101 protein-coding genes and 3 pseudogenes (2 of these 104 only partly in view) are annotated in these 115,343 nt (G+C 60.0%); 49 read left to right on the plus strand and 55 right to left on the minus strand.

What is annotated here, in order from left to right; all coding sequences use genetic code 11:
- The 3 genes from BSK43_RS33585 to BSK43_RS33595 all read left to right on the plus strand — a co-directional run.
- Positions 1-552 carry the 3' portion of a spermidine/putrescine ABC transporter substrate-binding protein gene (locus tag BSK43_RS33585; RefSeq protein ID WP_077471472.1) on the plus strand. The gene continues 492 nt to the left of window position 1, outside the view, so 552 of the gene's 1,044 nt are visible here — the last part of the coding sequence; the start codon falls outside the window, past its left edge; the stop codon is at positions 550-552.
- A gap of 54 nt (positions 553-606) precedes the next feature.
- Positions 607-1,464, plus strand: coding sequence for a MurR/RpiR family transcriptional regulator (locus BSK43_RS33590; protein ID WP_068395594.1), 858 nt, complete (start codon positions 607-609; stop codon positions 1,462-1,464).
- Between the two features lie 78 nt (positions 1,465-1,542).
- Positions 1,543-2,145, plus strand: a complete 603-nt coding sequence (locus BSK43_RS33595; RefSeq protein ID WP_136687435.1) for a hypothetical protein — start codon at positions 1,543-1,545, stop codon at positions 2,143-2,145.
- A 57-nt stretch (positions 2,146-2,202) separates the two neighbouring features.
- On the opposite strand, the gene BSK43_RS33600 is transcribed toward BSK43_RS33595, so the two are convergent.
- Positions 2,203-3,486, minus strand: a complete 1,284-nt coding sequence (locus tag BSK43_RS33600) for a cystathionine gamma-synthase family protein (protein WP_077471470.1) — start codon at positions 3,484-3,486, stop codon at positions 2,203-2,205.
- A 344-nt stretch (positions 3,487-3,830) separates the two neighbouring features.
- Between BSK43_RS33600 and BSK43_RS33605 the strand changes: the two genes are divergently transcribed.
- Positions 3,831-4,610 carry a class I SAM-dependent methyltransferase gene (locus BSK43_RS33605; RefSeq protein ID WP_077471581.1) on the plus strand — a complete coding sequence of 260 codons (780 nt, stop codon included), beginning with the start codon at positions 3,831-3,833 and terminating at the stop codon, positions 4,608-4,610.
- A 61-nt stretch (positions 4,611-4,671) separates the two neighbouring features.
- On the opposite strand, the gene ppk2 is transcribed toward BSK43_RS33605, so the two are convergent.
- Entirely contained in the window at positions 4,672-5,586 is a 915-nt protein-coding gene (ppk2, locus tag BSK43_RS33610; RefSeq protein ID WP_077471469.1) for a polyphosphate kinase 2, read from the minus strand.
- 97 nt (positions 5,587-5,683) lie between these two features.
- Positions 5,684-6,472, minus strand: coding sequence for a 3-hydroxybutyrate dehydrogenase (locus tag BSK43_RS33615; protein ID WP_077471468.1), 789 nt, complete (start codon positions 6,470-6,472; stop codon positions 5,684-5,686).
- A 208-nt stretch (positions 6,473-6,680) separates the two neighbouring features.
- Between BSK43_RS33615 and BSK43_RS33620 the strand changes: the two genes are divergently transcribed.
- The gene (locus BSK43_RS33620) at positions 6,681-7,427 is read left to right on the plus strand and encodes an acetoacetate decarboxylase (RefSeq protein WP_077471467.1); all 747 of its coding nucleotides are present in this window, start codon (positions 6,681-6,683) and stop codon (positions 7,425-7,427) included.
- A gap of 35 nt (positions 7,428-7,462) precedes the next feature.
- A complete protein-coding gene (locus BSK43_RS33625) occupies positions 7,463-8,620 on the plus strand; it encodes a patatin-like phospholipase family protein (RefSeq protein WP_077471466.1) in 1,158 nt (385 codons plus the stop codon).
- Positions 8,621-8,720: 100 nt separating this feature from the next.
- Here BSK43_RS33625 and BSK43_RS33630 read toward each other — a convergent pair whose 3' ends face one another.
- Entirely contained in the window at positions 8,721-9,335 is a 615-nt protein-coding gene (locus BSK43_RS33630) for an ABATE domain-containing protein (RefSeq protein ID WP_077471465.1), read from the minus strand.
- Positions 9,336-9,500: 165 nt separating this feature from the next.
- Here BSK43_RS33630 and BSK43_RS33635 point away from each other — a divergent pair, with 165 nt between their 5' ends.
- The 3 genes from BSK43_RS33635 (at position 9,501) to BSK43_RS33645 (ending at position 11,961) form a co-directional block, all read left to right on the plus strand.
- Entirely contained in the window at positions 9,501-10,211 is a 711-nt protein-coding gene (locus tag BSK43_RS33635; protein ID WP_077471464.1) for an alpha/beta hydrolase, read from the plus strand.
- A gap of 56 nt (positions 10,212-10,267) precedes the next feature.
- A complete protein-coding gene (locus tag BSK43_RS33640) occupies positions 10,268-11,110 on the plus strand; it encodes an alpha/beta hydrolase (RefSeq protein WP_077471463.1) in 843 nt (280 codons plus the stop codon).
- Between the two features lie 80 nt (positions 11,111-11,190).
- Positions 11,191-11,961: an SDR family oxidoreductase gene (locus BSK43_RS33645; protein ID WP_077471462.1), complete on the plus strand. Its 771-nt coding sequence runs from the start codon at positions 11,191-11,193 to the stop codon at positions 11,959-11,961.
- Between the two features lie 18 nt (positions 11,962-11,979).
- Here BSK43_RS33645 and BSK43_RS33650 read toward each other — a convergent pair whose 3' ends face one another.
- The 15 genes from BSK43_RS33650 to BSK43_RS33720 all read right to left on the minus strand — a co-directional run bounded on the left by BSK43_RS33650 (position 11,980) and on the right by BSK43_RS33720 (position 28,150).
- Complete coding sequence (locus BSK43_RS33650; protein WP_077471461.1) at positions 11,980-12,873, minus strand: hypothetical protein; 894 nt, start codon at positions 12,871-12,873, stop codon at positions 11,980-11,982.
- 125 nt (positions 12,874-12,998) lie between these two features.
- Positions 12,999-14,696, minus strand: a complete 1,698-nt coding sequence (locus BSK43_RS33655) for a GMC family oxidoreductase N-terminal domain-containing protein (RefSeq protein ID WP_077471460.1) — start codon at positions 14,694-14,696, stop codon at positions 12,999-13,001.
- 3 nt (positions 14,697-14,699) lie between these two features.
- Positions 14,700-15,428 carry an SDR family oxidoreductase gene (locus BSK43_RS33660; RefSeq protein ID WP_169055499.1) on the minus strand — a complete coding sequence of 243 codons (729 nt, stop codon included), beginning with the start codon at positions 15,426-15,428 and terminating at the stop codon, positions 14,700-14,702.
- 130 nt (positions 15,429-15,558) lie between these two features.
- Positions 15,559-16,278, minus strand: coding sequence for a ParA family protein (locus BSK43_RS33665; RefSeq protein WP_077471458.1), 720 nt, complete (start codon positions 16,276-16,278; stop codon positions 15,559-15,561).
- Positions 16,279-16,421: 143 nt separating this feature from the next.
- The gene (locus BSK43_RS33670) at positions 16,422-17,504 is read right to left on the minus strand and encodes a chemotaxis response regulator protein-glutamate methylesterase (protein ID WP_077471457.1); all 1,083 of its coding nucleotides are present in this window, start codon (positions 17,502-17,504) and stop codon (positions 16,422-16,424) included.
- Positions 17,505-17,509: 5 nt separating this feature from the next.
- Entirely contained in the window at positions 17,510-18,361 is an 852-nt protein-coding gene (locus BSK43_RS33675) for a CheR family methyltransferase (RefSeq protein WP_077471456.1), read from the minus strand.
- Positions 18,362-18,373: 12 nt separating this feature from the next.
- Positions 18,374-18,883, minus strand: coding sequence for a chemotaxis protein CheW (locus BSK43_RS33680; protein WP_077471455.1), 510 nt, complete (start codon positions 18,881-18,883; stop codon positions 18,374-18,376).
- Entirely contained in the window at positions 18,884-20,713 is a 1,830-nt protein-coding gene (locus BSK43_RS33685) for a methyl-accepting chemotaxis protein (protein WP_136687437.1), read from the minus strand. It lies immediately after the preceding gene.
- 190 nt (positions 20,714-20,903) lie between these two features.
- On the minus strand, positions 20,904-22,613 hold the full coding sequence (locus BSK43_RS33690) for a methyl-accepting chemotaxis protein (RefSeq protein ID WP_136687439.1): 1,710 nt from the start codon (positions 22,611-22,613) through the stop codon (positions 20,904-20,906).
- A gap of 26 nt (positions 22,614-22,639) precedes the next feature.
- Complete coding sequence (locus BSK43_RS33695; RefSeq protein WP_077470154.1) at positions 22,640-23,152, minus strand: chemotaxis protein CheW; 513 nt, start codon at positions 23,150-23,152, stop codon at positions 22,640-22,642.
- Entirely contained in the window at positions 23,149-25,173 is a 2,025-nt protein-coding gene (locus BSK43_RS33700) for a chemotaxis protein CheA (protein WP_077470155.1), read from the minus strand. The genes BSK43_RS33695 and BSK43_RS33700 overlap by 4 nt, the downstream gene beginning before the upstream one ends.
- On the minus strand, positions 25,170-25,538 hold the full coding sequence (locus tag BSK43_RS33705) for a response regulator (RefSeq protein ID WP_077470156.1): 369 nt from the start codon (positions 25,536-25,538) through the stop codon (positions 25,170-25,172). Before BSK43_RS33705 ends, BSK43_RS33700 begins: the two co-directional genes overlap by 4 nt.
- Positions 25,535-25,861, minus strand: a complete 327-nt coding sequence (locus BSK43_RS33710) for an STAS domain-containing protein (protein WP_068395553.1) — start codon at positions 25,859-25,861, stop codon at positions 25,535-25,537. Before BSK43_RS33710 ends, BSK43_RS33705 begins: the two co-directional genes overlap by 4 nt.
- On the minus strand, positions 25,858-26,943 hold the full coding sequence (locus BSK43_RS33715; RefSeq protein ID WP_077470157.1) for an HD domain-containing phosphohydrolase: 1,086 nt from the start codon (positions 26,941-26,943) through the stop codon (positions 25,858-25,860). The genes BSK43_RS33710 and BSK43_RS33715 overlap by 4 nt, the downstream gene beginning before the upstream one ends.
- Positions 26,944-27,169: 226 nt before the next feature.
- Positions 27,170-28,150 (minus strand): AraC family transcriptional regulator, encoded by a 981-nt coding sequence (locus BSK43_RS33720; RefSeq protein WP_077470158.1) that lies wholly within the window; start codon positions 28,148-28,150, stop codon positions 27,170-27,172.
- 318 nt (positions 28,151-28,468) lie between these two features.
- Here BSK43_RS33720 and BSK43_RS33725 point away from each other — a divergent pair, with 318 nt between their 5' ends.
- Together BSK43_RS33725 and BSK43_RS33730 are read left to right on the plus strand one after the other, a co-directional pair.
- Positions 28,469-30,127, plus strand: coding sequence for a hypothetical protein (locus BSK43_RS33725; protein WP_077470159.1), 1,659 nt, complete (start codon positions 28,469-28,471; stop codon positions 30,125-30,127).
- 183 nt (positions 30,128-30,310) lie between these two features.
- Positions 30,311-31,261 carry a DUF535 family protein gene (locus BSK43_RS33730; protein WP_077470160.1) on the plus strand — a complete coding sequence of 317 codons (951 nt, stop codon included), beginning with the start codon at positions 30,311-30,313 and terminating at the stop codon, positions 31,259-31,261.
- A gap of 38 nt (positions 31,262-31,299) precedes the next feature.
- Here the strand turns inward: BSK43_RS33730 and BSK43_RS33735 are convergent, their stop codons facing one another.
- Entirely contained in the window at positions 31,300-32,472 is a 1,173-nt protein-coding gene (locus BSK43_RS33735; protein WP_205910688.1) for an ATP-binding protein, read from the minus strand.
- Positions 32,469-33,161: a response regulator gene (locus BSK43_RS33740; protein ID WP_077470358.1), complete on the minus strand. Its 693-nt coding sequence runs from the start codon at positions 33,159-33,161 to the stop codon at positions 32,469-32,471. Before BSK43_RS33740 ends, BSK43_RS33735 begins: the two co-directional genes overlap by 4 nt.
- A gap of 197 nt (positions 33,162-33,358) precedes the next feature.
- On the opposite strand from BSK43_RS33740, the gene BSK43_RS33745 reads away from it, so the two are divergent.
- From BSK43_RS33745 to BSK43_RS33750, 3 genes are all read left to right on the plus strand, one after another.
- Positions 33,359-34,132: a phosphatase PAP2 family protein gene (locus BSK43_RS33745; protein ID WP_077470161.1), complete on the plus strand. Its 774-nt coding sequence runs from the start codon at positions 33,359-33,361 to the stop codon at positions 34,130-34,132.
- Between the two features lie 258 nt (positions 34,133-34,390).
- Positions 34,391-34,564 (plus strand): hypothetical protein, encoded by a 174-nt coding sequence (locus BSK43_RS35315; protein WP_169055500.1) that lies wholly within the window; start codon positions 34,391-34,393, stop codon positions 34,562-34,564.
- A 113-nt stretch (positions 34,565-34,677) separates the two neighbouring features.
- On the plus strand, positions 34,678-35,307 hold the full coding sequence (locus BSK43_RS33750; RefSeq protein ID WP_077470162.1) for a ParB-like protein: 630 nt from the start codon (positions 34,678-34,680) through the stop codon (positions 35,305-35,307).
- A 90-nt stretch (positions 35,308-35,397) separates the two neighbouring features.
- On the opposite strand, the gene BSK43_RS33755 is transcribed toward BSK43_RS33750, so the two are convergent.
- Entirely contained in the window at positions 35,398-36,075 is a 678-nt protein-coding gene (locus BSK43_RS33755; protein ID WP_077470163.1) for an O-methyltransferase, read from the minus strand.
- 632 nt (positions 36,076-36,707) lie between these two features.
- On the opposite strand from BSK43_RS33755, the gene BSK43_RS33760 reads away from it, so the two are divergent.
- From BSK43_RS33760 to BSK43_RS33770, 3 genes are all read left to right on the plus strand, one after another.
- The gene (locus tag BSK43_RS33760) at positions 36,708-37,643 is read left to right on the plus strand and encodes a WcbI family polysaccharide biosynthesis putative acetyltransferase (RefSeq protein ID WP_246662775.1); all 936 of its coding nucleotides are present in this window, start codon (positions 36,708-36,710) and stop codon (positions 37,641-37,643) included.
- 381 nt (positions 37,644-38,024) lie between these two features.
- On the plus strand, positions 38,025-38,657 hold the full coding sequence (locus tag BSK43_RS33765) for a TetR family transcriptional regulator (RefSeq protein ID WP_077470361.1): 633 nt from the start codon (positions 38,025-38,027) through the stop codon (positions 38,655-38,657).
- A gap of 196 nt (positions 38,658-38,853) precedes the next feature.
- Complete coding sequence (locus BSK43_RS33770; protein ID WP_077470165.1) at positions 38,854-40,041, plus strand: arabinose transporter; 1,188 nt, start codon at positions 38,854-38,856, stop codon at positions 40,039-40,041.
- Positions 40,042-40,088: 47 nt separating this feature from the next.
- Here the strand turns inward: BSK43_RS33770 and BSK43_RS33775 are convergent, their stop codons facing one another.
- The 6 genes from BSK43_RS33775 to BSK43_RS33800 form a co-directional block, all read right to left on the minus strand.
- On the minus strand, positions 40,089-40,736 hold the full coding sequence (locus tag BSK43_RS33775) for a hypothetical protein (protein WP_077470166.1): 648 nt from the start codon (positions 40,734-40,736) through the stop codon (positions 40,089-40,091).
- A gap of 211 nt (positions 40,737-40,947) precedes the next feature.
- Positions 40,948-42,759 (minus strand): ABC transporter ATP-binding protein, encoded by a 1,812-nt coding sequence (locus tag BSK43_RS33780; RefSeq protein ID WP_077470167.1) that lies wholly within the window; start codon positions 42,757-42,759, stop codon positions 40,948-40,950.
- Between the two features lie 2 nt (positions 42,760-42,761).
- Positions 42,762-43,622, minus strand: a complete 861-nt coding sequence (locus BSK43_RS33785; RefSeq protein WP_077470168.1) for an ABC transporter permease — start codon at positions 43,620-43,622, stop codon at positions 42,762-42,764.
- The gene (locus BSK43_RS33790; protein WP_077470362.1) at positions 43,619-44,560 is read right to left on the minus strand and encodes an ABC transporter permease; all 942 of its coding nucleotides are present in this window, start codon (positions 44,558-44,560) and stop codon (positions 43,619-43,621) included. Before BSK43_RS33790 ends, BSK43_RS33785 begins: the two co-directional genes overlap by 4 nt.
- Before the next feature lie 20 nt (positions 44,561-44,580).
- A complete protein-coding gene (locus BSK43_RS33795; RefSeq protein WP_348641769.1) occupies positions 44,581-46,095 on the minus strand; it encodes an ABC transporter substrate-binding protein in 1,515 nt (504 codons plus the stop codon).
- Between the two features lie 713 nt (positions 46,096-46,808).
- The gene (locus BSK43_RS33800; protein ID WP_077470170.1) at positions 46,809-47,387 is read right to left on the minus strand and encodes a flavodoxin; all 579 of its coding nucleotides are present in this window, start codon (positions 47,385-47,387) and stop codon (positions 46,809-46,811) included.
- 805 nt (positions 47,388-48,192) lie between these two features.
- Between BSK43_RS33800 and BSK43_RS33805 the strand changes: the two genes are divergently transcribed.
- Both BSK43_RS33805 and BSK43_RS33810 read left to right on the plus strand, forming a co-directional pair.
- Positions 48,193-48,918 carry a response regulator gene (locus tag BSK43_RS33805; RefSeq protein WP_077470172.1) on the plus strand — a complete coding sequence of 242 codons (726 nt, stop codon included), beginning with the start codon at positions 48,193-48,195 and terminating at the stop codon, positions 48,916-48,918.
- A complete protein-coding gene (locus BSK43_RS33810) occupies positions 48,915-50,405 on the plus strand; it encodes a HAMP domain-containing sensor histidine kinase (RefSeq protein WP_077470173.1) in 1,491 nt (496 codons plus the stop codon). Before BSK43_RS33805 ends, BSK43_RS33810 begins: the two co-directional genes overlap by 4 nt.
- A 139-nt stretch (positions 50,406-50,544) precedes the next feature.
- Here BSK43_RS33810 and BSK43_RS33815 read toward each other — a convergent pair whose 3' ends face one another.
- From BSK43_RS33815 to BSK43_RS33830, 4 genes are all read right to left on the minus strand, one after another.
- Positions 50,545-51,894: a cytochrome c gene (locus tag BSK43_RS33815; RefSeq protein WP_205910689.1), complete on the minus strand. Its 1,350-nt coding sequence runs from the start codon at positions 51,892-51,894 to the stop codon at positions 50,545-50,547.
- A gap of 126 nt (positions 51,895-52,020) precedes the next feature.
- The gene (locus BSK43_RS33820) at positions 52,021-54,285 is read right to left on the minus strand and encodes a xanthine dehydrogenase family protein molybdopterin-binding subunit (protein WP_077470175.1); all 2,265 of its coding nucleotides are present in this window, start codon (positions 54,283-54,285) and stop codon (positions 52,021-52,023) included.
- On the minus strand, positions 54,282-54,743 hold the full coding sequence (locus tag BSK43_RS33825; RefSeq protein WP_077470176.1) for a (2Fe-2S)-binding protein: 462 nt from the start codon (positions 54,741-54,743) through the stop codon (positions 54,282-54,284). Before BSK43_RS33825 ends, BSK43_RS33820 begins: the two co-directional genes overlap by 4 nt.
- 292 nt (positions 54,744-55,035) lie before the next feature.
- Positions 55,036-55,755, minus strand: coding sequence for a CDP-diacylglycerol diphosphatase (locus tag BSK43_RS33830; protein ID WP_077470177.1), 720 nt, complete (start codon positions 55,753-55,755; stop codon positions 55,036-55,038).
- Between the two features lie 86 nt (positions 55,756-55,841).
- Here BSK43_RS33830 and BSK43_RS35930 point away from each other — a divergent pair, with 86 nt between their 5' ends.
- The 6 genes from BSK43_RS35930 to BSK43_RS33860 all read left to right on the plus strand — a co-directional run bounded on the left by BSK43_RS35930 (position 55,842) and on the right by BSK43_RS33860 (position 61,801).
- On the plus strand, positions 55,842-56,300 hold the full coding sequence (locus BSK43_RS35930; protein WP_246662776.1) for a hypothetical protein: 459 nt from the start codon (positions 55,842-55,844) through the stop codon (positions 56,298-56,300).
- 321 nt (positions 56,301-56,621) lie between these two features.
- The gene (locus BSK43_RS33840; protein ID WP_077470178.1) at positions 56,622-57,095 is read left to right on the plus strand and encodes a (2Fe-2S)-binding protein; all 474 of its coding nucleotides are present in this window, start codon (positions 56,622-56,624) and stop codon (positions 57,093-57,095) included.
- Entirely contained in the window at positions 57,095-58,078 is a 984-nt protein-coding gene (locus tag BSK43_RS33845) for a xanthine dehydrogenase family protein subunit M (RefSeq protein WP_077470179.1), read from the plus strand. Before BSK43_RS33840 ends, BSK43_RS33845 begins: the two co-directional genes overlap by 1 nt.
- Positions 58,075-60,363, plus strand: coding sequence for a xanthine dehydrogenase family protein molybdopterin-binding subunit (locus BSK43_RS33850; RefSeq protein WP_077470180.1), 2,289 nt, complete (start codon positions 58,075-58,077; stop codon positions 60,361-60,363). Before BSK43_RS33845 ends, BSK43_RS33850 begins: the two co-directional genes overlap by 4 nt.
- 184 nt (positions 60,364-60,547) lie before the next feature.
- On the plus strand, positions 60,548-60,889 hold the full coding sequence (gene fdxA, locus BSK43_RS33855; protein WP_077470181.1) for a ferredoxin: 342 nt from the start codon (positions 60,548-60,550) through the stop codon (positions 60,887-60,889).
- A gap of 21 nt (positions 60,890-60,910) precedes the next feature.
- Positions 60,911-61,801 carry a dihydrodipicolinate synthase family protein gene (locus tag BSK43_RS33860; protein WP_077470182.1) on the plus strand — a complete coding sequence of 297 codons (891 nt, stop codon included), beginning with the start codon at positions 60,911-60,913 and terminating at the stop codon, positions 61,799-61,801.
- Between the two features lie 18 nt (positions 61,802-61,819).
- Here the strand turns inward: BSK43_RS33860 and BSK43_RS33865 are convergent, their stop codons facing one another.
- Complete coding sequence (locus BSK43_RS33865; protein WP_077470183.1) at positions 61,820-62,047, minus strand: hypothetical protein; 228 nt, start codon at positions 62,045-62,047, stop codon at positions 61,820-61,822.
- A 249-nt stretch (positions 62,048-62,296) separates the two neighbouring features.
- Between BSK43_RS33865 and BSK43_RS33870 the strand changes: the two genes are divergently transcribed.
- Entirely contained in the window at positions 62,297-63,850 is a 1,554-nt protein-coding gene (locus BSK43_RS33870) for a sensor domain-containing diguanylate cyclase (RefSeq protein WP_077470184.1), read from the plus strand.
- Between the two features lie 163 nt (positions 63,851-64,013).
- Here BSK43_RS33870 and BSK43_RS33875 read toward each other — a convergent pair whose 3' ends face one another.
- The 7 genes and pseudogenes from BSK43_RS33875 to BSK43_RS33905 all read right to left on the minus strand — a co-directional run bounded on the left by BSK43_RS33875 (position 64,014) and on the right by BSK43_RS33905 (position 70,969).
- Complete coding sequence (locus BSK43_RS33875; protein WP_068395504.1) at positions 64,014-64,937, minus strand: LysR family transcriptional regulator; 924 nt, start codon at positions 64,935-64,937, stop codon at positions 64,014-64,016.
- Positions 64,938-64,972: 35 nt separating this feature from the next.
- Positions 64,973-65,748, minus strand: a pseudogene (locus BSK43_RS33880) (enoyl-CoA hydratase-related protein).
- Positions 65,745-66,902, minus strand: coding sequence for a CoA transferase (locus tag BSK43_RS33885; RefSeq protein WP_077470186.1), 1,158 nt, complete (start codon positions 66,900-66,902; stop codon positions 65,745-65,747). Before BSK43_RS33885 ends, BSK43_RS33880 begins: the two are co-directional and overlap by 4 nt.
- Positions 66,899-68,258: pseudogene (locus BSK43_RS33890) on the minus strand (FAD-dependent oxidoreductase). Before BSK43_RS33890 ends, BSK43_RS33885 begins: the two are co-directional and overlap by 4 nt.
- On the minus strand, positions 68,255-69,121 hold the full coding sequence (locus tag BSK43_RS33895) for an ABC transporter permease (protein ID WP_077470188.1): 867 nt from the start codon (positions 69,119-69,121) through the stop codon (positions 68,255-68,257). The pseudogene BSK43_RS33890 and the gene BSK43_RS33895 overlap by 4 nt, the downstream one beginning before the upstream one ends.
- Positions 69,118-69,929 (minus strand): annotated as a pseudogene (locus BSK43_RS33900) (ABC transporter ATP-binding protein). The gene BSK43_RS33895 and the pseudogene BSK43_RS33900 overlap by 4 nt, the downstream one beginning before the upstream one ends.
- Positions 69,930-69,934: 5 nt before the next feature.
- Positions 69,935-70,969 carry an ABC transporter substrate-binding protein gene (locus BSK43_RS33905; protein WP_077470189.1) on the minus strand — a complete coding sequence of 345 codons (1,035 nt, stop codon included), beginning with the start codon at positions 70,967-70,969 and terminating at the stop codon, positions 69,935-69,937.
- A gap of 409 nt (positions 70,970-71,378) precedes the next feature.
- On the opposite strand from BSK43_RS33905, the gene mgrA reads away from it, so the two are divergent.
- On the plus strand, positions 71,379-72,422 hold the full coding sequence (gene mgrA / locus BSK43_RS33910) for an L-glyceraldehyde 3-phosphate reductase (protein WP_077470190.1): 1,044 nt from the start codon (positions 71,379-71,381) through the stop codon (positions 72,420-72,422).
- A 130-nt stretch (positions 72,423-72,552) separates the two neighbouring features.
- Here mgrA and BSK43_RS33915 read toward each other — a convergent pair whose 3' ends face one another.
- The 5 genes from BSK43_RS33915 to BSK43_RS33935 all read right to left on the minus strand — a co-directional run bounded on the left by BSK43_RS33915 (position 72,553) and on the right by BSK43_RS33935 (position 78,958).
- The gene (locus BSK43_RS33915; RefSeq protein ID WP_077470191.1) at positions 72,553-73,587 is read right to left on the minus strand and encodes an ABC transporter permease; all 1,035 of its coding nucleotides are present in this window, start codon (positions 73,585-73,587) and stop codon (positions 72,553-72,555) included.
- Positions 73,587-75,068, minus strand: coding sequence for a sugar ABC transporter ATP-binding protein (locus BSK43_RS33920; protein WP_077470192.1), 1,482 nt, complete (start codon positions 75,066-75,068; stop codon positions 73,587-73,589). The genes BSK43_RS33915 and BSK43_RS33920 overlap by 1 nt, the downstream gene beginning before the upstream one ends.
- A gap of 187 nt (positions 75,069-75,255) precedes the next feature.
- On the minus strand, positions 75,256-77,139 hold the full coding sequence (locus BSK43_RS33925) for an MFS transporter (RefSeq protein WP_077470193.1): 1,884 nt from the start codon (positions 77,137-77,139) through the stop codon (positions 75,256-75,258).
- Positions 77,140-77,401: 262 nt separating this feature from the next.
- Positions 77,402-78,601 carry an MFS transporter gene (locus BSK43_RS33930; protein ID WP_077470194.1) on the minus strand — a complete coding sequence of 400 codons (1,200 nt, stop codon included), beginning with the start codon at positions 78,599-78,601 and terminating at the stop codon, positions 77,402-77,404.
- A 15-nt stretch (positions 78,602-78,616) separates the two neighbouring features.
- Complete coding sequence (locus BSK43_RS33935; RefSeq protein WP_077470195.1) at positions 78,617-78,958, minus strand: hypothetical protein; 342 nt, start codon at positions 78,956-78,958, stop codon at positions 78,617-78,619.
- On the opposite strand from BSK43_RS33935, the gene BSK43_RS33940 reads away from it, so the two are divergent.
- Both BSK43_RS33940 and BSK43_RS33945 read left to right on the plus strand, forming a co-directional pair.
- Positions 78,958-80,517 (plus strand): radical SAM protein, encoded by a 1,560-nt coding sequence (locus BSK43_RS33940; RefSeq protein WP_077470196.1) that lies wholly within the window; start codon positions 78,958-78,960, stop codon positions 80,515-80,517. The genes BSK43_RS33935 and BSK43_RS33940 overlap by 1 nt on opposite strands.
- Positions 80,518-80,983: 466 nt before the next feature.
- Positions 80,984-81,226 (plus strand): DUF1127 domain-containing protein, encoded by a 243-nt coding sequence (locus tag BSK43_RS33945; RefSeq protein WP_077470197.1) that lies wholly within the window; start codon positions 80,984-80,986, stop codon positions 81,224-81,226.
- A 407-nt stretch (positions 81,227-81,633) separates the two neighbouring features.
- Here the strand turns inward: BSK43_RS33945 and BSK43_RS33950 are convergent, their stop codons facing one another.
- Positions 81,634-82,665 (minus strand): class I SAM-dependent methyltransferase, encoded by a 1,032-nt coding sequence (locus BSK43_RS33950; protein ID WP_077470198.1) that lies wholly within the window; start codon positions 82,663-82,665, stop codon positions 81,634-81,636.
- 196 nt (positions 82,666-82,861) lie between these two features.
- Here BSK43_RS33950 and BSK43_RS33955 point away from each other — a divergent pair, with 196 nt between their 5' ends.
- Both BSK43_RS33955 and BSK43_RS33960 read left to right on the plus strand, forming a co-directional pair.
- Complete coding sequence (locus BSK43_RS33955; protein ID WP_169055501.1) at positions 82,862-84,862, plus strand: EAL domain-containing protein; 2,001 nt, start codon at positions 82,862-82,864, stop codon at positions 84,860-84,862.
- A 43-nt stretch (positions 84,863-84,905) separates the two neighbouring features.
- Positions 84,906-85,289: an ester cyclase gene (locus tag BSK43_RS33960; RefSeq protein WP_077470200.1), complete on the plus strand. Its 384-nt coding sequence runs from the start codon at positions 84,906-84,908 to the stop codon at positions 85,287-85,289.
- 38 nt (positions 85,290-85,327) lie between these two features.
- Here the strand turns inward: BSK43_RS33960 and BSK43_RS33965 are convergent, their stop codons facing one another.
- The 5 genes from BSK43_RS33965 to BSK43_RS33985 all read right to left on the minus strand — a co-directional run bounded on the left by BSK43_RS33965 (position 85,328) and on the right by BSK43_RS33985 (position 91,980).
- Positions 85,328-86,530 carry an MFS transporter gene (locus BSK43_RS33965; protein WP_077470201.1) on the minus strand — a complete coding sequence of 401 codons (1,203 nt, stop codon included), beginning with the start codon at positions 86,528-86,530 and terminating at the stop codon, positions 85,328-85,330.
- A gap of 120 nt (positions 86,531-86,650) precedes the next feature.
- Positions 86,651-88,978, minus strand: a complete 2,328-nt coding sequence (locus BSK43_RS33970; protein WP_077470202.1) for a cation:proton antiporter — start codon at positions 88,976-88,978, stop codon at positions 86,651-86,653.
- Between the two features lie 155 nt (positions 88,979-89,133).
- On the minus strand, positions 89,134-90,339 hold the full coding sequence (gene pcaF / locus BSK43_RS33975; RefSeq protein WP_077470203.1) for a 3-oxoadipyl-CoA thiolase: 1,206 nt from the start codon (positions 90,337-90,339) through the stop codon (positions 89,134-89,136).
- A complete protein-coding gene (locus tag BSK43_RS33980) occupies positions 90,339-91,109 on the minus strand; it encodes a CoA-transferase subunit beta (RefSeq protein ID WP_077470204.1) in 771 nt (256 codons plus the stop codon). Before BSK43_RS33980 ends, pcaF begins: the two co-directional genes overlap by 1 nt.
- Positions 91,110-91,119: 10 nt before the next feature.
- Positions 91,120-91,980 carry a CoA transferase subunit A gene (locus BSK43_RS33985; RefSeq protein ID WP_077470205.1) on the minus strand — a complete coding sequence of 287 codons (861 nt, stop codon included), beginning with the start codon at positions 91,978-91,980 and terminating at the stop codon, positions 91,120-91,122.
- Positions 91,981-92,112: 132 nt separating this feature from the next.
- Here BSK43_RS33985 and BSK43_RS33990 point away from each other — a divergent pair, with 132 nt between their 5' ends.
- Positions 92,113-92,868, plus strand: coding sequence for an IclR family transcriptional regulator (locus BSK43_RS33990; RefSeq protein WP_077470206.1), 756 nt, complete (start codon positions 92,113-92,115; stop codon positions 92,866-92,868).
- Positions 92,869-93,076: 208 nt separating this feature from the next.
- Here BSK43_RS33990 and BSK43_RS33995 read toward each other — a convergent pair whose 3' ends face one another.
- Positions 93,077-93,964 carry a helix-turn-helix domain-containing protein gene (locus tag BSK43_RS33995; RefSeq protein ID WP_077470207.1) on the minus strand — a complete coding sequence of 296 codons (888 nt, stop codon included), beginning with the start codon at positions 93,962-93,964 and terminating at the stop codon, positions 93,077-93,079.
- 112 nt (positions 93,965-94,076) lie between these two features.
- Between BSK43_RS33995 and pobA the strand changes: the two genes are divergently transcribed.
- Positions 94,077-95,249 (plus strand): 4-hydroxybenzoate 3-monooxygenase, encoded by a 1,173-nt coding sequence (pobA, locus tag BSK43_RS34000; protein ID WP_077470208.1) that lies wholly within the window; start codon positions 94,077-94,079, stop codon positions 95,247-95,249.
- A gap of 6 nt (positions 95,250-95,255) precedes the next feature.
- On the opposite strand, the gene pcaQ is transcribed toward pobA, so the two are convergent.
- A complete protein-coding gene (gene pcaQ, locus BSK43_RS34005) occupies positions 95,256-96,182 on the minus strand; it encodes a pca operon transcription factor PcaQ (protein ID WP_077470364.1) in 927 nt (308 codons plus the stop codon).
- Positions 96,183-96,276: 94 nt separating this feature from the next.
- Here pcaQ and pcaD point away from each other — a divergent pair, with 94 nt between their 5' ends.
- From pcaD to BSK43_RS34075, 14 genes are all read left to right on the plus strand, one after another.
- Positions 96,277-97,086, plus strand: a complete 810-nt coding sequence (pcaD, locus tag BSK43_RS34010) for a 3-oxoadipate enol-lactonase (protein ID WP_077470209.1) — start codon at positions 96,277-96,279, stop codon at positions 97,084-97,086.
- Complete coding sequence (pcaC, locus tag BSK43_RS34015) at positions 97,083-97,487, plus strand: 4-carboxymuconolactone decarboxylase (RefSeq protein WP_068395455.1); 405 nt, start codon at positions 97,083-97,085, stop codon at positions 97,485-97,487. Before pcaD ends, pcaC begins: the two co-directional genes overlap by 4 nt.
- Before the next feature lie 12 nt (positions 97,488-97,499).
- Positions 97,500-98,249 carry a protocatechuate 3,4-dioxygenase subunit beta gene (pcaH, locus tag BSK43_RS34020; RefSeq protein WP_077470210.1) on the plus strand — a complete coding sequence of 250 codons (750 nt, stop codon included), beginning with the start codon at positions 97,500-97,502 and terminating at the stop codon, positions 98,247-98,249.
- Positions 98,249-98,863, plus strand: coding sequence for a protocatechuate 3,4-dioxygenase subunit alpha (pcaG, locus tag BSK43_RS34025; protein WP_077470211.1), 615 nt, complete (start codon positions 98,249-98,251; stop codon positions 98,861-98,863). The genes pcaH and pcaG overlap by 1 nt, the downstream gene beginning before the upstream one ends.
- Positions 98,864-98,866: 3 nt before the next feature.
- Complete coding sequence (locus BSK43_RS34030) at positions 98,867-99,916, plus strand: 3-carboxy-cis,cis-muconate cycloisomerase (protein ID WP_077470212.1); 1,050 nt, start codon at positions 98,867-98,869, stop codon at positions 99,914-99,916.
- 151 nt (positions 99,917-100,067) lie between these two features.
- Entirely contained in the window at positions 100,068-101,240 is a 1,173-nt protein-coding gene (locus tag BSK43_RS34035) for an ABC transporter substrate-binding protein (RefSeq protein WP_077470213.1), read from the plus strand.
- Between the two features lie 95 nt (positions 101,241-101,335).
- Complete coding sequence (locus BSK43_RS34040; protein WP_077470214.1) at positions 101,336-102,199, plus strand: branched-chain amino acid ABC transporter permease; 864 nt, start codon at positions 101,336-101,338, stop codon at positions 102,197-102,199.
- 1 nt (position 102,200) lies between these two features.
- Positions 102,201-103,208, plus strand: a complete 1,008-nt coding sequence (locus tag BSK43_RS34045) for a branched-chain amino acid ABC transporter permease (protein ID WP_077470215.1) — start codon at positions 102,201-102,203, stop codon at positions 103,206-103,208.
- Entirely contained in the window at positions 103,205-103,969 is a 765-nt protein-coding gene (locus tag BSK43_RS34050; protein ID WP_077470216.1) for an ABC transporter ATP-binding protein, read from the plus strand. The genes BSK43_RS34045 and BSK43_RS34050 overlap by 4 nt, the downstream gene beginning before the upstream one ends.
- Positions 103,950-104,666, plus strand: a complete 717-nt coding sequence (locus BSK43_RS34055) for an ABC transporter ATP-binding protein (RefSeq protein WP_077470217.1) — start codon at positions 103,950-103,952, stop codon at positions 104,664-104,666. Before BSK43_RS34050 ends, BSK43_RS34055 begins: the two co-directional genes overlap by 20 nt.
- Positions 104,667-104,751: 85 nt before the next feature.
- Complete coding sequence (locus BSK43_RS34060; protein ID WP_077470218.1) at positions 104,752-105,144, plus strand: GFA family protein; 393 nt, start codon at positions 104,752-104,754, stop codon at positions 105,142-105,144.
- Between the two features lie 111 nt (positions 105,145-105,255).
- A complete protein-coding gene (locus BSK43_RS34065) occupies positions 105,256-108,909 on the plus strand; it encodes a hydantoinase B/oxoprolinase family protein (RefSeq protein WP_077470219.1) in 3,654 nt (1,217 codons plus the stop codon).
- Between the two features lie 51 nt (positions 108,910-108,960).
- A complete protein-coding gene (locus BSK43_RS34070) occupies positions 108,961-109,488 on the plus strand; it encodes a winged helix DNA-binding protein (RefSeq protein ID WP_077470220.1) in 528 nt (175 codons plus the stop codon).
- A 308-nt stretch (positions 109,489-109,796) separates the two neighbouring features.
- Complete coding sequence (locus BSK43_RS34075) at positions 109,797-110,627, plus strand: MBL fold metallo-hydrolase (protein WP_068395434.1); 831 nt, start codon at positions 109,797-109,799, stop codon at positions 110,625-110,627.
- A 36-nt stretch (positions 110,628-110,663) separates the two neighbouring features.
- Here the strand turns inward: BSK43_RS34075 and BSK43_RS34080 are convergent, their stop codons facing one another.
- A complete protein-coding gene (locus tag BSK43_RS34080) occupies positions 110,664-111,410 on the minus strand; it encodes a polysaccharide deacetylase family protein (RefSeq protein ID WP_077470221.1) in 747 nt (248 codons plus the stop codon).
- The gene (locus tag BSK43_RS34085; protein WP_077470222.1) at positions 111,400-112,503 is read right to left on the minus strand and encodes a glycosyltransferase family 4 protein; all 1,104 of its coding nucleotides are present in this window, start codon (positions 112,501-112,503) and stop codon (positions 111,400-111,402) included. Before BSK43_RS34085 ends, BSK43_RS34080 begins: the two co-directional genes overlap by 11 nt.
- A 200-nt stretch (positions 112,504-112,703) precedes the next feature.
- Between BSK43_RS34085 and BSK43_RS34090 the strand changes: the two genes are divergently transcribed.
- On the plus strand, positions 112,704-114,428 hold the full coding sequence (locus tag BSK43_RS34090; protein WP_077470223.1) for an adenylate/guanylate cyclase domain-containing protein: 1,725 nt from the start codon (positions 112,704-112,706) through the stop codon (positions 114,426-114,428).
- Positions 114,429-114,499: 71 nt separating this feature from the next.
- Positions 114,500-115,343, plus strand: partial view of an FkbM family methyltransferase gene (locus BSK43_RS34095; RefSeq protein WP_077470224.1) — the 5' portion only. It continues 35 nt past the right edge of the window; only the first 844 of its 879 coding nucleotides appear in the window; the start codon lies at positions 114,500-114,502; the stop codon falls past the right edge of the window.

The following is a 115,343-nucleotide window of genomic DNA, read 5'->3' on the forward strand; positions in this document are numbered from 1 at the left end:
CTGCTGGATGACATGCGCGAGGTGCTGGGCGTGGGTCTGATGCTCAATGGTCATTCGGTCAATTCCACCAAGCCGGAGGAGCTGCAGCAGGCGGCCGATACCGTGATCGAGATGAAGCCCTATGTCGCGGCCTTTACCTACGATTCCCGCCCGATGGTCGAGTCCGGCGATATTGCTGCCGCTCATTTCTTCGTGGGTTCGATGATCAACGTCTTCGGCAATCCGAAGGATCTGGGCTACGTCATCCCGGAGGAGGGCGCCACCATGTATCAGGAAGACATGTGCGTGCTGAAGACCGCGCCGAACAAGGCCAACGCGATCAAGTTCCAGCAATTCTACACGCGTCCGGAAATCGCCGCGCTCAACGTCTCACAGCAGACCAACGGCACGCCGAACGTGCCGGCGAGGCAATTGACGCCGGAAAACATCAAGAATAGCAAAGAGATCAATCCGACTGATGAGACCATGAAGCGCCTGCAGATCTTTGACGATCTTGGTAGCGGTCTGCGCCAGTTCGATCGCGCATGGACGAAGGTCAAGACGGCCCAATAATATCGCGAAAGGATACTCCGTCCGGTTTCGGGCGGAGCTTCACCGGAGGGAAGATTGTCGAAGGATATTCTGAAGCTCGTGCAGAGCGCTGACATGCGCAGGTCGAAATCCGACAAGCTGATCTCCAGCTATATCGAGCGTAACATCGCCGAACTTCCCTTCGAGACAGCAAAGTCCATTGCAGCAAGGCTCGATATCTCGCAGATGACCGTCGGTCGTTATCTGCGGCGACTCGGCTTCGATGGTCTCGACGAGCTGAAGACGGCCCTGCGCCGCGGCGGCCGTTCCAATCCGGCCTGGCAGATCAAGGGCTCTTTGGACCGTTTCCAGGAAGACCTCCGAGATGGCAAGTTTCTCGCCGGACTGCTGCAACAGCAGGTCGACAATCTCGGCATGATCTATGAGCTGACGACTGCGCCGCAATGGCAGCAGACAGTCGATGCGTTGATTTCGGCGAGCGAAGTTTATGTTGCGGCCTATCAAAACGTCCGGGGCATCGCACAGTATTTCGCCGCCCAGCTTTCCTACACCAGGCCACGCGTCGCCTTCATGGATGGCCTCAACGGCACCTATTCCGAACTGCTTGATGGTTCTGTGGATGGCCGCGTGCTCTTCCTTCACGACGTCCGTCGTTTTGCGTCGAAGGCAAGGCCCTTGGCGGAGGAGGCGCGCCGCGCCGGCGTCAAGGTGATCCTGCTGACCGATGAATTCTGCCCCTGGGCCGAAGAGGTGTCGGATATCTCGCTCGTCATACCCGGCTCGCACGGCCCGCTCTGGGATGGAGCCGCGACCATGACCGCCGTGATGGATCTTCTCTTGAGCAACATCCTCGTCGTCCTGCGTGGCAAGGTGGATGAGCGCGTCGAGCTTCTGACCCGCCTGCAGGACGTTTTCGGCGATTTCGAGAGCTGACAACAGGCTGTGAACGTCCTGTTCCTGGCACCGATCGCGGCATGGTTTTGAGAGCCGAAACATGCTTTGATCGGCTCCATGAACATACATGTCTTTCTGTGCCGTGCTTTTCCGCTGATCATGGCGGTCACCCTGGGGATGAGTTCGGCTCAAGCGCGAGCCTCATCCGGAACGGCTCCAGCGCCGACCAAAGAGCAGTTGCAGCAAGCGCTCGACAGGGTGAAACCGGGCTCTCCTCGTATCCATGAATTCCTCGGCTGCGTTCCAGCAATGGGGCAGCCGGCAACCGTGCGTCTCTGCATGCTGACCGCAGAAGGACGGGGTTTCGTTCAAGACTTGCCATTTCGATTTGTTGGCGGGCGATGGGAGGTCGTGTTGGATCAAACGGGGGCACCTCCGGAAATCGACGGCGCCTGCGCACCTCTGGACATCGCCCAGGACGCACTTCGCAAATTGCGTGGGGATGCGAAGCTGCGGGTTACCGGTGAGGTCGATGATGGCGCGGGCATTTTCACCGCGGAACGCGGCATGCTTCGCAACAAAAAGGGGCCGTATCGCTTGATGTGTCGCTACGAGGTCGCCGCGGGCTCCGGCAAAAAGGACCTCGTCATCGCCTATGTCTGGCACGACGGCACGCGCTACGTCGTCGATTCCGATATCGAAGTGTGGCCGGATGACTAGCGGCAGCTGGTAGCTCGCCGGAGCGAACTACCATGGGTGCCAAGTCGTACTAGACCATCATGCAGCGTCGAGCGCCGAAGCCAGATCGGCGATGAGATCATCGGGATGCTCGATGCCGATCGACAGCCGGATCGTCGAGTCCAACACGCCGATGCGGTGGCGTACGTCCACGGGGACGCCGGAATGCGTTGTCGTCGCGGGATGGGAGGCAAGCGATTCCGTGCCGCCCAGGCTGACTGCCAGCTTGAAGATCTGCAGCGCATTCAGGAATTTGAAGGATGCCGGCTGGCCGCCCTTGATATCGAAGGAGAAGGTGGAGCCGGCGCCGCTGCACTGGGCGGCGAATGTCCGGCCTGTGGGCGATGCCGGATCCGCATAGGAAAGATAGTGGATCTGCTCGACCTTTGGATGGTCGCGCAGGAAATCGGCCACTGCGCGGGCGTTGCTGTTTGCCCGCTCCATGCGGATCTGCAGCGTTTCCAGCGAACGGCCGAGCATCCAGCAGGAGTGCGGATCGAGCTGCGTGCCGATCGCGCCGCGCAGTGCCTTCACCTGTTTCATCACGGCTTTCGAGCCGAGCGCCGCGCCGGCGATCAGATCAGAATGGCCGCCGACATATTTGGTCAGCGAATAGAGCGAGATATCGGCGCCATGTTCAATCGGGCGCTGGAAGACCGGACCCAGCAAGGTGTTGTCGCAGGCGATGATCGGCGTATGGCCCTGCTTCTTGCCGATGGCATCGGCCACGCGGCGGATGACGGCGATATCGACCAGGCTGTTCGTCGGGTTGGCAGGCGTTTCCACGAGAATGACCGAGACCCGGCCCTTTGCCATGGCTTCCTCGGCACCGGCCATGACAGATGCTTCGCTGACGCCATCGGCGAAACTTACCGCTGAAACGCCGAGATTGAGGAATGTTTTGGCGATCAGCGTTTCCGTGCCGCCATAGAGCGGTTGCGAATGCAATATCGCGTCACCGGGGCGGACGAAGGCGAGCAGCGTCGTCGCAATGGCCGACATGCCGGAGGAAAACAGCGCGCAGCTTTCCGTCCGCTCATAGACCGCCAGGCGGTCCTCGACGATTTCGCTGTTCGGGTGGTTGAAGCGCGAATAGACGAGGCCGACGCCCGTGCCCTTCGGCGGCTCGTTGCGGCCGGAGATGTAGTTGAAGAAATCGCGCCCGTCCTCGGCCGATTTGAAAACGAAGGTGGAAGTCAGGAAAACAGGAGGCTTGACCGCACCCTCCGAGAGTTCGGGATCATAGCCGTAATTCAGCATTTGCGTTTCGGGATGCAGCGCGTGATTGCCGATATGGGTTTTCGACGGGTGCGGCGCAGTCATGACGGTCTCCTCAGCCGATGATATTGAATTTTAGAATCGCATTATACATCACTTAGGGTACAGGCTTGCTACCTGCCACTGTCTATGAAGCGGCGTCGATATGAAGGGCGAAGGATGCTGAAATTATCCACTCTGCGCATGGCTATCCGAAACACGACAGAAAGGTCGCAATATTAGCTGCCACTGCTCGTCTTGGCACAGTCTCACCCCAGGTTCCGAGAGCTCGCCACCTTTCGGCGCGCGCAGTCTGGGCAGCAGAGCGGTGCATTTCTCACCCGGCGGAGGTCTATCGACGAGGACGTCCGGCGGCGAAATGCGCAATGAAAACCAGTGAGGTTTGCATTTTGAAATCAAGCGTTCGAAAATTCATGTTTAGCGATCTCCAGAAAATCGATGGTTACATCGATCCGCCGGATGCGCTTGTCTTCCTGTCGTTAATCGAGAAGCAGAGGCAAGAGAAACTATATGGCGGTCTCGTCGAGATCGGGGTCTATTATGGGCGATCTTATTTTCTGCTGCGCAAGATCAGTGCTCCCGACGACAATGTGCTTGCGATCGACCTCTTCGACATCGAAGCGGACGGCGCGCAATATCAACGCTTCCTCGATAATGGCCGGTCGCTTGGCATTCCCGTCGACGAGGAGCTTGTCATAGCCGGCGACAGTACCATGCTCGACCCGCAGGCGATCATCGACAAGGTTGGGCAGGTTCGCTTTTTCAGCATTGATGGAGGGCATCTGCTTCGTCATATCGTTGCCGATAGCCGCCTGGCCAAGAGCGTGCTGGCCGACCACGGCATCATCGCTTTCGACGATACGTTCAATCCCGCGTGGCCGGAGGTGACGATCGGCGTCGCGGATTTCCTGCGCAGGAACAATGACACCTTCGCCGCCTTCTGCATGACGAAGTACAAGACCTATGTCTGCCGGCGAGATTTTCATGAGGTCTATCGGGCGGCGGTCAGCGATGCGCTGCATCTCAAGCCGTTCGAGCATGCCGAGTTGGATTTTCTCGGCTCAAAGGTGATCAGGCTGCACAATCCGCTCAACCGAAGGGTCGCCTATGAGGTCATGCAGCGGCTAGGCATGGGCGCCCTGTCCGAATGGGCCTACCGCCCGGGCTGACTGTGAGCCGACCCTCGGGCTCTGACGGGTCCGCCGGAGACGGACCCGTCATCGTTCCTCGTCAGTAGATTTCCGGCACGTACATTTCCGGCGGCACCGGCGTGCGGTGGTAGTCGGCGTTACGCATGCGCTCCGGCAGGATGATTTCCGGCTTCGGCACGTTCTCATAGGGGATCTGGGTCAGGAGATGCGCGATGCAGTTCAGGCGCGCCCTCTTCTTGTCGACGGCATGCACGACCCACCACGGCGCTTCCGGAATATGAGTGCGTTCCAGCATCTCTTCCTTCGCCTTGGTGTACTCTTCCCAGTGAACGCGGCTCTGAAGGTCCATCGGCGAGAGTTTCCACTGCTTCAGCGGATCCTGAATGCGCATGCTGAAGCGGAACTCCTGCTCTTCGTCGGTGATCGAGAACCAGTATTTGATGAGAATGATGCCCGAGCGCACCAGCATGCGTTCGAAGTCGGGTACGGAGCGGAAGAATTCTTCCAGCTCTTCCGAGCTGCAGAAACCCATCACCCGCTCGACGCCGGCGCGGTTGTACCAGCTGCGGTCGAACAGCACCATTTCACCTGCGGTCGGCAGGTGAGCCGTATAACGCTGGAAATACCACTGATGACGCTCGCGCTCCGTCGGCGCCGGCAGTGCGACGACGCGGCAAACACGCGGATTGAGGCGCTGGGTGACGCGCTTGATGGCGCCGCCCTTGCCGGCGGAATCGCGGCCCTCAAACAGCACGACGACCTTGAGCTTCTTGTACTGCACCCAGTCCTGAAGACGCACGAGTTCATGCTGGAGACGAAAGAGCTCGCGGAAATAGACCCTGCGGTCGAGCGATGCGTCGGTTTCGTCGCCCAATCCCTCGGCGACCAGTTCATCCAACCGATCTTCCTCGAGCTGCATCTCGAGTTCTTCGTCGAAGCTGTCGACAATCTCGTCCTTGATGCGGCTCAGCCGGTCCTGGGTGTCGTCGGTCATTGCGCGCTCCTGCTCTGTTTTCATGTTGGTGCTGAGATATTTCGACCGCAAGGAGCCGGCACAGCCATGTGGGCGTGGGCCGGCTCAAGTGGCGATCCTACTCGGCAGTCCAGCCGCCGTCGACGGAAAGCGTCGTGCCGGTGATCTGCTTGGCGGCATCGCCGCATAGAAACACGGCGATGGCCGCCACTTCGTCTACGGTCACGAATTCCTTCGTCGGCTGGGCGGCGAGCAGTACGTCGTGCTTGACCTGCTCTTCCGTCATGTTGCGTGCCTTCATCGTCTCCGGGATCTGCTTTTCGACGAGCGGGGTCCAGACATAGCCCGGTGCGATGGAATTGACGGTGACGCCATCCCGCGCCGCTTCAAGCGCGATCGTCTTGGTGAGGCCGGTGATGCCGTGCTTGGCCGAGACATAGGCCGACTTGAACGGCGAAGCCACCAGCGCATGTGCCGAGGACGTGTTGATGATGCGGCCCCATTTGCGGGCCTTCATGCCGGGGATGGCGGCCTTGATCGCGTAGAAAGCTGCAAGCAGGTTGATGCGGATGATCGCTTCCCATTTGTCGTCGGGGAACTCCTCGATCGGAGCGACGAACTGGATGCCGGCATTGTTGACGAGGACGTCGAGGCTGCCGAAGGCTTCCTCGGCCTCGCGCACCATCGACGTTACTTCCTCGCCATTCATCATATTGGCACCGGAATAACGGCATTTCACACCGAAATCGGCCTCGATTGCTGCGCGCTCTTTTTCGATCGCATCGGCATCGCCGAGGCCGTTGATCGTCACATTCGCGCCTTCGGCGGCAAAAGCGCGCGCGATCGCAAGCCCGATACCGCTCGTCGAACCGGTGACCAGCGCATTCTTCGAAGTCAACGAACCCATAATGCTACTCCCGCAATCTCTATGACATGGTTGAGTAAATGGAAAAATGCCGAGATGGGCGCACACTGCCAGCGTCATATGTCGCTTTGATAACAGCGGTTGGCCAGTCTCAGGTGCCGCCGGCTGGCGGGTTGACACTTCACTGTCACGCAACCGTGCAAGTTTCGCCGCGGGCGCCGGACTATTTCCTCCAAAGACGGAAAATACGATGAAGGTCGAAGACATTCTCAAGCATGCCTATGCAATGCCGCTGACCAATCCTTCCTATCCTCCGGGACCCTATCGGTTCTTCGATCGCGAATATATCATCATCACCTACCGCACGACGCGCGAAGCCCTGGAGGCAGTCGTGCCCGAGCCGCTCGAAATCGACGAGCCGCTGGTGAAATACGAATTCATCCGCATGCCCGATTCCACCGGCTTCGGCGATTACACCGAGACGGGGCAGGTCATCCCGGTGAAGTATCGCGGCGAGGCCGGCGGCTATGTCCACTCCATGTATCTCGACGACGATGCGCCGATCACCGGCGGCCGTGAAATCTGGGGTTTCCCGAAGAAGCTCGCCAATCCGAAGATCGTCAACGAAGGCGAGGTCATCGTCGGCACGCTGCATTATGGCAGCGTTCTCTGCGCGACGGCAACGATGGGCTACAAGCACAGGCAGATCGACCAGGCACCGCTGATGGCTGCCCTCTCCGAACCGAATTTCCTGATCAAGATCGTACCGCATGTCGACGCCACACCGCGCATCTGCGAGCTGGTGCGCTACTATCTGACTGATATCACCATCAAGGAAGCCTGGACCTCGCCCGCCGCCCTCGACCTCAGACCGCATGTGATGGCTGACGTCGCGCGGCTGCCGGTTCTGGACGTGGTTTCGGCCGTTCATTTCACCGCCAATCTGACGCTTGGGCTTGGCGAAGTCGTTCACGACTACCTCGCCGAGCGCAGGTAACCGCGCCCTATTTTCCTTTTGCTGGAGACGAACCCGTGCTCGAACGAAAAGCCAAAGCCGCAGTGCCGACAATCCAGGAAATTGCTACGCAATACGACCGTGTCGCCCTGGTATTTCAGGGCGGTGGCGCGCTTGGTGCCTATCAGGCTGGTGTCTACCAGGCGCTGGCCGATGCGGGATGCGAGCCCACATGGCTCTCAGGCGTTTCCATCGGTGCCATCAATGCAGCCATCATCGCCGGCAATGAGCCGAGCCGCCGCCTGCAGCGTCTCGAACAGTTCTGGCAGATCATTTCCGGTCGCAAGATCTGGGCCTACACGCCGGAAGGCGACGTCTTCCGTGACATCCGCAATCGCACCAGCTCATGGATGACCATGACGATGGGTCAGCCCGGCTTCTTCAAGCCGCGCTTCCCCAATCCCTGGCTGGAACTGGCTGGCGCGGAGGGCGCTACCAGCTTCTACGATTCCGCCGAGCTGAAGAAGACGCTGGAGATGGTGATCGATTTCGACGTTCTGAACGACGGCAAGAAGCGCTTCAGCGTCGGCGCGGTCAATGTCAGGACCGGCAATTTCGTCTATTTCGATACCGACAATATCCGTATCGAACCGGAGCACATCATGGCAAGCGGCGCGCTGCCGCCCGCCTTGCCGGCCATCCGCATCGAAGGCGAATATTATTGGGATGGCGGCATCGTCTCCAATACCCCGCTGCAATATTTGCTCGATCAGGAGGAGGATCGCAGCTCTCTGGTGTTCCAGGTCGATCTGTTCAGCGCCCGCGGCGTCCTGCCGCGCAGCATGCCGGACGTGCTGTCGCGCCATAAGGACATCATGTATTCGAGCCGCACCCGGCAGAATACCGACAATTTCAAGCGCATCCACGGGCTGAAGATGAAGCTGCTCGGCGCGCTGAAGCGTGTCCCGAAAGACCAGCTGTCGCCGGAAGAGGAAGAGATGATTGCCGATTATTCCAATGCCGGCGTCGTCAATATCGTCCACCTGATCTATCAGCACAAGAATTATGAGGGTCATGCCAAGGATTATGAGTTTTCCGGCACCTCGATGCGCGAGCATTGGGACATGGGCCTGGAAGACACCAAGCGCACGCTGCGTCACACCGAATGGCTGCTGCCGCCGTTCAGCGACGACGCCGTCGCCATCCACGACCTGCATCGCGAAGATCCAGTCTGAAGCGATCGACTAGAATAACAATCGTGCCAGCTGCGCATCTGCTCCGCCGGCACGATTGTTAACAGCGTTTCCAAGACGCCAGCTCACTTGCCCCGTTAAGCTATCCCTGCTTGAGCCGGTGCCGATGGGCTGCCTGCTTGGCGCGGTTGCCGCACATGGCCATGCTGCACCAACGCCTGCGATGGCCGCGCGTATGGTCGACAAACAGCAGCGTGCAGGCATGGCCTTCGCAGGCTTTCACGTCCGAGAAATCTTCGGTACAGACGAAACGTCCCAGCGCTTCACCGATCGGCAGCAGCAGGGCCTCGGGCGAGCGCCATTTGCGCCTGGACTGAAAGTCGAGGCCGCCGCCGTCCTCTCTGGCCAGAACGCGGTTGAAGCCTTCATCCCGTTCCAGCAGGCGGTTCAGGGGCTCCAGTTCATCCAGAGCCTCCGGCGTCAGCGGCCGGCCTTTACGCTCACGCACGAAATTCCTGAACCATTCACGCAGGCTGCGGGCCTGATCGGCGACCTTGTCGAGTTCTCCCGGTAGCGCTTGCTCGCGCATGACCTTCAGCGTTTCCGGCGGCACCAGTCCCGCCTGCTCCAGCCAGCGAAGCAATCCTTCGCCGTCGTCGATCCAGTCGATCGGAGCATCGATGGGTGTCGCCACCGAATTCAGGAAATCCAGCCCCATCGTGTCACCGACGAAAATGGCGGGAGAGTGGTTGTCCATCCTGGCTCCTGTTCCGGCGGGCGAATGCGGGCGCCGCGCTGTCTCTCAAAATCATGAACGATACATAACCTATCAAAAGGCTCTTGACAAGTTATGTGCGCTGGACGTAACCCTATAAACATACTTAGAGGGGTTACTAGCGTTCAAACGAAAGGGAGAAGGCAGATGTCACAACAGAAGGCGTCTTCCGAGAATGTCGATATTGTCCTCGTCCACGGTGCATGGGGAGACGGCTCGGGCTGGGCGAAGGTCATCGCACCGCTAGTGGCTGATGGGTTCTCGGTGACGGCCGCTCCGCTGCCGTTAACTTCCCTGGCCGATGATGTTGCTGCCCTGGAGCGCGCCTTGGAGCGGGTGACAGGCGCGGTGATTCTGGTCGGCCATGCCTATGCCGGGGCAGTTATCGCCAGCGTGGCAAGCGAGAAGGTCAAGGCATTGGTCTACATCGCTGCGCTTGCGCCGGATGAGGGTGAAACCGTCGCAGACGTATTCTATCGCGGCGAACCACACCCACAGGCGCCGAAGTTGGCGCCCGACAGCCACGGGTTGATTTATCTGCCTCATGACGCCTTTGCCGACGCCTATGCGCAGAACGCCGGGGAAGAAGATCTGGCCGTTCTTGCCGCTGCCCAGCGTCCGATATCACCGGCCTGCATCACCGTTCCCCTGGCGCGTCCGCTCTGGAAGGATCGCCCCTCCTGGTTCCTGATTGCGGAAGAGGACCGGATGATCAGCGCTGCCAACCAGCATTTCATGGCCGAGCGCATGGGGGCAAAGCAGCGCTCGCTGCTAGTCGATCACACGCCGATGACGACAGCGCCACAATCCGTTGTCGAGCTCATTCGCGAAGCAGTGGCTGCTGCGATCAGCGTGTGACTGAAGAAAAGTAACCACTGAAGGTCGAATTAAAAGGTTAATGAAAGGACCTTATCATGACCAATGTCAGCTACCGCTCCATCAATGTCGATGGCGTCAAAGTCTTCTATCGTGAGGCAAGCTCGCCGGGCGCGCCGAAACTTCTGCTGCTGCACGGCTTCCCGAGTTCCGGCCACATGTTCCGCGATCTCATCCCCCTGTTGGCCGATCGCTATCATATCATCGCGCCGGACCTGCCGGGCTTCGGACAATCCGATGCGCCGAAGGGCAGCAATACATTCGACAGCATCGCGGCAACGATCGATCGCTTCACCGAGATCGTCGGTTTCGATCGCTATGCCGTCTACGTCTTCGACTACGGCGCGCCGACCGGCTTCCGTCTCGCGGTCAAGCATCCCGAACGGATTACGGCGATCATCTCGCAAAACGGCAATGCCTATGAAGAAGGCCTCAGCGAGGAATGGAATCCGATCCAGGCTTACTGGCGCGAAGCTTCGGAAGAAAACCGCAATGCACTGAAGGCGGCTTTCACGCCGGAAGCAACGGCGTGGCAATATACGCATGGCGTTTCTGACACATCCAAGGTTTCACCGGACGGCTATTCGCTCGATAGTTTCTATCTGGCACGGCCGGGCTCGGAGGCGGTGCAGCTCGATCTCTTTGGGGACTACAAGAGCAACGTAGCGCTCTATCCGACGTTCCAGAGCTACTTCCGTACCCACAAGCCGCGCTTCCTGGCAGTCTGGGGCAAGCATGATCCGTTCTTCCTGCCGCCGGGCGCAGAGGCTTTTCGGCGGGATATCCCGGATGCCGTCGTAAAATTTTTTGATACCGGCCACTTCGCGCTAGAGACGCATGCGGCAGAAATTGCCGCTGAAATCCGCGATTTCCTTGGCTGATGTCGGCCTCCTACCCCGCCGGCGCTTCCGTCGGCGGGGTATGGGCAGACCGTTGCTCTTTCAGATGCAGGAGGCACCCCATGTCCAGTTCAGTCGCTATCGTCACCGGCGCCAGCCAAGGTATCGGGCAGGCCACCGCCATCCGTCTTGCCAAAGATTTTTCGGCACTGGTGCTCGTTGCGCGCAACAAGGCCAATCTGTTTGACACGGCCAAGGCAGCCGAGGCTGCCGGCGCGAAGACGCTTGTCATCGATGCCGATCTGGCAGAGCCGGCGGCCGCGCAGGCTGTGGTTGATCAGACGCTTGCCGCCTTCGGCCGGATCGATGCGCTGCTCAATATTGCCGGCGCCGTGCCGCAGATCGACCTCTTCGACATGACGGATGAGCAATGGGATAACGGTATGGCGCTGAAGCTGCATGGAGCGCGCAGGCTCACTATCGCCGCCTGGCCCGCCTTGAAGGAGGCCAAGGGTTCAGTCGTGTTGATGTCCGGAAATTCGGCGATCTTTCCGAAGACACCCTATGCGGCAGTCGGCACGATCAACGCTGCCATCGTTGCCTTGGCAAAGGCCTTTTCCGATCGCGGCATCACCGATGGTGTTCAGGTCAACAGCGTCCTGCCTGGTCCCGTCATGACCGGTCGCCGCCGATCCTATCTCGACCATTGGGCGCCTCTGCATGATATGACCGTCGAGGAGGCGACGGCTCGCTTTCCGCAGGAAGCAGGCATTGCCCGCTATGGCGAACCGGAAGAGATTGCCGAACTGATGGCCTTCCTCGTCTCTCCGGCTGCCCGCTGGATGACCGGCTCGGCCCTGCGCATGGATGGCGGCGAGGTGAAGTCGGTCTGAGGAGCGGTTGAACTGGTCTCAGCGCGCCTTGTAGCTGACCGAAATCTTGGCATTCGCCAAAGCGGTTTGCGCCAACTGCTTGGCGTCGAGACCGAGCGAGCCGATTTGCAAGGGCTTGTCGAAAGCGAGATCGAGGGTGAAGAAGCCCGTCGGATGCGGCAGGTCCTGCACGAAACGAAGCAGGGCCTTCTTCGATTCCGCATCGATCTTGCTGTCCGGCAGCGCCTGCAATGCAATCGTGGCAGTGCCACGCAATTGCTCGATACCCTGTTTAGGATCGTCCGATCCCGCCATCTGCTGCAGGAAGGCGGCAAGTGACGGGATGGCCATGCCCTCGAACAGGCCCTGATTGTCGAGCCGGAAACGCAGATGCGTCAGCCCCGCCGAGCCATTCTGGATCAAGGCTTGCGCATCGGTGTCCTTCGGGAGTGTAAGTTCGGCGGACAGCGCCGCCTTTCCGGTGCGCAGATTGACGAGCTCCAGATTCTGAATGTCGAGGTAACCATCCTTCAGGTCGAAGCGGAAGGAGCCTGATGCATCCATCGGCCATTGCTGGACCGAACTGATGTAGTTGGCAAAGGCGTTGTCCGTCAGCGGGGTAAAACGTGCGCCCTCGATGGAAAACCGGCCCCAGCCTGGCACATGCGCTGGCTTGGCTCCCATGCTTTTCGCGAAATCGACAAGGCCGTCGCCCTTGAATTCCGCCCGGTCGAAAGACCAACCGATCCTGCTGCCGGTTTTGAAGACCCCGTTCGTCACCGCACAACCATCGCGTAACTCGGAGACGGCAAAGCCATCCCCGTGCTGGATGACGCCGCTGCTCTCGACAAGGTCGGCACATGGCGTCTCGGCCGCCATCGCGGAAAGAGGGGCGAGCGAAAGAAGGAGAGGAAACAGGAGGAAAGGGCGCATTTTCTCGTCTATCCGTTTTAGAAGATGGGCAAATACGAAGCCCCGCCATGTTTGCGGCTGGGCCGTGCATGTCAAGTCACGATGCCCCAATAATTGGCCTTGCCAGCGGATTGGCACCCCTTCGCCTAGGCCGTCGTCTCCCCCTTGTCCGTCGTGCGGATGAGATCCGCCGCCTTTTCCGCGAGACAATAGGTCGCCGCAACCGTGTTGCCCGAGACAATGCTCGGCATGATCGAGGCATCGACGACGCGCAGGCCCTCTACGCCATGCACCCGCATGGTGGCCGGATCGATCACTGCCCGCTCGCCGCGCCCCATGGCGCAGGTGCCAACGGGGTGGAACAGTGTGCCGACCCGCTCGCGGATGAACGCGTCCAACGCGCCGTCGCTTTCAATGTCTGGGCCCGGGTCGATCTCGGCATCGAGGTGGGGCGCAAAGGGTGCTTGTCCAGTGATCTTTCGAGCGAGCCTGATGCCCTTGCGAAGCACCTCCATCGTGTTGTCGCCGCGAAAGAAGTTGTAGAGGATCGACGGCTTCCCGGCGGGGTCGCCGCTTCTCAGCGCCAGGCGGCCGATGCTGCCCGGACGAAGTTGGCAGACATGCAGGAGAAAGCCGTGGCCGGTGAAGCCGGATGCTGCCTGCGTATTGGCCCGGCCGGTGCAGAAGAAAAGCTGGATATCGGGCCGGTCGCTTGCCGGATCGGTACAGATGAAGCCGCCGCCTTCGCCCGTCGTCGAGGAAAACAGGCCTCGCTTTTTGAAGATCCAGTTCAGCACATGACCAATGTTGCGCGGCAGTGCCCGCCAGGAAATGCCATAGGGCGCGATGGATTTGGCGCGATATTCGATCGTGACGTCGAGATGGTCCTGCAGGTTCTCCCCCACGCCTGGCAGATCCGCAATCACCGGGATGCCATGACGCGTGAGGTCTTTGGCATTGCCGATCCCCGACAGCATCAGCAGATGCGGCGAGACGAAGGAGCCGGCCGAGAGGATGACTTCGCGAGCGTCGAGCGTACCTTGCTGGCAGCCGCTTCGGAAGGCGATGCCGGTGGCCTTCCGGCCGTCGAACATCACGCGCGTAACCTCGGCCTCGCTCATGACGGTGAGATTTGGACGGTGGCGCACGGGGTCGAGATAGGCGCCTTCGGCGGTGACCCGCTCGCCGCCTTTCTGCGTGAAAGTATAAAGCCCGGCGCCGTTTTGGCGCGCGCCATTGAAATCGGCGTTCAGGGGATGGCCTGCCTGCTGAGCAGCTTCCAGGAACACCTCTGCCATCGGATTGACGCTGCGCAGCGGTGCGATGTTCAGCGGGCCGCTTGTGCCGTGATAGGCGGGATCGATCTGGCTTTCGAGCGGCCTGTCACCGAAGCGGATGTGCTTGGCTGAACCCGGCTCGGCCAGGATCTCTAAACGCTCCAGCTTGCGGAAATAGGGCAGCAGATCGTCGTATCCCCAGCCGGGATTGCCGAGATCGCGCCAATGGTCGAAATCCTCGCGCTGGCCGCGGATGAATATCTGTCCATTGACGTTCGTGGAACCGCCCGTGCCCTTGCCGCGTGGCAGGGCCATGGAGCGGCCCTGCAGACCGGGCTCGGGTTCGGTCTCGAACCAGGACATGAGTTTCGGGCGGCCGAGAAAGGCGAGCGCCGGGGCCATGAAGGTGACCATGGCGAGCGGAATGCGCACGATGGCCTTGCGCGCATTGCGGTCCGATCCAGCCTCGACAAGGCAGACGCGCGTGGCCGCATCCTCGCTCAGCCGGTTGGCGAGCACGCAGCCTGCGGCTCCGCCGCCGACAATGATGTAGTCGAATGCGGCCAAGGCTCAGATGTCCTGTGTCTGCGGGAGTATGACGAGATCGCGAATGCTGACGTTGGCCGGCCGCGTCAGCATGTAGAGCACAGCATCGGCGACGTCTTCTGAGCGCAAGCCTTCGCGCGCCGCGACCTTTGCGTCTATGGCGGCCGGGTCCGTATAGCCCCAGAGTTCGTTCAGTACGATGCCGGGCGCTACGGAACCGACGCGGATATTGTGCTTCATCGTCTGCCGCCGCAGGCCATGCACGAAGGCCTGAATTGCATGTTTCGAGGCCGAATAGACCGGCTCCCAATGGATCGCCTGATGTCCGGCCACCGAGGAGGTAACGACAATCTGGCCGCCACCTTGGGCGATCATGCCGGGCAGCACGGCGCGGGCCAGCCGGAAGACCGAATTCACATTGATGGCGATCAGTTGGTCCCAGGCATCCGGGTCGCCTTCGGCGACGTCGCCGGGAATGTAGAGGCCAGCATTGGGCAGCACGATGTCGATCCGGCCGAAGCGCGCGATCGTTGCATCCACGATCTGCTTGATGGCTTCTGGTTCGCTGAGGTCTGCCGGCAGGACAAGCGCATCGCTGCCCACTTTGTTTGCTACTTCAGCCAGTTTTTCAGAGGAGCGTCCGATGAGTGCGAGTTTTACGCCCTGCTCGCCAAGCGCCAGCGCGGTAGCACGCCCAATACCCGAGCTCGCGCCTGTGACCAGCGCCACCTTGCCCTCAAGTTTCTGCCCCAAGATGTCCTCCTCCATCGCGGGATCTTGGAAAATCCCCGATGAAGGGCAGCCTAGGAAGGCCTCTTCTGCCCGTCAATAAAAATGTTTGCTCGCGTAAATTTTTATGCTGTGCGAGGTCGGGAAGTGAGCATTAGGCAGACAGCTTCCGACCCTCGGGCTTTGCTTGATCGGCACCTCCGCTATACGGCAGGATGCGGCGCAGGACCTCCTGGGCGAGAGCCTGGGCATTCTGCTGCGCCTTGTCGAGATTGCTGACGCTTTCCGGGTCGATCGAATAGAGGGTTTGGCCGTAGCCGAAGACTTCGCGATAGGCCGCGCGTTCGATGATGGGCGTGGACAGCACATGCACGCGCCGGCTGGATAGCAGCTCCTTCACGGATTGCAGCGCGCGCGTCGTCACCATCGGATTGACGCGGGTCAGCACCACCGAGTGAGGAATGCGGATCTCGGCGCGATCGTCCAGATATTGCAGAAGCTCGATGACGTTGGTGGCGCCCTCCGCATCCATGGCGGAGCCCTGTACGGGGATGAGCACATAGTTCGAATAGCCGAGCGCCTGCGCGAGAAGCGGGCTGCGCGCACCGGGCAGATCGATCAGCAGGAAATCGACCTCGTCGCGCAGCTTGCGTGCATGCTGGCCGAGATTGCCGGCCGTCACATAGGGAATGACCGACAGAGCGGATGGCGCCCTGTCGCCCAGCCGTTCATACCATTTGGAAATCCAGAGCTGTGGATCGGCGTCCAGAACGGCGACGGAAAAGCCCATTCTGGCAAGCTCGCAGGCAACGATGACGACGGCGGTGGTCTTGCCGGCGCCGCCTTTGGTATTGGCGAAGGTCAGAACGGCCATGAGGGCTCCCTGGGCTGATCGGTTTGGCAACTCAATGAGGTGGGCGAGGGGCTGTCATGGCTTGCCGAGATCGTTACGCATTTATGGTTAACAAACCATTTTGAATGCGGCCGCAACCAGGCCGACGCTGCTTTGGGCACTCATCAGTGCCGCTTGTCGGCGGCCAAGATTTCGCGGGCGATCTGATCCAGCGCCACGGTGCGGTCGACGCCGCCATGGGCGATGGCTTCCTTGGGCATGCCGAAGACGACGGACGTTTCCTCGTCCTGGGCAACCGTGAAGGCTCCCACCTCGTGCATTTCCTTCATGCCGCGGGCGCCGTCGTCTCCCATGCCGGTCATGATGACGCCCATGGCATTGCCGGCGGCTGAGCGTGCGGCGGAGCGGAAGAGGACATCGACCGAAGGCCGGTGCCGCGAAACGAGCGGACCTTCCTTGATAGCGACGACATAGCGCGCGCCCTGCCGCTCCAGCAACATATGCTTACCGCCAGGGGCGATGAGGACATGGCCGCGCAATACGGGATCGCCGTGTTCGGCTTCCTTGACCTCGACTTCGCAGAGGCTGTTCAGGCGCTTGGCGAAGGCGGCTGTAAATTTTTCCGGCATGTGCTGGACGATAACCATGCCGGGCGTGTTCGCCGGCAGCGCCACGAGCAATTCGCGTAGCGCCTCCGTCCCGCCCGTGGATGCGCCCACGCAAACGACCATCTCGGTGGTCTTGGCCATGGCGCGGCCGGTGGGCGGGGGAAGTACGACATCGGCTGTCAGCTTGGCTGTCGGCTCACTCGGGACGATTGCCCTTCGGCGGGATGAGCCAAGCCGGGCTGCCGCCGCACCCTTCACCGTTTCCCGGATCGCCGCGGCGGCCTCAGCTAAATGGTCGGCAGCGGCGATCTTGGGTTTCAGGATGATATCGACGGCGCCGGCTTCCAGCGCCTGCATCAATGTCTCCGAACCGGCCTCGGTCAGGGAAGAGCACATGACCACAGGGATCGGTCGCTGCGCCATCAGCTTGCGCAGGAAGGTGATGCCATCCATGCGCGGCATCTCGACATCGAGCGTGATGACGTCAGGAATTTCCTCCTGGATCTTCTTTGCCGCCATAAAGGGATCGGAGGCGACCCCCATGATCTCGATATCCGGATCCGCCGACAGCACCTGCGTCATGACCTGGCGGACACTGGCGGAATCATCGACAATGAGCACGCGGATCTTCCTGGCCATACGCTTCAGACCTTTCTGAAAACGGTGTTGGCCACCTGCTTTACCGGCAGATTGAGCCCGCTGATCGTCTCGGAATGACCGACATAGAGGAAGCCGCCCGTGACCAGTTTCTCGCAAAGCCTCGACAGCACCTTTTCCTGGGTCGGCTTGTCGAAATAGATCAGCACGTTGCGGCAGAAGACGATATGGACCTTGTCGCCGATATCATAGGCTCGGTCCATCAGGTTGAGGCGGCCGAAACCGATCTTGGCGCGCAGCCTCGGATGGATGCGAACCTCGCCGCGTTCGGGATCACGGGCCTCCATGACGTAGCGCGAGCGTTTCTGCCGGTCGACCGGGTCGATCATGCCGCTCGGATAGACGCCCCGGCGCGCGGCTTTGAGGACATCGGTGGAAAGATCGGTGGCAAGAATGCTGTAGTCCGGCGCGCCACGAGCTTCGCGATAGTCCTCAAGGACCATGGCGATCGTATAGGGCTCGGCACCCACCGAGCAGGCGGCACTCCAGACGCGCAGGCGGCTATGACCGGCTGCGATCAGTTCCGGCAGAGCGGATTGTTCCATGTGCTCGAAATGCTTCGGCTCGCGGAAGAAGTCCGTCTTGTTGGTCGTGACGGCATCGATGAGGTGGATTGCTTCCCGGTCGATGCCGCCGCGCTTGAAAAGAAAGTCGCAATAATCATCGAGATCGACGATCCCGGTCGCTCTCAGGCGTCGCCTCAATCGTCCCTCGAGCATGGTGCGTTTGCCCGGCGGCATCTTGATGCCGCTATAGTCGTAGATATAGCGGGCAAGCTGGTCGAAGTTCCGCCGGCTTAGCCCGTTGTCCCCGTAGTCTCTCGCATCTTGTGCTGGCACGTTATGTCTCACTCAAACAGCCGCGAACTCTGAAACACTTCGACCGACGCCAACACCCATCAACGATACCTTGTCGGACGACGAGAAGAGCTTGGCGAGGTCGATGATGACGACGAATCCGCTTTCCCGGCGTACCACGCCGGCAATGTATTCGGACGGCCAGCGCACCCCGATATCGGGGGCGCTTTCGACCGATTGATGCTGGAATGATGTGACCTCGAAGACACGATCGGCAACCAGCCCGAGGGTGAGCATCTTGTCGGCAATTGGCACATCGATGACAAGGATGCGGGTATGCGGGGTCTTTGTCGTTCCGGACATGCCGAGGCGCAGGCGCAGGTCGATAACCGGCACGCCCTGGCCGCGCACGTCGCGCAGCCCGAGCAGATAGTCCGGCCCATGCGGGATACGGAAGGCATCCTGGTGATCCAGGATTTCCCGGACCACCTCGACCGGCACGGCAAAGCATTCATCGCCGAGGCCGAACGTCACATATTGAGCTTCGGTGCTGGTTGCAGCCATTTACGCGCTCTCCTTGAAATCATTGTCATCGGCGTCTGGTCCGCCCATGGACATGTCGAGGCTGAAGCCCTTGAGGCGGGCCTGCTGTGCAGCGACACTGTTGTCGGGACGGGCGGCCGGTGCGCGGGCAGGTGCTGCCTTGGCAGCAGGCTTTGCCTTGGCCGGGCTGATCGCATGATGGACGGGTGCATGTACAGGCTGGACCCTGCGGGCATTGGCCTGCTCGACCTTGAAGAAGGCGATGGACGCCTGCAGTTCCTCCGCCTGAGCGGCGAGTTCCTCTGATGTTGCCGACATCTCTTCGGATGCGCCGGCATTCTGCTGCGTCACCTTGTCGAGCTGCTGGATCGCTTCGTTGATCTGCGATGCGCCAATATCCTGTTCACGGCAGGCAGCCGAGATTTCCGCGACCAGTTCGGCGGTCTTGCGGATATCAGGCACAAGCCGCGAGAGCATGTCGCCGGCCTCGGTTGCGACCGTGACGGTTTCGCCCGAGAGGCTGGAGATTTCGGCTGCCGCCGCCTGGCTGCGCTCGGCAAGCTTGCGGACTTCCGAGGCGACGACGGCAAAGCCGCGGCCATGTTCGCCGGCACGGGCTGCTTCCACAGCGGCGTTGAGAGCGAGCAGGTCGGTCTGACGCGCGATTTCCTGAACGATGGAGATCTTCTCGGCAATGGTGCGCATGGCGTTGACGGCGCGATCGACGGCCTGGCCGCTGATCTCGGCGTCCTTGGCGGACTGACGGGCGATCTTCTCGGTCTGGGCGGCGTTATCAGCATTCTGCTTGATGTTCGCGGCCATCTCCTCCATCGAGGCCGAGGCTTCTTCAGCGGAGGAGGCCTGTTCGGTCGCGCCCTGCGAGAGCTGCTCGGAGCCCGCCGACAGCTGCTGGCTGCCAGACGAGACGTTGTCGGACGCAGACAGCGCATCCGTTACAACACCGCGCAACCGTTCGACCATCGACTGCAGCGAAAGGCCGAGCGTATCCTTGTCCGACATCGGCTTCGGCTTGACCGTCAGGTCGCCATTGGCAATCTGATCGGCAATCGTTGCGGTGTTGCGCAGGTTTCCGGTCATGACATTTATGGTGTTGACGAGGTCCTTGATCTCGTCGTTGGTCTTGATCTCGATATTCTGATTGAGATCACCGATCGCAACGCCTTCGGCAACCGCTTGGATCTTCTTGAGGCCGCGGTTGATGCCAAGCGCGATCCAGGTGGCGATGGCTGTCGAAAGCAGGAACATGATGGCCAGCGAGGTCAGCAGAAGATTTCGGGCGAAGGCATATTGGTCGTTGGTCGACAGATCGGTTTGGTGCAGGTCTTGAAGGATCGCCTTGTTGACGGTCTCGAGCGCATCCTGGAGCAGGTCGCTTGCCTTGCGCCCATCGCCCATGGAGAGCGCCGCAGCCTTGCGATTGCTTTCATCCGTATTTTCCATCGCCAGCTTCAGGATCTGATCGTCGATCTGCTTCCAGGCCGGATATTGCTTGGAAAATTGCGCAACCTTGTCCGAGATTGCCGGGTCCTGGGACAGCGTGCTCACGAGCTGCTCGATGGCCGCTTCCCTCTCGTGAACGGCATCGATGTAGCCCCCGATCGCCTGCGGATCGGTATTGAGGATGGCGTTCTTTTCATTGCGGATCGCATCCAGCACGGCGCTGGAAAGATCGCCGGAATTGCGAAGGTTGGTAGCCGGTCCCTGAACGATATCGGTAATGGCCGAATTGAGCGAAGACAGGCTCACGATTGCGAGGACGGACATGCCGGTCGACAGCAGGATAAGGAAGCCGAAGGCGAGGGCCAGTTTAAGTTTGATAGTAAAGCGCATCTCTGAAGTGCTCCTGAAAGTGGAGAGATTTGAAGGTCGAAAAGTCAGACGGGGAGCCGTCTTGATGCGCGAAGACCGATACATTCACCCTTCCGCGAACCGGAACCGGTTCTTGAGGCCTGCGCTAGCATTCGCCGGCCTTTGATCTGGCGCTCTTCAGCGCCAGATCCTGTTGGTATCAGGCAGCCGTTCAGGCGCTCTGACGAAAGTCGCTGTCATCGGCGTCTGGTCCGCCCATGGACATGTCGAGGCTGAAGCCCTTGAGGCGGGCCTGCTGTGCAGCGACACTGTTGTCGGGACGGGCGGCCGGTGCGCGGGCAGGTGCTGCCTTGGCAGCAGGCTTTGCCTTGGCCGGGCTGATCGCATGATGGACGGGTGCATGTACAGGCTGGACCCTGCGGGCATTGGCCTGCTCGACCTTGAAGAAGGCGATGGACGCCTGCAGTTCCTCCGCCTGAGCGGCGAGTTCCTCTGATGTTGCCGACATCTCTTCGGATGCGCCGGCATTCTGCTGCGTCACCTTGTCGAGCTGCTGGATCGCTTCGTTGATCTGCGATGCGCCAATATCCTGTTCACGGCAGGCAGCCGAGATTTCCGCGACCAGTTCGGCGGTCTTGCGGATATCAGGCACAAGCCGCGAGAGCATGTCGCCGGCCTCGGTTGCGACCGTGACGGTTTCGCCCGAGAGGCTGGAGATTTCGGCTGCCGCCGCCTGGCTGCGCTCGGCAAGCTTGCGGACTTCCGAGGCGACGACGGCAAAGCCGCGGCCATGTTCGCCGGCACGGGCTGCTTCCACAGCGGCGTTGAGAGCGAGCAGGTCGGTCTGACGCGCGATTTCCTGAACGATGGAGATCTTCTCGGCAATGGTGCGCATGGCGTTGACGGCGCGATCGACGGCCTGGCCGCTGATCTCGGCGTCCTTGGCGGACTGACGTGCGATCTTCTCGGTCTGGGCGGCGTTATCAGCATTCTGCTTGATGTTGGCGGCCATCTCCTCCATCGAGGCCGAGGCTTCTTCAGCGGAGGATGCCTGTTCGGTCGCGCCCTGCGACAGCTGCTCGGAGCCTGCCGACAGCTGCTGGCTGCCAGACGAGACGTTGTCGGACGCAGACAGCGCATCCGCAACGACCCCACGCAGACGCTCGATCATCGAGTTGACGTGGCCGAGCAGGTCGCCGATTTCGTCCTTCGTGCTGATGACGGCGAATTCCGTCAGATCGCCTTCGGCGACGGTCTGGACCGTCCTGACGGCACGGTTGATGCCCCTGTTGATCGAGACGATGATCCACATCGCCGAAACGAATGCGAGGATCGATGCCGTCGCGGCAATGATGATCAGGATCGAGCGTGCATTCGCATAGGCGCTCGCGGCATCCTGATCGGCCTGCTTCAATCTGGCCCGTTCGGAATCAAAGACCTGCGCCAGCACATTATCGATCTTGCTGCTGGTGTCGCGGGCGTCGGTCGTGGAAATGTGGAGCGCGCCGGCACTGTCGCCGGCCAGCATCATGGCGCGGATGCGGTCATCGGCATTGCGCCAATTGGCCGAGAGATCCTTGATCTGAGACCAGAAGCCCATGTCCTGTGCCGTGCTGTTGGCGAGGATCTTCGCGAGATCGGTATCGAATTCCGCGCGTGCCGCATCGCTCTTTGCGATATAGCCTTTGGTCTCGTCGGCCGATGCCGATGACAGCATATTCTTCTGCTGCCGCAGCTGTTGCAGGACTGCTATGTCGAGGTTCTGCGCCAGCCGCAGACGTTCGGCGGGGCCGGTCAATGTATTGGACCAATTGTCGTTGACCTGGCCGAGTGTGGTGATGCTGTAGACGGCCGTGCCAAGAAGCATGGCGATCACGACAGCAAACGTTAAAAGCAGCTTGAGCTTGATCGTAAAACGCATCCGGTAGCCTCTCCTTGCTCTGAAAATTATGCGGTTGCTCTAACCGCGCCTGCCCGTTGCGAAGAGAAGATCGCCTGCAGGTTTGGGATGATGATGAATTCGCCGCCGCGCTTGACGAGGGCGTGCACATAGTCAGGACGCCAGCGCATGCCGACGATGGGGGGCGGTTCGCTCGCAGCTCGGGCGAGCTGGGTGACCTCGTGAACCTTGTCGGTTCGAATGCCGATCAAGCTTCTTTCTCCGTCGATCTCCAATCCGGTCACGACGATGCGGCTGTCGATCGTCACGTTACCAGGCTCCATGCCGAAGGCGACGCGGATGTCGGCAAGCGGGATGACCTTGCCGCGGAAATTGATGACGCTGCCGACAAAGGGCAGGCTGCCGGGAACGTTGGTTTCAGGCAGCAGGTCGAGGATTTCCTGAACGACGACCGCGTCGATGGCAAAGGTTTCGCCATTGAGGCTGAATGTCAGAACCGAGAGTTCCTCGGCGTCATTCCAAAAGGCGCGATAGTCCGATTTTACATCTGCTTCAATCATCCTGCTGCCCGCAATTGCGCCTCCTGATGTTGTCCGGCGGCGATCAGGTGGACGACATCAAGGATCAGGGCCACGTTGCCGTCGCCGAGAATGGTCGCGCCTGAAAAGGTTGAGACGTGGTCGTGGAGTTTCGACATTGATTTGATGACGGTCTGATGGTCGCCGATGATCTGATCGACAACGAGGCCGACGCGCTGGCTGCCGGTCGAGATGACCACAACCTTCTGATAGGGATCTGGCTCGGTGCCGGTCCGGAACAATTCGCGGAGCCGAACGAAGGGCACAAGGTCGTCGCGCAGCGAGATGAAACTGCGGCCGCGCGAACGCAGGTCCTGCTCGACCGAAAGCTCGAGGCATTCCTCGACGGCGGTCAGCGGGATCACGTAACGGCCGTTGCCGACGCGAACGAGGAGACCATCGATGATGGCAAGCGTGAGCGGGATTCTCAGAGCAATATCGGAGCCCTTGCCGAACTCGCTTGCGATATCGATCGACCCGCGCAAGGTCTCGATCGTCTTCTTCACAACATCCATGCCGACGCCACGGCCCGACAGGTTGGTGACCTTTTCGGCCGTGGAGAAACCGGGCTGAAAGATCAGCTGCAACAGCTCCTTGTCTGTAAGCTGGGCGCCGGGCTGAATGAGGCCGTTGGCTTCCGCCTTGGCGCGGACCTTCTGTCGGTCGATGCCGCGTCCGTCGTCCTTGATGGAGATGATCACTTCGCTGCCAGTCTGGTGCGCAGAGAGGATGACGCGGCCGCTGACGGGTTTGCCGGCCGCGATGCGGTCCTCCGGGCTTTCCAGGCCGTGATCGATGGAATTGCGCACGAGGTGAACGAGGGGGTCGGCGAGGCGATCGATGACGGTCTTATCGACCTCGGTGCTTTCGCCCTCGGTGATCAGCTCGATATCCTTGCCGGTTTCCCTGGCCAGATCATGGACCAGCCGCCGGAAGCGGCTGAAGAGGCTCGTGACCGGCATCATGCGCAGGACCATCATTGTGTCGCGCAGCTCTCCGGCCAGTCGTTCGATCTCTTCCGAGACCGAGCGCAGGCCAAGATCGGCAGCCGAATTCGCCATCTGGCTGAGCCGTGACTGGGCAATCACCAGCTCTCCGACCCGATCCATCATCTCGTCGAGACGCAAGGCCGGAATGCGGACATTGTCGGCCTGCTTTTGCCCCTTTGCATCCGCAGGCTGAGGCTTGCTTGTATCGCCCGGCTGGCTGGCTATCTTCGGCGACACCTCGATAACAGCCTTCTGCGGGCTTGAGGTCGCAAGCGCAGGGCTTTGCTGCTGCGGAGGCTGGAGTTCGCTAAGCTCCATCGTCATGTCGTCCATGACGAAGATGAAGACATCCTCGATATCGGAGCGCGGCTTGTCGGTCGTCAGCTGAACCGTCCAGCCCATATGGAGGTCACGCGGATCGAGATCCTGAAGCGCCGGAATGGCATCGATATTGGCGTCAACACGGCATTCGCCGAGTTCTCGCAGTTCATCGAGAAGACCGAGCGGATTGGTGCCGTTGGCCATGGAATTGGCGGGCAAGCTGAACTTCAGAAGCCATGTCTTGGCACCGCTGACGGCAGCGCCGGAGTTGGCAGAGCCTACCACCGTGGGAGCTGGCGCGGATGCTGTGGAGGCGCCATTGGCGCCAACGGCAAGACGCAGCTTTTCCAGGAGAACGGAGCTCATGGCCTCGTGATCGCCATTCGGGTTTTCCAGCAGCGCCTGCATGTGGCCCTGTGCATCGAGAACCGCGCCAACCAGCTCTTTCGTGGCGGGCGCCTCGCCCTTGCGGACGCGGTCGAAAGCCGTCTCGCAATGATGGGTGAAGGCAGCCAACTGGTCGAATCCGAACATGGAGCCCGACCCCTTGAGGGTGTGAAGACCCCTGAAGACGGTATCGATCTGAGCCCTGTCGCCCAGATCGCGCATCAGATCGAGGAGGCCGGCCTCGATCAGTTCGAGCTGCTCGGCGGCCTCCGTCCTGAAAACGGCGATCGGATCGAGATCGTTCATCTGCCCAGAACCTTGCGTACGATCTTGATCAGCGTTTCAGGATCGAAAGGCTTCGTCAGCCAACCGGTGGCACCGGCGGCCTTTGCCTGCTGCTTGAGATCGCCGTCCGATTCCGTGGTCAGGAAGATCACGGGCGTTCCCATATAGGCCGGCAGCTGCCGCAGACCGCGGATCATCGTCAGGCCATCCATGTTCGGCATGTTGAGATCGGTGACGATCAGGTCGAAATTGCCGGTCTTCATCTTGCCGAGGCCATCGGCGCCGTCGACTGCTTCGGTCACGGCATATCCGGCGTTGGTAAGGGCAATGCGCGTGGTCAGCCGAATGCTGGCGGAGTCATCGACGGTGAGAATATTTGCGCTCATGCTGCTTTTCCTTCTAGCCAGAAACTGTCTTTTTGCCGGTCTCCGCAGAGGAGGCCCGCGCGTTGCAGGACGGTGAGAAAATTGCCGTCTGCGGGTTTGCTCAATGCAAGTGCCACGCCCGCGTGGTCGGCCGTTTGCCGTGCGGACAGAAGCAATTGCGGTAGGGTAAGATCGATGTCCTCATTGCCGTCGACGTCGATGGTGAGCGAACGGCTGAGTGAGGCGGCCTCCTGGAGGTAGACCTGGATGATGTCTCTCACATTCGCGATGGTCTTGATGGTCAGGGGGCCATGAAGATGCAGAATTTCTGCCTGTCCGCTCATGCTGTTCCTCGCGATGGCTGAAGTGTGGCAACCGCCGTCACGGATACATTGTCGTCGTGCTGCGGTTCGAAGAGGTTCTTGATATCCGTCCAGCGACGGCAGAAGGCCGCGACGCAGGCGGGGTCGAAATGCGTCCCGCTGCTGTTGACGATCTCGCGGAATGCGTCGGCCATCGGCCATGCAGCCTTGTAGGATCGCTTCGAGCAAAGTGCGTCGAAGACGTCGGCTATCGCGACGATGCGCGCCTCGATCGGGATGGAAGCGGCCGAAAGACCTTTCGGATAGCCGCTGCCATCCCATTTCTCGTGGTGGCTTTCAGCGATCCTCTGGGCTGTTTGAATGAGTTTGCTCGAACTGTCGCCGAGGATTTCGCCGCCGAAGCCCGTGTGTTTCTGCATCTCCCGGCGCTCTTCGGCGCTCAAGGGGCCGGGCTTCGAGAGAATGGCGTCCGGGAGGCCGATCTTGCCGACATCGTGCAGGGCGCTGGCGAGAAAGATCGTGCGGCATTGGCGCTCGTCCAGGCCGACTTCCTCTGCGATCATGCGAGCGATGATCGCAACACGGTCCAGGTGATCTGCCGTCTCGCCGTGCCGGCAGGCGATCGCCTTTGAAAGGCGCCAGATGATCTCTTCCTCGCGCCGTTCGACCCGCTTCATTGCGGTGTCGAAATCATGCTGCAATGCGGTCGCCTTGGCTGCAAGTGCCAACCGTTCCTCGCCGATGCTGAGAATGTTGCGGACGCGGATCGTCAGCTCCGTCTCGTCGATCGGCTTGTTCAGGAATTCGGTAGCACCCGCCTTCATCGCAGCGAGCTTGATATCAGCCTCCTTGCGCGAGGTGATCATGATGGCGGGGACATGTGTGGTAAGTGGATTCTTACGCAGATGCGCAATGACTTCGATGCCGTTCATGCCGGGCATCATGTAGTCGACAAGAATGAGATCCGGCGTCCTGTCCGCGAATTGTTCGAGGGCATCGGCGGGACGGAGGAACGACAATACCTCGCTGCCTTTGATGGCTTCGACCGCCCGGCAAAGCGTGGCCACAACGGAAGGACTGTCATCTAGTACGAAGACGCGCATAGCTACCCCGCGGAGCGTCCGCGACACAGGCGCGGATCTACTCACGATTTATCGGCTTGGATGTTTTGGAGACCTTTCGAAGGAAAGGGCCGCGTCACAATGATTGTGAATCTTGGCTGAAGTAACGAAATCGTTAAATGGCTAACGGTGCGTTAAACCCACCCTCAACCGAGGGTTATTTCTATAATTAATTGCGCTAAAATGATAAGACTGCGTTTTTCTGATATTAAATATTCTCGGGGGAGAGGTGGCGGCGGCCGATGCGCGTCGATGATGGTGGGACGCCATAAAGGGCGCGATAGCGGGCCGCGAAATATCCCATATGGCTGAAACCCCAGCGTGCGGCTATGTCGGATATATTCTCGTCAAGATCGCCATGAAGCAGTTCGTGATGGATCTGCTGAAGCCGCAGCCGCTGAACGTAATTCAGAGGCTTCATGCCAACGTTCTGCTGGAAGGACAGCTGCAGGCTACGCACGCTCTGTCCGGCATTCCGCGCTATATCCAGCACCGTAAACTCGTCGCCCAGATGGTTTTGGATCCAGTCCAGCGCCCGTTTCAAGCTGCGCGGGCGAGCTGTCCGGATCACAGTCTTCTGCGTCGCGCGTGGCCACAATTGCATAAAGGCCGCGATCAGGGCTTCCTGAAAGAGAGATGCCCCCAGAGGGGAAGCGGCAAAGGGATGGTCTCCCGGCTCCAGTAGCAAGGCTGTCATGCGGTGGATCGTTCGCACACCTTTTGCGGAGATATCGGCGGCTGCGTCGAGGCGCTTGAAAAATGACTCGGGATCATCGTTTCCGACGTCGATCAGCGGCAGGCAAAGAATGCGGGGTATGGCGACCGCAATCTTGCGGGCGCCTCTGGAGGCCTTGAGCCTTGTACGGCTGGAAGATTGCAGCATGAAGGTTGTTCCTGCCGCCGCCTTGACCTCCTCTTCCTCCGTTTCGATGTGAAAGACACCACTCTCGACGAAGTGCAATTCGATGCGGTCGGAAGGCTGAAACAGGTAATTGATTTCATAACCCGTTTCCGAAAACGTCTTCCAGGCAACCATGTCGCGGATTGTCGACAGTGTGACCTCGATGTGGAAATGCGAGCTCTCCGGTGCGCGATCCAGTTCGACGGAGAGATCGGCAGCAGTCAGCCTTTCCTGCAGCTCGACTGGATCGCGAGACGACCACCCAAATTTGTCGACGGCAATGTTCATCTTTGTTAAATCAACTTTTGCGCGTTATTGCGGGAATAAAATTACAGGTAGAGCGCCGTTCGGCAGGCAGCGTTAATGCGCCCGGTGTCAGCTATAGAATGCCGGTCTTGCCCAGAGCTTTAGCCGGCAATGCACCGGAAGCAGTCTTTTCCGAATAGGTTTTCTTTCGGCTTCGATATTAACTCCATGTTTCTTAGTTCGCCTTAGTTTCCCCAATAAGGTCTTAGTGGGGTCCAAAATAGTATGGCGTATGCAGCGACGAGCCGAAAATTTGCAACTTCTGCGGATAGCTTTGTCGACCGCCTGGAAGGCGCCCGATTGCAGATCGAACAGCGTTTCCTGGATGGCGGCGCGGTTCTGATCACGGTGACGGAAGCCCTGGCCAAATTGGTCGGCCTGCTTGAGCACATCGGCAATTCGCTAAAGGAAGAGAATGCCGCGGAAGCCACCGGTCGTCTGCTTCAGACGGTTGAGCTGCTGCATGAATTGCCGCCCGCGGAAGTGCGCCGTCAGGATTGCGTCGCATCCATCGGTCGAACCGGCCGGCTCCTCGCAGAGCATGTCCTCTCGATGGAGGAAACCCTGCGTTACCTGAGGACCTTTGCCGCGACCGCAAAAATCGCCGGCGCGAGAATTCCGGATTTCTCCAGCTTCGCGAGCGAAATCGTCGAGCGTATCGAATTCGCCTCCAAGGAGGTTCGGGCTCTATCGCTGCAGATCCGCTCGCTGGAGGCGCAGATCGAATCCGCCGCCGCCAGCGAAGACAGCTCGCTGGGACAATATCTGGATGGCATTCCATCCATTGCCAAGCGCCTCATGTCGAACGCCGATGAAATTCAGGTCCAGCGCCGCAATCTGTCCGAACTGGCCGATAGCGTTTCCAGCCTTGCGCGGAAAATTCAGAACAAGGTCGCCCACACGCTCTCCGCCATGCAGATCGGCGACATCACGCGGCAAAGGGTTGAGCATTGCCAGGCCGTTCACTCGATCACGGAGGCCTATCTCGCCTCGGAAGCATCGGGCCTTGTTGCTGCAGATCGGCAACGCCTTTTTGAACTGGCCATGACGCTCAATTTCGAATTGCTCAATGAGACGACCAAGGGCTTCGATCGGGAGACGGTCAAGATCGTCGAGAATATCCGCAGCTTCAGCGGCGACATTCGAACCCTGCTCGATCTCTACCAGACCATGATGGCGCAGAGTGGAGATGACGGCAGAAGCCCGATCAACGCGCTGCGTGGCGATCTTTCCGCAGCCCGGGGCGTGGTCGATCGCATCGATGCCGCGGCGACCGGCGCAAACCGCTTGAGCGAAAAGACGTCGGAGATGGTCAAGGAATTGACCACCAGCATCCTCACCATCCAGCTCGTGCGCCGCGATATTCAATATATGGCTCTCAACACAAATCTGCGCTGCGGCAAGCTTGGCGAGGAAGGGCGCGCCATCAACGTTGTCGCCGGCGAGTTGCGTTCCTTTGCATCGCTGCTTGACGAGGATGCGGAGAAAATCCTGACCGGGCTGGGCACGCTCGAGACCCAGGCGAGCGGTTTGAAAGACTGGCGGCAGGCCACAGAGCGGGAAGAGACATCCGGCCCTGGCGCACATATCGACGCGGCACTGCTGCATATCACTGAGGCTGGGGCCTCCATGGACACGAATGTCAGGGAGCTTCGTCGCTGCGGCGAGGACATGACAGCGCAGGTCGCCGAGATCGTTAACAGCCTGGATTTCCGGGCGGGAATTGGCGAAACACTGGCTTCGTGCGCGCAGGAAGCCGGTCAGGCGCGCCGCGCGGTCAAGGATCTGAAGGGGCTGGAAGCGCCTTTGGCGGCCCTTTCCGAGAGCATTTTCAAGATCTACACCATGGCTGCCGAACGCGAGATACATGCGGGTGTTTTCGGGGCGGTAACGCCGATCGCCGAAAGCGCGCCGGCTTTGGCAAATGACGACGAGTTGTTCGCAGACGCTCTCTTCTAGTCGCGGCCCAGCTCACTCCTGTCATCGACGGATCTCGTGGGTGAAATCTCATCTGTGCGCCAGCTTCGTAAGCTGTTACTTCCCATTTCCGGCACTGCCCATGATAGGCTGACCTTGTCCTGACACTCCCTTGACAATTCCCGTGCAGACGGTTCGGCACAACCATAGTTGCCGGGCATTTGCATGAATCAGAACACGTCGATCGCAGTCGCGCCAGAAGGCGCAATATCCAGCATTCCGCTTCGCGGCACGGCGCCGCCAATTATCGGCGAACCGCAGCAATCCCGATATTTCCTGTTGTGGAGACTATTGACGTTCGGTCTGCGGGTGCGTTGGAAGCGTGCGCTTCTGCTTTGGCTTCGCTTTGCGGCCAATCCGCTTTTGACCATTCGATGGTGGCGCTTCATCGCGGCGTTTACAGCCGCGCGGGGATTTCCTCCTCCGCATGATGAATTGCTGCAGAAGCCGTTGTCGAAGTTTCTTGTCTTCGGCATGAGCAGTTCGAAACGGCTTACGCTTCTGATGGACCATTTCTCGATTGCCGAACGGATACTATCACGCGAGAGCATGATAAGTCTTTGGCGTGGCGAATGGCTGGAGATGGGTACGGTCCCGGGTCGCTGCGAAACATATGCATGTTTCATTGCGCTCGCCGATCGCAGCGGCGGTCGCCATGAGGGTGCATTTGCCATCAAGCTCCTGCGCCTGCGGGACCAGGCCGTTCTTTGCACGGCGCGGTTCATGTTTCTCCGGGAGGGCACGGAAGGTCGCTACACATTCGTCGTCGGCAGCATGCAGGGTCCGCGCAATGCGAAGCAGCAGATCGTCGATGTGACACGCGATCTGTCAGGCCTGCGTCCGAAAGAAGCGATGCTGATCGTGCTGCAGGGGCTGACGATCGAGGGCGGTGCACCGCACTTCCTCGCGGTCTCGCAGGACAGGCATCCGATCCACTATCGCCGCGGAAGCCGTCGGTCGATGATGGTCTCGAATGTCGATGCCTTCTGGGCGGAGCGCTGCGGTCAACCGGAAGGCACTTACGGCTTCACCGTTCCGCATTCCAAAATCTACGGAGCGGACAAGCGCAGCCGTAGCAAGCTGTGGTTCTACAATATCGGCGAACTCTTCCATTAGGGGATGAGCGGGCCTCGACATCAAAGGCTGGGCGAGCGCTAGGCGCTCTTCTTCGTCAGATGGATCGTGACCATCGCTCCGCCTTCCGGTCGGTTGGCGAATTCGAGGCGCCCGCCATGGGCAACGACGATCGCCTGCACCACCGAGAGGCCTAGTCCCGTACCGCCTGTCGCGCGGGAGCGGGAGGGATCGCCGCGCCAGAACGTGTTGACGGCGACGGCATCCATACCCTCCGGAAATCCGGGGCCACGATCGAGAATGCGGATGACGACGCTTTCGTCTAGCAATTGCCTTGTCTCACATCGCAGCCAGCCGCCGTCTGCGGCATAACGGCAGGCATTCTCTAGCAGCGCCAGAACGGCTTGGCGGATCCGCGGTGAATCTGCCGATGTCCAGGCAGGTTGCAGGTCGGTCTCTACCTGAATCTTGCTCGCATCCAGCATCGGCTTGGCGGAAGCAAGGACACCTTCGACGAGTTGAGATATATCGATCCGCTGACGCTCCATGACTAGCTTCTGGCCAATGGCCAGGGACAGGGTGCGCAGATCCTCGACGATCCGACCCAGGCCTTCGACCTGAAGAAGGAGATCGGATATGATCTTGCGGTCCATCGGAAAGATGCCGTCAATCATGCTCTGCAACGACCCCTGAAGGATCGTCAGCGGTGTCCGCAACTCGTGCGCAACCGCCATGTTGTTGAAGCGCAACCGCTTTTCCATGGTGTCGAGGCTTGTCGCGAGTGCGTTGAAGGTCTCGACAAGGCTCGAGACCTCGCGCGTGCTGTGATGAGATGCGGCCACGCGGACAGAGAAATCACCGGATTTGAGGCCCTCGGCGGCGGAAGTGAGCTCGGCAAGCGGGCTTGCGAGCCGGCGCGCCAGATAGACGCCGATGAGCGCGCAGATCAATGCCGAAAGCAAACCGCAGATCAGAACGGACATCAGAACCTTGAAATCCGTCGGTTCGGCCAGTGTATTGAGATGATCGAAGAGGATCTTGAGAGAATCGCCGTCAGGAACCTTGTTCTCGCCCAGCATCTTGTAAGCGGCTGCGGCCCTGGGCGGCAGGCCGTCGGTGATGGTCTTCTCCAGATAGTTCGCATACCAGTTGACCCCCAAGTATGTCAGGCCGACGCTCAGAAGCAGCATGATGGCTGTGACGATGGCGGTGAGGGTGGCAAGCGGCAGGCAGGGAAATCTCAGTTTCTTCATCTCGGATCCGAAAAACGATAGCCAATGCCGCGCACGGCAGGGAAAAAGCCCTGCTGCCCCATATCCTCGAACTTGCGCCTGAGATTGGAGATATGCGTGTCGACGGTGCGCACCAGGGCATCGCTTTCCGGCAGACAGGCATCGAGGATGTCTGCGCGGGCGAAGGCCTGGGTCGGATGCCGGATCATATAGGCAAGGATCCGGAATTCGCTGAGTGTCAGGGATAGCGGGATGCGGGACCCGTCCTTGTTGACGAAAACGGTGTAGCTGCTGAAATCGACTTCCATGTCGCCGAAACGGCGAACCGTCTCGGCGCGGTTTCCTTGCGTCCGACGCAGAACCGCCCTGACACGGGCGACGACTTCCTGCGGATTGAAGGGTTTGACGACATAGTCATCGGCACCGAGCCTCAGGCCGCTCAGGCGGTCGATGTCGTCGGCAATGGCGGTGACCATGATGACCGGTGTCGAGCCGGCCTGGCGCAATCGGCCGAGCACCCCGAAGCCATCCAGCTTCGGCAGGCGCACATCGAGGAGCACGATGTCCGGTTTCAGAAGAGCATGATGCTGAAGCGCGGTTTCGCCATCGGCGGCACGCACGGTTCGAAAGCCATCCCGCTTCAGATAGCCCTCCAGTATCTGTGCGATTGCCGGTTCATCCTCCACAATGAGAACGAGACTGTTGTCCACCTTAGTGCCCTGTGTTTCTTCTGTTTTCGGCCTTGCCGCTGGAATCGCACTATCGCGAACAAAACCGACTTCCGCAATTTCCAAACAGCCTCCCGACCGTCTAGAGACCGGATCTGAACACGGCCTTGATCCGATCTCCGCCAATTCTTGACAATCGAGCCTCACCTTGCCGCCATTCCAGCCTCGGGAGATACGGCATGTGGAAATTTGCATTGCACCCTTGGAGTTCCACCTCCAATGGAGCGCGCCTGCGTCAGTCTGAGTCATCTGCAAATGCCGATGGAGGTCTCGCCGTCATCGGTATGTTGATCGTGTGGACCAGTTTCATCTTCGTGGTCTTCCCCATGCTTGATCTCGCGGTGACACGCCTGTTCGCCCACGGACGGGTATTCTGGCTGATGGAGAACCCCTTTCTGAAAGGGGTGAGGGACATCAGCCGCCAGAGCCAGACCTATCTCCTTCCCGGCATGGCGCTGCTCATCGCGCTGCGTGCCTTCCTGCCGGGGCGATTTCGCATTTGCCCTCCGCACAAGCCCCTGTTCGTGCTCCTGAGTTTTGCTGCGGGGCCGCTGGTCATCGTGCAAATATTGAAAGTGGTTATCGGACGCGTGCGTCCTCGCGAGCTTGTGGAGTTTGGCGGCACGGCGGACTTCACGCCGGTATGGCAGTTTTCCGCCGCATGTGCGCGTAATTGCTCCTTCCCTTCGGGTGAAGCCGCCGCCGCTGCGGCCGCTCTTTCGCTGCTCGTTTTCGTGCCCGCAAAACATAGATGGATTGCGGCGGCGATATTGACACCCTGCCTTCTGTTCATTGCGTTCAACCGCGTCATCTTCGGCGCCCACTTCTTGTCGGATGTGATGCTTGGCTGGCTGCTGACGATGTTTGCCATGATCTGGATCTGGCGGTGGGTGGATGGCAATGCGAGGGCGATCGACCGCTTCTTTGCTCGGCTAGTGTTCGGGCGAGCTTGATAGACATATGCGGGGCAGAGGTTCGCCCCAGCATAGCCCCCTCCGTAGTCGGCGATCGAGCTTGCAGATTGTGTCCGGCAGGACACAGGACGCCGCCAACCGAACGCATATTACAGGCCTTAATACAACGTTTGTTCACCTTTTCTTCGTTTAGGAGTTACCTATTTATCGCTGGCCCACCCGCCAAGTAGGACCGAGGCTCGGTGTGGGCTGACGATACATGGGCTTGGGTAGGGTCTTTCGGGTGAGAGTGACGGGATGGGGTTGGTAGATTGGGCGCTGGGCGGCTTCGCCGACATTGAAAGTCGAGGGCGCACACGCAAAAGCCATTACGAACCATGGATCGTGCTTGCCATGGAAGGCTTCGAGCGGGAGATGCTGGCTTTTTACCGGCGCTCGCAGTTCAAGATTGTTCACAAGACCGCCGCCTGAGTGCGCAGATCAGGCATATATCTGTTATCGCTAAATAATGTCCCTTGGCGGCCTTGCCGCGTTCGGCCGCTGTGCTAGTCTGCCGGGATATTTCCTGCGTGGAGAATTTCCAGATGATTGCGGTGCGCGAACCGATCCTGCATCCCGTTCCGATCGAAGAACTAAGACCCACCCAGATCACCGTCGGCATGCGCGAGGTCAGGGCCAAGCGAAAGGCTTGGCGCACCAAGGCCGAGGCTGACGGCGACAAGGCGGGTGAATTCCTCGGGAATCACATGATACCCGCCGTACGCGGTCCACGCGGCCGGTACTATGTCATCGATCACCATCACCTTTCGCTCGCGCTCCACGAGGAGGGCGTGAAGGACGTGCTGGTGACGACTGTTGCCGATCTCTCCCGGCTTGATCGCGATTCCTTCTGGTTCGTCATGGATTGCCATGACTGGATGCATCCCTTCGATGCGGAAGGAAAGCGGCGTGGCTATGAGGATATTCCGAAAAGCATCAAGGGTTTGGTCGACGATCCCTACCGTTCTTTGGCCGGCGAATTGCGGCACGTCGGCGGCTACGCCAAAGATACGACGCCGTTCAGCGAATTTCTCTGGGCGGATTTCCTGCGCCGCCGTGTGAAGCCGAAAGATCTTGAACGGGATTTCGATGCATCGCTGGCAAAAGCGCTCAAGCTTGCCAAAAGCAGGGATGCCGATTACCTGCCCGGCTGGTGCGGTACGGTTCCCGAATAATCTTGTCTGCCCCGCGTTCTCGCCCAAACGCGGAGGCAATTTGGCGATCTTATAAATCGCGACAGGCGGATGCTCGGGCCGCAAGCAGTCTTAGCCGAGCCACATGGACAGTTCGATGTCCTCGGCGAAAGGCGTCGATGTGTAGCCGTTCTCTGGCGAGCGCACCCGTGCGAGATATTCAGGGCAGAAGTCTGCATTATCAGCGACGATCAGCGCACCTGGCCTGAGGCGGCTTTCGACCAGGCTTAAGATGTCTGGATAGAGCGCCTTGGCGCCATCGAGCAGCAGCAGGTCGATAGCCTCGGGAAGGTTGGTGCTCAGCGTTTGCAGTGCGTCCCCTTCGCGGATTTCCACCAGATCGATGAGGCCGCCGGCCGTCAGATTGTTGCGTGCCCGCACTACCTTGGAGGGCTCGAACTCCGTGGTGATCAAGTGGCCGCCGCCATTATCCCGCAGCGCGGCCGCGAGGTAGAGGGTCGAGATGCCGAAAGAGGTTCCGAATTCAACGATCGTCCGAGCTCGGGTGCTTCGCGCCAGCATATAGAGCAACATGCCGGTCTCCCGCGAAATGGCGAGCGGGATGTCCTTCATGTGGGCGTAGAAATCGAGGTAGTCGGTCTTGCTCCGCACAAGACGCGCGCGCTCCTCTGAGGAAAGCCCGGTCCAGTAGTCGGCAACCGAAGGCATTGTTGCGGGTGATGCTGCGTCGGCTTCCTCGAATAGGCGATCGAGCAATGATGCAAGCGGCGCAGTCGTCAGGGTGGTCATGAATGTCTCCGTTTTCCAAAGGCGTTTGGTTCGGAGCAAAAATACGAATAAACCGTCGCGTTTTCTATTCGCGTTGCCGGAGAGCGCCGCGAGCGGTCGGGCATGAGATTGAAATATATGGGAAAATTTCGGGTTATGAATTGCGGTACGAAGCTCGTTCCTCTGGATTTTGAGGAAAGCGTTCGCATTTCGGAGAGGGTCCATCTGTAGCGCGCAAGATCAGATGGCAACGGAAACAGGTTTGGTTGAAGGCGATGTAGGTGGTCAAGGTGAGGATAGAAGTGTCACCTTCTCATAGCTGGACGGGTGGCAGGTGAGGCATGCGAAACACGAGAACCTTTTGCCGAGTGTGTTCGTATGGAAGTATGGTCCAAATGGCCGCACGGTATCGAGCGGCTCTGCTCCCACAAAGAAGAGATAACGTGCTTTCACTGCCCGAAGTGCGACAACTAGAAAAACTATGATGTCGATTCCATACTGGATGAGCGCGGCCGGGCCATTTTCATGTACAGCATCGAGAATTGGTAGAGAGGGAATGCCTTGCGACTGAACGCCAAGGCGTGTTTCGGCTGTTTCACAGCAATTTGGAGCGACTCCGTCAACCGTCGCTAATTGGGTAGCGTTGTCGCCAAATGGATTGCCACTACAAGGCAGCCCTCTTTATCAAGGCATCCAACGCGCGTGATCAAACCGGCGGGAATGAAAAAATGGAGAAATGGCTCCTCGTCTATAATTGCCAAACATATGGTGTCGGCAATTCGATGCAGCTGCTTAATCCGGACATTACGATCGACGCCGTCGACAATTACATATTCATGCACAACGTCGACAAGTTCGCGGAATCGTTGCCGACATACTCCAGGATGATCATACATCCATACTTCAAAGGCTTGGACTTCGACTTCTCGCTCGCGCAAAATCTCAGTCTTCTTCCGTCTATCAGTTTTGACGCTTATCACCCCGATCTCTGCTACGCTCATTCAGGCGCTGAAGTAGACGGCCCAATGAGCGTGTACCACTCTACGATCGTATTGGCCGCTTATCATATCGGGCTGTCCATCGAAGCAACGCGCAAGCTATTTCGAAGAGACGTTTTCGAGAAATGCGGATTCTTCGACAGATGGGAAGCGAGCCGCACGCGTCTATTGAAGGACTTTTCTGAGTTTGGTCTGGATATCTCCTCGGCCTTTCGGCGATGGTCGCGCACTGAATCGTTCATGTACTCGCTGAACCATCCAAAAATCCAATGCCTCTACGATTTAGCCCGTATGTTTATGCAGCATCTCGGCGTCGACACTCGGGAGGGTAGAGTGTTGCCGCTCGATAACCTGGTGAACGGCCCCTGTTATCCAATTTATCCGGAAATCGGCGAAGCTCTGGGCGTCAATGGTTCCTACCTTTTCAAGGTTGCAGGAGAATATCGCCTGATATCGCTGGAGAAATTCATAGAATTGAGTTTCGCGGCTTATGCTGAGCACCCTCCAGGCTCCATTGTTGCGGCCCCCCCGTTTCAGAAGAGCTACGCCAAGGTTAAAGCGGCCATAGTCGAAGCGACCGTGGCCGCATAGCCCGTCGAACCAATCTACAGCTGACGTCCGTCTCGGCATGGCCTGTGATCGGGGTTGCCGCCACTGCTTTCCGTTCTCCCAAGGTTTCGAAGCCCTTCAAATTGTCGTTTAAGAAAGGCAAGATCGTCGTCACCCATGGCAGCGTGCTGACCAGGGAGCCGGATTCGATGGCCGATCGCACTTCCTGGTTGTTACATTCTTCGGTATTCACGGTCTCGATCCCGACGGCCCGGAGCCTTCCTGGATGATTGGCATGCAGGGTACTCCACCTCGGTCGTAACGATAGACCTCCGGGTTGCTTCGTGCCTAGCTGCATGCTTGCGGAGCGTGTAAAATGCGACTAATTCGTCAATTTCACCACTTGCATTGCCAGTTGCCGACATGACCGATCGCCCAAGAGCCCAGATTTCTTCGCGAAAGCTGCCGAAGCAGGCACGCTCGACGGAACTCGTTGCCGCGATCTTGCAGGCGGCGGCTCAGGTTTTGGCGAAAGAGGGGGCTCAACGTTTCACCACCGCGCGTGTCGCGGAGAAGGCTGGCGTCAGCGTCGGCTCGGTCTATCAATATTTCCCCAACAAGGCAGCAATCCTCTTCCGGCTCCAGAGCGATGAATGGCGACAGACGACCGATTTGCTGCGCGATATCCTTGAGGATAAGGGGAGGCCGCCGCTCGACCGGCTGCGTGCGCTCGTTCATTCCTTCATCCGTTCCGAATGCGACGAGGCTGCGATGCGCGTGGCGCTGAGTGACGCTGCTCCACTCTATCGCGATGCGCCGGAGGCCCGTGAGGCAAGAGCATCGGGTGACGTTACCGTCCGGCGCTTCATGCAGGAGGCATTGCCTGACGTGTCCGGGGAAACCCGTGCTCTGGCGGCGGATTTGATCACGACGACGCTTGCTACCGTCGGAAAGCAATTTTCGGAGACGCCGCGAACTCAAGCCGAGATCGACGCCTATGCGGATGCGATGGCGAATATGTTTTGCGCCTATCTCGAAAGCCTCAAACGCGAATAGGGCTATGTTCCAGGCATGGCCCTTCGTTGCGGCGACAGCGATCATGTTGACACCCGCTCGGCAAGCGCCTATGGGAAAGGCCAGCCAGACATTCTGGCCGTAAGCGTTTGACGTCAAGCAACGCACTCAACGACCCTCGTCGGTCGGAGTGCGTTTTTTTGTGCCTCCGCCGATCGAGTAAAGCCTGGAGATTATCATGGCTTTCCAATCGATACGTGATCCGGCGCACGGCCGCCTGCTGCTGCTGAGCGCCATTCTCTTCATTTCCTATCTTTGTGTCGGCATGTCGCTTCCGATCGTGCCGATCTATGTCACCGGGAAACTTGGGCTCGGCAATGGCTGGGCCGGTCTCGGGGTCGGCATCGCCTTTCTTGCGACCATCGTGACGCGAGGCTATGCCGGCAGTCTGTCGGACCAGCGTGGCGCCAAGGTCGCGGTGGCGCGCGGGCTGGCCTTTTATGCCGCAGGAGGGCTGACCTCACTGGGCGCCGGCCTGCTGATCCCAACGCCGTGGACATCCTATCTGCTTCTCATTGCCGGCCGGCTGCTTCTGGGGTTGGGCGAAAGCCTGGTTGCCGTCGGGGTTATTGCCTGCGGGATAGGTTTCGTCGGGCCTGCGCGCTCGGGTAAGGTGCTGGCCTTGGTCGGCGCGGCCATCTACGGCGCCCTTGCCGTTGGCGCTCCGGTCGGGCTGGTATTGCTCGACCGGTTCGGATTTGCTGGCTCCATGGCAATCGGTGCAGTCCTGCCCTGCCTCGGGCTATTGGCGATCTGGCGGCTTCCAGGCGTTGCTGCCCATCCAGGCGCCGAGCGCCCGCCATTCTGGAGCGTGGTCGGCAAGATCTGGCTGCACGGGTCGATCGTATGCCTTCAGGGCATAGGCTTTGCCGCGATCGGGGCCTTCTTCACGCTCTACTTTATCGACCGTGGCTGGAACTATGCCGGGCTGGGGCTAACGGCCTTCGGCTGCGGTTTCGTTCTGGTGCGGTTGCTCTTTGGACATTTGCCGGATCGCATTGGCGGGCTTCCAGTCGCAGCCGGATCGCTTGCTGTCGAGATCGTCGGGCAATTCCTGATCTGGAACGCGACAGATCCGATGCTTGCGTTGGCCGGTGCGTTTTTGACGGGTCTCGGATGCTCGCTGGTCTATCCGTCGATGGGGCGCGAGGTCGTGCGTCTTGTCGAGCCAAATCTGCGCGGCACGGCTCTGGGCGGCTTCTCGGCTTTCCAGGATCTTGCCTACGGACTGACTGGCCCCTTGGTGGGATTGCTGGCCGACCGGGCCGGATATGACAGCGTCTTCCTGATCGGCACGGTTGCCGCATCGGTCGGCCTGCTGATCGCCCTCTCCCTGCTGCGAGCGCGGGCAACGGCGTTCAGTTGAGCGAAAGCATGGTCCCCGCCGCCTGGCCGGGGACCATCCGGTTCACCTCATGCTGATACTGGCTTTACGCTGATAGTGACCTCGGCTGGCCAGGTTACGTAATAATATTTGCCGTTGAGATTGCCGAAGAAGGCATTTTGCCCGGTCGGCTTGTCGACGTAGCTTCCGTCGCCCGTCCGTGTGAAGCTGCCCTTGTCGCTTCGCTTCAGATGGTCCTTCAGAAACTCGTTCCAGTTATCGGTTGCGATCTTTTCAGGTTTGGCGGCCTTGCTGGTCTTGTCATCCGGGTTCCAGGCATCGATCTCGACGCCCTTGGTCGGGTCGGACACGGATAGGGTACCGTTCTTGAGGGCGGTCAGCATCGCCTGTGCCTGTTTGCCGTTGACGGGATCGTTGACAGAGGCTTTCAGCTTCGCAGTGAGGGCCTTCATGAAATCGCTCGATGTGATGTCGTTGGTTACCTTCGGAGCGGTCGGCGGCGGCGTGGTTTTCGTCGTGCCATTGTGTCGCTGCAGACCCTCCAGGAGGGTGTTGAGTTTGCTGTTGGAATGGACCGAACTGGAAGAGCCGCCTGAGAGCAGGCTCGTCGATCTCGTTATTTGCGATGTGTCGTCGTCAACGGCGTTCCCAACGCGCAACGTCCGCAAAGCGAGCTGCGTGTTGTAAAGCCGCAGCGAATTGATGTTGTTCACCATGCCGATATCTCCTGATCTGCACCAATGGCACATCAGTGCTCGTTTGGCGTAGGCCCCCAAATCCCGAGAGGACGCATGCGCCATCCCGTTGCAAGCCATATCTTCTCAGGCTTGCACGAGGCTAGATTTGCAGACCCTGCGTTGTATCCGGAGGGCTGATCAGCAATGAGATGCGGGTAGAGATGTCTGCAGGGCAGTCCTTTGTCGAGGCTCAGCCAGTCCAGGTCGCAGCCGTATCCTGTACAAAATGGCCTGATGATACTTCCTGATAGCTTCGCTTCGGCGGCACATAGTCGTGGGGCCGGATCGCGCTTTTGATTTCTTCGCGCTGGGCTTGCGGTTGCATGCCGCGCCGCGTGGGGTCGGGGATCGGCACGGCCGAAATCAGGCGGCGGGTATAGGGATGCTGCGGATTGTCGAAAATGGCGGCACGCGGGCCGATCTCGACGATCTCGCCCAGATACATCACGGCGACGCGATGGCTCATGCGTTCGACAACGGCCATGTCGTGCGAGATGAAGAGATAGGCAAGGCCGTGCTTGTCCTGTAGGTCGAGCAGCAGATTGGAGACCTGCGCCTTGACGGAAACGTCGAGGGCCGAGACGGCCTCGTCGGCGATGATGAATCTCGGATTAAGTGCCAGCGCCCGGGCGATGGAGATGCGCTGCCGTTGGCCGCCGGAAAATTCATGCGGATAGCGACTGGCAACGGCGGCCGACAGGCCTACCTGATCGAGCAGTTCGGCGACGCGATCCTTGGCTTCTCGCCGGCCCATGAGCTTATGCGACAACATGGGTTCGATGATCGCCGCGCCGACCGTCATGCGTGGATTGAGCGAGGCGAAAGGATCCTGGAAAATGATCTGCGCCATGCGGCGCATGGTCCGCAGTTCCTTGGCTCCCGCCTTGGTCACGTCCTTGCCGTCGATGGCGACGGAGCCGGCCGTCGCCTCGATGAGGCGCATGATCGTGCGCCCGGTCGTGGATTTGCCGCAGCCGGATTCGCCGACGAGCGAGAGTGTTTCGCCAGGGCGAAGATCGAAGGAAACGTCTTCGACGGCGTGAACGCGGCCGTTCGGCAGATCGAAGCGGACGGCGAGATTGTCCACTTTTAGGATCGGCGCGATGCTCTGCGCCACCGGCTTCATCTCGCGGCCTTCCGTGGCCTCGCCGGTCTTGGCGTCGACCTCCGGAAAGCGCCTTGGAGATTCAGTCTCGCCCATGGTGCCGAGGCGCGGGATCGAGGCCAGAAGCGACTTCGTGTAGATTTCCTTCGGTGCCGCAAAAATATCCGTCGTGACGCCGGTCTCGACCATGTCGCCGCGGAACATGACGACGGTGCGGTCGGCCACCTCCGCTACCACGCCCATGTCATGGGTGATGAAGAGGACGGCCATATTCTCTTCGCGCTGCAGCTCGCGGATGAGGTGTAGGATTTCGGCCTGGATGGTGACGTCGAGCGCCGTCGTCGGCTCGTCGGCGATCAGGAGTTTTGGTCGGCAGGCAAGCGCCATGGCGATCATCACGCGCTGGCGCATGCCGCCGGAGAATTTATGCGGATATTCGTGGAGCCGCGACTTTGCCGCCGGAATGCGCACGCGCTCCATCAGCCGCAAGGCCTCAGCCTCGGCAGCTTTCCAGGAGAGGTTCTGGTGCAGCACCAGCGCTTCGGCGATCTGGTTGCCTATCGTGAAGACCGGATTGAGCGAAGTCATCGGCTCCTGGAAGATCATGCCGATGGAGCCGCCGCGAACCGAACGCATTTCCGCTTCCGAAACGGTGAGGAGATCCCTGCCCGAAAGCAAGATCTTGCCGTCGCAGCGCGCCTTGCCCGGAGGCAGCAGGCGCATGGTCGACAGCGCCGTCACGCTCTTGCCCGAGCCCGACTCACCGACGATGGCGACGGTTTCGCCGGCGGAGACCTGCAGATTGATGTTGCGGATGACCGCGCGCCAGCCTTCGGCCGTCTTGAACGAGGTCGTCAGATTTTCGATCGAGAGAACCGGTTGGATCGTGTCAGCCATGATCAGCTCTCCTTTGCCAGGCGCGGATCGACCAGATCGCGCAGGCCGTCGCCGAGCAATTGCAGCGACAGCACCGAGAAGACGATGGCAAGGCCAGGGAAGACCATGAGCCAGGGTGCGTTGTTCATGAATTCGCGGCCGGAGGCGAGCATGGTTCCCCAGGTCGGCATGTCGGAGGAGACACCGACGCCGAGGAAAGAAAGACTCGCTTCCGCGAGCATTGCCGAGGCGAAGACGAAGGTTGCCTGCACCAGAATGGGTGATGCGAGATTGAGCAGGACATGGCGGCCGAGGATCTGCCAGGTCGGCAGGCCCATCGAGATGGCGGCTTCGATGTAGGGCAGTTCCCGCAGAACCAGTGTCGAGCCGCGGACGATGCGGGCAAGACGCGGCGCATAGGTGATGCCGAGCGCCAGGATCACGGTGACAAGCGATGGCCCGAGAGCCGCGACGAGCGCGATGGCGAGAAGAATGTCGGGAAAGGACATCATTGCATCGAGCAGCCGCGAGATCGGCGCGTCCAGCCTGCGGAAATATCCAGCGATGACGCCGAGGAATACGCCGAGCAGGGTGGAGATGCAGACGACACCGAGGCTGACCAGCAGCGAGATACGGCCCGCGAAGATCGCGCGGGAGAAGATATCACGCCCAAATTCGTCGGTGCCGAAGATATGGGCTGTCGACGGGGCCTTCAGCTTGTTGATGATCGAAAGCTTGTTCGGCGCGTAAGGGGCGATCCAGGGCGCCAGGATGGCCGCTACGATGACGATGAGCAGAATGAGCGCACCGAACAGCATGGCGCGGTTGCCGAACAGGCGCCGCAGGCTCGAAGCGAAGGGAAGTGTGAAGGAGCCGAGCATCATAGGCGCACCCTCGGATCGACGAGAATATAGAGCATGTCGACAATGAAATTGATGAGCACATAGATGGCCGCGACCACCAGAAGCGCGCCCTGGATCACCGGATAGTCGCGCCGCAGAACGGCGGAGACGACAAGATTGCCGACGCCGGGCAGACCGAAGACGGTCTCAGTCACGACTGCTCCGGCAACGAGCATGGCGACGGAGAGGCCGATGACGGTGATGATCGGGATCATCGCATTTTTGAGCGCATGCTTCAGGATGACGCGGCCTTCGCTCGCTCCCTTGGCGCGGGCTGTGCGCACATAGTCGTCGCCGAGCACGTCGAGCATGGCGGCGCGGGTGAAGCGGGTGATCATTGCCGAATTGACGACGCCTAGCGTGATCGCCGGCAGGACGAGGTGGTGCAGACGCTCGAGGAAGTCGGTATCCGGTCCGCCATAGCCCGAGGCCGGGAACCAGCCCTGGCCGACGGCCAGGATCTGTATCAGCATCAGGCCGAGCCAGAAGCTCGGAACGCTCGCCGCGACCATGGTGAGGACGACGACGATCTGATCGAAGATCGTTCCCCGCTTCACCGCCGAGATGATCCCGACGGGAAGCGCAATCGCCGTGGCGATCAGAATGGAAAACAGCGTCAGGAAGAAGGTCGGCTCGGCGCGGGCCGCCAGCGCCTGCGTGACGGGCTGGTTGAGAAAGATCGATTGCCCGAGGTCGCCCTTGAACAGGCCAAGCACGAACTGACCGTATTGAACGAGCAGCGGTGCATCGAGCCCCATCTTGGCCCGCAATTGTGCGATGTCCTGCGGCGTGGCGTCAGCGCCCAGCATGACGGCAGCCGGATCGCCCGGGGTGACCCGGACGATGATGAAGACGACCGTCACGACAAGCGCGAGCACGATCACCATGCCTCCAAGACGTCGCAAAAGCGCCTGGGCGATCTTTGCCATGTGCCTTAGCCTTACTTCTTCGGGGTGACGTTCCAGAAATGCGGCCAATAGGTCGGCGTATAGCCGGTGACCGATGCGGAAATACCCGAAAGAGCGTTGAAGTTGCCGACCTTGTAGAGAGGCGCATCGTCGTAAATGACGGTCTGGATGCCTGCCCACGCCTTCTGCTTCGCGTCGTCGCTCGTCGCGTCCATGTAGGTCGAGACAGCCTTGGCCTTCTGGTCAGAGACATACCAGCCGGGATAGCTGTCCGTGATCGTGTTGATCGTTGTCGGATCGCCGGGGAAGTTGGAGTGGGTGATGAAGATATCCCATTCCTTCGGATCTGCGCGGCGGGTCGTCAGCGTTGCCCAATCGACGACCTGCATGTCGACCTTGAAGCCGGCAGCCTCCAGATAGGCCTTGGCGACCTCGCCGATCTTGTAGTGGAATTCATACTGGCGGCTGGTTAGAAGCCGGATCGGCGTGCCGTCATATCCGGCATCCTTCAGCAGCTTCGCCGCCGTGTCGGGATCGCCATCGCCGTAACGGACGATGCCGGCATCGGTGTGCCAGAAGGATCCCTTCGGGAAGAAGGCGCCATCGACGCTGAAGAAGCGCTGGTCGTTGAAGGCGGCGAGCATCATGTCGGAAGAGTTCAGCGCTGCCTGCACGGCCTGGCGCAGCGGCTTCTTGGTCAGCAGGCCCTGCTTCATGTTCATGTTGAGCGACACCCAGCCGGTATTCTCGAAGATGACGGGCTTGGCATTGCCGCTCTTTTCGATGCGGTCATAGGCGCTGACTGGCAGGGAGTCGGCAAAATCGAACTGCCCGGAAATCAGGCCTTCGACGCGGGTATTGGCGTCCGGCACCGGCACGAAGCGGATTTCCTTGGCGACAGCTTCGCGCTTGCCGGCATAGTTGTTCGGCTCACCCTCGGGCGACTTGTAACCATCGAAGCGTACCAGCTGCGTATATTGGTCCGGCTTGCGTTCCTTGAGCATGTAGGGGCCGGTGCCGATGAAATCGGTAAGTGTATCGGCAACCTTGGCGGCGGGCATGATGATCGAGGACTGCGAAAGGGTAGCGAGCAGCGGCGCATAGCGCGACTTCAGCTTGAAGACCACGGCGTGATCACCATCGGCCGTCAGACTGTCAACGATGGTGGCGACCTGCTTGCCCTTGGAGTTGACGTTCATCCAGCGCTTCAGCGAGGCCACGACATCCTTTGAGCCGAAATCGCTGCCGTCATGGAATTTCACGCCTTCGCGCAGCGGAATGCGGTAGGTGAGGCCGTCTTCGGAAATCGTCGGCTGAGCGGCTGCAAGTAGCGGAACGGACTTCCATTGGGCGTCGTAGGTATAGAGCGTTTCGAAAATATGCTGGTCGACCGTCAGCACGATATCGGTCGGGGTCTGCATGGCGTCGAGGGTGGGCAATTCGCCGATGGTGGCGACGGTCAGAACGCCGTCCGAGGTCTGGGCGATCGCCAGATTACTGGTACCGGCGAGCATCGCCAATGTGATCAGAACCAATGCGCTTTTCATCATCATCCCCTTTTATTGTCAGCCGCCCCTTCAGGGCCGTCGCTCTTGTCAATCAGCATGCATCCAGCCGGCTTTCATCCGGTCGGATGTCAGGTTCAAGGCATGGCGGTTCGCTAAGGCGTTGGCCGCTGCTCGCATGTCGCCGCGATGTTCCGTCGGCTCATGGTGATCGAATATGGGCAGCATTCAGACCCGGTTGATTTTCGGAAGGCCCGCTACTGCGTGTTCACCCGTTCATATTTAGTAATGTAATTTTTTTTCTTAATAACGACATGACAACCGGTCTTGTCAACGGGTTTTCATTCTCACGCCCATTTCTATGTAAATTATTTTCGTAAATCATCAGTTTTACACACGGATTTTCATGGATCGGAGTGCCCGCAAATTAGGGGCATAGGCTGCAGATCTGCTGGGCGCCGCCGCGGCCGCGGAGCATCGCTCCACACGCGATCCTTATGTCGCACGGATTCGAAATCAACCACGCGCTACGTGTCTGAAAACCATTTCTAATCCGCCGGCTTTCGGCAAAGTGGTGGGAAAATCGGATGGCTGGGGACGCGATAGAGGCAAGCGGCCTCTGGCCGATATTCTAGCGATCGGCGTCCCGCTGGTAGCGACCCAACGGCGGGAGAGTGCGTTTTATCGGTGGACGCGCGGGAGGTGAGATGGGAAATCGCTCTTACCAGCCCAAGTGCTGGGGTGCCTCCAAGGACTTACAGAGCCTGTGGGCCTTCTTTCGACATGCCCTGGGAGGCCCAGGAGGATATGGCGCTGTCGGCGCGCCGCTCCTCGACATCGAATTCGCTGATCATCAGGCTCGACAGGATGACCGCATTGCGCGTTTGCGCCGCGAAACTTCTCTCGTAGCGGGCGGGAGCGAGTGCATATGTGCCGAAGAGGCCGACCTTCCGTCCCATAAAGTCCGTTTTCTCAAGAAAGCTCATCACCGGTGGAGCGACGGTGTTCCACCAGACCGGCCCCCCGACCAGGATCAGATCATAGTCCGATGCGCTGGGGAGATCACCCAGCAATGGCGGAAGCTCGCCGGTTTCGAGTTCGTATTTCGACTGCGCCGCCATGCGCTGCAGGTCGAGAGGGTAAGGATTTGCCATCGGGATCTCGAAAAGCCCGCCGCCGACGAGCGTCCGGATTTTTTCGGCAACGGATTTCGTGTGGCCCATATAGGAGTAATAGACGACCAGTGTCCTTGGCGCCTCGGCGGCAAAGCTCCATTTGGGGGCAGTGGCGACTGCCACCATCGAGGTGAGCATGGTGCGGCGAGAAAGTTGCATCGGCTTGCTCTCTTTTCTCAAGTGGCTTCGATGAGACAAGTGCGTTTGATCCGTATCCGTCACGCGCAATCTATTGCCTTGGGGCCGAGGCGCTGCTGAATGGCATCGTCCTTTGCGCCGGTGGCCGGCGGTGATGCGCAGCGCGCATGACCTCTTCGAGACGCCGTGCCAGAACAACGGGGTCGTTTTCACCCTCGTCAGCAAATCTCATCAGCTCCCGTGCGGCGGAGATCGCTGGTGGATCGGAAAATGTCAGCTCATGGTGAGAGCAGAAGGCTTCCAGCACCCGACGTAACGTTGCGATTTGCGATAGCTCCATAGCCAATTCCATATCCTCCAGTTGGGTTCGACATTGTCGACCAAGCGAGCGAATCTCGAGAAGCAGGATAGGCGGAGCATGTCTCAGCTTTGTGCCGAAGATGTAAGCGCGTGTCGCCGCGCGGCGGTTGTATGCGCCATCAGCATGCAGCCAGGCCTGTGATAGCAGCGCCAGACTTTCGCGGAGATGGGGCAACCTGCTCTGCAAGGGACCGCGCAGACTTCCGTCATCCTCATATCGGTGGATCGCCCCTGCTACGCCGCCTCATGCGAAGGTTTGCCGGCTGCGACAAAGCTGCGACAGCATGATATGTATTTGGTGGTGCGCGGCATATTTTTACGACAACTGAGGCGCAATCTGGTGGTCCGACGGAGCTCGGTATCCACCGGTTACAACTGCTCGGTCGTTGTGAAACTTTGATACACTTTTTTCGATGCGAGCCGGATTGGGCTTCTGTAAGGTGAATCAATACTCTGGAAATGGCCCATGCAAAAAGCAGCACATATCGCCGTCGTCGATGACCATGCGGATATACGAGATCTTGTCGGCCAATATCTTGAGCAGCACGGTTACAGGATAAGCGTGGCAGACAGCGGCGTCGCTCTGCGGCGGATCCTCGAGCGCAACGGCGTGGACCTTGTTGTTCTGGATGTCATGATGCCTGGCGAGGATGGGCTTTCCGTCTGTCGCCATCTGCGCGCGACGACGGATATTCCGATCATCTTTCTGACTGCAATGACCGAGGATACCGACCGCATCATCGGTCTTGAACTCGGCGCCGACGATTATCTGGTGAAGCCGTTCAATCCGCGTGAGCTTCTGGCCAGGATCAGGGCCGTCCTGCGCCGGGCAAACAGCCTGCCGCAGCAGCAGCGGGAAACATTGAAGAAGGCGAAGGTCGTGCGCGTCGGTCATTGGCGCATCAATATGGGGCGGCAGGAGCTTTCCGGGGACGATGGCGTCGGCGTACCGTTGAGCACAGCGGAATTCCGGCTTCTGAAGGTCTTCCTCGAACGTCCCGGCATGGTCCTCAGCCGCGAGCAGCTTCTCGATCTGACGGTCGGGAGGACGGCTGATATTTTCGATAGAAGCATCGACAATCAAGTGAGCCGGTTGCGTAAGAAAATCGAACCCGATCCGAAGAACCCCTCGGTCATCAAAACGCATTGGGGCGGCGGCTACAGCCTGTCGGTGGATGTGGGGTTCGAATGATCTATTGGTGGAGGAGGAGCCTTGCGGCTCAGCTGATCGGATTTACCCTGCTTGCCCTTGTGGTCTCGCAGGCTCTGACATTCATGATTTCCTGGGATGAACGCACCAAGGCGCTGCATGCTGCCATGAAGGGGGAGTTCTTCAGCAGGTGTGCCTCGATGACACGGCTGATGGAATCCATGCCGGTACCACTGCGCGAGCAGGCTCTTCTGGCGAGTGAAACCAGTTATTCCCGGTTCTGGCTCTCCAAGGAAGAGCCGATCGATGCGAATGCATGGCGTGGGCGCGCGGCAACGGAGCTTACGCGTCCGATCGAGAATTTTATCGATCTCGGCAGGAAATACGGTCTGCGCTCGAATTCCGTTACGGAGCGTCTGAGCTTCTCAGAGGTGACGACGGCAAACGCATCCGAGAACTGGGTCACTCCGCCGCTGGTTCTATGGAGCCTGCCGCGGCCTGCCAAGTTCGTTTACTTCGACGATCACAATGGCTACGGCTTGACCATTAAGCTCAACGACGGTGTGTGGCTGAACACGGCTTTCTATAAGAATATCAGTGATGGCTGGTGGGATTCGAAGTCGCTGACGTCCCTGGCTATCACCGCACTGATCCTGTCGCTTATCGGTATCTTCATTGCCAGTCGCATAGCACGTCCGTTGAGGCGGCTCGCGGTCTCCGCGGAAGCCTTGGGGCGAGGTGAAAACCTTCCGCCTTTGCCCGAAGAGGGGCCAGACGATATCAAGCGCACGGCTGAAGCATTCAACAAGATGCAGCAGCGTCTCCATCGCTTCGTTGATGATCGCACCAGAATGCTGGCCGCGATCGGCCATGATCTGAGGACGCCACTCACCTCGCTAAGATTGCGGGCCGAATTCGTCAAGGACGCCGATGTGCAGCAGAAGATGCTGGCGACCATCGACGAGCTTCAAGGCATGACCGAGGCGGCCATCTCCTTTGCGCGCGGCGAATCCACCACCGAGGAGACGCGTGCGATAGAGCTGGAGGCCCTTGTCGGCAGTATCTGTGACGATCTTGCCGATCTTGGCCTGCCCGTGGAATACATCGAAGGGCCAAAGACGACCTATCGGTGCCGGCCCGACGGGCTGCGCCGCGCCGTTCGCAATCTTGCAGAAAATGCCGTGCGCTACGGCGGTCATGCGAAGATCTATATCTGCCATTCGAGCGCTGCCATCGACATCATTATCGAAGACAATGGGCCTGGGATCCCCGAGGATATGAAGGAAAAGGTCTTCGTGCCGTTCTTTCGGCTTGAAACATCGAGGAACCGGGACACGGGTGGTGTCGGCCTTGGTCTTTCGATCGCCCGGGCAGTTGCGCGCCAGCATGGCGGCGATATTCTCCTGCAGCCGAACAATCCAGGCCTCAAGGCCATCATCTCGCTGCCACAGGAAGGCCATGTGCAGGCCTCCTCGCGGGCGAGCCGAAGAAAAAGACGATCGCCCAAGCTGGCGGAACAGGAAAGCTAGAGCATTTTCGCTTTTCTTCGAATCGCGAAAGCGCTCCAGCTCTTTGTTGTTACGCACTTCCAGACGGAAAACCGCTGCGCACTTTTCCTGGAAATGCGCCAGGCCGAACGTCCGCACGATCATTTCGGCCGAACATTGTCTATCGCATCTGCAGTACGATGGGGCTGCTGCTTGCCGGATCGGTGTGTGCTCGCAAGGCTTTCACATCGTCGGCGACGACTGGTCCGCCGTGATTTCCCCAGGACGACCGGACGAATGTCAGGACATCGGCGACCTGCTGATCGGAAAGCTGCTGCCTGAACGGAGGCATGCGGTAGGCGTCCGGAATGCCGCTCGCCACGACGCGGCCGGAGCCGTTCAGGGTCACGTTAATCTGTGACGCATTTTCCTTCGCAAGTGACGAGGTCGAACCGGCAAGCGGCGGAATCCACGGCGCTTTCCCGCGACCGTCAATGCCATGACAGAAGCTGCATTTGGCTATGAATGTCTGCGCGCCGGGGTTCTGTTGACCGGCAGGCACGGCGGCACTGTTTGCGGCGGCCTCGACATATTGCCAGGGCGTCCCGTCGCGGGCGGGGTCGCCGGGCAATGATTTCAGATAGTGGCTGATGGCCCTCAAGTCGTCATCGCTCATGAACTGCGTCGAATTGTTGAAGGCATCCGCCATGGAGCCGAAGACGACACCATGCTCGTTCCTGCCGTTCTTAAGGAAAGCGTAGATATCCTCTTCGCTCCACCGTCCGAGGCCGGTATTCGGATCGGCGCGTAGGCTCGGAGCGTACCAGCCGTCGAGAAGAGCGCCGGAGAGATAGAGCGGGCTGCTCTCATCAAGCGCCTTTTCCGCCATGGTGATCGCTCGGGGCGTATGACAGCTGCCGCAGTGTCCCGGTCCCTGGACGAGATAGGCGCCGCGATTCCAGCGCTCATCGCCGGCAGTCTTGGGCTGATAGGTTCCTGGCTCGGTGAAAACAGCGTTCCAGAGTGCGAGCGGCCAGCGCATGTTGAGCGGCCATTTGATGTCCGAGGGCTTGCTCGCCTGATGCACCGGCTCGACCCGGTTCATGAAATAGGCATAGAGCGCGCGAATGTCGTCGTCGTTCATCTTCACGTAGGAGGGATAGGGCATCGCCGGATAAAGGCGCTGCCCATCACGCGCCACGCCGTGGCGAACGGCTCGGTCGAAATCGGCGAGCGTATAGTTGCCGATGCCGGTTTCCTTGTCCGGCGTTATGTTCGTGGTGAAGATGGAGCCGAGCGGCGTCCCCATCTCCAGGCCTCCGGAAAAGGGAGCGCTTTTCGGCGTGCTGTGGCAGGCAACGCAGTCACCCAGGCGAGCGACATACTCGCCTTGTTGAAGCAACTGCTCCGATGGCGCTTGCGCTGCGGCGACGTTGTCGAAGGGAGATGCCGGCTTGCGGGTGACGAACCAGGTAAGGCCGCCAGCGACAAGTACGACGATCAAGAGAAGGACCAGAAGAAATTTCCTCAAGGGTGTGCCCTCATGTCTTTGCTTCAGGATTTCGTATTCGGCCATAAAGGGAGCCAAGCACGCCGGCTCTCGGGCCAAGAGAGGACCGGGAGCCGAAACTGTGCCAGGCGCAGCGTTAGCCGCGCCTTAGCTTTCAAAGGTGTAGTTGGAGAGCGGCATGCTGCGTATTCGCTTGCCGGTCAGCGTGGAAACCGCGTTTGCCACCGCCGGGGGAATGGCGGGAAGCCCCGGTTCGCCGATGCCACCCATCTCTGCTCCGCTTTCGACGATGCGAACATGCACGCGCGCCATGCGGTCGGGCGGCAGGATCGGATAGAGATCGTAATTGCGCGCCACGGGCTCGCCGTTCTTGTAGACGGCTTCCTCCATCAGCACCTGCGACAATCCAAGGGCCGAGGCCGAATTGATCTGCGCTTCGATGATCGCCGGATTGACGATGCTGCCGGGGTCGATGGCCTCCCAGACATCGTGCACGACGACCTGTCCGTTGTGGATGGAGACTTCGGTAATCGCCGCCGTGTGGCTGCCGAAGGGAGATGCCATGGCGACGCCGCGCGCACGGCGCGTGCCGTCTTGCGCGGTGAACGGCCCTCGCTTCCAGCCGCCGGAGAGATCGCCGACCGCTTTCAGCAGCTTGCTCAGCCGCTCATTTTTCGCCAGCAGCTTGGTGCGCAGCTCGTAAGGGTCCTGCCCGCCCTTGTCAGCCAGTTCATCCAGGAATGTCTCGTAAAAGAAGTCATTCATGGAATTGCCGACCGAACGCCAATAGGCAAGCATCGTCGGGTTTTTCACATAGATCTGCGCGATGCGGTAGTTCGGGATGGCGTATGACTTGCCGGTCAATCCTTCCAGCGCCGTCGGATCCAGCGAATCTTCTTTATGGCCGAAAACGCCCTCGGTCGGACCTTCGCAGGCGCTGATGGCTTCAAGAGCAATCGGCATGCCGGCGGCATCGAGCACGCCCCGGAAGCGGACAGCGGCCATCGGGCGCAGCGGATCGCGCAGGAACTCCTCCTCGCGGCTCCAGATGAGCTTGACCGGGCGCCCGACCGCCTTGGCAAGCTGGATGGCCTGCGGATAGGGATTGGCGGAGGGGTAGAGAAAGTGTCGCCCGAAAAAGCCGCCGAGAAGCGGGCTGTGGACCGTGACTTTCGATCCGTCGAGGCCGGTCAGCTTGGCAATATCAGCCTGGAATTGCTCCGGCGCCTGATTGGGCATCCAGACTTCCAGAGAGCCGTCCGGGTTGAAGCGCGCCAAGGTGGAGGGTGGCTCCAATTGTGCGTGATGCACATACTGGCTCTTGTAGGTGGCCGAGACGACGGTCTTTGCGCCCGAGAGAACCCCGGCGGTATCGCCGACATTCTCCGCATCCTTGCCGGGACCCGGCTCGTTTGCCAGCCGATCGCTGAAGGCCGTAGTCGAGAAGTCCGCCGGCATCTGGCGAAACGCCGGATTGGCATCCGGGCCAGGCTCTTTCCAATCGACCTGGGCCGCTTCGGCCGCGCGCTTCGCATTCCACCACCGCTCGGCAACCACGCCAACAGCGCCTTGCAGATTATGGACGGAATGAACGCCAGGCATTGCGCGGAGCTGGTCCTCATTGCGGATCCGTCCCACGATCAGGCCGAGGCGCGGAGCATGCTGGACCGCGGCATGCAGCATGCCGTCGACCTTGCAATCAATCGCGTAGATCGCCTTGCCGGTTGACTTGTCGTAGACATCCAGGCGTTCGACCGGCTTGCCGATCCAGCGGAACTGGCTCGGATCCCTGAGGGTAACGCTGGCGGGGTCCGGCACGGGAAGATCCAACGCCTCCGCTGCAACATCGCCATAGGCAAGGGAGCGTCCGGAAGCAGCATGGATTACGCGGCCCGGCTCCGTCGTCAGTTCGCCGATCGGCGCATCCAGGCGCTTGGCGGCTGCCTGCAGGATCATGTTGCGCGCCAGCGCGCCGAGCTTGCGCATGGTCTGGTAGCTCGTGCGCACCGACATGCTGCCGCCGGTGATGCGCATCTTGCCATAAACCACCAGATAATCGTTGCCCGTCGGCGCGTTTTCGACGACGAACATTTTTGGATCGACATCGAGCTCTTCGCCGACGATCTGGGCCATCGCCGTGAAAACGCCCTGGCCGCCTTCGACGAAGGGGCTCATGAAACGCACCGTATTGTCGGGGCGGATTTCCAGAAATGCGGGGACGCGCGTGCCCGGCGGCATCGTGGCCGCGGCCTGCTGTGCTCTCGCGGTACCGACCGGGACGCCGAAGCCGAGCACGAAGGCACCTACGGCAGCTCCAGCGGAAGCGAGAAGAAAGCCACGGCGTGAGATGTTGATCGGAGACCCGGTCGGGAATTCATCCTCAGGAACAAAATTCGGGCTGGGCTCGGTCATAGCGTCTCTCCTTCTTTGGAGGAAAGGTCTTTGACGGCCGCCTTGATCGCATTGTAAGTCCCGCATCGACAGAGGTTGATCATCGCCGCGGCGATCTCTTCGTCGGATGGATTGGGGCTTTGCTTCAGGAGCGCGGTCGCGGCGACGACCTGCCCCGATTGACAGTACCCGCATTGGGGAACCTGGTGCTTCACCCAGGCAGTGACCACCCGCTTGCCGATCGGGTCGTTCTCAAGCGCCTCGATCGTGGTGATCTGGCGCCCGACGACGCTATCGAGTGGCGTCACGCATGAGCGCACCACTTCTCCGTCGACCAGGACCGAACAGGCGCCGCATTGCGCCAGCCCGCAACCATATTTGGTTCCGGTCAGGCCGAGTTCGTCGCGAATGATCCAGAGAAGCGGCGTGTCGCCGTCGGACGTGACTTGGTAGGAATGGCTGTTGATCTGAAGATTCATCAAGCGTCTCCTGAGGCTTTTTGATTGCGAACCCTCAATGTCAGGCGCTGTTCGATGATCTGAATGCTCAACAAGCGGATGACGCTAGGCTCAGGCTCACAAGCCGGGACTATAACACTGAAGCGGCTTCGTCAGAAACACTAGAGTGTGAATCTCGATAGGATTTAGCTGTCTGATTCATAAGTCGGGGGCTCGGCTCCGTTTCATCGGTCATTGCGGGTCCGGCCTGGCCGAACCCGCAATGACCGAGAACGGCGACTAGCCGCTGTGACAAGGTCAATATTTGACCGGTTTAACGCATGATCGTGCAGCTGTGATCCTGCACATCCTCTCCACCCATGCCGGGCCGGGCGACGTCTGTCAGCACGATGAAGCCGGGGCCATCGGTGAAGTCGGCGCCGACAACGACGAGATTATGGTCGCCCATTTCCTTTGCCGGGTCCTTCAGCGTCTTGGCAAGTGCCGTGAAGGGATTGAAATCGCCCAATGTCTCGCCCTTGACGCGCAGAGCTGCAAACTGATGGCCGGCGACGGTATCGGGAAGGGGCGCCCATTCGGTTCCGATATGATCGGCATCTGCCTTCAAGGCCGCGCGAGCATCGGCGCTCAGGCAGTCCATGTGGATGTGTAGCTGGTTCTGTGAGCGGGCTTGTTCTGCATTGACGGCAAGGCTCATCCCGTCGCGCGGGACGGCATGCGGCAATCGGGCGTCGACATCGCCATGCTCAGCCCAGGCATCGGCGAAAAAGTTGTGTGTCGCGGGGTCGAGGAGGGCCGGGCTTTCCATGCCGGTGATCTTGTCTGTGGGGATCAGGAGAGTTTGGGCGACGCCTCTCAGGTCCTTCAATATGGCATAATGTTCTGTGGTGTTGACCGAGAGGCATGGAGCGGTTTGCACGACGCACTTGTCATGCACGATTTTCCACAGGACATCGGAATCGGCAAAGGCAGGGGCAAAGAGAAGGGGAAGAAAGGATACGGCAAGAGCCGTGACGCGGCGGGGCAATGTCATGCACGAAGTTCCCTTGTTCGAACAGCTTGGGCATTCCTCGAAATTAGCTGAAACATAGCGTCAGCCTGTGAGGTCGTTATGACGGCATGATGGCGAAAGCCCAAGCCAATGCCGGGATCGGCGCCGCAAAGATGCGGATATCAGTTTCGCTTCATCGTCGCCTAATGCCGCCTTCAGTTTGGTTGCCTAAATGGCAGGAGCCGGGGAAACCATGCCTCGCTCCGGGATTGAAAGGTCGCGACCGTATCCAGTCCCGTGATCCTTCAGATGCCTGCGACGAGGTGTTCGCAATGCTCTATCGCCGCAATCCTGCCGCGGAGCAAAATCATCAGGAGCTTAAAATGGGTATCGGAAAACTGATTGAAGAAGTAGCGGGTGCCGTCGCAGCGGAAGATGCCGTTGATGCTGTCGACCCGAATGCGGGTTTCCTCACGAAAGCAGCGGCTGCGGTCGCGGGCTTTGAGGGCGTCAATAAACTGACCGACGTGCTGAAAGAAAAAGAACAGGAGCCGAGCGCCGAAAATAGCGGCGACCAGAACGGCTAACTGCTGGGCTGCTGTCCTCATATCCGTAACGAATTTGAAAGCCGGGCTCGTCCCGGCTTTTTTCATGAGGTTGCCGCTGCCAAGAGCGGTTTTGCTCAAGCATCCGGGCTTGACGAAAATAAACCAGGCATTAGTTTAAACGGAGGCTCCTCCGTTTATATGAGGCGCTGTCCACGCCTTAATTCAGATGAGCGCCCGCTATTATATCGAAAAGCCTTCGGCCTCGTCTTCCTGAAAAATCATATAGCAACCGGTAGGCCGTCGAACAGATTCTTCCAGATTTCGGAGGTCTTACCTTCGTGACGATAGCAGGAGCTTATCATGACACGAACCATCCACATCGCACTCGATATCAACGGGCAGCGGTTCGAGCTCGATCTCGAACCGCGCGTCACGCTGCTTGATGCGCTACGCGAGCATCTCTCGCTCACTGGCACCAAGAAGGGCTGCGACCAGGGACAGTGCGGCGCTTGCACCTGTCATATCGACGGCAAGCGCGTGCTTTCCTGTCTGACGCTGGCCGCACAGGCTGAAGGACGCGAGATAACGACGATCGAGGGTCTCATCGGCGAAGGCGACGATCTGCATCCTGTCCAGGCCGCTTTCATCGAACACGATGCCTTCCAGTGCGGCTACTGCACGCCGGGCCAGATCATGTCTGCAGTTGCCTGCATTCGCGAGGGTCATGCCGGCTCCGACACGGAGATCCGCGAATATATGTCCGGCAATCTCTGTCGGTGCGGGGCCTATAACAGCATCGTTGCGGCGGTGCGCGAAGCCGCGGAGGCAGCGTGATGCGAGATTTTTCCTATTTCCGCGCCACATCGGCCGCCGAAGCCGGCAAGGCCGCGCAGCAGGCTGGCGCCATGCTGCTTGCCGGCGGCACCACCTTGCTTGATCTTGCCAAATGCGGGGTGAGCGAGCCTGACACCGTCATCGATATCACCCATCTCTCCGGTATGAGTGGCATTGCCGTCGATGCCGCGGGCGCCAGGATCGGTGCGCTCGCCAGGATGAGCGAGGTGGCCGACCACAGGGATATCCAGGCGGCGTTTCCTGCCGTGTCGGAATCGCTGTCTCTTGCCGCTTCCGCCCAGCTTCGCAACATGGCGACGATCGGCGGCAATCTCCTGCAGCGGACCCGTTGTTCCTATTTCCGCGATCCAGGGACCTTTCCGGCCTGCAACAAGCGCAATCCGGGCTCCGGCTGTGCGGCGATCGGCGGCGTCACGCGCAATCACGCCGTGCTTGGCACAAGCGACGCCTGCATCGCCTCCTATCCCGGCGATCTTGCGGTTGCGCTGGTCGCCTTCGATGCGGTCGTGGAGCTTGCGGATCGCAGGATGACTGTCGACGAGCTCTTCCTGGTGCCCGGCGAGACGCCGGATCGGGAGACGCTGTTACAGCGGGGCGAAATGATCACCGGCATCACCATTCCTGCTTCCGCCGCTGCTCGCAACTCGACCTATATCAAGGTCCGCGACCGGCAGTCCTATGAATTCGCCGCGGCAAGTGCTGCCGTTGGCCTCGAGCTCGAAGCCGATGGCAAGACGGTCCGCGACATCCGCGTGGCAATTGGGGGTGTCGCCACCAAGCCATGGCGCGCTCGCGCCGTGGAGCAGGCGCTGATCGGTAAGGCTCTTAATCTCGAAAGCGTGGAGAAAGCCAGCCGCTTCGCCGTGGAAGGAGCGGTTGCCCATGGCGGTAACCACTACAAGATCGAGCTTGCGCCACGCGTTGTCGCGCGCGCCATTCTGAAAATGGGAGGTCTCGCATGACCACGATGGAACCGCGCAAACACGGCGATGCATCCGACGGTACCGTCGGCGGCCGTCAATCCCGCTTCGAAGGCCGCATGAAGGTGACGGGAACTGCGACCTACGCGCTGGAATATCCGGTCGAAGACCTTGCCTATGCCGTCCTTGTCCAAAGCACGATTCCGGCCGGTCGTGTCGTGAAGGTCGATACATCGGCAGCGCTGGCAATGCCGGGCGTCCTCCTGGTGCTGACACCGGAGGATGATCTGGGTCTCAAACTCGGCGCAGACTGGGGCGGTAACAAGCCTGCAGAGGGGCCTTATTATCCGTTGCCACGCGAAGTCCAGTTCAACGGCCAGTCGATTGCCGCTGTCGTCGCCGAAAGCCGCGAACAGGCCACGGAAGCGGCCAGGCTGGTGCGTATCACCTACGAACAGAGCCAGCACGTCGCCGATCTTAACGACCCAAATGCCGGCGAGGGCAAGCTTGTGGACGCCCTTTCTTCGGCCTGGGGAGATGCCGAGGCTGCGCTTGCGGCCTCACCGATCAAGATCGAAGCTGAATACTCCACGCCGCGCGAATATCACGTTGCGATGGAACCGCATGGGCTGACGGCGAAATGGGACGGCGACCAGCTGACGATCTGGGAGCCAAGCCAATGGTCGCACGGCATGGCACGCATGTATTCCGAATGGTTCGACATGCCCTACGAAAATGTCCGGATCATCTCGCCCTTCATTGGTGGCGGTTTCGGATCGAAGGGGCAGCCGCTGGCCTATGGTGCGGTCGCAATCGCAGCCGCGAGGAAGCTCGCTCGGCCGGTGAAGCTTGCGGTCACGCGCCCGCAGAATTTCACCAGCTATGGCGGCCGCGCCGGAACCAGGCAGAAGATCGCGCTCGGCGCGACCGAAGATGGCATCCTGCAGGCGATCGTTCATCGCGGCGCCAGCGAGACGTCCATGTCCGCGGACTGGCCGGAGCAGACGGGGGCGGCAACGGCCGTTCTCTACAAGGTGGAGAATTTCTCCTCGCAGCATCGCGTCGTGCCGGTCAACAGCGTGACGCCGGGAGCCCTGCGCGGGCCGGGCAAGAATCCGAGCGCCTATGGCATCGAATGCGCCATGGAAGAGCTTGCCTACAAGCTCGGCATGGACCCGCTCGAACTCCGACTAAAGAACTACGCCGATCACGACTATCAATCCGGCAAACCCTGGTCGACGCGCCGGTTACGTGAAGCATTGACCGAAGGGGCGGAAGCCTTCGGCTGGTCGCGGCGAAGCCATGCGCCGCGCTCCATGCGCGATGGCAAGACCCTGATCGGCTGGGGCATCGGCTGCGGCACCTTCCCGGTCATCCGGGCGCCGAGCGAGGCGATGATCCGCATTCTTTCGAGCGGCAGGGTCGAGGTCGTCAGCGGCGCCATCGACATGGGGCAGGGGACCTATACGATCCTTGCCCAGAGTGCCGCAGATGTCTTCGGCATTCCGGTCGATCAGGTCGAGGTCTATCTCGGCGATTCACGGCTGCCGGGTTCGGCGATTGCCGGTGGCTCGATGCTGGCCGGGTCTATCATGGGCGCGGTACACAAGGCGGCAATTGCCGCGCGTGACGAACTCATCGGCCTTGCCCTCAGCGATGCCAATTCGCCGTTCCGCGATAGCGGGGCGAACACGCTGAACTTCGCGGACGGGCGCATTGCCTCACCTCGTGGCGAAACGCCTTCGTTGACCTTGGCGTCGCTGATGTCTGCGCTCAAGCGAGAGGAGATCGAAGTTCGGCGCAATACCTTGCCGGAAGGTGCGAGCGCCCAGGAACAGGTGCAGGCATGGACGACCATGGCCAAGGTGCAGGGGCCGACGATGGGCGATTATTCCATGCACAGCTGGTGCGCCCATTTCGCCGAGGTGCGGATCGATGAAGATTTCGGCACGGTGCGCGTCTCCCGCATGGTGTCCGCCTTCGATTGCGGCCGCCTCTACAATCCGCGGCTGGTCGAGAGCCAGTGGCGGGGCGGCATCATCATGGGCATCGGCCAGGCGCTTCTGGAGGAAGGGCTGGTTGACGTGCGCAACGGGCGGACCGTCAACAATAATGTCGGCGATTACCTCGTACCGACGAATTCGGACATACCGGATTTGCAGGTGATCTCTGTCGGAGTGCCGGACCATAACGCCTCGGCATTGGGCGGCAAGGGCGTCGGCGAGGTGGGCATTGTCGGCGTTGCACCGGCGATTGCCAACGCCGTATTCCATGCGACAGGCAAGCGCATTCGCGACTTGCCGATCACGCTGGAAAAGCTGCTTTAGAGGTGAATTGAATTGGGCCGCATGATGCAAATATGCGGCCCAAGCGACCAATACGGAAATCATATCGCACCGATAGCGTTGCCGTTTCGGCAACGACCGAGCCGAAAATCGGTGCTTCTTCAGAACGCTATTGTTTGTCATAGTTTGTTGAAAGCGCCCTTGAGAGCGCTGTGAGGCGAACTCCATGGCTTACGTCATTACCGAGCCCTGCATCGATATCAAGGATGGCGATTGCACGGTCGCCTGCCCTGTAGACTGCATCTACGAGGGCGGCCGGATGTTCTACATTCACCCGGAAGAGTGCATCAATTGTGGGCTCTGCCTTTCCGTCTGTCCGGTCGATGCGATCCTGTGGGATCAGGAGATGCCGGCGGAGCGGCTGATCCTCCGCGACGTCAACCGCGATTTCTTTGCCGATGAGGTCACAGGCTGGGGCGCTCCCGGCGGCTGGGACAAGAGCCGAACAACCAGCCAGGATCACCCCTTTGTCGCCGCCTATCGCGTACCTTCTGAAAACCGCTTGTGAGACCATGTGAGGAGTCTTCTCGTGACGAAAACCCGGATTGCCGGCGTGATTGCCGCCGTGCCGACGCCCTTTGATCATCGTGGTGATATCGACAGCGAGGCCTTCATCGAACATGCCCGCTGGTGCCTCGAAAACGGCTGCGATTTCCTGAATGTGCTGGGAACGACCGGCGAGGCCAATTCGCTCTCGGCCTCGCAACGCAGCGCACTGATGACGACAGCAGCTCGCGGACTGGATGGCGCCAGAATGATGGTCGGCACGGGGACGCCGGATATGGAAACCACGGTCGCGCTGACGCGCAGGGCCTTCGATCTCGGTTTCTCAGCCGCGCTCGTCCTGCCGCCCTACTACTATAAGCCGGTTGATCAGCATGGGCTATTCGTCTGGTTTGCAGAGCTTATCCGCCTGACGGCCGAGACGCCGATTGCGATCTATCTCTATAATTTCCCGCAATTGACTGGAATCGAGTTTTCGCCAGCGCTGTCTGCCCGGCTTGCGGAGACCTTTCCCGAGAGGATCCACGGGATGAAGGACAGTTCCGGCAATCTCGCCTATGCGCGCGAACTTGCCAAGATTACCGGCTTCGCGGTCTTCCCAAGCACCGAGGCCGCGCTCGCCGATGCCAGCCGCGATGGTTATGCCGGATGCATCTCCGCTACCGTCAACATCGATCCCCGCTCGTCGCAGCAGCTATGGCGTGATCAGGAGAATGTTGCGCTGCTGGAGCAGGTTCGCGGCCTGCGGCAGGCCATTGCCGCTAATCCCCTTATTCCTGCGGTCAAATATCTTGTCGGCAAGCGCACCGGAAATGCCGGATGGAGGAGAGTGCTGCCGCCGCAATTGGAGATTACCGACGAGGCGAGGCTGGAGAGCCTCGATGACTTGCGGATCGGCGTGCTGACTGAAGCGTGATGTGGCCTTGGCCCGGTATCAGTAGATGCCGGGCAACGTGGCATAATAGGTGCGCGTCGCTTCCGACAAAACGCGGGCAAGAGGCCATTGCTTCTCCAGTCGCGGCAGGTCGGCTTTTGCCTGTACCCGCAATTCGCGCAAGGCAACGTCGAAATCGATACGGATCAGTTTGCCGTCGCGCATCACCTCACGATCCGAAACGATCAGCCCCTTGAAATATCTGGCGCTCATGCGCGTCAACAGCACTTCCGCCTCCTACTGTTGATGACATGAGTGCCGACGCGGATGACGGCGTCTTAGAGGCATCTCCATTGGCATCCAAGGTGTCGAGGTGCTTGATGGTCTCTGGGAGCGCACAATTTCATTTACACTTGTGAGATAGCTTAACGCTCTGATCTGTGTGATCGATGTTGACCATTGCAGATCTGCTCGCAACCATCCAACCTCGCCAGGTGCAAAAGGCATATATCCAGTAGCTGCCTATCGACAAACGGTATGAAATCCAAGCTGATGATGTTCTTTAGCAAGAAGCCTACCATTCGCTCCAGCTTAATCAGCTTGGTAATGGCGTGCATCATTCCCGCGGGATTGGCTGAAGCAGGGCTTGCTTATCATTCTTTCAGAGTGGAGCAACAACAACTGCTTGACGATACTCTGGCTACGGCGCGTGCGCTGACTGGAGCCCTCGATCGCCAAATGCTCGCTGCCCAGGGCGCTCTTGTAGCACTCGCAACTTCGCCGGCTCTGACCTCCGGCGATCATCGCACCTTTTACGATCAAGCCAAAGAGGTGCAGGATCAGCAACAGGCTGACAATGTGGTTTTGAGCGAACCGTCTGGGCAGCAGATTATTAATACGCTTGTTTCCTACGGAACAGCACTGCCTATGAGCCGCTCGCCGCGATTCGATAAATTGCTTGAGGCCGACCGCCCCATAATCACGGATCTATTTATCGGAGCGGTCAGCAAGGAGCCTCACTTCTCCATACAGATGCCCGTTCGCCGTAGCGGTCGGGTTGTCTATACGCTGACAATCGGGATATTCCCAAAGCGTATCGCCGAAATCCTGCCGAGGCAGAACACGTACCCCGGTCAAGTTTCCGGCATCCTCGACAGCAGCGGCGTCATCGTCGCACGCTCGAAAGGCCAGGATCAATACGTCGGAAAAACAGTTCCTTCGGAGATTCTCGATCAGGTTTCGCATCGAGACGAGGGGTATTTCCCAACGATAATGGCCGACGGAACGCCGGCGATCTTGTTGTTCAGCCGATCACCCGCCACACATTGGATTACATATCTAACTATTCCTCAGCCGTTCTTTACACAAAAGCTTTGGGACTCATTAAAATGGGTGATCCTCATCCCGTTGCTTTTTGCTGTAATAGCGCTGATCTACGTCTGGATTGTCGGTGGCGCGATCGCGAAGTCGATTACCGATTTGATAACCCCGGCCTTGGCCCTTGGCTACGGTCAAAAGATCGAGCTTCAGCCCCTCTACCTGCGGGAGGCGGACGAAGTTGGCAAGGCGCTTGTGGAGGCGTCCTCAATTTTGCGCGCGGCACGGCATGAGGCGCAGCACGATAAGCTGACCGGCTTGGCGAACCGAACGCTGCTCGACGAAAGACTTCAGCAGCAATTGGTCTGGTGCAAGCAAAAGCAACTCAGCATGGCGGTTCTGTACATCGACCTGGATGGATTTAAGGCCGTCAATGACAGTCATGGCCATGAGGTCGGGGACAGGTTGTTATGTTCCGTAGCGTCGCGCCTTGGTGCTATTGTTGCATCCTCCGATCTTGCCGCCAGAATGGGAGGCGACGAATTCGTGATACTGCTGACCGAAAGTAACGCCGCCGAGGCGCGGGAGGTGGCCGACAAGATCATTCATCTTGTCTCTGCTCCGTATCATTTTGAAGATCTGACTATCTCCATTTCGGCCAGTGTAGGGATCGCTAAATTTCCTGACGATGGGCCGACAGCCCAAGCTCTTCTTGGAGCTGCCGACGAGGCTATGTATGCGGACAAGCGGAACGGCAGGCTTGCCGCTGCATAGTCGCACCGTTGATGACACTGTTGTCCTGCTTTAGGATCGACTTTGCTGCGGCAACGGCTTTCCCACCGAGACGGTTACTCATGCGGTCCGGCAATTAATCGATTTCGAATAGGCCTTCGTGCGGTGAGAGATATGCCGGCCGGATGTGGCAAATCCGCTTCCCCTACCTTGAGACCACCGCGTTGATCTTCTCGCCGAATTTCGCCAGTTCCTCGCCCATCGACTGGGCGACGACCTCGGTCGCGTGGGTGAGCTGGCGGCGGCGCGAGACGACGATGCCGACTTCGAGATTCTGGAGCTTCGATCCGGCGATCGGGAGCGCCACGGCATCGCCCGCTTCCAGCTCGCGCAGCAGGCCGAGCGGCGTGAAGAAGGCCACACCTTCGCCTGAAAGGATCATCGGCTTCAACATCATCTGATTGTTCGTCGCGACAAGGGTGCGGCCGACGCGGTTGAGCGCACCGAGCTCGACTGCGATCATCGAGCTCATGACTTCGTTGTCGAGCTGCAGCAGCATGTTGAACTGCGCGCATTCCTGCAGCGTCACGGATTTCTGCCGTGCAAGCGGATGGGTCTTGGCGACGATCGCCATCAGCGGCATGCGTACGCCATGGATCAGCTTCATGTCGTGCGGCCGGGCAAGGTCGAAGGTCACGCCGATATCGACGTCGCCCTCCGCGAGGAAGCGGAAGATATTGTTGTAATTGTCGGTGCGAATGCGAAAGTCCACGGCCGGGTGCTTCTTGTGGAAGCCTGACACGAATTCCGGCAAGAACTGAATGGCGAGGCTGTCCAGCGCGGCGATGTGCACACGGCCCGTGCTCTTGCCATGAAGATCGCCGAGATTGGATTTCATGATCTCGTATTCGTGCAGGGTGTCCTTGGCATGCCGCAGCACGATCTCGCCGGCTGATGTTAAACGCAAGCCATCGGAGAAGCGCTCGAACAGCGGCGTGCCTAGTTCGTCCTCCAGTTTCTTGATCTGGCGGCTGACGGCGGAGGTCGCCACATGCAGCTCCTCGGATGCCTTGCGGATTGATCCGGAACGCGCGACCTCGGCGAAATACTTCAGAATGCTGGCATGCATGGATGGCCCTCGGCAATCTCGAAGCTATAACATGCCTATCTGCCGCGCCAAACGGGAGCACGCTTCTCCTGGAAGGCTGCGACCCCCTCCATGGCATCCTCGCTTTTCAGCGCCTTGATCAGGGCTGGCGTCCGCAGCGCCTGCGCTTCGGCCGGGCCCAGATGCGCAGTGCGGTTCACCGTCTGCTTGATGGCGCGCAGCGACAAGGGTGCACAGGCAACGATATCCGCGACCCAGCGATCGACAGCAGCATCAAGCTCCGCAGCTGGCACCACCTCATTGACAATGCCATAGTCCGCCATTTCGCGTGCGCTGAATTGACGTCCGGTCAGCATGACGGCCATGGCGCGGTTGAAGGCGATCTTGCGCTGCAGCAAGATCATGCCGCCATCAAGCGGCATGCGGCCGACCCTCGCCTCAGGTAGGCCGAAGCGGGCCGTTTCCACAGCCACGACGATATCGCAACCGAGCACCATCTCGAAGCCGCCGCCGAGCGCATAGCCATTGACGCGGGCAATGATCGGCACGTCGAGCGAACGGCGGAAGGCGAGGCCGCCAAAGCCGTTTTCGCGGCCGACGGCCCAATAGTCGACCCCGGAACTGCCGCTGCCGCCCTTGAGGTCGGCACCGGCGCAGAAGGCCTTTTCGCCCGCGCCTGTCAGGACGACACAGCTGATGTCGTCGCGCCGTTCGATCTCCGACCAGATCGCCTCAAGTTCTCTCTCGGTTCCGGCATCGACAGCGTTCATCCGGTCGGGCGGTCGAGCGTGACGCGGGCAACGCGATCCTCTACGGAAAAGGAAACGCTCATGCCGCATCCCCCTGGAGCCCGGACAGCGAAGCCAGAATTTCGTCATTGTGCTGGCCAAGCTGTGGCGGCGAAATGCGCACGGTGACTTGGGCGGCGGACATGTCGATCGGCGAGCCGATCAGCCGGATCGGGCCAGCTGCTGTCTCGCCCGCCTCGAGGATCATCTTGTTGATGATGGTCTGTTCGTCCTTCAGTGCCTCCGGCAGCGAGCGCACGGGTGCGCAGAGAATATCGACGCCTTCCAGTCGCTCGATCCAGTACGCCGTGCTGTTTTTGGCGAAATTGTCGCGGAAGATCGCCTGCAATTCCGGCCGCCGCGCCATCTGGGCGTCGAAATCCTTATAGTGCGGATATTGGGAAAGGTCCTCAATCTCCAGTGCCTCGCAGATGTCGCGCAGCGGATTTGGCTTAAAGGCGCCGACCATGACGATGGCGCCATCCGTGGTTTCGAAAACGCCGGTCAGGGGGAATGCGCCCCAGTTCAGATCCCTCTGCCGCATCAGATGCGTCGTGCCTTCCTGCATCTGCATGGCGATCATGGAATTGTAGAGGCTGACGGCCACCTGCTGGCCTTCGCCTGTCTTGTCGCGCTGCAGGAGGGCGAGCAGGATGCCCTGGACGAGATGCATGCCGGCGGAATAATCGGCGAGCGGCGTGGCGTAGATCGATGTCGGATGATTGTTGTCGGACTTGCGGCGCATGACGCCGGAGACGGCCTGGGCCAGCACGTCCTGCCCGCCCTTGTGCTGATAGGGGCCGGTCAGTCCGAAGCCGGTGCCGACGGCGTAGATCAGGCGCGGATTGATCTTCTTCAGGTCCTCGTAGCCGAAGCCCATGCGCTCCATGACGCCGGGCCGGAAATTGTTGACGACGACATCGGCCGCCTCAAGCAGCGTATGGACCGTTTTGCGGGCGCCAGGCTCTTTAAGATCCAGCGCCAGGCTCTTCTTGTTGCGGTTCAGCGAGCAGAAGACGGGATTGTTAAGGCCGTCGGGATCGGAGCCAAGCGACCAGCGCGAGAGATCGCCGATCTTGACCTTCTCGATCTTGATGACCTCGGCACCGTAATCCGCCAGAACCTGCGTGCAGGATGGGCCTAGCATGACCTGCGTGAAGTCGATCACGCGAATTCCGTCGAGTGGCAAAGTGGTCATTCTGCAGCCTCCAAATATGTTGCGTTCTCCGAGGGAATATCGCCGGGGTCGGCGCCTTGGGCTCGCATCTGCTTCTGTATTGCGCCGATATCGGCCTTGCGGACGGTGGTGCCGGCATTGAGAGCAACGGTTGCCGCAACGCCGGCCGCCTCGCCCATCGCCATGCAGGGCGGGATTTCGCGGCTGGATTTCTGTGCCTGCGGAGTTGCCGAATAGTGCCACGGCGGCGACGATCAGCTGATCGATTTCCTTCGGCAGCATTGACCGATAGGGCGTGTAATAATCGCGGCCGCGGCAGACCGTATCGGCGAAGTGACGGCGTGACATGACGTCATCCTTGGTCACGACATAGGCGCCTTCCAGCTGCCGTGTCTGCCGCACGCCGGTCTGCGGTGCGAAATCGACGACATAGGCATTCTCGAAACCGGGCATCTTCTGACGGGCAAATTCGAGCAATTTCGCAATGCGTGAGCGACCCTCGATTTCGGCCTTGGTCAGGTCGGCAACTTTCAGGCCGCTCAGCGTCGGCATATGCGGGCAATTCAGCCAGACAACGCCCGGCAGCGGCGTCTTCAGCCACCAGAAGGACCAGCAACCGCCGATCAGCCGCTTGGCCTCGTGATCGAGCAGCTTGAAGGCCTCGGGCTCTTCCCGTTCGAAGCGCTCGGCCGCCTCCGTATCGACGCCGCCCCAGCGCGAAACCGTGGTCAGGATGAAATTGGATTCGATGTGTGCGGCTCCGGCGCTGGCTGCTACGTCCAGATCGCCTGTCGTGTCGATGACAACATCGCCGAGAATGGCCTGCATGCCTTCTTTCGTCTGGCAGATCACGCCCTTGATCGTCCCATCCTCGACGATTGCCGAGGAGAACCAGCTATGGGTCCTGAGCTTGATCTTGGCCTCGCCAATCATGTCGTAGGCGGCGCGCTTGAAGGCGTCGGGATCGAACGCCGCCGAAAAGCAGATCGGGTGCGGCATCGCCTGGGTGTGGAAATCGAAAAGACCCCAGCGCGCCCAGCGCTGCCAGGCCTCCGGCGTTTCTCTGAATTCGATCAGGCGATCACGGTCGGTGGGCGTCACGCAAAGGCCCCAGACCTTCATCCGCTCGATCATTTCCATGCAGATGCCACGCACGGTGATTTCGAGTTCGTTGATCATGTCGTCGAGCACCAGCACCATCCCACCGGCGGCAAGTCCCCCGACATAGGGATAGCGTTCGAGAAGCGTGACGCTGGCGCCGTTCCTTGCGGCTGATACGGCTGCTGCGATCCCGGCCGGGCCGCCGCCGACCACCACCACATCGGAGCGATCGACGACAGAGATATCCCGTGCAGGCTGATGAATAACCTGTGTCATTGGTGTTTCCTTGATGTTGTTCTTGAGCGCTTAGTGCTGGCCGGCGGCTTCCAGCGGACCATCTTCGCCTCGGCAATCGACACGATGAAGAAGAGGATTACGGCGAGCAGAGCGGCAATCACTACCGTCGCGTAGAGGAGCGGCGAGCGGAAATTGTAGGTCGCCTCGATGATCAGCGCGCCGAGCCCGAAGCTGGAGCCGATCCATTCGGCGACGATCGCCCCCATGACGCTGCTGGTCGCCGCGATCTTCAAGGCCGCGAAGAGGAAGGGCAGGGAGCTTGGAAGGCGGACCTTCCAGAGGATTTCGGAGTTGCTGGCCGAAAGCACCCGCATGAGATCGAGCATTGCGGGGCTCGCCGCGCGAAGTCCCTGAACCATGTTGACCAGTGTCGGGAAGAAACAGATGAGGCCGGCAATGATGATTTTCGGGGCGACGCCGTTGCCGAAGATCAGGACGAGGATCGGTGCGAGCGCGATGATCGGGATTGCCTTGACGAAGACGGCGATCGGATAGAAGGCCCTTTCCGCAGTGGCGCTGTGAACAAACCAGATCGCCAGCAGGATCGCGACGAGATTGCCGAAGATGAAACCGAGAACGGCTTCGAGCAGTGTCGGCAGGAGATTGCGCATGAGTGTCGCGGCATTGTCGCGAAAGGCGTAGAGGACGTCGACCGGGGCGGGTGCCATAAAGGTCGGGATCTTGAAGATCCAGATGACCGCCTGCCACAGCACGATACAGCCGAGGGCTGCCAGGATTGCCGGCATGTTCGAGGAGAGAACGCCAACGGTCGCATCGAGGATCGCCACCTTGCGTGGGGCCTTGGCGATCCCTTGGATTTCGGAGTGCACGGCATTGCTCATATGCATTCCTCCAGCAGCTTGCGCAGATGCGCTGTCACCTTGATGAAATCGACCGTGTCGCGCATGGAAAGCGCGCGGGGATAGGGTAGGTCGACCTTCATGAATTCCTTCACCGGCCGGGATGGGCCTGCAGCATCAGCACATGCTGGCCGAGGAACACCGCTTCGGGAATGGAATGGGTCACGAAGACGATGGTCGTGCCCGTTTCCCGCCAGATGCGCAGCAGTTCCTCGTTGAGCTTGTCGCGGGTGATTTCGTCCAGCGCGCCGAAGGGCTCGTCCATCAACAGGATGCGTGGCTTGGTCACCAGCGCGCGAGCAATCGCCACACGCTGGCGCATACCGCCGGATAGCTCATGCGGCAGGGCATTTTCACGCCCCTTCAGGCCGACGAGAGCGAGCAGTTCCATGGGATCGGCATAGGAGCTCTTGTCATGCCGGCCGACTTCGAGCGGCAGGCGGACATTGTCGATGACGCTGCGCCAGGGCAGCAGCGTCGCCTCCTGGAAGACAAAGGCGAAATCGCGGCCTTCGCGCGCCTGGCGCGGCGGCCGTCCGAACACGGAAACCGAGCCGTCGCTGATGTCGACAAGGTCGGCAATACAGCGCAGCAGGGTCGACTTGCCGCAGCCCGATGGCCCGAGCATGGTGACGAACGATCCCTCGGCAATATCGACGGAGACATTCGACAGGGCGGTGAACTCGTTGCCCTTGTCGCCGAAGCGGATGTCGAGATCGCGAATGGAGACGGCAAGCCTTGCTGTTTCGGCAACAGGCAAAGGCTGTTTGATGGTGGCGGCGCTCATCATGGCGTTCACCCGATCTGTTTGCGGATGTCGGTGGTCGCATCGAGGATCGCCATGGTGGCGACGTCGTCGACGGTCGGAGTAGCGCCGGCAAATTGCTTCAGGTCGGCATAGGCCTTGATCTGAGCTGCCCAATTGTCCTTGTTCATGGCGCCCCAGCCGGTCTGCTTGGTACTGTCGCCAAAGGAGAAGTCGATGACGGGGCGGACTGCTTCGAGCTCGCTCGCCTTGTCGAGGTTGGGATAGGCGTCGACCAGCATGTCCACGGCTTCCTCCGGATGGTCGCGGACATAGCCCCAGCCTTTGGCGGCGGCCGTGGTGAAACGCACCAACACGTCGGAATGCTTGTCGAGCTGTTCGTCGGTCGTGTAGTAGACGTTGGCGTAGAGCTGCAGGCCGGCATCCCACAGCATCATGTCGACGCGCTCGTCGCCCAGCACTTTCAGCGCATTTGTATTGGTGACCCAGCCGGTCACGGCATCGGCCTGTCCTGTGAGCAGCTGGTTCATGTCGGAACCCATGTTGACCATCTTCACCTTGTCCTCGGGGATACCGTTCTGGGCGAGGAGGGCGCGTAGCAGGATGAAGGCTGTGGGCTGGGTGGCGATCGTCTTGCCGATCATGTCCTTCGGCTCGCGGATCGGCGCTTTCTTCAGCGAGAAATATGTAAATGGATGCTTACGGTATCCAGCCAGGAAAGCCTTTACAGGCATGCCGGCCGAGCGTGCAAGCATCACGGACGGGCTGGAGGAAATCTGTCCGATGGTGGATTGTCCGGCGGCGACGCCCGCAACACCATCGACATTCGGCCCTCCCGGCACGATGGTGAGGTTGATGCCCTGTTCGGTGAAGAAGCCCTTCTTCTGCGCCGCAACCTCGCCAATCAGACCGTTCGAAGCGAGCCAGCCGAGCTGCATGCGGACTTCGGCGACATCGGCGGCCTTGCCGGCGCGGACGCCGACGAAAGTCTGCGTCGCGGCGAGCCCTCCGACCAGGGCAGCATTGGACAGGAAACGACGGCGATTCATCATGAATTGAGACATTCTGATAGTTCCCCTGTTGATCGGGCGATCGGACTTTTCGTCTCGTTATCCACCGATGCCGTGATGATGGGGGAATTCAGCGTTCTAATAAAGAACAATTATGCGCACTATCGATTGCCAAAAAGGCAACGGTTATCGAGATCCGAAAGAGAGACAGGTGATCGCTGCGATGGAAGCGCGGTGCCTGCGCTGCACGATTGTCAGAGCCCATGCAGGCCACACTGGAAAAAACTTCTCTGATTTAGCGGATAAAAAATATGGGATGGCTTCTTATCGATTTGGACTCTGCCATTCTCCCTGCGTCGCGAGATCGCGATAACGATCAAAAACTGGGGTCAGGTGTTCCCAAGCGCAGACCTTGTCCAAACGAACCGGCGTCCGCACGGTGTGACCAACAGGAAGACAATTCATGACATATCATCCCGATCCGGAACGCTATGACTCCGCCCATTTTCGCCGGGTTGGCCGGAGCGGCCTGAAGCTGCCGGCAATTTCCTTTGGCCTTTGGCACAATTTTGGTGATACGACACCGCTCGATGCGCAAAGGTCGATCCTCTTCAAGGCGTTCGATCTCGGCATCACGCATTTCGATCTCGCCAACAATTATGGTCCGCCCGCTGGAAGCGCCGAGATCAACTTCGGCCATATCCTGAAACAGGACCTCGCCGCTTATCGCGATGAGCTGATCATCTCGACCAAGGCAGGTTGGGATATGTGGCCGGGTCCCTATGGCCGCGGCGGCGGCTCGAAGAAGGCACTGCTCTCCAGTCTCGACCAGAGCCTCAGCCGCCTTGGCCTCGACTATGTCGATATTTTCTATTCCCATCGCTTCGATGCCGAGACGCCGCTGGAAGAAACTGCAGACGCCTTGGCGCAGGCTGTCCGGCAGGGCAAGGCGCTCTATGTCGGCGTCTCCTCCTATTCCGGCAACAAGACGCGCGAAATTGCGGCCCTTCTCAAGGAGCGGCAGGTGCCGCTGCTGATCAACCAGCCGGCCTATAATCTGTTCAATCGCTGGATCGAGAAGGACCTGATTGCGGCTTCCGACGAAGTGGGCGCAGGTATCATTGCCTTTACGCCGCTTGCCCAGGGATTGCTGACGAACAAGTATCTGAACGGTATTCCAGAGGATGCGCGCGTCAATCGTCCCGGCGGCGATTTCCTGCGGCCGGAGCATTTGAAGGAAGAAAATATCGACCGCGCCCGGGCGCTCAATGAGATCGCCAAGCGCCGCGGCCAATCGCTTGCCCAGCTTGCCATTGCCTGGGTCCTGAGGGATCCGCGCGTCACCTCGGCGCTCATCGGCGCAAGCTCGGCGCGTCAGGTCGAAGAGAATGTGGCTGCACTCAACGATCTGACATTCAGCCCGGAAGAGCTGGCCGAGATCGATCGCTATGCCGTGGAAGGCGGTATCAACCTCTGGGAAAAACCATCGCACGACGAGATTGTGTGATCTGATCCGCAAAAGCCTGCCCGAGGCGGATGTCTCGGGCAGTGGTGGCGATGGATCATCAATCGCGGTCAGTTGCTCGCATCATGTTGCGGGTAAGTCGTTAGACTTGGAATAGACGATCGGACTGGTATCAGTTCCTGGCGCGGCTGATGCCATAGGTAAGCGCCAGCGCACCAACGAGAACGGCACCCTTGATGAAGTCCTGCGTGTAGTAGGGCGCGTTCAGCATCGTCAGGCCATTGAGGAGCACGCCGACGAAGACGGCGCCGATTGTCGTTCCAAGAACGTTTGGCCGGCGCAGGCCGAGGACCGCAAAGCCGATGAGAGAGGCTGCCACGGAATCCATCAGCAGCGAGCCACCGGACGACACATCGCCACGGCCGACGCGGGCGGCGATGACAATGCCGCCGAGCGAGGCAAGAACGCCTGACAGCACATATGCGAAGGTCTTCAGGCGAGCGATGTTGGCTCCTGCCAGCCGTGTCGCGGCTTCATTGCCGCCGGTTGCGTAGAGCAGCCGCCCAAGTCGCGTGCGCTCGGTCAGAACATGTAGCACGAGCGCGACCACGAGCATCAGGATCACAGGCAGGGGAATCGTGCTGAATAGGCTCGATCGGCCGATGGTCAGGAAGGCCGGGTCGACCTTGCCGGTCGCCACCGTGCCATTGGGCAGGATCAGCCCCACTGAAATCGAGCGTCCGGCCGTCGGAATGAGCTGGAGGCCGGTCAAAAGGAACATGGTTGCAAGTGTGGCAAGCAGATCCGGCACTTTCAGCGCGACGATCAGCAGGGCGTTCGTAAGCCCGACCAATGCGCCGAAGGCAAGCACCAGCGGTACGGTCTGATAGGCGTTGAGATCAAGCACGATCATCGCATAGCTGGCGGCCATGACGCTGGAGGCGGCTACCGCTCCGACGGATAGATCGAAACCGCCGATAGCGAGTGTCACGGTGACGCCCGCGCCGATAATGGCGACGACGGAAACTGCCTGCAGGACGCTCATCAGATTGTTGATGTTGATGAAGGCCGGTTGGGCAAAGCTGAAGATCAGGAAAAGGGCAAGGAGCAGGAAAAATACCGCGCCTTTGCGCACAAGCTCTCTCAGTGAGATCGGGACGCTTGCGGGTTTGCCTTTTTCCTCGATTTGGGCGGTACCTTCACTCATCAGACGTATTCCTCATTCTGCCGGCCGTCGGTGATCGCGGAAGCGACGTCCTTCAGGCTATGATGTTCCATCACCAGCACGCGGTCGGCGACCTCAAGTGCTTCCTCCGGATCGGAAGTAGCGATCAATGTGGCGCGGTCGCTATGGGCGCGTATGGCCGCGATAATGTCCTGGCGCGCGCCGACATCGACGCCTTGAAAGGGTTCGTCGAGGAGCAATAGCCGGCTTGGCTCGGCCTCCCAGCGTGCCAGCACGACCTTCTGCTGGTTGCCGCCCGAAAGCGACCAGACCGACGCGTCCGAGCCTGACGCCTTTATGCCAAGCCGCCGGATTGCTTTCTCCGCTTCTCGGGTTTCTCGCCCGGAAAAAAGGAAACCGGATGGATACCATCGGCTGAGATGCGGCAGGCTGATCGTGGCGGCGATGCTTTCTCCCGGCCAATCGACGGGCATCAGCGAGGAGCGATGACGGTCTTCCGCCGCCATGACGACGCCACGCGCAATCGCCTCCGTGGGCGAGGCCGGCCTATACGGCGCGCCGTCGAGGAACGCGGTACCGACTGCGAAGCGCTCAATGCCGAAAAGCGTCGATAGAAGCCGGCTTTTGCCAGCCCCCAGAACGCCGGTGATGGCGACGACTTCGCCTGCATGCAGCTTGAGATCGAAGGGCGCGCTGTCGGCAAGAAGCCGTATGCCCCGAAGTTCTAGCGCTACGCGGTCGAATTGCTCGCGCCGATGCGGGCGGGCCGCTTTCATGGATCGGCCGATCATGGTTTCGATGGCAACGTCGAAATCGATCGGCCTTGCAAAGGCGCCGACATTGCGGCCGCCGCGCAACACTACGACCCAGTCGGCAAGGGCATCGAGATCGGCGGTGCGATGGGAAATATAAAGAATGCCTAATCCGCGGGCTTTCAATTGGCGGACGATGTCATAGAGCCGCGCCGTTTCTCGCGCCGAAAGGCTGGCTGTCGGCTCGTCCAGGATCAGCAGTTGGGCTTTGTTCGACAGAGCGCGGGCAATCGCCACCATTTGCCGGTCGGCAGTGCCAAGGTCGCCGAAATCCCGATCGAGCGGCAGGTCGAAACCGGCTTCTTCGAGAATGGCCGCTGCCTTTCGCAGCACGGAGCGCTTCGACAGAAAGAAAGGTTGGCGTCCGTCAACGAACTGACTGAGCAGAAGGGCATCGGCAACCGATAGGCCTGCGACACCCACAACATCGGTCGACTGGTGCACGGTGATGATGCCTTGAGCCGCCGCATCGGCGGGATTATCGGCACGATAGGGTTCGCCGTTCCAAAGAATATTGCCTGAATCCGCCCGGTGAATGCCGGATAGGATCTTCACCAGCGTCGACTTGCCGGCGCCATTGGCTCCCATCAGGGCAACGACTTCGCCACGGTCAAGGGTCAGGGATGCGTCCGCAAGGGCTTGGGTCGAGCCGAAGGCAAGGGACAGGTTTTGGATAGTCAGCAAGGTCATGAAGGCGGTGTCGTTGATGATCCGCGACAGCAGTAGGCTTCTGCTCCTCGATCACAAGAAGCGACCTTGCTTTCATCACTCATTCTATAGAAAAAATTTCTTTTTGCGCGGACCTAGCCTGCCGGCGCAGGGAGAGAGGCATGAAGGGAAGCCCGGCGCGGTATGCGCGCCGGGCTTCCTCGTTGCGTTACTTGATGGTGTTGAGATCGATGCCCTTGGTCTCGCGAATGAAGATGAGGCCGATGACCAGCGTCATCGCCGCGACTGCAATCGGATACCATAGCCCGTAATAGATATCGCCCTTGGCCGCGCTCATCGCAAACACGGTTGCCGGAAGCAGGCCGCCGAACCAGCCATTGCCGATATGATAGGGCAAGGACATGCCGGTATAGCGGATGCGGGTCGGGAACATCTCCACCAGGATTGCCGCGATCGGGCCATAGACCATGGTCACGTAGATGACGAGGATGGTGAGGATGGCGATCGTCAGCGGCCAATTGATCGCCGAGGGATCGGCGACCATCTTGAACGCCCCACCATTGGCGATCGTATAGACCGGCATGTCGGTTGCGCCGCCGGCCTGGTCCGCCGTCAAGAGCTTCGCCTTGACGAGGTCGGCGACCGGCGTGACGGTCTTGTCCCCGGCCCGAACCGTCGCCGCGTTGAGCCCGAGTTCCGGGTTTGCGGCAATGAAGCCATCAAGCTTGGCATCCGGCACCTTGGCGGGATCGCGCGCCAGCGGGAAGCCGGCCTTCTGCAGGGCGAGGTTCATGTCATGCGTGAAGGCTGCGCTCTTGGCCGCAGCCGTCGCTCCTGCAGCGACGGCGTCGTAGGAAGCTATGGTTGCGTCGCCCACCTTGACGGTTGCTGGCTGCCCAGCCGGGCCGTCAACCACCGTGTATGGAACCGAACTCTTGGAGAGGAATGATGTCGCAATATCGCAGGAATTGTTGAATTTCGCCGTTCCCACGGGATTGAACTGGAAGGTGCAATCGCCCGGTGCCGCCGTTACCGTGGCGCGGACGGTTTGTTCTGCCTGGGCAAGGGCCGGATTTGCCGCGCCGGTCAATGCCTTGAACAGCGGGAAATAGGTAAGGATCGCCAGGGCAAGGCCTGCCATGATGATTGGCTTGCGGCCGATCTTGTCGGACAGCCAGCCGAAGAACACGAAGAAGCCGCTGCCGATCAGGAGCGCGATCGCGATCATGATGTTGACCGACTGGCCATCGACCTTCAGGACGTTCTGCAGGAAGAACAACGAATAGAACTGGCCCGCATACCAGACGACGGCCTGGCCGGCGGTGAGGCCGAGAAGGGCGAGCAGTGCGATCCGGGCGTTCTTCCATTGTCCGAAGGCTTCAGACAGCGGCGCCTTCGAGCCCTTGCCCTCTTCCTTCATCTTCTTGAAAGCCGGCGATTCACTCAGAGATAGCCGGATCCAGACGGAAATGCCGAGAAGAACGAAGGACAGAATGAAGGGAATACGCCATCCCCAGGCGGCAAAGGCATCCTTGCCGAGCCAATTCTGCACCACCAGGATCACGATGAGCGACAGGAACAGACCGAGCGTTGCCGTGGTCTGGATCCAGGATGTGTAGAAACCGCGCCGGTCATTCGGCGCATGTTCGGCGACATAGGTGGCCGCGCCGCCATATTCACCGCCGAGCGCCAGGCCCTGCAACATGCGCAGCACAATCAGGATGACCGGGGCCGCGAAACCCCAGCTGGCCGAGCCGGGCAAAATACCCACGAGAAAGGTCGACAGACCCATGATCAGGATCGTGACCAGGAAGGTGTATTTGCGGCCGACGAGATCGCCGATCCGTCCGAAGACCAGCGCGCCGAAGGGCCGGACGAGGAAGCCTGCGGCAAACGCAAGCAAGGCAAAGATGTTGCGGGTTGCCTCCGGGTAGTCACTGAAGAAGGCTGCGCCGATGAATGCGGCCAGGGACCCGTAGAGATAGAAGTCGTACCATTCGAACACTGTACCGAGCGAAGAGGCGAAGATGACCTTCTTCTCTTCCCTGGTCATGCCTCGACTCGTCGTCTCGGCCACGGACGTGGTTGCCATTACTAGATCCTCCCAATTGCACCAGGGACATCGTCAAAAGACCCGTCTCATGTCCCCCATGATGACATTACGCAGGACCTGTCCGCGGACTTGCCGCGGAAGGTCGCGCCAGTGGGTGCTCTCCGGATTTCCTCCCCCAGGAGATCACGCACCTGATGCATTTGTGAGTGTTGGCTAAAAATTGAAAATTGCAATGCCTGCAACTTCCGTCGCTTATGGAAAACTGTGCGTAAACTATCAAGAAATACGAATATATTCCGCCTCACGCCGGCTGCAGTTGCAGGCGGCGCATGGGCGGAAAGGCCACGGCGATCGCCGCTGCGCCCAGACCCACCATCGACGATCCGATGAAGAGCCAAGAATAGTTGGCAAAGGTATCGAATATCCAGCCGCCGATGAGAGGGCCGGCTGCCATGCCGATGCTCGACAGCATCGAAACGGCGCCGAAAACCGTGCCGATGACACGCGGCCCGAAATATTCCCGCGCCAGCACGGCATAAAGCGGCATGACGCCGCCATAGGCGCTGCCGAAGACCACGGCCAGTGCATAGAACTGGTCGAGTTCGCTCACCAGAAGATAGGTGGCGAGTGCCGCCGCCTGCACTAGAAGACCGGCTATCAGCACCGGTTTGACGCCGAGCCGATCGGCAAGCGTGCCGTAAAGAAGACGGCCGCCGAGACCCGCCAGGCCTTCGACACTATAGATGCTGACGGCGGCCATCGGGCCCACGCCGCAGATGGTGGCATAGCTCACCATGTGAAAGATCGGACCGGAGTGGGCCGCGCAGCAGGCAAAGAAGGTGGCGCCAAGAACAAGGAATTGCGGCGAGCGGAAGATCTGGCCGAGAGGCGCGCTCTTTTCTTCCATCTGCCCGTCGACTTTCGAGGCTTCGTCGGCAACCGGTGCCCGCCGTACCAGCAGCGCCGCCGGTATGAGCAGAAGCCAGGCCATGATGCCGATCACCAGCATGGCGAAGCGCCAGTCATAGGCGGAAATAAGATAACGGGCGAAGGGCGATATCGTCATGGGCGCGACCCCCATGCCGGCCGAGACCAGAGACACGGCAAGGCTTCTGCCCTTGTCGAACCAAGCAGTCGTTGCCGCGATCATCGGCGCGAAAAAGGCGCTGGCAGCAAGACCGACCAGAATGCCGTAGGTCAGTTGGAATTGAAGAAGGGAGCCGGCTCTGCTCGCTAATACGAGCGCAAGCCCAAGCAGCAGCGCACCGGCGATTACGACGATACGCACACCAAAACGATCGCTTGCTGCACCCCAGGCGAAGGCGCCCAAGCCCATGACGAGAAAGTTCAGCGTCATTGCCGCGGCAATGCCGGCACGCGACCAACCGGTATCGGCGGCGATCGGTACCTGGAAGATCGCCAAGGAAAACATCGCGCCGAGCGCAACGCAGGTCATCAATGCTCCGGCGCCGACGATCACCCAACGATAGGAGGAACTCATCTCTCGCACTCCCTTTCAACCGGCTTGACCTGCGACCTGAAGGATCTCGCGATCATGCCTTGCCTCATCTCTGGAATAAAGACGATTGAGATCGGTCGATTTCGACATTGCTGCTTCGGAAATTTTCGGGTCGATCTGCAGAGCAATATTTGTGCAGTCGCGGCGGGACCTCCGGTCCAGGCAGACGATGTACCGAGCGAAGAATTTAATCTTGAGCTCATATAGGGCTGCTAAGAGTGCCGCAGCAATGCCGAAAGAAACTGTCCCTGTGCCAAAGCGGCCAGTGGCAGATGCGAATGACACAGCCCTACTGCAATACCGAACCAGATCTTCAAAGTCGTGGAGCGGAATATTCAATGGCTCATATCGTCATCATCAATCCGCGTTTCGAAACCTCCTATTGGGGCATGGAACACGCTCTGCCGCTCTTCGATGCGAAGGCAAACCTTCCCGTGGCCTGTCTGCCGCTGTTGGCGGCTCTGACACCTGCGGATCATACCGTCACCCTGGTTGACGAGAATGTCGAGGCGATCGACTTCGGCCTATGTGAGAAGGCCGACATCGTCGCGCTGACGGGGATGATCGTCCAGCGTTTCCGGATGACTGAAATCCTGACCGAACTCAAACGACGCAATTGCTTCACAGTCGTCGGCGGACCTTGGGTGACCGTCAAGGAAGATTATTTCGGCAATCTCGTCGATGTCTGCTTCATCGGTGAGGCGGAGGAGACCTGGCCGAGATTCCTGGATGAATGGGAGCAAGGTCAGCACGCACGGCGCTACGAGCAATCCGACAAGACGGATATGAGCAAGGTGCCTGTGCCGCGCTTCGACCTGTTGAAGATGGATGAATATGCAGTCGGCAGCGTCCAGTTCTCGCGGGGCTGTCCCTTCACCTGCGATTTCTGCGATATCATCGTCGTTTTCGGACGCAAGCCCCGCATCAAGGAAAGCGCGCAGGTCATCGCCGAGATGGAGGCCTTGCTGGCCTCTGGCATGGACACGGCCTTTATCGTCGACGACAATTTGATCGGCAACAAGAAGGCAATCAAGGAGGTGTTGCGAGAGGTTGTTGCCTGGCAGGAAAAGCATCATTACCCGATGACGTTTCTGACCGAAGCGTCGATCGACCTGGCCGACGACGCCGAGCTGATGCAGCTGATGGTCGATGCCAATATCCGCGTCGTCTTCGTCGGCATCGAGACCCCGAACGAGGAAGCGCTGCGCGAAACCAAGAAGCTTCAAAACCTACGCAAGGGTGGAACGATGCTGGAGAAGATCCACACGATCCAGCAGACCGGCATGGAGGTCTGGTGCGGCATGATCCTTGGCTTCGATAGTGACGATGCGACGATTTTCGATGCACAGCGCGTCTTCATCAAGGATGCACGCATTGTCAACGCCATGATTGGCATGCTCGCCGCCATTCCAAAGACGCCGCTCTATACCCGCCTTGCGAAGGAAGGCCGGCTCGACCACGATGATCCGCCAGCCTTCGGCACGAACGTCATTCCCCTTAATCTTTCCCGCGAAACGTTGCGGGATGGGTATCTCTCGGTCCTCAGCGACCTGCATCAGCCCTCGGCCTATTTCGACCGTCTGGACGCGCTTTATATCGACGCCCGCATCGAACCCGAAAGTACGCGCTTACGATACCTGCGCCGCCATCCGCTGCGGCTGATCGCTCTTAACGCGACATGGGCGCTGGAAGCGCTCGGCATCTTTGTTCGATTGATGCGCCGGGTGAAGGAGGCCGAACTGCGAGCCGTCTACCGTCGACGCTTTCTCAAGCTACTGCTTCGCCGCCGCTCGCCCGTGGTCATGCAGATCTACGCGATCAAATGCGCCATGCATTATCACGCTCATATCATGGTCCAGCAGATGCGCTCGGGCGGTGGCATCGTCAATTCGTTCTAGCGATGCTTTGCGATTGAGCGGGTCTTATCGGCAGAGGTGACTTGCCTTGAGGCGGTGACATGAGCTGCTGTTTGCCGGACGGCGATTGCGCATTTATTGTTGCGCCAGTGCAACACATTGGCCGATATATCTGCAATTCGAAATTGTGGGGGTTGCCGATTTTAAGATCTTGCGTATGATACGCTCATCCGCAAATCAAACAAGGAGGCGTGACATGCATTATACCCAAATGTTTACATACGTCTCTGGCGGAATGATCTCGACTGCTCTGGTATGTGTCATGCCAGCTGCACGACGAGCTTTCATCTAAAGCTTAAAAAGCTTTATCTGCCGCCGCTTAGGCGTTTTCCCGTTAAACCTATATGACTTGCTCAGGGAATGATTTGGTGCGTCCTCGACGTATCAGCTCCTGAAGCCGGTCGCGCTTCAAGAGGACTTGGCTGCGTGATTGCGCCAGGAAAAGACGATGACTCATTCACAATTTTTAGTTGCTGACAACTTAACGGCAACGGTCGATGAACTATGCCAGGAATTCGGTGCGTGGAAGACAGCGCGCGCCCTGCTGCTTGTCATCTGGAGGCAGCACCAGACGCGCAAATGCGTATCCGAGCTATCGAACTACCAGCTTCGTGATATCGGTCTTCCCGAGCGGGAGGATACTCTGGGCCAGCCCAAGTTCCTGCCGCTGCATCTACGCCATTTTGCTTGAGTTCGGGCGGATGGCGTGGCTTGTTTCTCTGCATTCAACGTCTGACCGGAGAGCTGGAAATGGTCTCGGGCTCGAAGGTTCGAAGGCGTGGAACTTCATGATTTGCGTCGTCGGATTGATAGATCCCGTGCGCCGTAGGTTACCAATGAACCATTGCTGTCGCAAAAGGCAGGGGAGGGCAATCGATGCTCTCCCCTACCTTTTGCTGCAATGAACTTTGCTGACATCGGCAGGCCTGATCACAATCGGATTGCCGTCTTCGTGGCTGTGATGTGGGCCGAAGAGATATTGGTTTCTGCGCGCGAACACGCGCCTCGCCCTCTAGGCGCACAGCATATACGGTCTATTATAGCAATTGTTGCTGGCCAAGCCGCAAAGCGGCTCAGCCTATAGCGAAGATCCAACCACTATACGGTCAGGATCGCGTAAATAACGCCTCTGTTTTCGCCGCGCATGATGACGCTGTCGGCAATCGGGTGCCGGACTTTGTCGATGATCGATTGGACTTCTCTGTCTGTCCGCCAGATCAGCGGCCAGTTCATGAAGGTTTCCATATAGCCCTCGACGCCGATGTCCTGTGCGAAGTTCGCGAGAAGGAACTTGCCGCCGGGCTTCAGCATCTGCAGGCAGCGTTCCGTCAGCTTCACGGCGACGTTTTCGGCGAGATAGTCATAGAGGCCGGCTGCATAGATGAAATCGAATGTCCCGAGCTTTTGCGCGCGACCGAGAATGGTGCGAACAGACCCGTTGACCGCTTCGATGCAGCTTCCATGGTAGGTCGAGGTCACGGTTCCGACGCTGATGGGATCCTGGTCGAGCGCAACCCAGCGCTTGAGCCTGTCACCCTTCAGGGCATTGGAAAGTTCCGCCTCGCGAAGATGTCCGGCGGCAATCGCCAGGATTTCCGCATTCTCCTTTTCGCCGGCCACGGCATCGACATGCGCAGCAAGAAGCTCACGCCGCTCGCGCACCGCGACTGCGGATGGTGCCATTCGGGTGAAATTGTAAACTTCCGTACCGAGAGGCGAAGCCTCTGTCACCTGGGCGGCGACGGCCGGATGCTCGTAAATGAAGTCCAGCAACTGCGCGTCACCGCTATAGCCGCGGGGCTTCTCGAAGGACCATCTGGTTAAGGGATCCTGAAGCAGAAACGACGAGACGGGATGCGCCTGTGCCAGGGATGCAAGGTGATCCCAGATCAGGGGGGTCGATCTGGTCTTCAACGTCTGCAGACGTTCGACCAGGGCCTTCATGATACCCTGAACGGGCGCATTCGCCTCGAATGCCTGCTGTGCCAAAGAAAGAATAAGGGCAAGTTCGGCCTCGCCCTCCTTCATCTGTTCGGTTGTAAAATTATTAACCTTCGATCTCGTGTGTTCGGAGATCGATTGCGCCGTCACAAGGCTATAACCATCGAGAGCTGTTTGAAATTGTGTCAATTTTAAATAATCCCGTGAATACTATACAAACCATATCGCACTAAAAATGTGAGCGCTATGGTTTTGTTAATGGGACTGCTGCAACGCTGTCGCTATCAAACGGACCAAATTAGCTGCCCGGTAAAGCGCGCGATTTGTTCGGTGGAACGACGCAGGGCTTGCCGCGGTGGACATGAAGTCTCAGCTAACTCGGATTATGGGGAACATGCGTCTATTGTCGGGAGGAAGCGATCTTGGCCGGGGAAAGACACGCCCGACGAGCGGTCCGGCCGGACTTCGCACCCTTTACAAAGACTATAGCAACGAGGCGCGCCGCAGCCTGGCTCGCAGCGGCCTGTGGCTCGCAGTGCCCGTTTATGTTCTTTTTCTGATAACCGACCTGATCTTCACTCCCGACGTCGCACATGTGACGATCCCGGCGCGTTTTTTCATTGGCGGGACTGCGCTTCTCATTCTGGAAATTCAGTTCGCGCGGCAGCGTCGCGCCGGAGAGCTTGAGGCCACATGTGCGGCCGCCGTGGTGCTTGGATATGTGGTGTGGCTCGTTCCGACATTGCAGACCGCCAATGCCGAGGCCTTTTCCTATTATGCCGCCTTCGGCGCCATCTTCATGATGGGCGTCAATCTGTTCTTCAGTCTCGAATTCGGGCTGGCGATCGCGTCATCGGGGCTGATCTGCGTCACTTTTTTGCTGTCGCTTGTCGAATTTCATTATAGCCCGGCCTACAGTCTGGCCTTCACGACCTTCTATCTCTGCTGCTTTGTTTTCACGTCCTATGTGAACTGGAAGCTGAACAAAGAGCGCTTCAACGTCTTCCTGAATGCCAGGGAGGCGGAACTGCAGCAGCGCCAGGCGACTGAGCGCGGCGAAGCTCTTTTGCGTCTGTCGATCACGGATTCGCTGACGGGCATGGAAAATCGAAGGGCTGCCGATATCCGTCTGAAGCAGTTTTGGGAGCGTTGGCGCCAGGATGGCGCCGCTTTTGCCGTTCTCCTCGTCGACGTCGATTTCTTCAAAAAATACAATGATTATTACGGTCACCAGGAAGGTGACCATTGCCTTGTCACGGTTGCCAATGCCTTGGCGGATATCGTCGCACCACTGGGAGCAACGGTCGGGCGATACGGCGGTGAGGAATTCATCGTCATTCTCGATGTGGAACGCAGCGCCGAGGCGCTGGGCCTCGCGGAAGCGATATGCCGGGGGATTGAGGCGCTTGATATAGTTCATGCTCAGCGGCTCGACGGCTTCAGGCATGTGACCGTCAGCGTCGGGGCGACCGTTACGCGAGATCTGGCCGGCGCAAAGCTCGAGAATGTCATCAACGAAGCCGACCGGGCGCTTTATTCGGCAAAGGCGAGCGGCAGAAACTGCGCGAGGGTCTTCGACCCGAACGAACTGCCGGGCGGCGATGCGAGCGAAAATATTGCGGCGATATTGAAGATCGCCATCCAGCAGAACCTCGTCTCGCTGGTATACCAGCCGATCCTTTCTCTGGAGACCGGAGAGATCGGCGCCTATGAATCATTGATGCGTCTGCAACTGCTTGATGGGTCGAGCTCGTCTCCCGCGATCTTCATTCCGATAGCCGAGCGTACCGGCGCCATCATAGACCTTGGCTACTGGGCGATCAGAAGGGCGTGCTGCGAGCTGTTGACCCGCGACATCGTCGATACGGTGAGCATCAATGTCTCTCCGATCCAGCTGCGGGCTCCAGGCTTTGCCGCGCAAGTGGCCGGCATTCTCGCGGAGACCGGTGTTTCCGGGCACAGGGTTGCATTCGAGATTACCGAAGGTGTCGACCTGGAAATACGCTCCGACGTTCTCGACAGCATTCAGGATCTCAAGAAGCTCGGCATCAAATTCTGGCTGGATGATTTCGGGACAGGGTTTGCAGGGCTGTCCTGGCTTCGCCTGATGGAATTCGAAACGGTCAAGATCGACAAATCATTCCTGCACGATGCTGCCAACAGCCCGGGCGCCAAAATTCTTCTCGAAGACATTATCGGCCTCGTGCGCAATCGCGGCCATCGTATCCTCGTCGAAGGGGTCGAGAACGAAGAACAGCTCGATCTCGTTAAATCCTTTGGGATCGATGCCGTTCAAGGTTACCATATCGGCCGACCGGCGCCGCCGCTCAAGCATCCGATGGCCGTAAGGCAGACTGAGCGCCGGCGCTTGCAGGCATCGGCTTGAACGTCTGGTTCGTGCCGGGACGACCGAAAGGGTAACGCGCACGATGAGCATCGACCTCTCCGAGATATATCGAGGTTATATCGCTTGCCTGAACCAGCAGGATTGGCCGAATTTGGGGAGCTTCGTCCATGACGAAGTGCACTATAACGGCACGCGCATCGGGCTGTCGGGCTATCGCGAAATGCTCGTGGGCGATTTCAGTGCCATTCCCGACCTTCGTTTCGAAATCCTCCAGCTGGTTTGCGAGCCGCCATGCGTCGCCAGCCGACTGCATTTTGATTGCACGCCGAAAGGGATGCTGTTCGGCTTGCCGGTCAACGGCCGCAGAGTTCAGTTTTCGGAAAACGTCTTCTACGAGTTTCTCGACGGGCGCGTTCGGAATGTCTGGTCGATCATCGACAGGGCCGCTATCGCTGCCCAGCTTTAGGCCAAAGGCTGGTTTCGACATAGGCCAGCGGCAACGAATTACCTCCGCTCAAGGCGAAGAGCCATGAAACCCGCGAGGAAGGCGGCGACGCCGCTTGCGACGATGGGGCCGAAATAGCTGCCGGTGTGATCGAAAATGAAGCCTGCAGCAGTGGGGCCGATCGAGGCCGCGATCCCCACCGCCGTATAGAGATATCCGATGACGGCGCCGATATTGCGGGTGCCGAACAGATCGGCCGCGACAGCGGGATAAAGGCCGACGCAGCCGCCATAGCTCATGCCGAAGGTTAGCGCGAACAATGCCAGCTGGATCATGCCCGATGCTGTTGCCCACAGGGCAAAGGAGGCGGCGACTGCGAATGTCAGGGCTGCGAGAAGCTGGCGGCGGCCGAGGCGATCGCCCAGACCGGCCAGGAAAAAGCGCCCGACCACGTTGCCGACGCCGATAAGACCAACAAGAGTGGTGCCGTCTTGAATGGAAAGACCCATGTCCTGGGCCGCTGCGACGATATGGACATAGGGGATGAAGGTGCAAAACGACGACAGAACAAGCACGAGATAGAATAGGTAGAACCGGCTGTCTCGCCATATTACCGGAGCATTCGCGTAGGTACTGCCGAGGGGCGGGGATGGGTTTGCATTGTCCCGTCTCCTGCGGATGACCATTGCGGCCGGCAGTCCACAAGCGGCAAAGAGGCAGGCAAGCGCGATGAAGCATCCCCGCCAGCCGATCGATGGAAGAGCCAGAGCAATGGCAAAGGGCAGGATCAGAGTGCCGAGGCCGATCCCGGCCGTTGCGATGCCCGAGGCCTGGCTTCGCTTGCGGACGAACCAGGATTGCACAGCGCCAAGGGCTGGGACGTAGGATAGCCCGATCCCAAACCCGACGCCAAAGCCATACCAAATATAGAGCGACAAAAGAGATCCGGCACGGCTGGCACCGATGTAGCCAAAGATCATTGCCACCAACCCCAGCAGGACAAGCCCGCGCGGTGACCACCTGTCGGCAAGCGGCCCGGCTATCGCTCCCAAGGAATAGAACAGGAAAGCCGATATCGAAAAGACAAGGGCGGTCTCGCCGCGAGACGCATTAAACTCAGCCGCGAGCCCCGGGAAGACGGCGGAGAAGGAGTAGGCTGCCCCGAACGTCACGGCGGTCAAGACATGCGTGGCGGCAACGACCTTCCATCCGTCCCGAGTATCGGCCTCATCATGGTCACGCAAGACGGCAAGTTCGGACATCATCGAGCTCGGTAAAATTGGCTGCGGCTCAGTATGGCGCACGACACTGTGCCGGAAAAATGAATAGCGTTGATGCTGTTCATTGATTTCGTTGATCTATCCGCGTGTCATGAGACCTGCCTATTCGCGAATTGTCTGTGAGGAAGCCATATCCGTTTCGATGAAGATGCATGAGCGGTCCGCCGTCTGCAGCAGCGTGTCGGCGACGCTTCCGTAGGAGAGGCCGCCGCTTGCCCGCTTGCTGACGCCGAGCACGATGAGATTATATTTGCCGCTGCGCGCATGGCGCAGGATCGACAATTCGGGCGAAGGTCCCTCCTGAACGACCTTCTCGACATCAATGCCATAATAATCGGCAATCGCGCCGACCTTCTTCAGGACGTCTCGCTGGTCATCGCCACGATCGCTGATGCGTGGAATCGCGCGGGCTTGCCGTGGCTCCACGATCAGCAGAATGGCACAATGGGCGTTTGCCGCCTTGGCGATTGCAAGTCCGAATTCGGCCGCCCTGATGGAGCGCTCCGTCCCGCTGACCGGCAGCAGGATTCGCAGGTCTTGGGGCCGTTCGGGAAGCGTCCCGCGCGCCGTGACGATGGCGGGTGTTCCCCTGAAGGCCGAAGCCATGACTTGCAGCGCATCATTGAAGCGGCCGTCCTCGCCCGTGGATGGCTCAATGCCGGTGAAGAGAAGATCGTGGCCTGTATCCGAGGTGTCACCGAGCACGGTCTCCAGTTCGCCATCCTTCTCCCGGACGGTGATGTGAATATCGCCGGCGGATGCTGCATCCTTGTCTGCAGGCCCCGAAGAAATGAGATCGGTGGCGCATTGGCGCAGATCCTCGGCAAAGGACTTAGCCTGCGAGGTTTTTGCGGCGTCGGCCGTAGTCTCATTGCCGTCCCGGGTTTCATCCGCTGCGCGCACATCGAGAACGGTGACCGGCATCTTGCGTGTCACCGCGAAGAAGGCAGCGAGCCATGTTGCCAGACGACCACTTTGTGAGCCATCGACAGCAAGCAGGATACGTTCGAAATTGCCGAGGAAGCTTTCGCTTTCGAATCGCTCGCGTTCGAGCCGGTCGCGCTCCTCCTCACGCAAGGGCAAACGCGCGAGCGCCCAGCGCAGCGTCGGCGGCATGGCCATGGTGGTGATGACGGCCATGGCGACGATGACGGAGAAGAGCTTTTCATCCAGCACGCCGACAGAGAGGCCGATGGTCGCGACGATCACTTCTGTCGATCCGCGGGCATTCATGCCGCAGCCGAGCGCCAGGGCTTCGGACGCCGAATAGCCGCCGATTTTGGCGGCGGCGAACGCCCCGCCGAATTTGCCGATGCTGGCAATCACCACCACGGCAGCGGTCAGCAGCAGGATGGAAGGGTCGGCGAGCACGGTGAGATCGGTCTGCAGGCCCGTCAACCCGAAGAAGACAGGCATGAAGAGCGCCGTCGTCAACCCACGAAGCTGCACGTCGATCTGGCGTGTAAGGATCGGGGATTCGCCGACGAGAATGCCGGCGACGAAAGCGCCGAGCACCGTATGAACGCCGATGAGATTGGTAATGATGGCCATCCCGCCCATGATGGCGATGATGGCGCTGAGCACGGGCAGGTCGCTGCGAAAATTGTCGTTGGTCCAGCGGATGATTTCGAAAACGATCCGCCTGCCGATGGTAAAGCTGACGGCCATGAATGCCAGCGTGCCGATAATGCTGGTTGCCAGCGTCGTGAGATCAACCGTGCCCTTTTCCGCTATGCCGAAGGTCACCGCGATGATCACCCAGCCGATAGTGTCATCGATGATGGCGGAGGCGACGATGAGCTGGCCGATGTTACGGCGCATGAAATCCATCTCGCGAACGACGGTGGCGACGATTTTCACCGAGGAGATGGAAAGCGCGGTTCCAAGGAAGAGCGACGTGACGAGCCGTTTCTCAGGATCGGGAAGTAGGGCGTCCGGAATGAATTCGCCGAGTGCGAAACCGGCTGCAAAGGGGATGACGATCCCGGTCAGCGAGACGCCGGCTGCGGATCTGCGCAGGCGCTTTGCCAGGCCAAGGTCGGTCTCCATGCCGGCGAGCAACAGCAGAAACAGGATGCCGAGCTGCCCGACGGCATCGGCCATGCTCTTCTGGGCGCCATCGGTGGGAAAGAGGCTCACCTGCAAATGCGGGAAGGCCGAGCCGAGGAGGGAAGGGCCAAGAATAATGCCCGCGATGATCTGGCCCATGATCGACGGCTGGCCGATGCGCACCATCAATTCGCCGAGCAATCGGCCGAAGACCACCAGGATGACGATCTGAACCAGAAACAACCCTTCAGAGGGGTGGCTGGCCTTTTGGCCCTCGGCCGCAAAGGCCGACTGCGCGATCGACAGCGACAGGATGGTGGCTATGAGAATGATAAGGGCGTTTGACGGAAATGATTTCAGAAAATTCTGGCGTGCCGGCATGGACTGGTCCCACTGAGTAGTAGGAAAACGCGCCAAAGCTGTTGCCGTTCCCGATGAGGTCGGTAATCGTTGCGCTCATTCGCCCAGGGTTTGGGGCCTAAGGGCAAGCAAGATCCGCCGCATCTGCTGCGACGGACCAAAGCTCACCGGGACAATCAGACGCGTTCCAGCGCGATGGCAATGCCCTGACCGACGCCGATGCACATGGTCGACAGCGAATAGCGACCGCCGGTTTCCTTGAGCTCGAGAGCAGCCGTGCCGGTGATACGTGCGCCGGACATGCCGAGGGGATGGCCAAGGGCGATGGCGCCACCATTGCGATTGACGCGGGCGTCGTCATCGGCGATGCCGAGTTCGCGCAGCACGGCAAGTCCCTGCGAGGCGAAGGCCTCGTTGAGTTCGATGACGTCGAACTGTTCCTGCCGCATGCCGAGCCGCGCCATCAGCTTGCGCGAGGCCGGAACGGGGCCGATGCCCATGATGCGCGGGGGAACACCGGCAGCCGCTCCGCCGAGGATACGGGCAATCGGGGTCAAGCCATATTTCCGAGCGGCTGCTTCCGAAGCGATGATGAGGGCTGCTGCGCCATCATTGACGCCGGACGCGTTGCCGGCGGTTACCGTGCCGCCTTCCTTCTTGAAAGGCGTGCCGAGCTTGGCGAGCGTTTCAACGGTCGTGGCACGCGGATGCTCGTCCTTGCCGACGACGATCGGATCGCCCTTGCGCTGCGGGATCGTGACTGGCGTGATCTCCTTGGCGAGACGGCCGTTTTCCTGAGCTGCGGCGGCCTTTGCCTGCGAGCGAACGGCAAAGGCGTCCTGATCTTCGCGGCTGACCTTATAATCCTCGGCGACGTTCTCGCCGGTTTCCGGCATGGAATCGACACCATATTGCTTCTTCATCAGCGGGTTGATGAAGCGCCAGCCGATGGTGGTGTCATAGATCTCGGCATTGCGCGAAAATGCGCTTTCGGCCTTCGGAATGACGAAGGGCGCGCGCGACATGCTCTCGACGCCGCCGGCGATCATCAGTTCCGCCTCGCCGGCGCGGATGGCGCGGGCGGCTGCAATGACGGCATCCATGCCCGATCCGCAAAGGCGGTTGATCGTCGTGCCGGGAGCCGCAATCGGCAGGCCGGCAAGCAGCGTCACCATACGCGCGACGTTGCGATTGTCTTCGCCGGCCTGATTGGCGCAGCCGAAGATCACGTCGTCGACGGCCTCCCAATCGACAGAGCTGTTGCGCTCGGCCAATGCCTTCAGCGGCACGGCGCCGAGGTCATCGGCGCGAACGGAGGAAAGTGATCCGCCAAAGCGGCCGATCGGGGTACGGATATAGTCGCAAATAAAAGCTTCGGTCATCAGGCGGCCTCATGGGCTTTCTTGGTTCGCGCGTTGATGTCGCGCAGGACGGAAAGTTCGGTCTCGGTTGGCGGCGGTGTCTCGATCACCTCATTAGCAAACTTGATCGCCCAGCCGCAATTCTCGGATATCTTCTCTCGGGTAACACCCTTGTGGATCGACACCACGGTCAATTCCTTGGTCACCGGATCAGGCTCGAGAATGCAGAGATCGGTGATAACGCGCGTCGGGCCTTTCGTCTTCATGCCCAGGCGCTCACGGTGATTGCCGCCTTCGCCATGACCCATCGAGGTGATGAAGGGCAGCTTTTCAACGAAGCCGCGATTGGATAGCGCCATGGTTATGAAGATCTGGCCGCAATTGCTGGCGATTTCCGGTGCGCCGCCGCCGCCCGGCAGGCGGACCTTCGGATGGTCATAAGCGCCGACGACCGTGGTGTTCAGATTGGCGAACTTGTCGATCTGTGCCCCGCCGAGAAAGCCTGTCGTGATGTGGCCACCCTGCAGCCAGTAGCGAAACATTTCGGGCACCGCGACGGTGAAAAGTGCGGTGTCGCAAAGCTCGCCGTCGCCGATCGACAGTGGCAGCACATCCGGCTTGGTGCCGACGGTGCCGCTTTCATAGATAAGCGTGATATCGGGCGCATGCGTCAGCCGCGCGACGTTGCAGGCGGCCGATGGCGCGCCGATGCCGACGAAGCAGACATCGTCGTTGGTCAGCGCGCGGGCGGCGGCGATGGTCATCATTTCGGTTGGCGTAAATTCACTCATCTTGACCTCCTTACGCCGACTTGGCCGGCGCGTTGCCGGCATATCTAGCAAAGTCTTCGGGGCTGGCCTTCATTACATGCTCGTCGATCCAGGCAAGAAAACTGTCGCGGTCGCGGGCGATCTCGTCCCAGGCGATGTAGAAGGCGTTGGAGCGCTTGTAGTAGCCCTGCGCATAGGACGGGAATGCGCCGCCCGGTACCTGGGCGACTGCCGTGACCGCCCAGGTCGGCAGTACGACGGAGTTGGGCGAGGGCGGGTTCAGCTCGTCGACGATTTCCTCGACCGTAACGATCGAACGCTTGGCGGCAAGCACCGCTTCCTTCTGCACGCCGACGATGCCTTCGAGCAGCACATTGCCCTTCCGGTCAGCCCGCAGCGCGTGAATGATGGAAACATCGGGCCGGATCGCCGGGACGGCGGCCAGCACCTCCCCGGTGAAGGGGCAGGTGACGCTCTTGATGTTCGGATTGACCTTGGGAAGGTCGGCGCCGATATAGCCGCGCAGCATGGCAAAAGGCAGGTTCGCCGCACCGGCCTCATAGGCGTTGGCCATGGCGGCATGCGAATGCTCCTCGATCTCGAGCGGTCGCGGCCACTGGTTTTCGACGGCATCGCGGAAGCGATGGAGCGAACCGACGCCGGGATTGCCGCCCCAGGAGAATTTCATGCCCCGAGCCGCGCCGACGCCGATGAGCTGATCGTAGAGAATGTCCGGCGTCATGCGGATCAGGTAGAGGTCCTTCTTACCCTGGCGGATGACTTCGTGGCCGGCGGCATAGGGAATGAGATGGGTGAACCCCTCCATGGCGACCGTGTCGCCATCATGCACATTCTCCGCCACCGCCTGCGAAAGCGATAGGATCTTCGCCATAGGGCCTCCTCAACAAATGCTGTCCTGTTGTCGCCAATAAGCGCCTTCAGCCTGAGGTCGTCAATAAATTTGTGCGATATTTGACATTTGTTCATATATCGCACAAGCTGACCTGCGAATGGGAGATGCGGGATGCGCGAAACGGATTTCGTCAGCGGCTTTGCCAAGGGTCTGAAAGTCATCGAAGCCTTCGGCGAGACGCGGCAGCGCCTGACGATCGCTGAGGCGTCGAAGCTGACGGGGCTTGACCGCGCCACTGTGCGCCGCTCTTTGCTGACGCTCTCCGAGCTTGGCTATGCGGTCTATGATGGAAAATTCTTCACCCTGACGCCGAAAGTCCTGCGGCTCGGTCATGCCTATCTGGCGGCGACACCGCTGCCGATCATCATCCAACCCCATCTCGACCTGCTTTCCGAGCGGGCAAGTCAGAATGCTTCCGCCTCCGTGCTCGACGGAACTGAGGTCGTCTACATCGCCCGCGCCTCGCAGCGCCGTGTGATGTCGATCAATCTGACGCCCGGCAGTCGCCTTCCGGCCTTCTGCGCCTCGATGGGGCGCGTCCTGCTTGCGTCCCTGCCGGAAAGCGAGGCGCGCGCCGTTCTCTCACGCACCGATCTCAAGGCGAATACGCCGAATACCAAGACGGATCCGGATCAACTGATGGCGGAATTCCAGCGGGTGAGGGCGCAGGGCTATGCTCTCATCGACCAGGAGCTGGAAATCGGCCTTTGCTCTATCGCCGTTCCGATCGAAAACGACCACGGCAAGATCGTCGCGGCGATCAATATCGGCGCGCCGGCTGCCTATGTGGCGGCGGCCGAGATGGTGGAGCGCTTTCTGCCGCTGCTGAAGGAAACGCAGAAGGCGCTGCGGCTGGTGCTGCCGTAATCTTTAGGGCCGACGAGGCCATCCTCGTCCTTCGACAGGCTCAGGATGAGGATGGAGCGAGCGGCGCCTTTGATGACGGCTTGTGGTTAGCTGGCAGCCACGCCGGAGGATTAGCCCTCACCCTGAGGAGGCCCAAAGGGCCGTCTCGAAGGGCGAGGGCGGATGTTGGCCTCTATTTTCCGCCCATTGCTATAGGCGATCACCCAGCTCACATCCCCAGCTTTTCCCGCTCCTCGATACGCCAGGCGCGCGGCGTTTCCCCGGTCTGCTTGACGAAGAACCGGGAAAAATAGGCTGGGTCGGCGAAGCCGAGGCGAAAGCTGATTTCCTGGACGGTCGCGAAGGTGAAGACCAGTTCGCGTTTGGCCTCATCCAGCAGCTTGCGGGTGATTAGCTCGTGGGCGCCATGCCCGGTCTTGCTGCGGACTATACGGCTGAGATGGGCGGGCGAAATGCCGAGCGCCTCCGCATAGAAGGCAGCTGGTTTGTGCGAGCGGAAATGATGCTGGATGAGGCCTTGCAGCATCTCCATCCGCCGCTCGCTCTCGTCGCCGGCATTTGATCCCTCGTCGGCCCTTTGGGCAATGCGCGCCGTCAGCAGCAGTGCAGACGTCAGATAGGCTTCGAGCAGATCGTTGCGGCCGTTGCGATGGCTGGCAAATTCTTCGCCCAGCCGCCGCAGGGTGCTTGCGACGTAGGCGGCATCGGCACCGGCGGTATCGAGCAAGGTCAGATGCGGATCGGCGAGCCATGTGCCCAGTCGGCTCCGGTCGCCCGGAGAAGTCTTCAAATGCGAGATCAGCACCGTGATGACGAAGCCGTCGATGTCCCTGGAAAATCGGAAGCCGTGATTGAGATGAGGCGGCACGGTGATGACGGCGGGCGGCGAAATCATGTGGCTGACGCCATCGAAGACCGCGTCGCCCGATCCGGCATCTATGTACAAGATCTGAAAGAAGCTCTCGTGCCGGTGCGGGCGGATCTCCCAGTGATGGAGACTGCTGCGCGACGGTATAGTCTCGCAATGCAGCCAGAAATCCGGCTTTCGGCCGGTATTTTCACCATAGAGCTCATAGGTCGGCACGTTCCTCGTCATGGCTCTTCTCCTCCGCCATGTTTGGTTTGTGCAATTTCCTGAACGAATTGTCCATTGCGGGCGTGTCGCGCGCCGGACAGACTTAGGTGAAAGACACGCATGGGAGGAAACGATGCGCACCAAAGTCGCCATTATCGGTTCAGGTCCGTCCGGGCTGCTGCTCGGCCAGCTATTGACGGAAGCCGGCATCGATAACGTCGTTCTCGATCGCGTTGGTAAGGATTATATCCTCGGTCGCGTCCGCGCCGGCGTGCTGGAGGAAGGCACCGTTTCGCTGATGGACAAGGCGAAATCCAGCGCGCGCCTGCATGCCGAAGGCCTGCCGCATGACGGCTTCTCGCTCGCCTTCGACGGGCGCGATCATCGCATCGATCTTCATGGTCTCACAGGCGGCAAGCGGGTTCTCATCTACGGCCAGACAGAGATGACCCGCGATCTGATGGCCCATCGCGAGGAAAGCGGCGCGCAGACCATCTACAATGCGGCGAATGTTCAGCCACACGGTTTTGATGGCGATACGCCCTATCTGACCTATGACAAGGATGGCATTTCCCATCGCATCGATTGCGATTTCATCGCCGGCTGCGACGGCTTTCACGGTGTCAGCCGCAAGGCCGTTCCGGAAAAATCGATCCGCAATTTCGAAAAGGTCTATCCCTTCGGCTGGCTCGGCGTGTTGGCCGAAGTGGCGCCTGTCAATCACGAATTGATCTATGCCAATCATCCCAGTGGCTTTGCTTTGTGCTCGATGCGCTCGATGACCCGCAGCCGCTATTACATTCAGTGTCCGCTCGACGAGAAGATCGAGGATTGGACCGATGACCGCTTCTGGGACGAATTACGCCGACGCCTGCCGGCCCATCACGCCGAAACGTTGATCACCGCGCCATCCTTCGAGAAATCGATCGCGCCACTGCGCTCATTCGTGGCCGAACCCATGCGTTTCGGTCGGCTTTTCCTCGTCGGCGATGCCGCCCATATTGTCCCGCCGACCGGCGCCAAGGGGCTCAATTTGGCGGCAAGCGACGTGCACTATCTGTTTTCGGGGCTTGCCGAGCACTATCAGGATCGCTCGAATGCCGGGCTTGAGGCCTATTCGACCCGAGCGCTCGCCCGGGTCTGGAAAGCGGTACGCTTTTCCTGGTGGATGACGACGATGCTGCATCGCTTTCCCGATACAAGCGACTTCGATCAGAAGATCCAGGAAGCGGAGCTCGATTACCTCACCCATTCCCGCGCCGCATCGACGGCGCTTGCCGAAAACTATGTCGGCCTACCGTTCTGAACTGACTTAGAGCTTCCTGGCGACCTCGGCCGCCGCCTCGCGGATCGTCTGCATCAGGATCGACAATGGCAGCGTAGGCACTGCGTCGGTGCGAACAGTCAATCCGACCGGGCCTTTCGTCTCGCTGGTGTCGATCGGCAGCAGGGCTAGCAGGCCGTCATCGACATCACCGGCCACGACGCCGGCTGAGATGATCCAGATGGCGTCGCTCGCGCGAACGAAGGCGCGGCCGAAGGAGTCGGACACGGTTTCGATCTGATTGGGCAGTCCGCCGGCGCCATTGGCGATCAGAAAGCTCTCTACGAAAGGACGGATGATCGAGCCCCGTGTCGGCATCAGCAGCGTGTAGCGGCTGAGATCGGAAAACAGCGATTGCTTTGCCGAAAGCAGGGGATGACCGGCCCGAACGGCAAAGACTACCTGCTCCGAGTAGAGATGTTCGAAGGAGAAACCGGTCATGTTGTCCGGGCTCGCCAGCCGGCCGACGACAAGGTCGAGATCGCCGACACGCAGCTGCTCCAGAAGCACGGCGTTTTCGCCGGTGACGATCTTGATGCGGCTCCAGGTTTCCTCGCGGAGAAACAATTCCATCGCTCGCGGCATGATGCGCGTCGAAACCGTCGGCAGCGCGCCGATGCGGATTGGCGGCGCCTCGCCGGACCGCTCCTGCGATACCGAATCCAGCCCCTGTCTAAGGGCCGAGAGTGCCGCGCCGGCGTGGCGGAGAAACACTTCGCCGTACCGAGTGATGCGGATGCCGCGCCCGTCGCGTTCGAAAACGGCGACACCAAGCGCTTCCTCCAACTCGCGGATCGTTTTTGTTACCGCTGGCTGGCTGATATTGAGCAGACCGGCCGCCTTGATCACGCTTTTCTGGCGCGCAACCTCGACAAAGGTCTGCAGATGGCGGAATTTGATGCGCGCGTCGAGCATGCTCATTCATAACCTTGGAGTTATCGTAGAGCGAAGAAATATCATTTTACCTAACCAGATTATACATCCAATCTCGCCCGCGAGGAGATTTCCAGTGCAGTTTGCCCGCATCAACGACGTCACGATCCACTATCAGATCATCGGTGGCCCCGCCGACAAGCCGGTTCTTGTCTTTGCCAATTCGCTCGGCACCGATTTCCGAATCTGGCGTGATGTGATCGTGCGCCTGGCTGGTGATTTCGCCATCGTGCTCTACGACAAGCGCGGCCATGGTCTCTCCGATCTCGGCCAGATGCCCTATTCGATCGAGGACCATGCCACCGATCTTGCCGGTCTGCTCGATTTCCTCTCGGTCAAGGATGCCGTGATTTGCGGCCTCTCCGTCGGCGGGCTGATCGCCCAGTCGCTCTATCAGCGGCGCACGGATCTGGTGCGGGCGCTCGTGCTCTGCGACACAGCCCACAAGATCGGCACGGCCGACAGCTGGAACGCCCGCATCGCGCAGGTCGAGGCCGCAGGCATCGAGTCGATTGTCGATGCCGTCATGGAGCGCTGGTTCACGCCGGCGTTCCGTCGTCCGGAAAACATCGCCTTTGCTGGCTATTGCAACATGCTGATCCGCCAGCCTGCGGCGGGCTACGCCGCGACATGCGCTGCGCTCCGTGACGCCGATCTGACAGAGGCGGCCAGCAAGATTGCCGTACCGACGATCTGCATCGTCGGCGATCAGGATGGCTCGACGCCGCCCGACCTCGTGCTGTCGATGGCCAAGCTTATTCCGAATGCGCGCTATGAAGTGATCAAGGACGCCGGTCACATTCCCTGCGTCGAGCAACCCGAGGCGTTGACCGAAGTCATCCGTGCCTTCATCGACGTCGTCCTGCGTGGAGAACAAGCCCCATGAATGACCCCACCACGCCATCCCAGCGCTATCAGCAAGGCATGGCGACCAGACGGGCCGTGCTCGGCGACGACCATGTCGACCGTGCCCAGCAGGGAGTAACGGAGTTCGACCAGCCCTTTCAGGAGCTGATCACCGAAGCAGCCTGGGGGCATGTCTGGTCGCGCCCGACGCTCAGCCGGCGTGAGCGTTCCATCGTGACAATAGCGCTTTTGGCTGCGCTTGGTCAGGACGATGAGGTGGCCATGCATGTGCGCGCCACGCGCAACACCGGTGCGACACGCGATGACATTTGCGAGGCGCTCCTGCACGTGGCGATCTATGCCGGCGTGCCGGCGGCGAACCATGCGATCAAGATCGCTAAGCAAGTTTTTGAACAGATGGACGCCGAAAGGGCGGCTTGAAGCGAGGCAGACATGTCCGACAGAACCAACAGCAAGCCCGAAACGGGCGCCTTCTTTGCCCGCGACCGTGCCTGGCATCCGCCGGCCTTTGCGCCTGGCTACAAGACCTCAGTCTTGCGTTCGCCGCAGCGCGCATTGCTTTCGCTCGACGGCACGATCTCCGAAATCACCGGACCTGTCTTCGGCCATTCCATCCTGGGCGAGCTGGACTATGACCTGATCCATAATTTCGCCAAGCCGGGCGAAAGCGCCATCGGCGAACGCATCATCGTGCATGGCCGCGTGCTCGACGAACGTGGCCGGCCGGTGCCGGGTGTGCTGCTCGAATTCTGGCAGGCCAATGCCGGCGGTCGTTATCGCCACAAGAAGGAAACTTACCTCGCGGCGATCGACCCGAATTTCGGCGGCTGCGGCCGCGCGATTACCGATGAGCAAGGCCACTACGCCTTTCGCACGGTCCGTCCCGGGGCCTATCCCTGGCCGAATGGCGTCAATGACTGGCGCCCGGCACACATCCATTTCTCCGTCTTCGGCCATGGCTTTGCGCAGCGGCTGATCACGCAGATGTATTTCGAGGGCGATCCGATGATCTGGAAATGTCCGATCGTCGGGACCATTCCCGACAAGCAGGCCATCGAGCAGCTGATCGCGCCGCTTGACTGGGGCAATACGATCCCGATGGACGCGCGCGCCTATAAATTCGATATCGTGCTGCGCGGTCGTCGTTCGACCCTGTTCGAAAACCGGCTGGAGGGCAACTGATGGTACAGGAACTCGGCTATCTGAAGGAAACGCCGTCGCAAACGGCAGGCCCTTACGTTCATATCGGCCTTACTCCGAACTACAGCGAAATCGGCGGCGTCTATGACGCGGATCTCGGCACCTCTATGGTCAACGACAAGACGCATGGCGAGCGTATCACGGTTGTTGGACGCATCCTCGATGGTGCCGGCGGGCTGGTCAAGGATGCGGTCATCGAGATATGGCAGGCCGACAGCGCCGGGCTTTACAACAGTCCCTCGGAGCTGCGCGGCACGGCCGATCCCAATTTCACCGGCTGGGGTCGTTGCCCGACAAGTTCGGAAGACGGGACCTTTCGCTTCGAAACGATCAAGCCCGGCCGCGTTCCCTTCAAGGACGGCCGCAAGATGGCGCCGCATATCACTCTTTGGATCGTGGCGCGCGGCATCAATATTGGGCTGCATACGCGCATGTACTTTCCCGAGGAGACGAGCGCCAATGCCGAAGATCCATTGCTTGCCCGCATCGAGCATAAGGACCGTCTGGCAACGCTGATCGCCACGAAGGAAGGCTCCGTCTATACCTTCGATGTGCATTTGCAGGGAGACAGGGAAACTGTTTTCCTCGATATATAGGCCATGAGCATTTCCCCTTTCGATCACCCTTTTCTGTCCGGCCTCCTCGGTGACGCGGAGGTCTCGGGCTATTTTTCGGTGAAAGCCGAGATCCGCGCCATGCTCGACTTCGAGGCGGCTCTCGCCAAGGTCGAGGCGCAGCATGGGGTGATCCCACAGGCCGCCGCGCAGCGCATTGGCGAGGTCTGCGCCAGTTTCGAACCCGATCTCTCGAGCCTGAAGGCGGCAACGGCAACGGACGGGGTCGTCATTCCGGACCTCGTCAGGCAACTGCGCAAGGCCGTCGGCGAGGATGCCGGCAGCCATGTCCATTTCGGCGCTACCAGTCAGGATGTCATCGACACAAGTCTCATGATCCGCCTGAAGGCGGTGGCTTTCCTGTTGAGCGGTCGTCTTTTTGCCGTCTCGGCGGGACTTCAAAAGCTCGACGATCAGTTTGGCCCGAACAGGCTCATGGGTCGAACCCGCATGCAGGCCGCAATCCCGATTACCGTGTCCGACCGGCTGCGCGCCTGGCGGCATCCGCTCGAGCAATATCGGGATCGGCTGACGCAGGAGAGTTTTCCCCTGCAGTTCGGCGGTGCCGCTGGTACGCTCGAAAAGTTTGGGCCGAAGGCGGATGAAATACGGGCCGCGCTGGCGCAGGCGCTCGGCTTGACCGATGAGCCGCAATGGCAGAGCCAGCGCGGGCGGATCGCCGAATTTGCGGGACTGCTGTCGATGATCTCTGGCAGTCTCGGCAAAATCGGTCAGGACGTAGCGCTTCTGGCACAGGCCGGGGATGAAATCGAGCTTGCCGGCGGTGGCGGCTCTTCCGCCATGCCGCACAAGCAGAATCCGGTTGCGGCGGAGATATTGGTGACGCTGGCGCGCTTCAACGCCGTCCAGCTCTCCGGCATCCATCAGTCGCTCGTTCACGAACAGGAGCGTTCGGGTGCTGCCTGGACGCTGGAATGGCTTCTATTGCCGCAGATGGTCGTGGCGACGGCTACATCGTTGCGTCAGGCGCTGCAATTGCTCGGGACGATCAAACGCCTGGGAGCGGCATCCTGAGTGACGTGTTGGACTAAAATCATAACCCATAAATTATGGATTGAAGCATTTATTTCATTTTACATCACCATTTCGTATGAGAAATTGGCGATGGACGAGGTTTGAAGATTGGATGCGGCTCAGAATCCGAGCTGCCGGGAGGAGAAAAAGAATGAAACGGTTTGTCTTGGCCGCCATCGCGGCCGTTGCCCTTGGCGGCGCTGCCTATGCCGATACCATCAAGGTCGGTGTCATCGGACCTTTCTCGGGGCCGTTTGCGTTGCAGGGCAAGAATTTCAAGGCCGGCATCGATGCCTATATGGCCATGAACGGCAAGAAGGTCGGCAATGACGAGGTGGAGGTGATCTACCGCGACGTGCCGCAGGCTGACCCCGCCCAATCGAAGGCGCTAGCGCAGGAGCTGGTCGTCAAAGAGAAGGTTCAGTATCTCGCCGGCTTCTATTTCACGCCGGATGCGATGGCGGTGACGCCGATCCTCAAGCAGGCCAATGTGCCGATGGTGATCTTCAATGCCGCGACATCGGCAATCGTCACCAAGAGCCCGCTTGTGGTGCGCACCTCCTTCACGACCTGGCAGACCTCGACCCCGATCGCCAAGGTCGCCTATGACGGCGGTGTAAAGAAGGTCATCTCTGTTGTCAGCGACTACGGCCCCGGTGTCGACGCCGAAAATGCCTTCAAGGCCGGTTTCGAGAAGCAGGGCGGCGAAGTGGTGCAGGCGATCCGTATGCCGCTGTCGACTAACGATTTCAGCCCGATCATGCAGCGCATCAAGGATTCCGGCGCGCAGGGCGTCTTCGCCTTCCTGCCGTCCGGCCCGACGACGCTTGGTTTCGTCAAGGCCTATAATGAAAACGGCCTGAAAGCTGGCGGCATCAAGCTGTTTGCGCCCGGCGATCTGACGCAGGAATCCGACCTGCCGGCGCTAGGTGACGCGGCCCTCGGCATGCAGACCACGTTCCACTATGCGATTTCGCACGACTCGCCTGAAAACAAGGCTTTCGTTGCTGCCGCCGACAAGGCGATCGGAAATCCGGCCGAGCTGACATTCCCGGCGGTCGGTGCTTTTGATGGCATGCACGTCATCTACAAGATGATCGAGGCGACCGGTGGCAAGCAGGATGCGCAGAAGGCCGTCGATGCCGTGAAGGGCCTCTCCTGGGTCAGCCCGCGCGGTCCGGTCACCATCGACGCCGACAGCCGCCATATCACGCAGAACATATATCTGCGCGAAGTCGCCAAGGGCGATGACGGCAAATACTACAACAAGGAGATCCAGACCTTCGAAAAGCAGGGCGATCCCGGCCTTGCGGCAGCGAAGTAGGACGCTCTCACCGCTAGCTCCCATCTGAGCGGAATTTGCTTCTGCTCAGATGGAGCCCGAAGGTCGGCGCCACAACAACCGGACCAGTCATATCAATGCAAACCGTGCTCAGCATAGCAGTCGATGCCCTCGCTTACGGCATGGTGCTGTTCGTGATTTCCATCGGCCTTTCAGTGACGATGGGGTTGATGCGCGTCGTCAATCTCGCCCACGGCGCCTTCGCCATGATCGGCGGCTATATCGCCTCCTATGCGACGCGGGATCTGGGGCTTGGCTATGGTGTGGCGGTGTTGCTGGCCGTAGTCGGCACCGTCATCATTTCGATCCCGATCGAGCGGCTGCTTTACCGGCGCATTTACGGCGCCCCGGAACTGACGCAGGTGCTGATGACCATCGGCATCACCTTCTGCATCATCGGCATTGCAAACTATGTCTTCGGCCCGACCTTGAAGACCATACCCCTGCCGGGCAACCTGCAAGGGTCCGTCGACCTCGGCTTCCGCACCATCGGCACACATCGCATCTTCGCGATCGTCTGTGGTCTCATCGTCGCACTGGCGCTTTGGTACACGATCGAGAAGACCTCGTTCGGCGTCAAGCTGCGCGCCTCTGTCGACAATGCCTCGATGGCGGCCGCCCTCGGCGTGCGCACAGAGATCGTCTACGCCGTCAGCTTCGCGGTTGCCGTCGGGCTTGCCGCCTTCGGCGGCGTCGTGGGTGCCGAGTTGCTGCCGGTCGAGCCCTATTATGCCCTGCGTTACATGGTGACTTTCCTCGTCGTCGTCTCGGTCGGTGGCGCAGGCTCCATTTCCGACGCGCTCTTAGCCTGCCTTATCCTCGGCTGCATTGATACAACAGGCCGTTACCTCATGCCCGAATATGGCGAGTTCTTCTTCTATCTCGCCGTCATTGCCATCATCTGCGTTTTCCCGCGCGGCTTTGCCGGGAGGTTGAAGTAATATGGCGCTGACGACCCTGCAAAGAGAGGCAATCCCGGCCGTGACGAGACACCGTACTCTTGGACAGGATGGGATTGCGGTCGCCGTTATCGTGGTCTTGGCCGCCGCTGGCTATATCCTGTTTCCGGACAATCTGGCGCTTCTGACGCGTTTGATCGCCATTGCCCTGCTGGTTCTGTCGCTCGATCTTGTCACCGGCTATTGCGGCGTGGCGACACTCGGCCATGCCGCCCTCTTTGGCGCCGGCGCCTACGCAGCCGGCATTGCCTCGGCGCATTACGGCATCAACGATCCCCTGCTGATGACGCTTGCCGGCATCGTCGGCGGCGCGGTCGCCGGGCTCATCTGTTCGGTCGTCATTCTGCGGGCTCATGGCCTGCCGCAGCTCGTGCTGTCGATTGCGCTGATCTATCTCTTCCATGAATTCGCCAACAAGGCCTCGAGCTGGACCGGCGGTAGCGACGGGCTGTCAGGCATTTCCCCGGACCCGCTGTTCGGAAGTTTCGAATTCGATCTCTACGGCCATACGGCCTATCTCTACGGCGTCGCGCTCCTGCTCATCGTGCTCGTGTTGCTGCGCGTCCTCGTGCGCTCGCCGTTCGGCATGCTCTGCCGCGGCATCCGGCAGGATCCCTTGCGTATCCGCGCCATGGGCGCTTCGCCGAAGGTGGCGCTGATCAAGATGTATGTGATTTCCGGTGCCGTTGCCGGCGTCGGCGGTGCATTGACCGCGATCTCGACCCAGGTTGTCGGGCTGGACAGCCTGTCGTTCACCCAGTCGGCCGAGGCGCTTGTCATGCTGGTGCTCGGCGGGGCGGGATCGCTGTTCGGCGCACTCGTCGGCACGTTGATCTTCATGCTGTTCGAGGACTATGTCTCCGCTGCCAATCCATTCCATTGGCTGACGATCGTCGGCGCACTGCTGATCCTCGTCGTCCTCTTCGCGCCGAAGGGCATTTACGGCACTGCTGCCGCCTATCTCGCCCGCCGCAGGGAGGTGCAACCATGAGCGTGATCTTCGAGGTCAAGAATCTGAGGAAGGCGTTCGGCGGCTTGACAGTGACCAATGACGTCAGCCTGTCCATGGCACCGGGGGATCGTGTGGCGCTGATCGGCCCGAACGGCGCCGGCAAGACCAGCTTCGTCAATCTTGTCACCGGCAATCTGCGGCCCGACGCCGGTGAGGTCCATATCGCCGGTCACAATGTGAACCGCGTTGATGCCATCGGCCGGGTCCGGCGCGGGCTGGTGCGCTCGTTCCAGGTGACGCGGCTGTTTCAGGATATGACCCCGGCCGAACATATCGGCATGGCGGTCCTGCAGCGAACGGGCCGCTCCGGCCGCATGTTCGGCAATTTCCTCTCAATGCCCGACGTCATGGCTGAGGCGGAGGAGCTGCTCGGCACGCTTGGTCTGGCCGCGCTGGCCCACCGCAAGGTCAGCGAAATTGCCTATGGCCAGCAGCGGCTTCTCGAAATCGCCGTCGCCATGGCCCTGAAGCCGAAGGTACTGCTGCTGGATGAGCCCGCCGCCGGCGTGCCGCAAAGCGATACCGGCCGTATTGAGCAGGCGCTTGCCGATTTGCCCGCGGATCTCGCGGTGCTGATGATCGAGCATGACATGGATCTGGTCTTCCGGTTTGCCAAGCGCGTCGTCGTGCTGGCCGCCGGCACCATCATCTTCGACGGTTCGCCGCAAGACGTGACGCAGGATGCGCGTGTGCGCGAAGCCTATCTCGGGAGCTACGCCAATGCCGGCCACGCCGCTTGAAGTGGAAAATCTATCGGCCGGCTATGGCCCGACGCGGGTGCTGGAAGGCGTTTCCTTTTCCGTGCCTGCCGGTGGTCGGCTTGCCGTGCTCGGCCGCAACGGCATGGGTAAGAGCACGCTGCTGGCGACACTTGCCGGCCAGACGCGCCGTTACGACGGTCGCATCCGGCTGGGTTCGTCCGAAATTGCCGGGCTGCCAAGCGCCAGGCGCGCCCATCAGGGCCTGGGTTATGTGCCGCAGACGCGCGACGTCTTCCCGACGCTGACGGTGGAGGAAAATCTCTCCGTCGGGCTGAAGGGACGGCCGAAAAGCGCGATACAGGAAGCCTACGACATGTTTCCGCGCCTGAAGGAGCGGCGAAAGAATCTCGGTGGCCAGCTGTCCGGCGGCGAGCAGCAGATGCTGTCGACCGCCCGCACGATCCTCGGCCGCCCCTCTGTGCTGCTTCTGGATGAGCCGTTGGAAGGGCTCGCGCCCGTCATCTGCGAGGAACTGATGGCGGCCTTCGCCGAACTCGCCAAAACAGGCGATATGACCATCCTGCTGGTGGAGCAGCGCATTCAGAGTGCGCTCGACTTTGCGAGCGACGTCATCATTCTGGAGCGCGGGCGGGTTGCCTGGAAGGGGACACCCGCGGCGCTCGCGCAGGATCATGATGTGGTCGAGCGCCTGCTCGGCGTGGGTGGCTTGCACTAGCACGCGCCCTTCCGGATCGCGCAATTGCGATGATTGCTCCATTTGTCGTAAACTTATCGCCTGCCTGCTTTTAGAGAGGTGCGACATGGACCGATTCACCGGCGGTTGCCTGTGCGGCAAGGTTCGAATAGTGGCGTCAGGGCACCCATATCGGGTTGGAATTTGTCACTGCCTTGACTGCCGCAAGCATCATGGCGCGCTTTTTCACGCTTCTGCGATCTTCCCTCAGGATGCGGTGGTGATCGATGGCGAAACACGCGATTACGCCGGCCGGTTTTTCTGTCCTCATTGTGGCTCGTCCGTCTTCTCGCGAAGCGCAGACGAGATCGAAGTCAATCTGGGGTCTCTGGATGCTCCCAATCAGCTGACGCCGACCTACGAGCTTTGGACCATCCGCCGCGAATCCTGGCTACCGTCGTTTTCGCTTGCCAGACGATACGATTGCGAACGTGAGGGAGCAGGCCGCTCGGAGGAATAGATCGGGCTCGCGGCAGGCGTTGCCCTGACAAACCGTCGTCGATGGCAGCCGCATTCGGCAATTCATGTTGACGACAAAACGTTGACGATTTATCGATATATTATCATCGTTATGAGCGTAGTGCTGCTGGAGGCGGATTTGTCGGAGAAGATTTCGGGTCGTTGGGATTTCTGGATCGATCGCGGCGGCACCTTTACCGATGTCGTCGGGCGGGACCCGTCTGGTGTCCTCCATGCCCGCAAGGTCCTGTCGGAAAATCCCGATGCCTATCGCGACGCCGCCGTTCACGGCATTCGCCTGCATCTCGGCCTCGGCAAGGGCGATCCGATCCCCGCCGATACGATCGGTGAGGTGCGCATGGGCACGACGGTCGCCACCAATGCGCTTCTGGAGCGCAAGGGCGAGCGTCTGGCTCTGGTGACCACCAAGGGTTTCCGCGACGCGCTGCGCATCGGCTATCAGGAGCGCAAGAAGATTTTCGCGACGGAGATCGTCAAGCCGGAGGCGCTTTACGAGGAGGTCGTCGAGGTCGAGGAGCGCGTGCTGGCAGACGCTACGGTCGAACTCGCTCTGGACGAGAAGGCAGCAGAGGCCGCATTGCGCGAGCTTCTCGCCAAAGGCTACCGCACTGTCGCCATCGTCTTCATGCACGCCTACAAATTCCCGGCCCATGAAGCGGCAGTCGCCCGCATCGCCCGGTCCCTCGGTTTCGAGCAGGTTTCCGTCAGCCATGAAGTGTCGCCGCTGATCAAGCTTGTCGGCCGTGGCGATACGGCTGTCATTGACGCCTATCTGTCGCCCGTGCTCGGACGCTATATCGGCCAGGTCTGCGACGAACTCGATGTCGAGCGCACCGGCGCGCGCGTCATGTTCATGATGTCGTCAGGTGGACTGACGGCAGCCGACATGTTCCAGGGCAAGGATGCCATCCTGTCCGGCCCGGCCGGCGGTGTCGTCGGCCTTGCGAAAACGGGCGAACAGGCCGGCTTCACCAATGTCATCGGTTTCGACATGGGCGGCACGTCCACGGATGTGGCCCATTTCGACGGCGAATATGAGCGCGCCTTCGAAACGGAAGTGGCCGGCGTGCGCGTACGAGCGCCGATGATGCTGATCCATACGGTTGCCGCCGGTGGCGGCTCCATCCTGCATTTCGATGGCGACCGTTTCCGTGTCGGCCCGGATTCGGCAGGCGCCTTTCCGGGGCCTGCCTGCTATCGCAACGGCGGCCCGCTGGCGGTGACCGACGCCAATGTCATGGCCGGCAAGCTCTTGCCTGAATTCTTCCCGTCGATCTTTGGCCTCAATCAGGACCAGCCGCTCGATGTCGAGACGGTGCGCGGCAAGTTCGCCGAACTCGCCGCCCGGATCGGCGATGGCCGCAGCCCGGAAGATGTCGCCGACGGTTTCATCCGCATCGCCGTTGCCAATATGGTTGAAGCGATCAAGAAGATCTCGGTCCAGCGCGGCTATGACGTGACGCGCTATGCCCTTAACTGCTTCGGTGGCGCCGGCGGGCAGCATGCGTGCCTGGTCGCCGATGCGCTCGGCATGAAGAGCATCCTCCTGCATCCGATGTCCGGCCTTCTTTCGGCTTACGGCATGGGGCTTGCCGACATCAGGGCGACGCGCCAGAAGGCGCTCGGCGTTGCCCTTGATGAAGCGGCACCGTCTGCCGTTGCTGCGCTGGGTGGCGAACTGCGCGGGGAATGCCTGCCCGAGCTTGAAGCGCAGGGTGTTCCCGCAAACGAAATCAAGACAGTTCAGCGCGCCCATATCCGTTATGCCGGTACCGACACCGTCCTGGCTGTCGAGACGACATTCCCTGAGATCGATGACCCCGCGCGCCTGCGCGGCGAATTCGAGACGCTGCACAAGCGGCGCTTCGGTTTCGTCGCCGAGGACAAGCCGCTGGTCGTAGAGGCGGTCGAGATCGAGACCATCGGTGGTGCCGCCGCCGAAATCGCCGTTCAGCGCGATGAAGCGGGCGAGGGCGAGGCGGACGCAGCACTGCGTGCCTCTTTCTATTCCGGTGGCGCAAGCCATGACGCCGCGGTCGTTTTGCGCCAGGCGATCGTACCCGGCCAGACTGTCACGGGCCCTGCCATCATCATCGAGCCGAACCAGACCATCGTCATTGAGGATGGTTGGCAGGCGCAGTTGACCGCCAGGGACCATATCGTTCTCAAGCGCATCAAAGCCCTGCCGGAGCGCAGCGCCATCGGTACCAAGGCCGACCCCGTCATGCTGGAGATCTTCAACAATCTCTTCATGTCGATCGCCGAGCAGATGGGCATGACGTTGCAGAACACGGCCTATTCGGTCAACATCAAGGAGCGGCTGGATTTCTCCTGCGCCGTTTTTGACGCGGAAGGCAATCTCGTCGCCAACGCGCCGCATATGCCCGTGCATCTGGGCTCCATGGATGCGTCCGTTGCAACGGCGATCCGCGAAAACCCCGTCATCCATCCGGGTGACGTCTTCCTGATCAATGCGCCCTATAATGGCGGCACGCATCTGCCCGACCTTACGGTCTGCACGCCGGTCTTCGATGATGCCGGCAAGCGCATCCGCTTCTGGGTCGCCAGCCGCGGCCATCATGCCGATATCGGCGGCATCTCGCCGGGTTCGATGTCGCCGCTTGCGACCCATATCGAGGAAGAAGGTGTCTATATCGACAATTTCAAGCTGCTCGATCGCGGACGGTTCTGCGAGGCGGAACTGGCGAAGCTGCTGACGGGTGCACGCTATCCGGTGCGCACGCTCGCGCAGAATGTCAACGATCTGAAAGCCCAGGTCGCCGCCAACGAAAAGGGCGTCGCTGAGCTCAAGAAGATGATCGTCCATTTCGGCGAGGAGGTCGTCGACGCCTATATGGGTCACGTTCAGGACAATGCCGCCGAAAGCGTGCGCCGCGTTCTCGACCGCCTGCCGGATGGCGAATTCAGCTATGAGATGGATCAGGGCTGCAAGATCGTCGTCAAGATCTCGATCGACAAGGACAAGCGCGAGGCAACGGTCGATTTCACCGGTACTTCGCCGCAGCGCGCCGACAATTTCAATGCGCCGCAGCCGGTGACGCGCGCTGCCGTGCTCTATGTCTTCCGTGTTCTGGTCGAGGCCGATATTCCGATGAATGCCGGTTGCCTCAGGCCGATCCGCATCGTCATCCCCGAAGGCACCATGCTGACGCCGAAATATCCGGCCGCCGTCGTTGCCGGCAATGTCGAGGTGAGCCAGGCCGTGACAAACTGCCTGTTCGGAGCGGTCGAAACGCTTGCGGCAGCACAGGGCACGATGAACAACCTCACCTTCGGCAATGATGCCTATCAGTACTACGAGACAATCTGCTCGGGCGCGCCGGCCGGCCCTGGTTTCCATGGTGCGGATGCCGTGCATACGCATATGACCAACTCGCGTCTGACCGACCCGGAAATCCTGGAAACCCGCTTTCCGGTGGTGCTCGAGGATTTCCACATTCGTCCCAACTCGGGCGGCCAGGGCAAATGGAATGCCGGCAACGGCACGCAGCGCACCATTCGCACCCGCGAGAAGCTGGAATTCGCCGTGCTTTCGGGACATCGCCGCGTCGCGCCCTTCGGCGTCAAGGGCGGCGAGCCGGGCCAGACCGGGCGCAACTATGTCCGGCGCAATGACGGCACGATCGATGAGCTGATAGGCTCTGCCCATACGGTGCTCGATGCCGGTGAAGCCTTCACCGTGGTTACTCCCACGGGTGGCGGCTATGGCAAACGGGACGAATAGAGGCGTTGCTGCGTTTGCAGATGCATTGATCCGGATCTAAGGAGTTTTCGGGTGACTTCTGAGGAAAAGAGTAGGCCGCGCGAACTGATCGTCTCGTCCGCACATCTTGCGGACGGCAGTTCGCCGGCCTTGTCCGAGCTTGAATATGGGTCGATCCTGTTTTCCCATGCTTTCAATCGGTGGTTGGTGCGTTGCATGGCTGCCGCCGGCGTGCCCGGTCTTTCGCCGACCGAGATTCTGATCATCCACTCCGTCCGCCATCGTGACAGGCCGAAGACGCTTGCCGATCTGTGCCTCGTGCTCGATATCGAAGACACCCATGTCGCCAACTATGCCATCAAGAAGCTGGAAGCGGCCGGTCTCGTCAAAAGCGGCAAGGCCGGCAAGGAAAAGACGATCCGCGTCACCGACAAGGGCTTGGAAGCGCTGAAGCGCTACACCGAAATTCGCGAGCGTTTGCTGGTGGAGGCGACCAAGGTTTCCGGGCTTTCGCAGGACGGTCTTTCCGATATTGCCTCGCATCTGAGGGCGCTCTCGGGGTACTACGAGCAGGCCGCGCGATCAGCGGCGACGCTGTAGGCTGATGGCAAGGACGAAAGTCCCTCGAAGACCTTCATGACGTATTGCTAAAGTTTATTTTTACCCGATGAGCTGAGGCCTGAAGCGAGACCTGACCCGGACACAAGTCACGGGGGCTTATCTATTTCGCCATCTCGTACCTATATTAGGTCTATGCGATCCACTGTCGGGCGTCCGACCAGGGATCTGCATCGAGCAAACGATATGATCCTGTTTTTACCACGGTACAACTTTTGGAAAATGCTGGCTTCGCACGGTGGCAAAAGTGTGCTTTTTTTGACCGAAAGGGGAATGGTGTAAAAACTTCCATGAACAACGATAGTTTCGAGCTGAAATTTTGGGGCGTGCGGGGAAGCATACCTGTATCGGGACCGGAATTTGAGCGGTACGGCGGCAATACGTCGTGCATAGAGTTAAGACATGACGGCAGGCACATTCTATTCGACGCCGGAACAGGGCTGCGCGAGGCGGCCGTATCGCTTGCAAAGGAAGGGGTTCGCAACATCGATCTCTTCTTCACGCACTCGCACTACGACCATATCATCGGTTTGCCGTTCTTCAGTGCCATCTATGATCCTAGGGTCAGCGTCGATCTCTGGTCGGGCCATCTGGCCGGCAAGACGACGACACGGCAGATGATCGGCCAGTTCATGCGGCCGCCATGGTTTCCTGTCGAACCCGATATCTGTCGCGCGACGATGAACTTTCGCGATTTCACCGCCGAGGACACACTAAAGCCGCATCCAGGCATCGTCATGCATACGGCCCGGCTGAACCATCCCGGTGGTTGCATCGGCTATCGCATCGAATGGTCTGGCCGGGTGATCGCCATGATCTACGATACCGAGCATGTGGCCGGCAAACTCGATGAGACCGCGCTTGCGCTGATGGCCGATGCCGATCTCGCCATCTATGATGCGACCTATACCGAAGGGGAAATGCCGAAGCATCTGGGCTTCGGACATTCCACCTGGCAGGAAGGCGTCAAGCTTGCCAAGAAGGCCGGCGTCAAGCGCCTTGCCCTCTTTCACCATGCGCCGGCGCGCACCGACGCCGAACTGGACGAGCTGCAGCGAGACGCGCAGAAGAGTTTCCCCGGCGCGTTCATGGCCTTTGACGGGCAATCGCTGCAGCTCTGAATGCTTCCGTGCGACGCCCTGATCCGTAAATGGCGGCTAACGCACGAAATTGCCGACCGGCCGCCATTCTATGGCGGCATGGCCGGCCGTTTCCTCAAACAACGCCTCGACGAAAGACCATGCGAGGGTGTCATGCACCAGATGGTGCGTCATCACGCCGATCGGCTCGTCATTGCCGTCGAAGCGGTTCTGGAGTTCTTCCACCAGCCGTGCGATCAATCCTTCGTGTGGAAGGCCGCCGCGCACGCCGTGCCACCTCATGATGTCGATATGGGTATTGACCAGCGTGATCGGTGCCTCCTTCGCCAGGCCGAAGACGGAGACGGCGCGGTATCCGAAGGGCGCCAGGTGAGGCAGCAATGCATCGTCGATGCGGTTCCACGGCGGCACCAGCATGGCCAGAAACTGCGCGGGATAAAGCGCCTTCAACTTGTCGAAGCCGCGATGCAGCTCATCGAGCACAGCAGCCTGTGGCCGATGCAGGCCGAGTTCCTGCTTCTTCGTCTCATCCGGCGCATAGTTCTGATGCATCCAGCCATGAACGGTGACGGTGACGCGGCTTTGGCCTGCCAGGCGTTCCGCCAGCGGCTCCCCGGTCGGTCCGGGAATGACGGCCAATGCCATCGGCACATCGAAGCGATCGGATAATGACAATAGCTGGTCGAGGGCAGGGGTGGGTTCGATGGCGTCGTCGTCCCGGAACCAGAACTTCGCCTTGCGTCCCGCCTCGGTCCAACGGCGCAACTCATCGCGCAAGGGCTGCCAGTCGGCTCTATCGCTCATAATAGGTGTCTCCCAGATGTTTCCGAAGAATGGTTTCAAGCTGCTGCGATGCCGCGCCCAGGGAGCGCTTCTCATGCACGAATCGGTGCGCTGCTTCGGCCATGGTTCGCCGTTGCGTATCGTCGTTCAGAAGTTGGGCAATGGCGTCCGCATAGGCTCCAATATCGCCCGCCGGCGTCAGCAGGCCCGTCGCACTGGCCATGACTACTTCCGGCACGCCTGCCGTCGCCTGCGCCACCACAGGCAGACCGGCTGCCTGCGCCTCGAGATAGGCGAGGCCATAGGCCTCGTTATTGCCTGGCCAGACATAGATCCCTGCGGCCGCAAGCTCCGTTGCAATCTCCGAAGCCGTGCACTCTCCGCGCCAGATGATCCGGTCGTCATCGAAAGTTGAAAACAGGACTCTTACCTCGGCGCGCATCGGTCCGTCGCCGATGACGGTCAGGGTCCAGTCCTCATTGCGGATGAGGTCGAGCGCCTTGGCCAGCATGACGTAGCTGTCGAATTTGTCGCCCTTGCGCAGCATAGCGACACTGATCAGTCGTCGCGGGTCTGGGGATGAGGGTGGCTGCGCAAATAGTGATGTCTCTATGAAAGGCAGGAATCGCTCGTAGCGACCATCGGGGATCGCGTCCACAAGGCCGATCCGGTCCCGCTCGGTGAAGCACAGATTGACGGCGGCCAGACGCACCGCATCGGCGATCAGCCGCTGGTTTTCGCCCCAGCCATTGTCGTCATGGCGCCTGGAGTAGGAGGCTTCGGCGGTGACATAGGGTATGCCGAGCTTCTTGGCGATGGGTGGGCCGATGAGATCCGGTGTCTTGTAGTAGGGGTGGTAGGTGAACCAAAGGTCGGGCGATGACTGGCTTTGCCAGCCGTGGAGCAGCCGGCTCACCTCACCCTCTGCCTGCCGGGCGACCTCGCCACGAGGTCCTGCGTCCGGGGTTGCCGTAAAGCTGCGCAGCTCCGATGCGACTTCGACCTCGTGCCCGGCCATTCCAAGCGCCGCTATGATCTGCCGCGCCATCAGCCGGTCGCCGGAAGGCACTGGATGAGTGGGAGGTTTGAGCGGAGCGTAGAAGGCGATCTTCATGCTGTTGTCACATGGTTGACAATTAAGTGATGGCAGGAGCCCGGATTGTGAGAGGATTGCCCGAATTTCGACCGGTTGCGTGACAATAAGGTCCCTGCTTCAAAAAGCCGCATTCTCGACAGCGTGCGGCGTTGCGGCTAGATGAGTAGGCGATAACCGTTTTCGCTTCTGTTGTGAACGGACAATATACATTGGGTTTGATGACCATCGAGGCAAGAAAGCCAATCATTTCCGATCGTCTCGTGCGCAAGTTCCGCCTTGGCTCCGGCTTGATCGTTTTCAGCTTTGTGATCATGCATCTGGCCAATCACTCTCTGGGCCTCATTTCCCTCAGCATGGCCGAGCGTGCACAGCATTGGTTCATGGCCGTGTGGCGCAATCCCGTCGGCACGGTTCTCCTTTACGGTGCGCTGATCGTCCATATCATGCTGGTCCTGCGGCTTCTCTACAGGCGCCGCACACTGGTCATGCCCCCAGGCGAAGCTTTTCAGATCGTCACCGGCCTGCTCGTACCTCTTCTCCTCATCGATCACATCGTGGCCACGCGTATCGTGCATGATGTTTACGGCTATCACGATACCTACAAGGCGATCGTCCGCACGCTGTGGCTCACATCGCCGGCGAGCGGCGTACGCCAGGCGTTTCTGCTTGTTATCATCTGGGTTCACGGCTGCATCGGCGTTCATTTCTGGCTGCGTTTTCGCCCCTGGTACATGACGATCTCCCCCATATTGCTGTCCTTCGCCATCGTTCTGCCGATTCTAGCGTTGCTCGGCTTTGCCGCTATGGGCAAGGTCGTCACTCATGAGGCGGCGCAGGAGGACGAGCGCGGCTATCCTGGCGGCTATTACAGCGACGTGCGCAGCCTTGGCGAGAGGGGCTCCGTTCCCGGTGGTCAGATTGCCGATGCCCTCTGGCCTTATCGTGCCGGATTTTACGGGGCATTCAGCCTGTCGATCGTCGGTCTCTTCGCCTTTCGCGCACATCGCAGGGTGCGCGAGCGCCAGTTTCAGGTCGCCATTCGCTATGCGGGTGGCGAGGTCGTGCAAGCGCCCCGCGGCTTCAGCGTGCTGGAGGCGAGCCGTCTTGGCGGGATCCCGCATTATTCGGTCTGCGGCGGCAAGGGCCAATGCTCCACCTGTCGCGTTCAGGTCATCGAGGGCGCCGAAAACCTGCCTCCTCCCGAGCCGCTTGAGCAAAAGACGCTGAACCGCATTGGCGCCACGCCGGATGTCAGGCTTGCCTGCCAGCTGCGACCGACGGGAAATATCAGCGTCGTGCCGCTGTTGACGCCCATGGCCGAGGCGACGATCCCGGTCTACACGCAGGCCGCAAGCCCCGGTCGCGAACGTGATATCGTCGTGTTTTTCTGCGATCTTCGACATTTCACCGCGTTGACGGAAGAGCGTCTGCCCTTCGACATCGTCTTCCTGCTCAATCGCTATTTTGCGATCGTCGGTCGCATCATCGAGGAGAATGGCGGCCGGATGGACAAGTTCATCGGCGACGGTGCCATGGCGCTCTTCGGTCTTCGCACCACTCCCAAAGAGGCAAACCGTCAGGCGCTGAAGGCGGCGGCGGCGATTCTGCGGGAAATCGACAAGCTCAGTGCCGAATTGGCGGACGAACTGGCGGCACCTCTCGAAATCGCCATCGGTCTTCACACCGGTTTGGCCGTGGTCGGTTCGATGGGATATGGCAGCGTCAAGAACGTGACGGCGATAGGCGATACCGTCAATGTTGCCAGCCGTCTGGAAAGCGTCGCCAAGGAGTATAACACCGCCCTTGTCTTTTCGGAGCCGGTGGCACGGCTTTCGGAAATCGACGTCGACGGTGTCGAGAGCCGCGAGATTGCCGTTCGAGGTCGTGGCGAGCCCCTGCGGGTCTACATCGTCTCGAAAGAGGCAAGCACCCGCTTCGCCTGAGGTTGCTGGCTTGGCCGCACCGCATGATATCACCCGTTTGCAACGCAAGAGCGCTGGTGTAGGGAAGGCGCATGTTCGACCGCAAGATCCTCACCAGAAAATATTGGCGGCGCGCCTTCCGCAACAAGCGGGATGCGATTGCCACCCGTCTGTTCGACACACGCCTCGGCCGCGATATTCTCGTCAGCGCTCTTGGACCACGGGTCAAGAGCATGACGGTCGATTGCGGCGACCATATCCTGAGCTTTTCGCCGGCCGACTACATTGGCCGCAAGGTCTTTCGCAAAGGGCATTTCGAGCGCGATCATGTCGACCGGCTGCTGAGTGTGCTGCGCGAACGTGGCCTGTTGCGCAAGGGCACGACACTGCTGGAGCTCGGCGGCAATATCGGCACGCAGACCTGCTATTTTGCGCTCAGTGGGGTCTATGGCCGCATTGTCAGCGTGGAACCGGACCCTCGTAATTTTCGGCTGCTGTCGGTGAACATAGCCGATAATCGGCTACAGGAGATGGTCACGGCGGTCAACTGCGCCGCCGGCGATCGTGGCGGGCAGCTCGATTTCTACCTCAACCACAAGAATCACGGCAAGAGCAGCGCCTTGCGCCAAAGCGCGAGCGACGAAAGGATCTCGGTTCCGGTCAGGCCCGTTACCGACATTCTCCTCGAGGCTGGCGCAGATCCGGCCAATGTCGGGCTGATCTGGATGGATATCGAGGGCTATGAGCCGGTCGCATGCCGGTCGATGCAGGCGCTGATGGCCCGCAGGGTGCCGCTCTACATGGAATTCACGCCGGCCTTCTACGGCAAGGATCAAGCCGAAGCATTCGTCAGCGATCTTGCCAGCCACTACAGCGAATGCCTTGCCTTCTTCGAAGACCGGGAACAGGCCATGAAGGTCGTGGATCTTCCGACCG

Origin of the sequence: Rhizobium sp. P44RR-XXIV (assembly GCF_001999485.2) — a bacterium.
Lineage (GTDB): Bacteria > Pseudomonadota > Alphaproteobacteria > Rhizobiales > Rhizobiaceae > Rhizobium.

Coding starts and splice junctions, on each gene's coding strand:
- BSK43_RS33745 (WP_077470161.1), top strand. CDS start 33,359: ATGTGGAAATTTGCATTGCACCCTTGGAGTTCCACCTCCAATGGAGCG.
- BSK43_RS33960 (WP_077470200.1), top strand. CDS start 84,906: ATGAGCATCGACCTCTCCGAGATATATCGAGGTTATATCGCTTGCCTG.
- BSK43_RS33895 (WP_077470188.1), bottom strand. CDS start 69,121: ATGAGCAATGCCGTGCACTCCGAAATCCAAGGGATCGCCAAGGCCCCA.
- BSK43_RS33820 (WP_077470175.1), bottom strand. CDS start 54,285: ATGACCGAGCCCAGCCCGAATTTTGTTCCTGAGGATGAATTCCCGACC.
- pcaC (WP_068395455.1), top strand. CDS start 97,083: ATGAATGACCCCACCACGCCATCCCAGCGCTATCAGCAAGGCATGGCG.
- BSK43_RS33780 (WP_077470167.1), bottom strand. CDS start 42,759: ATGGCTGACACGATCCAACCGGTTCTCTCGATCGAAAATCTGACGACC.
- BSK43_RS33595 (WP_136687435.1), top strand. CDS start 1,543: ATGAACATACATGTCTTTCTGTGCCGTGCTTTTCCGCTGATCATGGCG.
- BSK43_RS33690 (WP_136687439.1), bottom strand. CDS start 22,613: ATGCGTTTTACGATCAAGCTCAAGCTGCTTTTAACGTTTGCTGTCGTG.
- BSK43_RS33770 (WP_077470165.1), top strand. CDS start 38,854: ATGGCTTTCCAATCGATACGTGATCCGGCGCACGGCCGCCTGCTGCTG.
- BSK43_RS33905 (WP_077470189.1), bottom strand. CDS start 70,969: ATGTCTCAATTCATGATGAATCGCCGTCGTTTCCTGTCCAATGCTGCC.
- BSK43_RS33795 (WP_348641769.1), bottom strand. CDS start 46,095: ATGAAAAGCGCATTGGTTCTGATCACATTGGCGATGCTCGCCGGTACC.
- BSK43_RS34085 (WP_077470222.1), bottom strand. CDS start 112,503: ATGAAGATCGCCTTCTACGCTCCGCTCAAACCTCCCACTCATCCAGTG.
- BSK43_RS33650 (WP_077471461.1), bottom strand. CDS start 12,873: ATGCGCCCTTTCCTCCTGTTTCCTCTCCTTCTTTCGCTCGCCCCTCTT.
- BSK43_RS33805 (WP_077470172.1), top strand. CDS start 48,193: ATGCAAAAAGCAGCACATATCGCCGTCGTCGATGACCATGCGGATATA.
- BSK43_RS33705 (WP_077470156.1), bottom strand. CDS start 25,538: ATGAGCGCAAATATTCTCACCGTCGATGACTCCGCCAGCATTCGGCTG.
- BSK43_RS34055 (WP_077470217.1), top strand. CDS start 103,950: ATGCCGGCCACGCCGCTTGAAGTGGAAAATCTATCGGCCGGCTATGGC.
- BSK43_RS33755 (WP_077470163.1), bottom strand. CDS start 36,075: ATGACCACCCTGACGACTGCGCCGCTTGCATCATTGCTCGATCGCCTA.
- BSK43_RS33810 (WP_077470173.1), top strand. CDS start 48,915: ATGATCTATTGGTGGAGGAGGAGCCTTGCGGCTCAGCTGATCGGATTT.
- BSK43_RS35315 (WP_169055500.1), top strand. CDS start 34,391: ATGGGGTTGGTAGATTGGGCGCTGGGCGGCTTCGCCGACATTGAAAGT.
- BSK43_RS34040 (WP_077470214.1), top strand. CDS start 101,336: ATGCAAACCGTGCTCAGCATAGCAGTCGATGCCCTCGCTTACGGCATG.
- BSK43_RS33635 (WP_077471464.1), top strand. CDS start 9,501: ATGTCACAACAGAAGGCGTCTTCCGAGAATGTCGATATTGTCCTCGTC.
- BSK43_RS33615 (WP_077471468.1), bottom strand. CDS start 6,472: ATGGGTTCGTTGACTTCGAAGAATGCGCTGGTCACCGGTTCGACGAGC.
- BSK43_RS33800 (WP_077470170.1), bottom strand. CDS start 47,387: ATGCAACTTTCTCGCCGCACCATGCTCACCTCGATGGTGGCAGTCGCC.
- BSK43_RS33765 (WP_077470361.1), top strand. CDS start 38,025: ATGACCGATCGCCCAAGAGCCCAGATTTCTTCGCGAAAGCTGCCGAAG.
- BSK43_RS33785 (WP_077470168.1), bottom strand. CDS start 43,622: ATGATGCTCGGCTCCTTCACACTTCCCTTCGCTTCGAGCCTGCGGCGC.
- pcaG (WP_077470211.1), top strand. CDS start 98,249: ATGGTACAGGAACTCGGCTATCTGAAGGAAACGCCGTCGCAAACGGCA.
- BSK43_RS33630 (WP_077471465.1), bottom strand. CDS start 9,335: ATGGACAACCACTCTCCCGCCATTTTCGTCGGTGACACGATGGGGCTG.
- BSK43_RS33775 (WP_077470166.1), bottom strand. CDS start 40,736: ATGGTGAACAACATCAATTCGCTGCGGCTTTACAACACGCAGCTCGCT.
- BSK43_RS34035 (WP_077470213.1), top strand. CDS start 100,068: ATGAAACGGTTTGTCTTGGCCGCCATCGCGGCCGTTGCCCTTGGCGGC.
- BSK43_RS33915 (WP_077470191.1), bottom strand. CDS start 73,587: ATGAGTGAAGGTACCGCCCAAATCGAGGAAAAAGGCAAACCCGCAAGC.
- BSK43_RS33850 (WP_077470180.1), top strand. CDS start 58,075: ATGACCACGATGGAACCGCGCAAACACGGCGATGCATCCGACGGTACC.
- BSK43_RS34050 (WP_077470216.1), top strand. CDS start 103,205: ATGAGCGTGATCTTCGAGGTCAAGAATCTGAGGAAGGCGTTCGGCGGC.
- BSK43_RS33750 (WP_077470162.1), top strand. CDS start 34,678: ATGATTGCGGTGCGCGAACCGATCCTGCATCCCGTTCCGATCGAAGAA.
- BSK43_RS33715 (WP_077470157.1), bottom strand. CDS start 26,943: ATGCGCGTCTTCGTACTAGATGACAGTCCTTCCGTTGTGGCCACGCTT.
- BSK43_RS34065 (WP_077470219.1), top strand. CDS start 105,256: ATGAGCGTAGTGCTGCTGGAGGCGGATTTGTCGGAGAAGATTTCGGGT.
- pcaF (WP_077470203.1), bottom strand. CDS start 90,339: ATGACCGAAGCTTTTATTTGCGACTATATCCGTACCCCGATCGGCCGC.
- BSK43_RS33980 (WP_077470204.1), bottom strand. CDS start 91,109: ATGAGTGAATTTACGCCAACCGAAATGATGACCATCGCCGCCGCCCGC.
- BSK43_RS33700 (WP_077470155.1), bottom strand. CDS start 25,173: ATGAACGATCTCGATCCGATCGCCGTTTTCAGGACGGAGGCCGCCGAG.
- BSK43_RS33945 (WP_077470197.1), top strand. CDS start 80,984: ATGACTCATTCACAATTTTTAGTTGCTGACAACTTAACGGCAACGGTC.
- fdxA (WP_077470181.1), top strand. CDS start 60,548: ATGGCTTACGTCATTACCGAGCCCTGCATCGATATCAAGGATGGCGAT.
- pobA (WP_077470208.1), top strand. CDS start 94,077: ATGCGCACCAAAGTCGCCATTATCGGTTCAGGTCCGTCCGGGCTGCTG.
- BSK43_RS33925 (WP_077470193.1), bottom strand. CDS start 77,139: ATGGCAACCACGTCCGTGGCCGAGACGACGAGTCGAGGCATGACCAGG.
- BSK43_RS33710 (WP_068395553.1), bottom strand. CDS start 25,861: ATGAGCGGACAGGCAGAAATTCTGCATCTTCATGGCCCCCTGACCATC.
- BSK43_RS34090 (WP_077470223.1), top strand. CDS start 112,704: ATGACCATCGAGGCAAGAAAGCCAATCATTTCCGATCGTCTCGTGCGC.
- ppk2 (WP_077471469.1), bottom strand. CDS start 5,586: ATGACCGACGACACCCAGGACCGGCTGAGCCGCATCAAGGACGAGATT.
- BSK43_RS33600 (WP_077471470.1), bottom strand. CDS start 3,486: ATGACTGCGCCGCACCCGTCGAAAACCCATATCGGCAATCACGCGCTG.
- BSK43_RS34075 (WP_068395434.1), top strand. CDS start 109,797: ATGAACAACGATAGTTTCGAGCTGAAATTTTGGGGCGTGCGGGGAAGC.
- BSK43_RS33825 (WP_077470176.1), bottom strand. CDS start 54,743: ATGAATCTTCAGATCAACAGCCATTCCTACCAAGTCACGTCCGACGGC.
- BSK43_RS34060 (WP_077470218.1), top strand. CDS start 104,752: ATGGACCGATTCACCGGCGGTTGCCTGTGCGGCAAGGTTCGAATAGTG.
- BSK43_RS33620 (WP_077471467.1), top strand. CDS start 6,681: ATGAAGGTCGAAGACATTCTCAAGCATGCCTATGCAATGCCGCTGACC.
- BSK43_RS33685 (WP_136687437.1), bottom strand. CDS start 20,713: ATGCGCTTTACTATCAAACTTAAACTGGCCCTCGCCTTCGGCTTCCTT.
- BSK43_RS33920 (WP_077470192.1), bottom strand. CDS start 75,068: ATGACCTTGCTGACTATCCAAAACCTGTCCCTTGCCTTCGGCTCGACC.
- BSK43_RS33870 (WP_077470184.1), top strand. CDS start 62,297: ATGAAATCCAAGCTGATGATGTTCTTTAGCAAGAAGCCTACCATTCGC.
- BSK43_RS33645 (WP_077471462.1), top strand. CDS start 11,191: ATGTCCAGTTCAGTCGCTATCGTCACCGGCGCCAGCCAAGGTATCGGG.
- BSK43_RS33965 (WP_077470201.1), bottom strand. CDS start 86,530: ATGTCCGAACTTGCCGTCTTGCGTGACCATGATGAGGCCGATACTCGG.
- BSK43_RS33640 (WP_077471463.1), top strand. CDS start 10,268: ATGACCAATGTCAGCTACCGCTCCATCAATGTCGATGGCGTCAAAGTC.
- BSK43_RS33955 (WP_169055501.1), top strand. CDS start 82,862: ATGGGGAACATGCGTCTATTGTCGGGAGGAAGCGATCTTGGCCGGGGA.
- BSK43_RS33730 (WP_077470160.1), top strand. CDS start 30,311: ATGAATCAGAACACGTCGATCGCAGTCGCGCCAGAAGGCGCAATATCC.
- mgrA (WP_077470190.1), top strand. CDS start 71,379: ATGACATATCATCCCGATCCGGAACGCTATGACTCCGCCCATTTTCGC.
- BSK43_RS33990 (WP_077470206.1), top strand. CDS start 92,113: ATGCGCGAAACGGATTTCGTCAGCGGCTTTGCCAAGGGTCTGAAAGTC.
- BSK43_RS33940 (WP_077470196.1), top strand. CDS start 78,958: ATGGCTCATATCGTCATCATCAATCCGCGTTTCGAAACCTCCTATTGG.
- BSK43_RS33845 (WP_077470179.1), top strand. CDS start 57,095: ATGCGAGATTTTTCCTATTTCCGCGCCACATCGGCCGCCGAAGCCGGC.
- BSK43_RS33885 (WP_077470186.1), bottom strand. CDS start 66,902: ATGACCACTTTGCCACTCGACGGAATTCGCGTGATCGACTTCACGCAG.
- BSK43_RS33995 (WP_077470207.1), bottom strand. CDS start 93,964: ATGACGAGGAACGTGCCGACCTATGAGCTCTATGGTGAAAATACCGGC.
- BSK43_RS33840 (WP_077470178.1), top strand. CDS start 56,622: ATGACACGAACCATCCACATCGCACTCGATATCAACGGGCAGCGGTTC.
- pcaQ (WP_077470364.1), bottom strand. CDS start 96,182: ATGCTCGACGCGCGCATCAAATTCCGCCATCTGCAGACCTTTGTCGAG.
- BSK43_RS33695 (WP_077470154.1), bottom strand. CDS start 23,152: ATGATTGAAGCAGATGTAAAATCGGACTATCGCGCCTTTTGGAATGAC.
- BSK43_RS33665 (WP_077471458.1), bottom strand. CDS start 16,278: ATGGCCGTTCTGACCTTCGCCAATACCAAAGGCGGCGCCGGCAAGACC.
- BSK43_RS33720 (WP_077470158.1), bottom strand. CDS start 28,150: ATGAACATTGCCGTCGACAAATTTGGGTGGTCGTCTCGCGATCCAGTC.
- BSK43_RS33875 (WP_068395504.1), bottom strand. CDS start 64,937: ATGCATGCCAGCATTCTGAAGTATTTCGCCGAGGTCGCGCGTTCCGGA.
- BSK43_RS33670 (WP_077471457.1), bottom strand. CDS start 17,504: ATGGCCAGGAAGATCCGCGTGCTCATTGTCGATGATTCCGCCAGTGTC.
- BSK43_RS35930 (WP_246662776.1), top strand. CDS start 55,842: ATGATGGCGAAAGCCCAAGCCAATGCCGGGATCGGCGCCGCAAAGATG.
- BSK43_RS33830 (WP_077470177.1), bottom strand. CDS start 55,755: ATGACATTGCCCCGCCGCGTCACGGCTCTTGCCGTATCCTTTCTTCCC.
- BSK43_RS33735 (WP_205910688.1), bottom strand. CDS start 32,472: ATGAAGAAACTGAGATTTCCCTGCCTGCCGCTTGCCACCCTCACCGCC.
- BSK43_RS33680 (WP_077471455.1), bottom strand. CDS start 18,883: ATGGCTGCAACCAGCACCGAAGCTCAATATGTGACGTTCGGCCTCGGC.
- BSK43_RS33930 (WP_077470194.1), bottom strand. CDS start 78,601: ATGAGTTCCTCCTATCGTTGGGTGATCGTCGGCGCCGGAGCATTGATG.
- BSK43_RS34080 (WP_077470221.1), bottom strand. CDS start 111,410: ATGAGCGATAGAGCCGACTGGCAGCCCTTGCGCGATGAGTTGCGCCGT.
- BSK43_RS33970 (WP_077470202.1), bottom strand. CDS start 88,978: ATGCCGGCACGCCAGAATTTTCTGAAATCATTTCCGTCAAACGCCCTT.
- BSK43_RS33985 (WP_077470205.1), bottom strand. CDS start 91,980: ATGGCGAAGATCCTATCGCTTTCGCAGGCGGTGGCGGAGAATGTGCAT.
- BSK43_RS34030 (WP_077470212.1), top strand. CDS start 98,867: ATGAGCATTTCCCCTTTCGATCACCCTTTTCTGTCCGGCCTCCTCGGT.
- pcaH (WP_077470210.1), top strand. CDS start 97,500: ATGTCCGACAGAACCAACAGCAAGCCCGAAACGGGCGCCTTCTTTGCC.
- BSK43_RS34045 (WP_077470215.1), top strand. CDS start 102,201: ATGGCGCTGACGACCCTGCAAAGAGAGGCAATCCCGGCCGTGACGAGA.
- BSK43_RS33760 (WP_246662775.1), top strand. CDS start 36,708: ATGGATTGCCACTACAAGGCAGCCCTCTTTATCAAGGCATCCAACGCG.